Source organism: Chitinophaga caseinilytica, assembly GCF_038396765.1.
Taxonomy (GTDB): Bacteria; Bacteroidota; Bacteroidia; order Chitinophagales; family Chitinophagaceae; genus Chitinophaga; species Chitinophaga caseinilytica.
Genome location: NZ_CP150096.1, coordinates 3,913,406 through 4,028,748 on the forward strand (window position 1 = coordinate 3,913,406; position 115,343 = coordinate 4,028,748).

General features: G+C 54.8%; 107 protein-coding genes and 2 tRNA genes (2 of these 109 running past the window's edge). 62 read left to right on the top strand and 47 right to left on the bottom strand.

What is annotated here, in order from left to right; genetic code table 11:
• On the top strand, positions 1-23 hold the 3' portion of the coding sequence (locus WJU22_RS16040; protein WP_341839189.1) for a hypothetical protein. It extends 463 nt beyond the left edge of the window; 23 of the gene's 486 nt are visible here — the last part of the coding sequence; the start codon falls outside the window, past its left edge; the stop codon is at positions 21-23.
• Positions 24-79: 56 nt separating this feature from the next.
• Here the strand turns inward: WJU22_RS16040 and WJU22_RS16045 are convergent, their stop codons facing one another.
• The 6 genes from WJU22_RS16045 to WJU22_RS16070 are packed head-to-tail and all read right to left on the bottom strand — an operon-like array spanning position 80 to position 5,433.
• Positions 80-583: a hypothetical protein gene (locus WJU22_RS16045; RefSeq protein WP_341839190.1), complete on the bottom strand. Its 504-nt coding sequence runs from the start codon at positions 581-583 to the stop codon at positions 80-82.
• A 23-nt stretch (positions 584-606) separates the two neighbouring features.
• The gene (locus WJU22_RS16050; protein ID WP_341839191.1) at positions 607-1,590 is read right to left on the bottom strand and encodes a hypothetical protein; all 984 of its coding nucleotides are present in this window, start codon (positions 1,588-1,590) and stop codon (positions 607-609) included.
• Positions 1,591-1,623: 33 nt separating this feature from the next.
• Positions 1,624-2,739, bottom strand: coding sequence for a glycosyltransferase (locus WJU22_RS16055; RefSeq protein ID WP_341839192.1), 1,116 nt, complete (start codon positions 2,737-2,739; stop codon positions 1,624-1,626).
• Positions 2,739-3,695: a glycosyltransferase family 2 protein gene (locus WJU22_RS16060; protein ID WP_341839193.1), complete on the bottom strand. Its 957-nt coding sequence runs from the start codon at positions 3,693-3,695 to the stop codon at positions 2,739-2,741. Before WJU22_RS16060 ends, WJU22_RS16055 begins: the two co-directional genes overlap by 1 nt.
• Positions 3,692-4,171: a DUF4199 family protein gene (locus WJU22_RS16065; RefSeq protein ID WP_341839194.1), complete on the bottom strand. Its 480-nt coding sequence runs from the start codon at positions 4,169-4,171 to the stop codon at positions 3,692-3,694. Before WJU22_RS16065 ends, WJU22_RS16060 begins: the two co-directional genes overlap by 4 nt.
• On the bottom strand, positions 4,168-5,433 hold the full coding sequence (locus WJU22_RS16070; protein ID WP_341839195.1) for a dihydroorotase: 1,266 nt from the start codon (positions 5,431-5,433) through the stop codon (positions 4,168-4,170). The genes WJU22_RS16065 and WJU22_RS16070 overlap by 4 nt, the downstream gene beginning before the upstream one ends.
• Positions 5,434-5,597: 164 nt before the next feature.
• On the opposite strand from WJU22_RS16070, the gene WJU22_RS16075 reads away from it, so the two are divergent.
• Together WJU22_RS16075 and WJU22_RS16080 are read left to right on the top strand one after the other, a co-directional pair.
• Positions 5,598-5,671: transfer RNA gene (locus WJU22_RS16075), tRNA-Pro, on the top strand.
• 116 nt (positions 5,672-5,787) lie between these two features.
• A complete protein-coding gene (locus tag WJU22_RS16080) occupies positions 5,788-6,438 on the top strand; it encodes a DUF7151 family protein (RefSeq protein WP_341839196.1) in 651 nt (216 codons plus the stop codon).
• A gap of 264 nt (positions 6,439-6,702) precedes the next feature.
• Here the strand turns inward: WJU22_RS16080 and WJU22_RS16085 are convergent, their stop codons facing one another.
• Positions 6,703-9,129, bottom strand: a complete 2,427-nt coding sequence (locus WJU22_RS16085; protein ID WP_341839197.1) for a glycoside hydrolase family 95 protein — start codon at positions 9,127-9,129, stop codon at positions 6,703-6,705.
• Between the two features lie 117 nt (positions 9,130-9,246).
• Complete coding sequence (locus WJU22_RS16090) at positions 9,247-10,032, bottom strand: AraC family transcriptional regulator (protein WP_341839198.1); 786 nt, start codon at positions 10,030-10,032, stop codon at positions 9,247-9,249.
• Positions 10,033-10,145: 113 nt separating this feature from the next.
• On the opposite strand from WJU22_RS16090, the gene WJU22_RS16095 reads away from it, so the two are divergent.
• From WJU22_RS16095 to WJU22_RS16120, 6 genes are all read left to right on the top strand, one after another.
• Positions 10,146-11,474 (top strand): TolC family protein, encoded by a 1,329-nt coding sequence (locus WJU22_RS16095; RefSeq protein ID WP_341839199.1) that lies wholly within the window; start codon positions 10,146-10,148, stop codon positions 11,472-11,474.
• 7 nt (positions 11,475-11,481) lie between these two features.
• A complete protein-coding gene (locus WJU22_RS16100; RefSeq protein WP_341839200.1) occupies positions 11,482-12,546 on the top strand; it encodes an HlyD family secretion protein in 1,065 nt (354 codons plus the stop codon).
• Positions 12,539-14,128, top strand: coding sequence for a beta-carotene 15,15'-monooxygenase (locus tag WJU22_RS16105; RefSeq protein WP_341839201.1), 1,590 nt, complete (start codon positions 12,539-12,541; stop codon positions 14,126-14,128). The genes WJU22_RS16100 and WJU22_RS16105 overlap by 8 nt, the downstream gene beginning before the upstream one ends.
• A 23-nt stretch (positions 14,129-14,151) precedes the next feature.
• A complete protein-coding gene (locus WJU22_RS16110) occupies positions 14,152-14,559 on the top strand; it encodes a hypothetical protein (RefSeq protein ID WP_341839202.1) in 408 nt (135 codons plus the stop codon).
• 150 nt (positions 14,560-14,709) lie between these two features.
• Positions 14,710-15,711, top strand: coding sequence for an SPFH domain-containing protein (locus WJU22_RS16115; RefSeq protein WP_341839203.1), 1,002 nt, complete (start codon positions 14,710-14,712; stop codon positions 15,709-15,711).
• A gap of 92 nt (positions 15,712-15,803) precedes the next feature.
• Positions 15,804-16,895, top strand: a complete 1,092-nt coding sequence (locus tag WJU22_RS16120; protein ID WP_341839204.1) for a hypothetical protein — start codon at positions 15,804-15,806, stop codon at positions 16,893-16,895.
• 2 nt (positions 16,896-16,897) lie between these two features.
• Here WJU22_RS16120 and WJU22_RS16125 read toward each other — a convergent pair whose 3' ends face one another.
• Together WJU22_RS16125 and WJU22_RS16130 are read right to left on the bottom strand one after the other, a co-directional pair.
• Positions 16,898-17,653, bottom strand: a complete 756-nt coding sequence (locus WJU22_RS16125; RefSeq protein ID WP_341839205.1) for a LytTR family DNA-binding domain-containing protein — start codon at positions 17,651-17,653, stop codon at positions 16,898-16,900.
• Positions 17,616-19,478 (bottom strand): tetratricopeptide repeat-containing sensor histidine kinase, encoded by a 1,863-nt coding sequence (locus tag WJU22_RS16130; protein ID WP_341839206.1) that lies wholly within the window; start codon positions 19,476-19,478, stop codon positions 17,616-17,618. Before WJU22_RS16130 ends, WJU22_RS16125 begins: the two co-directional genes overlap by 38 nt.
• A gap of 141 nt (positions 19,479-19,619) precedes the next feature.
• On the opposite strand from WJU22_RS16130, the gene WJU22_RS16135 reads away from it, so the two are divergent.
• Positions 19,620-20,816: a hypothetical protein gene (locus WJU22_RS16135; protein ID WP_341839207.1), complete on the top strand. Its 1,197-nt coding sequence runs from the start codon at positions 19,620-19,622 to the stop codon at positions 20,814-20,816.
• A gap of 19 nt (positions 20,817-20,835) precedes the next feature.
• Here the strand turns inward: WJU22_RS16135 and WJU22_RS16140 are convergent, their stop codons facing one another.
• From WJU22_RS16140 to WJU22_RS16150, 3 genes are all read right to left on the bottom strand, one after another.
• On the bottom strand, positions 20,836-22,086 hold the full coding sequence (locus tag WJU22_RS16140; protein ID WP_341839208.1) for a geranylgeranyl reductase family protein: 1,251 nt from the start codon (positions 22,084-22,086) through the stop codon (positions 20,836-20,838).
• Positions 22,087-22,205: 119 nt separating this feature from the next.
• Positions 22,206-22,592 carry a hypothetical protein gene (locus WJU22_RS16145; protein ID WP_341839209.1) on the bottom strand — a complete coding sequence of 129 codons (387 nt, stop codon included), beginning with the start codon at positions 22,590-22,592 and terminating at the stop codon, positions 22,206-22,208.
• 193 nt (positions 22,593-22,785) lie between these two features.
• Positions 22,786-23,130, bottom strand: coding sequence for a cyclic-phosphate processing receiver domain-containing protein (locus tag WJU22_RS16150; RefSeq protein ID WP_341839210.1), 345 nt, complete (start codon positions 23,128-23,130; stop codon positions 22,786-22,788).
• 122 nt (positions 23,131-23,252) lie between these two features.
• On the opposite strand from WJU22_RS16150, the gene WJU22_RS16155 reads away from it, so the two are divergent.
• Positions 23,253-23,329, top strand: a tRNA-Pro gene (locus WJU22_RS16155).
• Positions 23,330-23,395: 66 nt separating this feature from the next.
• On the opposite strand, the gene WJU22_RS16160 is transcribed toward WJU22_RS16155, so the two are convergent.
• From WJU22_RS16160 to WJU22_RS16170, 3 genes are read right to left on the bottom strand one after another with little or no spacing between them, the layout of a single operon-like run.
• Positions 23,396-23,905, bottom strand: a complete 510-nt coding sequence (locus WJU22_RS16160) for a hypothetical protein (RefSeq protein ID WP_341839211.1) — start codon at positions 23,903-23,905, stop codon at positions 23,396-23,398.
• A complete protein-coding gene (locus WJU22_RS16165; RefSeq protein ID WP_341839212.1) occupies positions 23,890-24,090 on the bottom strand; it encodes a hypothetical protein in 201 nt (66 codons plus the stop codon). The genes WJU22_RS16160 and WJU22_RS16165 overlap by 16 nt, the downstream gene beginning before the upstream one ends.
• A gap of 41 nt (positions 24,091-24,131) precedes the next feature.
• Positions 24,132-25,061, bottom strand: coding sequence for a DUF4440 domain-containing protein (locus tag WJU22_RS16170; RefSeq protein WP_341839213.1), 930 nt, complete (start codon positions 25,059-25,061; stop codon positions 24,132-24,134).
• 396 nt (positions 25,062-25,457) lie between these two features.
• On the opposite strand from WJU22_RS16170, the gene WJU22_RS16175 reads away from it, so the two are divergent.
• From WJU22_RS16175 to WJU22_RS16195, 5 genes are read left to right on the top strand one after another with little or no spacing between them, the layout of a single operon-like run.
• Positions 25,458-26,252 (top strand): hypothetical protein, encoded by a 795-nt coding sequence (locus WJU22_RS16175; protein ID WP_341839214.1) that lies wholly within the window; start codon positions 25,458-25,460, stop codon positions 26,250-26,252.
• Between the two features lie 4 nt (positions 26,253-26,256).
• Positions 26,257-26,934 (top strand): hypothetical protein, encoded by a 678-nt coding sequence (locus WJU22_RS16180; RefSeq protein WP_341839215.1) that lies wholly within the window; start codon positions 26,257-26,259, stop codon positions 26,932-26,934.
• Between the two features lie 38 nt (positions 26,935-26,972).
• Complete coding sequence (locus WJU22_RS16185) at positions 26,973-28,301, top strand: hypothetical protein (RefSeq protein ID WP_341839216.1); 1,329 nt, start codon at positions 26,973-26,975, stop codon at positions 28,299-28,301.
• Between the two features lie 59 nt (positions 28,302-28,360).
• Positions 28,361-29,791 carry a hypothetical protein gene (locus WJU22_RS16190; protein WP_341839217.1) on the top strand — a complete coding sequence of 477 codons (1,431 nt, stop codon included), beginning with the start codon at positions 28,361-28,363 and terminating at the stop codon, positions 29,789-29,791.
• Complete coding sequence (locus tag WJU22_RS16195; protein ID WP_341839218.1) at positions 29,776-30,021, top strand: hypothetical protein; 246 nt, start codon at positions 29,776-29,778, stop codon at positions 30,019-30,021. The genes WJU22_RS16190 and WJU22_RS16195 overlap by 16 nt, the downstream gene beginning before the upstream one ends.
• A gap of 33 nt (positions 30,022-30,054) precedes the next feature.
• Here the strand turns inward: WJU22_RS16195 and WJU22_RS16200 are convergent, their stop codons facing one another.
• On the bottom strand, positions 30,055-33,291 hold the full coding sequence (locus tag WJU22_RS16200) for an AsmA-like C-terminal region-containing protein (protein ID WP_341839219.1): 3,237 nt from the start codon (positions 33,289-33,291) through the stop codon (positions 30,055-30,057).
• A 185-nt stretch (positions 33,292-33,476) separates the two neighbouring features.
• Between WJU22_RS16200 and WJU22_RS16205 the strand changes: the two genes are divergently transcribed.
• Together WJU22_RS16205 and WJU22_RS16210 are read left to right on the top strand one after the other, a co-directional pair.
• Positions 33,477-35,129 (top strand): FAD-binding dehydrogenase, encoded by a 1,653-nt coding sequence (locus WJU22_RS16205; RefSeq protein WP_341839220.1) that lies wholly within the window; start codon positions 33,477-33,479, stop codon positions 35,127-35,129.
• 118 nt (positions 35,130-35,247) lie between these two features.
• The gene (locus WJU22_RS16210) at positions 35,248-35,697 is read left to right on the top strand and encodes a hypothetical protein (protein ID WP_341839221.1); all 450 of its coding nucleotides are present in this window, start codon (positions 35,248-35,250) and stop codon (positions 35,695-35,697) included.
• A gap of 75 nt (positions 35,698-35,772) precedes the next feature.
• Here the strand turns inward: WJU22_RS16210 and WJU22_RS16215 are convergent, their stop codons facing one another.
• Positions 35,773-36,045 carry a DUF4242 domain-containing protein gene (locus WJU22_RS16215; protein WP_341839222.1) on the bottom strand — a complete coding sequence of 91 codons (273 nt, stop codon included), beginning with the start codon at positions 36,043-36,045 and terminating at the stop codon, positions 35,773-35,775.
• 222 nt (positions 36,046-36,267) lie between these two features.
• Here WJU22_RS16215 and WJU22_RS16220 point away from each other — a divergent pair, with 222 nt between their 5' ends.
• The 9 genes from WJU22_RS16220 (at position 36,268) to WJU22_RS16265 (ending at position 42,020) form a co-directional block, all read left to right on the top strand.
• A complete protein-coding gene (locus tag WJU22_RS16220) occupies positions 36,268-36,888 on the top strand; it encodes a hypothetical protein (RefSeq protein ID WP_341839223.1) in 621 nt (206 codons plus the stop codon).
• Between the two features lie 12 nt (positions 36,889-36,900).
• Positions 36,901-37,458, top strand: coding sequence for a thioredoxin family protein (locus WJU22_RS16225; protein ID WP_341839224.1), 558 nt, complete (start codon positions 36,901-36,903; stop codon positions 37,456-37,458).
• Positions 37,451-37,795 (top strand): hypothetical protein, encoded by a 345-nt coding sequence (locus tag WJU22_RS16230; protein ID WP_341839225.1) that lies wholly within the window; start codon positions 37,451-37,453, stop codon positions 37,793-37,795. Before WJU22_RS16225 ends, WJU22_RS16230 begins: the two co-directional genes overlap by 8 nt.
• A gap of 403 nt (positions 37,796-38,198) precedes the next feature.
• A complete protein-coding gene (locus WJU22_RS16240) occupies positions 38,199-38,972 on the top strand; it encodes a TerC family protein (RefSeq protein ID WP_341839227.1) in 774 nt (257 codons plus the stop codon).
• Between the two features lie 126 nt (positions 38,973-39,098).
• Positions 39,099-39,665, top strand: coding sequence for a TetR/AcrR family transcriptional regulator (locus tag WJU22_RS16245; RefSeq protein ID WP_341839228.1), 567 nt, complete (start codon positions 39,099-39,101; stop codon positions 39,663-39,665).
• Between the two features lie 47 nt (positions 39,666-39,712).
• A complete protein-coding gene (locus tag WJU22_RS16250) occupies positions 39,713-40,690 on the top strand; it encodes an MBL fold metallo-hydrolase (RefSeq protein WP_341839229.1) in 978 nt (325 codons plus the stop codon).
• Positions 40,691-40,736: 46 nt separating this feature from the next.
• The gene (locus WJU22_RS16255; protein WP_341839230.1) at positions 40,737-41,147 is read left to right on the top strand and encodes a nuclear transport factor 2 family protein; all 411 of its coding nucleotides are present in this window, start codon (positions 40,737-40,739) and stop codon (positions 41,145-41,147) included.
• Between the two features lie 69 nt (positions 41,148-41,216).
• Positions 41,217-41,468: a hypothetical protein gene (locus WJU22_RS16260; protein WP_341839231.1), complete on the top strand. Its 252-nt coding sequence runs from the start codon at positions 41,217-41,219 to the stop codon at positions 41,466-41,468.
• A 156-nt stretch (positions 41,469-41,624) separates the two neighbouring features.
• Entirely contained in the window at positions 41,625-42,020 is a 396-nt protein-coding gene (locus WJU22_RS16265) for a hypothetical protein (protein ID WP_341839232.1), read from the top strand.
• A 59-nt stretch (positions 42,021-42,079) separates the two neighbouring features.
• Here the strand turns inward: WJU22_RS16265 and WJU22_RS16270 are convergent, their stop codons facing one another.
• Together WJU22_RS16270 and WJU22_RS16275 are read right to left on the bottom strand one after the other, a co-directional pair.
• Entirely contained in the window at positions 42,080-42,970 is an 891-nt protein-coding gene (locus WJU22_RS16270; RefSeq protein WP_341839233.1) for a LysR family transcriptional regulator, read from the bottom strand.
• Between the two features lie 59 nt (positions 42,971-43,029).
• A complete protein-coding gene (locus WJU22_RS16275) occupies positions 43,030-43,200 on the bottom strand; it encodes a hypothetical protein (RefSeq protein WP_341839234.1) in 171 nt (56 codons plus the stop codon).
• 274 nt (positions 43,201-43,474) lie between these two features.
• Here WJU22_RS16275 and WJU22_RS16280 point away from each other — a divergent pair, with 274 nt between their 5' ends.
• Entirely contained in the window at positions 43,475-44,050 is a 576-nt protein-coding gene (locus WJU22_RS16280; protein ID WP_341839235.1) for a hypothetical protein, read from the top strand.
• An 80-nt stretch (positions 44,051-44,130) separates the two neighbouring features.
• Here the strand turns inward: WJU22_RS16280 and WJU22_RS16285 are convergent, their stop codons facing one another.
• Entirely contained in the window at positions 44,131-44,538 is a 408-nt protein-coding gene (locus tag WJU22_RS16285) for a Dabb family protein (RefSeq protein ID WP_126243341.1), read from the bottom strand.
• A 173-nt stretch (positions 44,539-44,711) separates the two neighbouring features.
• Here WJU22_RS16285 and WJU22_RS16290 point away from each other — a divergent pair, with 173 nt between their 5' ends.
• From WJU22_RS16290 to WJU22_RS16300, 3 genes are all read left to right on the top strand, one after another.
• Positions 44,712-45,308 (top strand): hypothetical protein, encoded by a 597-nt coding sequence (locus tag WJU22_RS16290; RefSeq protein ID WP_341839236.1) that lies wholly within the window; start codon positions 44,712-44,714, stop codon positions 45,306-45,308.
• A 291-nt stretch (positions 45,309-45,599) separates the two neighbouring features.
• Entirely contained in the window at positions 45,600-47,024 is a 1,425-nt protein-coding gene (locus WJU22_RS16295) for a hypothetical protein (RefSeq protein WP_341839237.1), read from the top strand.
• A 148-nt stretch (positions 47,025-47,172) separates the two neighbouring features.
• Positions 47,173-47,595, top strand: a complete 423-nt coding sequence (locus WJU22_RS16300; RefSeq protein ID WP_341839238.1) for an SRPBCC family protein — start codon at positions 47,173-47,175, stop codon at positions 47,593-47,595.
• Between the two features lie 15 nt (positions 47,596-47,610).
• On the opposite strand, the gene WJU22_RS16305 is transcribed toward WJU22_RS16300, so the two are convergent.
• Both WJU22_RS16305 and WJU22_RS16310 read right to left on the bottom strand, forming a co-directional pair.
• Complete coding sequence (locus WJU22_RS16305) at positions 47,611-48,648, bottom strand: adenylate/guanylate cyclase domain-containing protein (protein ID WP_341839239.1); 1,038 nt, start codon at positions 48,646-48,648, stop codon at positions 47,611-47,613.
• 99 nt (positions 48,649-48,747) lie between these two features.
• Positions 48,748-51,024 carry a serine hydrolase gene (locus tag WJU22_RS16310; RefSeq protein WP_341839240.1) on the bottom strand — a complete coding sequence of 759 codons (2,277 nt, stop codon included), beginning with the start codon at positions 51,022-51,024 and terminating at the stop codon, positions 48,748-48,750.
• Between the two features lie 115 nt (positions 51,025-51,139).
• Between WJU22_RS16310 and WJU22_RS16315 the strand changes: the two genes are divergently transcribed.
• Together WJU22_RS16315 and WJU22_RS16320 are read left to right on the top strand one after the other, a co-directional pair.
• On the top strand, positions 51,140-51,541 hold the full coding sequence (locus tag WJU22_RS16315; RefSeq protein WP_341839241.1) for a hypothetical protein: 402 nt from the start codon (positions 51,140-51,142) through the stop codon (positions 51,539-51,541).
• 1,330 nt (positions 51,542-52,871) lie between these two features.
• Positions 52,872-53,414 (top strand): hypothetical protein, encoded by a 543-nt coding sequence (locus tag WJU22_RS16320; RefSeq protein WP_341839242.1) that lies wholly within the window; start codon positions 52,872-52,874, stop codon positions 53,412-53,414.
• 101 nt (positions 53,415-53,515) lie between these two features.
• On the opposite strand, the gene WJU22_RS16325 is transcribed toward WJU22_RS16320, so the two are convergent.
• From WJU22_RS16325 to WJU22_RS16335, 3 genes are all read right to left on the bottom strand, one after another.
• Complete coding sequence (locus WJU22_RS16325; RefSeq protein ID WP_341839243.1) at positions 53,516-54,043, bottom strand: hypothetical protein; 528 nt, start codon at positions 54,041-54,043, stop codon at positions 53,516-53,518.
• Positions 54,028-54,501, bottom strand: coding sequence for an RNA polymerase sigma factor (locus WJU22_RS16330; RefSeq protein ID WP_341839244.1), 474 nt, complete (start codon positions 54,499-54,501; stop codon positions 54,028-54,030). Before WJU22_RS16330 ends, WJU22_RS16325 begins: the two co-directional genes overlap by 16 nt.
• 87 nt (positions 54,502-54,588) lie before the next feature.
• A complete protein-coding gene (locus WJU22_RS16335) occupies positions 54,589-55,287 on the bottom strand; it encodes a DUF1080 domain-containing protein (protein ID WP_341839245.1) in 699 nt (232 codons plus the stop codon).
• A gap of 177 nt (positions 55,288-55,464) precedes the next feature.
• Here WJU22_RS16335 and WJU22_RS16340 point away from each other — a divergent pair, with 177 nt between their 5' ends.
• The 3 genes from WJU22_RS16340 (at position 55,465) to WJU22_RS16350 (ending at position 61,122) form a co-directional block, all read left to right on the top strand.
• Positions 55,465-57,300: a glycoside hydrolase family 2 protein gene (locus WJU22_RS16340; protein ID WP_341839246.1), complete on the top strand. Its 1,836-nt coding sequence runs from the start codon at positions 55,465-55,467 to the stop codon at positions 57,298-57,300.
• 125 nt (positions 57,301-57,425) lie between these two features.
• Positions 57,426-60,281: an insulinase family protein gene (locus tag WJU22_RS16345; protein ID WP_341839247.1), complete on the top strand. Its 2,856-nt coding sequence runs from the start codon at positions 57,426-57,428 to the stop codon at positions 60,279-60,281.
• A 70-nt stretch (positions 60,282-60,351) separates the two neighbouring features.
• Positions 60,352-61,122, top strand: coding sequence for a sulfite exporter TauE/SafE family protein (locus tag WJU22_RS16350; protein ID WP_341839248.1), 771 nt, complete (start codon positions 60,352-60,354; stop codon positions 61,120-61,122).
• A 63-nt stretch (positions 61,123-61,185) separates the two neighbouring features.
• Here WJU22_RS16350 and WJU22_RS16355 read toward each other — a convergent pair whose 3' ends face one another.
• The 4 genes from WJU22_RS16355 to WJU22_RS16370 all read right to left on the bottom strand — a co-directional run bounded on the left by WJU22_RS16355 (position 61,186) and on the right by WJU22_RS16370 (position 67,224).
• Positions 61,186-62,211 carry an SO2930 family diheme c-type cytochrome gene (locus WJU22_RS16355; protein WP_341839249.1) on the bottom strand — a complete coding sequence of 342 codons (1,026 nt, stop codon included), beginning with the start codon at positions 62,209-62,211 and terminating at the stop codon, positions 61,186-61,188.
• Positions 62,212-62,222: 11 nt separating this feature from the next.
• Positions 62,223-63,467: a parallel beta-helix domain-containing protein gene (locus WJU22_RS16360; RefSeq protein ID WP_341839250.1), complete on the bottom strand. Its 1,245-nt coding sequence runs from the start codon at positions 63,465-63,467 to the stop codon at positions 62,223-62,225.
• Between the two features lie 11 nt (positions 63,468-63,478).
• A complete protein-coding gene (locus WJU22_RS16365; protein ID WP_341839251.1) occupies positions 63,479-66,226 on the bottom strand; it encodes a carboxypeptidase-like regulatory domain-containing protein in 2,748 nt (915 codons plus the stop codon).
• A gap of 110 nt (positions 66,227-66,336) precedes the next feature.
• Complete coding sequence (locus WJU22_RS16370; RefSeq protein WP_341839252.1) at positions 66,337-67,224, bottom strand: LytTR family DNA-binding domain-containing protein; 888 nt, start codon at positions 67,222-67,224, stop codon at positions 66,337-66,339.
• 104 nt (positions 67,225-67,328) lie between these two features.
• Between WJU22_RS16370 and WJU22_RS16375 the strand changes: the two genes are divergently transcribed.
• The 4 genes from WJU22_RS16375 to WJU22_RS16390 all read left to right on the top strand — a co-directional run bounded on the left by WJU22_RS16375 (position 67,329) and on the right by WJU22_RS16390 (position 70,874).
• The gene (locus WJU22_RS16375) at positions 67,329-68,165 is read left to right on the top strand and encodes a CvfB family protein (protein WP_341839253.1); all 837 of its coding nucleotides are present in this window, start codon (positions 67,329-67,331) and stop codon (positions 68,163-68,165) included.
• A 14-nt stretch (positions 68,166-68,179) separates the two neighbouring features.
• On the top strand, positions 68,180-68,560 hold the full coding sequence (locus tag WJU22_RS16380) for an SRPBCC domain-containing protein (RefSeq protein ID WP_341839254.1): 381 nt from the start codon (positions 68,180-68,182) through the stop codon (positions 68,558-68,560).
• A gap of 10 nt (positions 68,561-68,570) precedes the next feature.
• Entirely contained in the window at positions 68,571-69,080 is a 510-nt protein-coding gene (locus WJU22_RS16385; protein ID WP_341839255.1) for a hypothetical protein, read from the top strand.
• Between the two features lie 606 nt (positions 69,081-69,686).
• A complete protein-coding gene (locus WJU22_RS16390; RefSeq protein WP_341839256.1) occupies positions 69,687-70,874 on the top strand; it encodes a P1 family peptidase in 1,188 nt (395 codons plus the stop codon).
• A 41-nt stretch (positions 70,875-70,915) separates the two neighbouring features.
• Here the strand turns inward: WJU22_RS16390 and WJU22_RS16395 are convergent, their stop codons facing one another.
• Positions 70,916-71,278 carry a hypothetical protein gene (locus WJU22_RS16395; protein WP_341839257.1) on the bottom strand — a complete coding sequence of 121 codons (363 nt, stop codon included), beginning with the start codon at positions 71,276-71,278 and terminating at the stop codon, positions 70,916-70,918.
• Complete coding sequence (locus tag WJU22_RS16400) at positions 71,265-71,510, bottom strand: hypothetical protein (protein ID WP_341839258.1); 246 nt, start codon at positions 71,508-71,510, stop codon at positions 71,265-71,267. Before WJU22_RS16400 ends, WJU22_RS16395 begins: the two co-directional genes overlap by 14 nt.
• Positions 71,511-71,845: 335 nt before the next feature.
• Here WJU22_RS16400 and WJU22_RS16405 point away from each other — a divergent pair, with 335 nt between their 5' ends.
• From WJU22_RS16405 to WJU22_RS16415, 3 genes are all read left to right on the top strand, one after another.
• Positions 71,846-72,682, top strand: coding sequence for a metallophosphoesterase (locus tag WJU22_RS16405; protein ID WP_341839259.1), 837 nt, complete (start codon positions 71,846-71,848; stop codon positions 72,680-72,682).
• An 88-nt stretch (positions 72,683-72,770) separates the two neighbouring features.
• Positions 72,771-74,912: a TIM-barrel domain-containing protein gene (locus WJU22_RS16410; RefSeq protein ID WP_341839260.1), complete on the top strand. Its 2,142-nt coding sequence runs from the start codon at positions 72,771-72,773 to the stop codon at positions 74,910-74,912.
• Between the two features lie 77 nt (positions 74,913-74,989).
• Positions 74,990-76,519, top strand: a complete 1,530-nt coding sequence (locus WJU22_RS16415; protein WP_341839261.1) for a S10 family peptidase — start codon at positions 74,990-74,992, stop codon at positions 76,517-76,519.
• 69 nt (positions 76,520-76,588) lie between these two features.
• On the opposite strand, the gene dinB is transcribed toward WJU22_RS16415, so the two are convergent.
• Together dinB and WJU22_RS16425 are read right to left on the bottom strand one after the other, a co-directional pair.
• Positions 76,589-77,665 (bottom strand): DNA polymerase IV, encoded by a 1,077-nt coding sequence (gene dinB / locus WJU22_RS16420; RefSeq protein WP_341839262.1) that lies wholly within the window; start codon positions 77,663-77,665, stop codon positions 76,589-76,591.
• Between the two features lie 47 nt (positions 77,666-77,712).
• On the bottom strand, positions 77,713-78,027 hold the full coding sequence (locus WJU22_RS16425) for a hypothetical protein (protein ID WP_341839263.1): 315 nt from the start codon (positions 78,025-78,027) through the stop codon (positions 77,713-77,715).
• Between the two features lie 101 nt (positions 78,028-78,128).
• Between WJU22_RS16425 and WJU22_RS16430 the strand changes: the two genes are divergently transcribed.
• Positions 78,129-78,632, top strand: a complete 504-nt coding sequence (locus WJU22_RS16430; RefSeq protein ID WP_341839264.1) for a DUF4251 domain-containing protein — start codon at positions 78,129-78,131, stop codon at positions 78,630-78,632.
• Positions 78,633-78,669: 37 nt separating this feature from the next.
• On the opposite strand, the gene WJU22_RS16435 is transcribed toward WJU22_RS16430, so the two are convergent.
• The gene (locus WJU22_RS16435; protein WP_341839265.1) at positions 78,670-79,830 is read right to left on the bottom strand and encodes a DUF2341 domain-containing protein; all 1,161 of its coding nucleotides are present in this window, start codon (positions 79,828-79,830) and stop codon (positions 78,670-78,672) included.
• 201 nt (positions 79,831-80,031) lie between these two features.
• On the opposite strand from WJU22_RS16435, the gene WJU22_RS16440 reads away from it, so the two are divergent.
• The gene (locus WJU22_RS16440) at positions 80,032-80,523 is read left to right on the top strand and encodes an outer membrane beta-barrel protein (protein WP_341839266.1); all 492 of its coding nucleotides are present in this window, start codon (positions 80,032-80,034) and stop codon (positions 80,521-80,523) included.
• Positions 80,524-80,607: 84 nt separating this feature from the next.
• On the opposite strand, the gene WJU22_RS16445 is transcribed toward WJU22_RS16440, so the two are convergent.
• Positions 80,608-81,300, bottom strand: a complete 693-nt coding sequence (locus WJU22_RS16445; RefSeq protein ID WP_341839267.1) for a DsbA family oxidoreductase — start codon at positions 81,298-81,300, stop codon at positions 80,608-80,610.
• Between the two features lie 105 nt (positions 81,301-81,405).
• On the opposite strand from WJU22_RS16445, the gene WJU22_RS16450 reads away from it, so the two are divergent.
• From WJU22_RS16450 to WJU22_RS16480, 7 genes are all read left to right on the top strand, one after another.
• Complete coding sequence (locus tag WJU22_RS16450; RefSeq protein ID WP_341839268.1) at positions 81,406-81,987, top strand: hypothetical protein; 582 nt, start codon at positions 81,406-81,408, stop codon at positions 81,985-81,987.
• Positions 81,988-82,066: 79 nt separating this feature from the next.
• Positions 82,067-84,025 carry a M1 family metallopeptidase gene (locus WJU22_RS16455; protein ID WP_341839269.1) on the top strand — a complete coding sequence of 653 codons (1,959 nt, stop codon included), beginning with the start codon at positions 82,067-82,069 and terminating at the stop codon, positions 84,023-84,025.
• A 94-nt stretch (positions 84,026-84,119) separates the two neighbouring features.
• Positions 84,120-88,178 carry a hybrid sensor histidine kinase/response regulator transcription factor gene (locus WJU22_RS16460; protein ID WP_341839270.1) on the top strand — a complete coding sequence of 1,353 codons (4,059 nt, stop codon included), beginning with the start codon at positions 84,120-84,122 and terminating at the stop codon, positions 88,176-88,178.
• Between the two features lie 197 nt (positions 88,179-88,375).
• Entirely contained in the window at positions 88,376-91,573 is a 3,198-nt protein-coding gene (locus WJU22_RS16465) for a TonB-dependent receptor (protein ID WP_341839271.1), read from the top strand.
• A gap of 19 nt (positions 91,574-91,592) precedes the next feature.
• Complete coding sequence (locus tag WJU22_RS16470) at positions 91,593-93,239, top strand: RagB/SusD family nutrient uptake outer membrane protein (protein WP_341839272.1); 1,647 nt, start codon at positions 91,593-91,595, stop codon at positions 93,237-93,239.
• A gap of 19 nt (positions 93,240-93,258) precedes the next feature.
• Entirely contained in the window at positions 93,259-94,485 is a 1,227-nt protein-coding gene (locus WJU22_RS16475) for a glycan-binding surface protein (protein ID WP_341839273.1), read from the top strand.
• A gap of 2 nt (positions 94,486-94,487) precedes the next feature.
• A complete protein-coding gene (locus WJU22_RS16480; protein WP_341839274.1) occupies positions 94,488-96,239 on the top strand; it encodes an alpha-L-arabinofuranosidase in 1,752 nt (583 codons plus the stop codon).
• Between the two features lie 45 nt (positions 96,240-96,284).
• On the opposite strand, the gene WJU22_RS16485 is transcribed toward WJU22_RS16480, so the two are convergent.
• The 8 genes from WJU22_RS16485 to sufB form a co-directional block, all read right to left on the bottom strand.
• Complete coding sequence (locus WJU22_RS16485; protein ID WP_341839275.1) at positions 96,285-96,965, bottom strand: hypothetical protein; 681 nt, start codon at positions 96,963-96,965, stop codon at positions 96,285-96,287.
• A 263-nt stretch (positions 96,966-97,228) separates the two neighbouring features.
• Complete coding sequence (locus WJU22_RS16490) at positions 97,229-97,699, bottom strand: GAF domain-containing protein (protein WP_341839276.1); 471 nt, start codon at positions 97,697-97,699, stop codon at positions 97,229-97,231.
• A gap of 50 nt (positions 97,700-97,749) precedes the next feature.
• Positions 97,750-98,058: an SUF system Fe-S cluster assembly protein gene (locus WJU22_RS16495; protein WP_126243377.1), complete on the bottom strand. Its 309-nt coding sequence runs from the start codon at positions 98,056-98,058 to the stop codon at positions 97,750-97,752.
• 6 nt (positions 98,059-98,064) lie between these two features.
• The gene (locus WJU22_RS16500) at positions 98,065-98,493 is read right to left on the bottom strand and encodes a SufE family protein (protein ID WP_341839277.1); all 429 of its coding nucleotides are present in this window, start codon (positions 98,491-98,493) and stop codon (positions 98,065-98,067) included.
• Between the two features lie 12 nt (positions 98,494-98,505).
• The gene (locus WJU22_RS16505; RefSeq protein WP_341839278.1) at positions 98,506-99,750 is read right to left on the bottom strand and encodes a cysteine desulfurase; all 1,245 of its coding nucleotides are present in this window, start codon (positions 99,748-99,750) and stop codon (positions 98,506-98,508) included.
• A 27-nt stretch (positions 99,751-99,777) separates the two neighbouring features.
• The gene (sufD, locus tag WJU22_RS16510) at positions 99,778-101,085 is read right to left on the bottom strand and encodes a Fe-S cluster assembly protein SufD (RefSeq protein WP_341839279.1); all 1,308 of its coding nucleotides are present in this window, start codon (positions 101,083-101,085) and stop codon (positions 99,778-99,780) included.
• Between the two features lie 3 nt (positions 101,086-101,088).
• Entirely contained in the window at positions 101,089-101,856 is a 768-nt protein-coding gene (sufC, locus tag WJU22_RS16515) for a Fe-S cluster assembly ATPase SufC (protein WP_341839280.1), read from the bottom strand.
• Between the two features lie 17 nt (positions 101,857-101,873).
• A complete protein-coding gene (gene sufB / locus WJU22_RS16520; protein WP_341839281.1) occupies positions 101,874-103,319 on the bottom strand; it encodes a Fe-S cluster assembly protein SufB in 1,446 nt (481 codons plus the stop codon).
• A gap of 221 nt (positions 103,320-103,540) precedes the next feature.
• On the opposite strand from sufB, the gene WJU22_RS16525 reads away from it, so the two are divergent.
• Positions 103,541-104,200, top strand: a complete 660-nt coding sequence (locus WJU22_RS16525) for a metalloregulator ArsR/SmtB family transcription factor (RefSeq protein WP_341839282.1) — start codon at positions 103,541-103,543, stop codon at positions 104,198-104,200.
• 184 nt (positions 104,201-104,384) lie between these two features.
• On the opposite strand, the gene WJU22_RS16530 is transcribed toward WJU22_RS16525, so the two are convergent.
• Together WJU22_RS16530 and WJU22_RS16535 are read right to left on the bottom strand one after the other, a co-directional pair.
• Positions 104,385-104,930 carry a hypothetical protein gene (locus WJU22_RS16530; protein WP_341839283.1) on the bottom strand — a complete coding sequence of 182 codons (546 nt, stop codon included), beginning with the start codon at positions 104,928-104,930 and terminating at the stop codon, positions 104,385-104,387.
• A gap of 6 nt (positions 104,931-104,936) precedes the next feature.
• Positions 104,937-105,140, bottom strand: coding sequence for a hypothetical protein (locus tag WJU22_RS16535; RefSeq protein ID WP_341839284.1), 204 nt, complete (start codon positions 105,138-105,140; stop codon positions 104,937-104,939).
• Positions 105,141-105,379: 239 nt separating this feature from the next.
• Here WJU22_RS16535 and WJU22_RS16540 point away from each other — a divergent pair, with 239 nt between their 5' ends.
• From WJU22_RS16540 to WJU22_RS16555, 4 genes are all read left to right on the top strand, one after another.
• Positions 105,380-105,505, top strand: coding sequence for a hypothetical protein (locus tag WJU22_RS16540; RefSeq protein ID WP_341839285.1), 126 nt, complete (start codon positions 105,380-105,382; stop codon positions 105,503-105,505).
• 2 nt (positions 105,506-105,507) lie between these two features.
• Complete coding sequence (locus WJU22_RS16545) at positions 105,508-105,879, top strand: DUF7674 family protein (RefSeq protein ID WP_341839286.1); 372 nt, start codon at positions 105,508-105,510, stop codon at positions 105,877-105,879.
• The gene (locus tag WJU22_RS16550; RefSeq protein WP_341839287.1) at positions 105,866-106,459 is read left to right on the top strand and encodes a GNAT family N-acetyltransferase; all 594 of its coding nucleotides are present in this window, start codon (positions 105,866-105,868) and stop codon (positions 106,457-106,459) included. The genes WJU22_RS16545 and WJU22_RS16550 overlap by 14 nt, the downstream gene beginning before the upstream one ends.
• 67 nt (positions 106,460-106,526) lie before the next feature.
• Entirely contained in the window at positions 106,527-108,266 is a 1,740-nt protein-coding gene (locus WJU22_RS16555; RefSeq protein ID WP_341839288.1) for a glycoside hydrolase family 9 protein, read from the top strand.
• Between the two features lie 48 nt (positions 108,267-108,314).
• Here the strand turns inward: WJU22_RS16555 and WJU22_RS16560 are convergent, their stop codons facing one another.
• Entirely contained in the window at positions 108,315-108,809 is a 495-nt protein-coding gene (locus WJU22_RS16560) for a hypothetical protein (RefSeq protein WP_341839289.1), read from the bottom strand.
• A 121-nt stretch (positions 108,810-108,930) separates the two neighbouring features.
• Here WJU22_RS16560 and WJU22_RS16565 point away from each other — a divergent pair, with 121 nt between their 5' ends.
• The 5 genes from WJU22_RS16565 to WJU22_RS16585 all read left to right on the top strand — a co-directional run.
• On the top strand, positions 108,931-110,007 hold the full coding sequence (locus WJU22_RS16565) for a DUF4421 family protein (protein ID WP_341839290.1): 1,077 nt from the start codon (positions 108,931-108,933) through the stop codon (positions 110,005-110,007).
• A 341-nt stretch (positions 110,008-110,348) separates the two neighbouring features.
• The gene (locus tag WJU22_RS16570) at positions 110,349-110,780 is read left to right on the top strand and encodes a carboxypeptidase-like regulatory domain-containing protein (RefSeq protein ID WP_341839291.1); all 432 of its coding nucleotides are present in this window, start codon (positions 110,349-110,351) and stop codon (positions 110,778-110,780) included.
• A 14-nt stretch (positions 110,781-110,794) separates the two neighbouring features.
• Entirely contained in the window at positions 110,795-113,443 is a 2,649-nt protein-coding gene (locus WJU22_RS16575) for a TonB-dependent receptor (protein ID WP_341843784.1), read from the top strand.
• A 27-nt stretch (positions 113,444-113,470) separates the two neighbouring features.
• Complete coding sequence (locus WJU22_RS16580) at positions 113,471-115,126, top strand: RagB/SusD family nutrient uptake outer membrane protein (RefSeq protein ID WP_341839292.1); 1,656 nt, start codon at positions 113,471-113,473, stop codon at positions 115,124-115,126.
• Positions 115,127-115,288: 162 nt separating this feature from the next.
• Positions 115,289-115,343, top strand: the start of a protein-coding gene (locus WJU22_RS16585) for a hypothetical protein (protein ID WP_341839293.1). It continues 869 nt past the right edge of the window; only the first 55 of its 924 coding nucleotides appear in the window; its start codon is at positions 115,289-115,291; the stop codon falls past the right edge of the window.

Here is a 115,343-nt window from a genome sequence, read left to right on the forward strand (position 1 = left end):
ATGCGGAGCTGCCATCGCCCTGAAGCAAAGCTGAAACCCTCACTGCCGCCGCAGTGTGCGACGCAATGGGTGCTGAGCGTTAATCTGCAGTCTGTTTCCTCCTGATTTTATTCCAGATGTTGCCGAAAAATTCTTCGGGAGAGGGAATGTATACCGGATACATGGCATCGAAAAATTGAATGTCGGCGATCGTCCAGGTGCCGTTTTCATACTGCCTAGCTACAATCTTGCCTTTAAAATAGATACGGAGCGAGTGCTGCGGCGGCTTGAAAAAGCCCGCAATCCGGTGGCGCATTTTGAAGTCGGCAAATGGTCCTGATATGGTGCGATGCTCGTTTCGGTCGGTGTAATCGATGTAAACGAGTCCGTTTTCAATCTGGATGTAGTTAATGAAGTAACGATGCCTGCGGAACTTGAACGGTATTTGAATTAAAAGGATAAATGGTAACCCGACCATTAAAACGAACACTTCATCTGATATCAGAAACAGCGCAATGCAAAGGAATCCGGGAATTATTGTCGAAATCAACGACCAAATGAGTGACTTAAGGTAAGTGTGTTGTCGCCGGAAACTTCTTTCCATAGTAAGGGATTGGGAAGGTGACGTCAGTTCTTTTTCTTCTTCTTTTTGGCGTCTTTCTCCGCTTGTTTCGCGGCTTCTTCCTCCGCTATTTCATCGTAGGTTTTGGGTTCTTTCAGGTTCGATTTGCTCTTGTCGAAAGGCACGCCCACCGGCACTTTGCCTTTTTCAAGCGCGTCGTGGAATATCTTTTCTACGTGTACCCATTTGCCGGCCTGCCATTTGAAGCCTTCGTAGTCCATATCGGGGACGAGCGTAAATTTTTTGGTTTCTTCGCCGGTTTCGGAAATGAGGTGGTCGTAAATGATAAGATTGGCTTCGGGGTTCCAGTTGAGGCTGGCGGCCGCGTCGCGCTTGTATTCAAGGATAAACCGGTTGCGCGTGGGCTTGCGAACGGTATCTTCCACGAAACTGAAATAGGGGCCGCCGAAAACGGGCACGCTGTCTTTGAAAGTGAGCATTTCCGCGATCTTCTTCTGGCTGCGCATGTTATTGGCATCCCAGCCGAACAGGGTGTAGTATTCAGCGTTAAAATACCGCCGCTGGATGATGGCGTAGTAGAGGCATCCGTACCATCCGTGGTGATTGGTGATCGTATCCGTATTGGTGGTGAAGTCGGAATTGTCGAACAGCGGGAACAGCTTCAGGGAGCCGTCTTTCGTGTTCATCTGGATCACGCCGAAGTGGCGGAACGTACTGTTGTCGTTTTCCAGTGGCCAGGTGAAGATGCGGAAGGTACTGTCTGCCGGGTAGACCTTCGCCATCGTCGTCAGCGAATCGAACGGGAAGTAGAAAGAATACGGCGTTTTGAGGGCTTTGACGAGCGCGGGAATGAACGCGTCGTTCCTCGTGCTGCGCACTTCCTGGGTTTTACCGTTGATGATCTCGTAGCTCATGGCGCGCAGGGAATCCTGCCGCTTTTCGAGTTCGGCGAAGCTGGCTGCCGGGAGCTTTTGTCCAAAGGCGGCTGCGGTGGAGCATATGGCGATGATGAGGAAGATGGCTTTCATGATACTAGACTTATTAACCCCAAAAGCATCGATTTATTGCAGGGATTCGAGCGTTTTTACGAAATGGCCCCAGGAATATAGCCCCTTTTGCTCCCGGATAAAGGCGTTGAAGCGGCCGGCCGGTTGCTCCAGGAACCGGAGGATACCGTCTGCAATGGCCGTTGCATCAGGTGTTACGACATATCCCGCCTTTCCGTCCGGCACAATTTCCGGGAGGCCGCCCACATGGGTTACCAGCATGGGCTTTTCGAAATGGTAAGCCATCTGCGAGATGCCGCTTTGCGTGGCGGTACGGTAGGGCTGGACGATGAGGTCGGCCGCGGAGAAGTAATATTTCACGTCGGCGTCCGGGATGAAATCGCTGACGATTTTCACGTTGTCGCCGATGAGTGGTTCGTATTTCTTCCGGTCTTCGTAGAATTCCCCGGCTACCACGAGCTTCAGGTCGCCGATGGCGCGAATGCGCGGATCGGCCATGGCCTGCAACAAGAGGTCGAGCCCCTTGTAATGCCGGATGAACCCGAAAAACAGGAGGTATTTGCCTTGCTCGTCCAGACCGAGATGGCGGCGCGCTTCCGGGGCCGGGAGCGTATCGCCGAAATGGTCGTACACGGGATGGGGCGCGAATGCGGCGGGTTTATCGGTGAGCCGGCGGATATCGCTCAGCACTTCGCGGCTGAGGGTGATGAACGCGTGGCAGCTGTTCACGAAATATTTGGTGAGCGCGGCATCGCCCGGCCGTTTCTCGTGGGGGATGAGGTTATGTACCAGCCCCACGATGCGGGAATGCCCGTTCTTGCGGATAATGCGCGCCAGGCTGCCGAGGCTCATGGCCATGAGGGGCATCCAGAATGCAACGATCACCATGTCTGGCCGTTGCCTGCGGATGGCGAGCCCCGTTTTCCGCCAGTTCAGCGGGTTGAGGGAATGTACGCTGCGTTTGATGCGAAGCCCGGCAGGAGCGGGCGCCGAAGTATATTGTTCCTTCCCGGGGAACATGAACCCGGGATACTGAAAAGAGAACGTATGGATCTCCACCTCGTGCCCCTGCGCGATGAGCTCACGCGCCAGCCGCTCGTTGAAAGCAGCAAGCCCTCCCCGTATAGGGTGGGCGGGCCCGATGATGACGATTTTCTGCGGAGCAGCCATCAGTCTTCGTTTTCAAGGATTTCCTCCACGAGATAGGAGTTGCGCTCCGGCGCGTTGCGCGCTACCAGTTCGGCGATGAACCCCGTGAGGAACAGTTGCGAACCGATGATCAGGAGCAGCATGGCGAGGAAAAACAGCGGCCTTTCCGTCATTTTGTACTGCATCCAGAATATCTTGGCCGTGGCCAGGTACCCCGCGATGATGAACCCGATGAGGAAAAACAACGTGCCCAGCGCACCGAAAAAGTGCATGGGCCGCTTCCCGAAACGCCCTACGAAAGTGATGGACGCGAGGTCGAGGAAGCCGTTGATGAAGCGCTCCAGCCCGAATTTGGTGGTGCCGTATTTGCGCTTGCGGTGCTCCACCACTTTTTCGCCGATGTTGCGGAACCCGCTCCACTTGGCGATCACGGGAATGTACCGGTGCATCTCCCCGTATACTTCGATGGTTTTTACCACCTTTTTACGGTACGATTTCAAACCGCAGTTGAAATCATGCAGTTTGATGCCGCTCATTTTTACAGTGGCCCAGTTGAAGAGCTTCGAAGGGAGGTTTTTGGTCAGCGTGTTGTCGAAGCGCTTCTTCTTCCAGCCGCTCACCAGGTCGTACCCGTCGTCTACGATCATACTGTAGAGGCCGGGGATTTCGTCGGGCGAATCTTGCAGATCGGCGTCCATCGTGATGACCACGCGGCCCTGGGCCTTGCGGAAACCTTCGTTGAGCGCGGCCGATTTGCCGTAGTTGCGCTGGAATTTGATGCCTTTGACGTTCGGGTTTTCGTGGGAAAGCTGGCGGATCACGTCCCACGACTGGTCGGTGCTCCCGTCGTCTACCATCCATACTTCATAAGAGAAGCTGTTGGCTTGCATGACGCGGTCGATCCATGCCGCCAGTTCGGGCAGTGATTCTTCTTCGTTTTTTAAGGGAACGATTACGGATATGTCCAGGTGTTTCATTTCTTTTTGGCTAAGGCGGCTCCCAGCAAAGCGGCAACAGTACCGGGGAGCACGTACAACATGAGGATGCCAGACAGCACGGTTACGGGGAAGGCCTGTTTCAGCCGTTCGAACTCTTCCGCATGGGTTTCAGGCATATTGGCCTGCGGCCCCATGGCGATCATGTCCTGGATGAATTGTTCCTTGTAACCGGGCATCATCATCGCGAAGAGCATGAACAGCGCAGCGAAAACGACGGTGGCGGCGGCAGTGGTGCGGAAACCCGTGCCGAAAACCTCACCGAAGCTGGCTTTGTGGTCCATATCGCGGGAAAAGCGCAGGCAGGAAGCCACTACGGCCACCACCAGCACGCCCAGCGCGATGATGCGGAAAAAGATATTATTGGAGCTGGCGCCGGTAAAATGTTGCGTCAGCAGCAGTGCGAAGTTGATGCCTGCGGCCAGGAGGCCGAAGCGGAGATGCGTTTTGTTCTTCATGACCGGAACCAGGATTTTTGTTGACGAATGATGCCGGTTACACTGCCTTTCGCGGACTTGCCGAGGAAAGGCGTGTTGCGGCTTTTGGACTGGAAGCGGTCGTCGCTCAGCGTATATTCCGTTTCAGGCTCGAAAATGGTAAGGTTGGCAGGAGCGCCTTCGGCGATGGGGGACACCGGTTGACCGAATATGCGCCTCGGATTGTCTGACAGCAGTTTCACCAGCCGGTCCGTCGCCAGTTCTGGCAAAGCGGCGCGTAGCGCGGCGAATGCCGTTTCCAGGCCGATCATGCCCGGTTTGGCATATTCGAATTCCACCTGTTTGGCGTCCCAGTCCTGCGGCTGGTGGTGTGTAGCGATGCAATCCACCGTACCGTCTGCCACGGCGGCGCGCAGCGCGTCCACATCGTCTTGCGTGCGGAGCGGCGGATTCACTTTCAGGAAGCTGTCGTACGAAGCCATGTCCGCATCCGTGAACAGCAGGTGGTACGGTGTTACGGAGCAGGTAACCTGCAACCCGCGGGCTTTGGCCGCTGCGATGAGGCGGATGGATTCCCGGGTGGATACGGCGGTTACGTGGAGGCGGGAGCCGGTATATTCGAGGAGGTCGAGGTCGCGCTTGAGCATGATCTCTTCGGCGATGGCCGGTTTGCCGGGCATGCCGAGGCGGGTGGAATGGATGCCTTCGTGCATGAGGCCGTGACCGGAGATGGTGGTGTCGTCAGGGATCTGGATCACGGTGCCGTCGAAAGCTTTTACGTACTGGAGCGCTTTGAGCATGAGGCCCGACGACTGCACAGGTTTGAGCCCATCGGAGAAGGCTACGGCGCCGGCGTCGCGCATTTCGTACATTTCCGCGAGGGAAGCGCCTTCCAGTTTTTTGGTGATGGCGCCGACGGGCAGTACTTCCGCCACGCTGTTGCGGGTGGAACTGTGCACATAAGCGATCTGCGATTTGGTATCGATCGCCGGCTGTGTATTGGGAACGATCATGACGGCCGTAAACCCGCCCGCCGCGGCGGCGAGGGCGCCGGATTGCAGATCTTCCTTGTACTCCTGTCCGGGATCGCAGAAATGGGCGAAAACGTCCATCCATCCGCCGGAAACGTGCAGGCCGCTGCCGTTGATCACGGTTGCGTTCCCCGGTGCAATTTCGTCGGCGATGGAAGTGATCACGCCATTGTCGATCAGTATATCTTTTCGTTGCCCGTTAAAAGGCGATTGTTCAGAAACGATGGTCGCGCTTTTCAGTAAAATTTGCATCTTTTGATTTTATCCCGTGCAAATGTACGCATAAATGTGACCGGATGTATAGCGTACGGGTAGCGGTTGTCAACAGTTTTTTGACAAAAAAACACAGAAAAATTTGTGAAAATGAAAACATTCGTTACTTTTGCATCCCGTCACAAACAAACGGACCGGAAGTTCGGGACGTAGCGCAGCCCGGTAGCGCACTTGCATGGGGTGCAAGGGGTCGCTAGTTCGAATCTAGTCGTCCCGACGAACTTAAAAAAGCCATCTCTTTCAGAGGTGGTTTTTTATTTGGACGAAGTTGTGAGTTGTTAAACTGCATCCATTTGCAGATATGAATTGTTAAATCCTTCAAAAAATATATCTATGAAATTTAAGAAACTTCCGTTCTGCGTTAGCCTGGCAGGGATGGCATTGTTCTTTTCTTGCGGTAAAGATGGCGCAGCCGGCACTAATGGGCAAGATGGTGCAATCAGCCTTATCGATATTCAACCACTCGAACCCGGCGATCAATGCCAAAATGGTGGCCTGGTAATTAAATCCGGGATCGATAAAAACGGGAACAAACAACTGGAAGCAGGAGAAATAGACCAGGTGAAAAATATCTGCAATGGAAATAACGGGGGGTACGATAAACAAATTATCATTCCCATCGATAAATTTGCAAATTCCCAAAACAACTTCGGCTATGGTGCCGGTAAGTTCATCCAATATGTCAATTTCGACATATCCAACTACAAAGGTGTTGATTCCGTAGTGCTTTTCGCAAAGGTTGCCGTAGGAAATCCCGGGAAAGGTATCTTTTCGTTATATAATTTTACAGACAAAGAAATCATCGGCGGTAGTGAAATTGAAAGCAATATTACCTATAGCTCAACTATGCCTTATTATCATTCCGGGAACTGTTTTCAGCACTTTCCCAAGAAAAGCATTGTGTTAGGCATATGCGTACAGCATGCAGACGGAGCTACATATGCAGAAGCAGAAGGCAGCTTCTTAGTGTTGTACAGAAAATAGCCAGTATATTTTGTTTTACCAACTCAAAAAGTCACCAATCGTTATTGGCGACTTTTTGAGTTTATATCGTGAATACATTGCGATGAGATCATCTGCTCTTACGCATTGATTATCGCTGAATGGAAGTGCAGTGCCAGTTCAACCAGCTGGCAGCGCTGCATCAGCACTTCCAACGTTTTCCCATTACACCTGTTCCTGCCTGGTTTTTACAAACGAAAAAGGCCCCCATCCAGGAGCCCTTTCGCGTATCAATTTGTTTACCGGTTATTGAAAAAGTTGCGCAACCTGCACTTGCTGTCCGCGTTTTACGGATACGTCCACGATTTTGTTACCGTATTTTACTTTACACGGCGTGCCTGATCTCGACAATATTGCCGCTTTCGCCAGTTTTCCGTCTTTCCATTGCATCTCCACGACAAAATTCCCCCGGGCCACAAGCCCCTTCACATGCCCATCTTTCCACGCTGACGGTAAGGCCGGCAACAGCTCGATGAAATCTTCATGGCTCTGTATCAGCATCTCCGCTATGCCCGCGATCACCCCGAAATTGCCATCTATCTGGAACGGTGGACAGGCATCGAACAGGTTATGGTAGGTGCCGCCGCCGTCGTTGTACCTGGTATCGGTTGCCGAAGTGGGGCGCAATTGGTTGTTCAGGATGGAAAGTGCGCGGTCGCCGTCCTGGAGGCGGGCCCACAGCGCGATCTTCCAGGCGTAGGTCCAGCCAACGCCCGCGTCTCCCCGGGCTTCCAGCGATTTCCTGACCGCCTGCGCCAGTTCGGGCGTTTTATGCAAAGTGATCTCGTTGCCGGGATAAAATGCGAACAGATGGGAGAGGTGCCGGTGTAGCGGTTCCACTTCTGCAAAAGCCTCCGCCCATTCCATCAAACGGCCGTCCGGACCGATCTGCGGCCTTGCCAGGTTGGCTTTCGCGTCGGCTACTTTCGCCAGGAATTCATCGTCGGGCATCCCCAGTATTTTGGCGCTCTGCAGGGTGTGGTCGAAGAGATCGTAAATCACCTGCTGGTCGTGAGCCGGGCCCATACTGATCTGGGCATTGGAGCCGTCGGGCGCTTTGAAGGTATTCTCCGGCGAAGGAGACGGGCCGGAAACGAGTTTCCCTGTTTTCGGGTGCTTCACCAGCCAGCCGAGGTAAAAACTGCTCGCGTCTTTCAGCAATGGATACGCCTTTGCGAGGAAGGCGCGGTCGCGGGTAAAGGCATAATGTTCCCACACGTGCTGCATGATCCAGGCGCCGCCGCCGATATGCATCCCCCAACTGGCCGATTCGCCGGGAGATGTGTATCCCCAGATATTGGTGATGGGATGCAATGCCCAACCATCGATGCCATACTGTATTTTGCCGGTTTTCTTCCCTGGTCCGGACAGCATGGCGATCAGGTCCATTAACGGAACGTGGCTTTCCGATAAATTGGCGACTTCCGCCGGCCAGTAGTTCATCTGCACGTTGATGTCTGTATGATAATCTCCGTTCCATGGCGTCTGGATCTTGTTGGCCCAGATTCCCTGCAGGTTGGCAGGCAGCCCGCCCGCGCGCGAAGACGAAAGCAGGAGGTAGCGCCCGAACTGGAAGTACAGCGGGTATAACACCTGCTCATTTTTGGTGTCGAAGTTCTTCTTCAGGAGCTGATCGGTGGGGATATCGTTCGTTGACCCGTCCAACTGAAAATCCACCCGTTTCATCATCCCGCTGAAATCGGCGGTATGCGCCTGTTTCAGTTTAGCGTAAGGTGTTGCTACGGCAGCCCGGGTAATGGCTTCCAGCTCTGTCGCGAAACCGGGATTGTGGAAGTCGGGATAATGCTGCCTGTAGCTGGTTTTGGCGGTTACAACGAGCGTAACGGCGGTGGCGTTCCTGATCTGCAGCCGACCATCGGCCGCTTTTACCGTGCCGCCGGTAAGTACGGGCGATACGTAGGTTTTGTACCGCATGCCTTCGCCACCGCGCCCATCGTTCATCACGCCTTCCATCAAAAGGGCATTGCCCTTAGCGGTAGTGGTATATCGTTCCGGCCGGTCGATGGAAACATCGAAATGGATGGCGCCGGGCTTGCTGGCCGTAAGCCGCACTACGAGCGCTTTTGCAGGGTGACTGGCGAAAACCTCCCGGGTGAAGGTAACGCCGTCCTGCGTGAACCGGCTAAGGGCGATGCCGTTCATGAGGTCCAGTTCGCGGTAATAATTGGTATAGGGTTGGCGGGAAGGGAAATCGAGCCAGAGGTCGCCCAATGTCTGGAAGCAACCGAACGGCACATTGGCGCCGTTGCCATGGCCGGAACCCTTGCCTTTCGTGATTTGCGTCTTATTGGTCAGTTCCGTGGCTTCCCGGTATTTTCCCTGGAAAAGCAATTCCCTGATCTGCGGCAGGTACTTCGACGCTTCGGGGTTGTCGCCTTCGTCCATACTGCCGCTCCATAATGTCATTTCATTCAATTGAATGCGTTCCCGCTGTACATCGCCGAATACCATGGCGCCAATGTGCCCGTTCCCCACAGGCAGGGCTTTCAGCCATTCGGGATCGCTTACCCAGCCGTCGGGATTGTCTTTGACGGCCGCATTGGCCGGCGTTGTGTACCAGATCCTGCCTGCCTTGTTGTTTTGGGCGTAAGCCGCTGTGGCCAGCAGGAGGCAGACGAGTGGTGCGCACAGCCATCTTTTAAACAGATACATGTAATGCTGTTTTGATTTTGGATGATAAATGCATTGAGAATTCCGATAAAAGTAGTGGTATCCCGGAAAAAGGACTGCCATTCCATTGACCGGTTCCGGTGGGATATTAGCGGGCGATCAGTTTTTCCTGAAATCTGTCGGCCGCGAAAGCGTAAAATCCTGGAACGCATCGCTGAAAGAACTGATGGTATTGTACCCCACCGCATAGGCGATATCGCCGATGGGCTGCTGCGTTTTCAGGATCAGCTCGATGGCCTTCACCATGCGCACCGTTTTGAGGAATTGCAGGAAAGACATGTGCAACGTAGCCTGGAAGAGGCGCGACATCGACCGTTCGCTCATATTGAATTGCCCGCAGATTTGCTTCGCCGTCAGCGGTTCCGCCAGGTTCTTTTCCAGGTAGCGGATGATCTTTTGCATCTGTTCGTTGTCCGTTGTGGGAAGAATGATGGGCAGCGCCTTGTTGTTTAACTGCGGCAGGATGTTTTTCAGGGCAACGAGGAATTCGAAGTTGTCGTCTTTTGGCGTTACATGCCTGCCGTCCCACCGTTCCGAAAAATTGATCATTTGGATGAGCAGCTCGCTGGCAGGGTAGATGCCGAGGCGGTTGTAGAAGGGATGGGCGTGATCGTCGTGCGCATAGAAGTAAAGGGAGCGCAGCACCGTGGCTGAATACCCGATGCGGAGGATGTGCTCCATGCCCCGGGGGATCCAGAAGTAATGCCGGGCCGGTACCACATAGGTTTTGAAATCGATCGTGATGTAGGCGATGCCGCCTTCCACATAGCTCAGTTGTCCTTTGGTATGCGAATGCAAAGGGATGAGCTTTTCGGATTTCTCGTGCATCACGAACACGCTTTCCTTTTTCTTGTCGATTTCCGGCAAGGATGCGATAAGTCCCATATCAGCGCAAACTTATTTTCCAGCGAAACTAATCCATTTTGGCCGGAATGATGAAAAGATTGACTTTTTTGGAGAAACCCGGCATGTGCCGGGATGGTAATTTTGCACCCACGATGAACCAAGGAAAATTAGTGCTCTTTTCGGGTTTGTTATTGGCGGCTTACAGTGCCTGCGGGCAAGCGCAGGGCGCCGGGAACGACACCTTAAGGATTTCACTTCCCCAGGCCTGGCAAAAGGCGGACGAACACAGCCGGCTGGTGGAATTACGAAAAACGTCCGCCGAAATTGCCGAAGAAGAAATCAAAGATGCCCGGATGGAGCGATTCCCCGAACTGGGCGTAAAAGGCACCGCCGAAAAAGCCACCAACATCCCCATTTACGAGAACGGGCTTTTCTCCAAACCTTCCCAGCATGAAGTGATCCACACGCTGTACCGGGTAGGCGCCGATTTCTACCTCCATCTCTATAATGGCAACAAACTGAACCTGAAGATCGCGGAGGCGAAAACCCTCCACCAGATCAGCCTCATCCGGAAAGACCAGGCCGTGTCTGACACCCGGTATAAAACTGCGGCGCTGTACCTCGAACTGCAGAAATCGCTCATCTACCGCAAACTGATCATCGAAGACATCGCCGACCAGGAAAAACAATTGCAGGAAATCAAGGCATATTACAGGAACGGCACCGTCCTCAAAAGCGACGTGCTGCGCGTGGAGCTCGACCTGTCGAAGCGCAAGCTCACGCAGGTGACCATCGAGAACGATATCCGCATCGCCACCCAGCAACTGAACATCCTCATGGGAGAACCCGATGAGCGAACGGTGGTCCCGGCCGATATCGATCCCCGTCCCGACGGAGAAAAGGACTATGAACAATATCTCGCGGAAGCCCTCGCGCATTCGTTCCCTTATCACATCTCGGAACAACAAACCGAACTGAGCAAGCTGCAATTGCGGAAAACGAAAGCCAATCTCCGCCCGAAAGCCGGCATTTATAGCGAATTCTACTATGCCAATCCCCAAATCTTCCTTTTCCCCTACAACCCTTACTGGTACTCGCTCGGCGTAGCCGGACTGAAAGCTTCTTTCCCCATATCCGAGCTCTGGCACAACGTCCACAAAGTACGCGCCGCGAAGCTGGAACTGGAGAAAGAGGAAATCGCGCATAAAGACACTGAAGACCAGGTGCGCCAGCAGGTGAAAGCAGCCTTTCTCCGCTATAGGGAGGCGCTCGTTCGCATCAGCGTAGCGGAAGCGAACGTGGCACAGGCGGTGGAAAACGCCCGCATCATCAAAAATACCTACTTCAATCATACTTCGCTCGTGACAGACCTCCTCGATGCCGACGTGCAGGTGCTGCAAACGCGGTTCGAGCTCGCGGCGGCGCGCATCCTGGCGCAAGACAAATACTTCCTCCTTCAAAACATTACTGGCATTCTTTAAAAGTATCATGAAAAAGAAATACACCGTAACCGACAGGCTGATTACCCGCATCACAGGCTGGATCGCCGGGATGATCGTACTGGCCCTGGCCGTTTGGGGCGTTTTCACGCTGTGGGGCTATTATACTTACGAACAAACCAACGACGCGCAGGTACAGGAATATGTGAACCCCGTCATCGCCCGGGCGGGCGGCTTTATCGTGGCCGTGAAGTTCGAGGAAAACGAACAGGTGAAGAAAGGAGATACGCTGCTGATCATCGACAACCGGGAATATGCGCTTCAGCAGGAGCAGACGGAAGCTTCCATCCGGAAAGCCGAAGCGCAATTGCGGGTATTGCAAAGCAATGTGCATACGCTCGGGAAAACGGCGGCGTCCGCCAAATCGAAGATCGCCGCTACGAAAGCGGAAGTCTGGAAGCAGCAGCTCGACTACGACCGCTACCAGCAATTGTACAAAGAGGAATCTGCCACCAAACAGCAGCTGGAGCATGTGAAAGCCACGCTGGACGTTAATACCAGCGATTACCAGTCGGCCGAAGACAACTACGGCGCCGCCGTTTCCCGCATTGGCGACATCGAAGCGGAAAAGACGGTCGTACTCGCGGAGATCGCCCGGCTGAAAGCCTTGCTGGACCGGCATAAGCTCGATGTGAGCTATACGGTCGTTACCGCATCGTACAACGGCCGGATGGGCCGGCGAACGGTGGAAGTAGGGCAGATGATCGACGCGGGAGAAACGCTGGCCTTCATCGTGAACGACGAAACCGACAAATGGGTGGTGGCCAATTACAAGGAAACGCAGGTGGCGAACATGCACATCGGTGATTCGGTGAAAGTGGTGGCGGATGCCTACCCCGACCAGGCGTTCAGGGGAACGATCATTTCCCTGTCTCCCGCAACAGGCTCCAGTTTTTCCCTGCTGCCGCCGGATAATTCCACGGGCAACTACGTCAAGATCGTACAGCGCGTGCCGGTGCGCATCCGCATCGACGGTGAAAGGAAAACCATCGATGTCCTGAAAGTAGGCATGAACGTGAATGTGTACGTCCGTAAAAAGCAGCATCGTGGATAATGCCATTCCCATCTTCAAGCCCTGGGTGCCGGAATGGGGCGTGAAAGTGATCCTGTTCCTGCTGGTCCTGCCCAGCATCGTCCTGTTTTTTCTGCCCATGGCCAATGTGAACGCCGCGGCGGGCTATTACGGCAGCGAGCCGGCAGACATCCAGTTTGCCGTAGCGCTGTTCTATGCGGGATATGTGGGCTTTTACAGCCTGGAGCGCCGTTTTTTTACCTACCTCGCCACCCGGGAATACTTCATCCTCTTCACGTTCCTGCAAATATTGACGAGCCTGGTTTGCTATCATACCCGCGAGATTTACATCCTGTTTCCCGTGCGCTTCGTGCAGGGGATGCTGTTTTCGTGTACCGTGAACCTGTCGCTCACGCTCATGTTCACCCGCCTGCGCAGCGAACGGGCGCGGGAGATCAGTTTCTCCGTCTTTTTCGGGTTGCTCCTGTGCGCGATGCCGTTCAATAATTTCGTGACGGCCGACCTGATAGACGCGTTCAATTTCAATATCGTGTACAAAGGCGCGCTGTTTTCATACCTGCCCTGCCTCGTATTGTTGCTGCTGGCGATGAACAATGTGCGCCTCAACGTCCGGTTCCCGCTGTACAAGCTCGATTGGCAGAGTTTTGCCATGTACAGCGTGGCGTTGTGCCTCGTGGGGTATATCATGATTTACGGACAGGAATATTACTGGCTCGGCGATTCGCGGATACGGTACAGCGTACTGGCGATCGTGGGGCTGGGGGCCTTGTTCATGTTGCGGCAGCGGGCCATGAAGCGGCCTTACATCGATCTGCGGGTGTTCCGGTACCGGAATTTCAGGGTGGGATTGCTGGTGCTGTTCGTCATGTACATTTGCCGGTTCGCGTCGGGGATCACGAATAGTTATTTCGTGAGCGTGCTGCGCTTCGACCCCATGCATCTTTCCTACATCAATTTGTTCAACCTGGCGGGATTGACGGCCGGCGTCATCATCGCCTGCGCCATGACGCTGCAGCAAAAGCGGATCCGGTACATCTGGCTGCCGGGGTTTTTCCTGTTGCTGGTGTTCCATGTGCAGATGTATTTCGGGTTCGATGTGCAGGCCGACGAGTTCAATTATTTCCTGCCGCTGTTCATTCAGGGCCTGGGCGTGGGAATGATCATGGTGCCGACGATCATCTACGCGATTTCGGCGGTGCCGGTTTCCCTGGGCGTTTCCGCAGCAGCGGCCTGCCTGGCGGTCAGGTACCTGGGGTTCGTGGTCAGTATCGGGATCATCAATTACTTCGAGCTATTCGGGAAAAGCAGGCATTATAATGCTTTTCAAGACCATCTTACCAAAACCGAGCCCGTGGTCAGACAGGCTTTGCAGGAGCAGGCGGGGCACCTGGCGGCGAGGGGGCTGGCCCATGCGCAATCCGTGAAGGGCGCGCATAAAATGCTGGTCGCGGATATCAACCGGCAGGGGCAATTGCGGTTTGCCATGGATTATTATGAAATGATGGCCGTCCTGATCATGAGTACGCTGCTCCTGATCGCGCTGTTCCCATATCTGAACAGGACTACGGCATATTTGCGTTCTCGCTGGCTTTCCCCGGCATAATCATGTATCAAAAAATCAGTGGAATGCGCATAAAGAAATTGTTTTTAGTGATGGCGGTGGGGATGATGGCCGCCTGCGGAAAGGAAAACCGGACGTTCCGTCTCAAAACCATCCGCCTGAACGATTACCGGCACCAAAATCCTACCGATCAAAAACGCTACCTGAAAGTGTTCGGCGATAATGGCCAGGGCGCCATCGCGGAGACGGGTTTTTATCCTGCAGGCCAAACCCTTCCCGCCACGTTCGGCATCCATCCGTCTATCCCCATGACGTTGTATCACAAGTCTTACCGCGTGCCGCTGTGGGGCGATGTTTCCGGGCTGATAGGTACATGTAGCGTGGATATGGGTGAGTACAAGATCATCTTCCCGATCGATATGGAAGTGAAAAACGATAGCCTGAGTATCTCGATCACGGGTAGTTGGGAATAATGAAGGAATAGAAGCTGTACCTGTCGGTCAACCACGCCAGTCTGAACTGTCCGCTACCGGGCGGGAGAATGTTCATCGCCCATATCCATTGCATTTAAATTTTCTGTAACTTCCGGTGTTCATTTACGACTCCAAATAAAACATTTTTCCATGGGCATATTCGACTTTATCAAAAATGAGTTCATCGAAGTCATCGACTGGGTGGATGACACTACGGATACTGTGATCTATAAATTCCCCGATAAGGGAGACAAGATCATGAACGGGGCTCAAATGACCGTGCGGGAATCGCAGGTGGCGGTGCTCATGAACGAGGGCGAATTCGGGGATATGTACCTGCCCGGCCGGCACGAGCTCACTACCAGCAACATGCCCATCACCACCACGCTGAAATCGTGGAAATACCTGTTCGACTCGCCCTTCAAAGTAGATATTTACTACGTAAGCACCCGGCAGTTCACCAACCTGAAATGGGGGACTTCCAACCCGATCATCGTCCGCGACCCTGAATTCAAACAGGTACGGCTGCGTTCTTTCGGGACGTACACGATGCGGGTTACCGATCCGAAGAAGTTCATCAAGGAATTTGCCGGCACCCATCCCTGGGTGCGCGTGGAATCGGTAAGCGAGCAATTGCGCAACGTGATCGTCAGCAAACTGGCGGAAGGACTGGCAGAAGCAGGCGTGTCGGTGCTCGACCTGTCCGCTAATTTTACCGAGATCGGGGAGAAGCTGAAGCCGGTTTTCCAGAAGGAATTCGACATATGGGGCATTGAGCTCGGGCAGTTCTTCATCGAGAACGTCACGCTGCCGGAAGAAGTGGAGAAAATGCTCGATAAAACGACGCAGCTCAACATGATGGCCGATAAGCTGAACCAGTTCAACCAGATGCAGGGCGGCATTGCATTGGAGAACCTCTCCAACAACCCGGGAGCCGCCGGCATGGCGGGCATGGGCGCAGGCGTGATCCTCACCAATATGCTCCAGCAGCAACAGCAGCCGGCCGCGCCGCAAAGCGCACCCGCCGCCGATCCCAACGAAAAACAAAAGCTGCTGGACCTCCTCAAACAACTGGGCGAACTGAAAGCTCAGGGCATTTTGACGGAAGAGGAATTCAATCAGAAGAAAGCCGAAATTCTCGGTAAACTATAAAGTTATCCGCAGCGGCCGGAAAGGGCCCCAAACCCGTTCCGGTCGCTCAAATTCAATACAGTCGCCGTTCTCCGATCTCACGCAAACATTAAATGGATTCCAAGACCGCCAACGCTCCCTTACTGCTGTTTCCCTGTCCGGGATGCAATGCCCAATTGTATTTCAACCCAAAACTGCAAAAGCTCGAATGCGAACATTGCGGCACGCAGGTAGACATCGACAAATCCACCGATCACATCCAGGAGCATAACCTCCGCCAGCAGTTGCAAACGGGTAACGATGCGGCGGTGACCGTGGAGCAGCGGGTTTATAAATGCAACCGCTGCGGGTCGGAATCGGTTTTTATGTCGGAAACGCCCACGTTTACCTGCAGCTTCTGTAACTACGAGGCCGTAAACCCGGAAGCATATAAAACGAGGGTCATTCAGCCTTCGGGTATCGTTCCCTTCAAAGTCGACAAGCAACAATCGCTCGGCATCTTCAAAACCTGGATCGGAAAAGGATGGTGGGCGCCGGGAGATCTGCAGCAAATTGCCCGGCACGATGCTTTGCACGGCATCTACCTGCCGTTCTGGACGTACGACGCGCAAACCCACAGCAGCTGGACCGGCTACGGCGGCCGCTATTACTACGAAACGGAATCTTACACCGACGCACAGGGAAAACGTCAGACCCGCACGGTGCAACGCACGGAATGGATTTACCGCAGCGGCACTTTCGATCATTTTTTTGATGATATCCTCATCGGTGGTGCCACCGAACTTTCGCAAAAGGAATACGAAAGCGTGTTTCCTTACCAGCTGGATGAATTGGTGAACTTCGACGCGCAATACCTGTCTGGCTGGGCAGCCGATGTGTACGACGTGGCCGTGCACGACGGATACACCAAAGCCGAAGCCATCATGGACGATTTCATCGAAAACGCATGCGCCGGCATGTGCCGGATCGATACTTACAAAGATTTGCGGGTCAACACCACGTACGCCGATCAAACCTACAAGCACATCCTGCTGCCTATCTGGCTTTGCACCTACGTTTATAAAAAGAAAACGTACCATTTCCTGGTAAACGGTCAAACCGGGAAGGTGCACGGGAAGAAGCCCGTTTCGGGATGGAAGGTAACGCTGGTAGTGCTGGTGGTGCTTGCTATCATACTCATTTTTATCATGATGGGGCAGCAATAATCTTACTGGAAAGCCTTGAGTAGACTGTCTTTGTACGCCGGCGACACTTCCACTTCTGTGCCGTCGTTCAGGTTTACATATCCGCCCGCGCCTTTATGGTACGATTGCACATAGTGGATATTGATGATATGCGATTTATGGACCCTGACAAAAGGGTGGGGCAGCATTTCTGAAAAGTGTTTCAGGAAGCGGCAGACCATCTTCTTGCTGCCATCGGTCAGGAATACGTCCGTGAAGTTCCCGTTCCCTTTCAGCCTTACGATTTCATGCATTTTCACGACATCGAACCCGTCCAGCGTGGGCAGGATCACCTGTTGCATGCCGGGGTTGTTTTCCCGTGCGTTTTCCATGATGATCCGGTTGCGATCGATCCACTGGCGCTGTTGTAATTGCTGCTGCACTTTGTTCACGGCCAGGATCAGTTCTTCGATGCTTACGGGTTTCAGCAAATAGTACGCCGCGCTCTGGTTCAGCGCCCGCAGCGAATATTCGGAGAACGCGGTGACGAAGATCGTTTCAAACTGGAGGTCCTGGCAACCTTCCAGCACATCGAACGCATTGCCGAAAGGCATTTCCACGTCGAGGAACACGAGTTGCGGTTGAAGGTCGTGCAGCACTTCCACGGCTTCCCGGCTGTTCTGCGCGGTACCGATTACCTTTACCTGCGGACAAAATTTCCCCAGGTAATTCTGCAAAGCCACGATGGCGGCGGTTTCATCTTCAACGATGACCGCTGTGATCTTTCCGGTTAAATTCATGCTTGTCCATTAAGGGAAGTTGCAATACCACGCGGGTGCCGGTGGCGCCGCTGGCGGTGATTTCCTCCATTTCCAGCCGGATGCGGAGATGGTAAATATCGTTCAACAGGTTGATGCGTTCCCGGGTGTTGGTGATGCCCCGCGACTGGTACGCCTTCTGGTGTGCGGTTTTCAGTTCCTGGCTCTTCGCCAGCCCGATCCCGTCATCTTCGATTTTCACGATGATATGCTGGCCTTCTTTCCGGAAGCCTACGCGCAGCAAGCCTTTCGTGTCTTTATACCGCAGTCCGTGCCAGACGGCGTTTTCGAGATGAGGCTGGATGAGCATATTGGGGATCATGGCCGTATCGGGGTCCAGCGATTCGTCGATTTCGAGGATGTACACGAATTTATCGCTGAAGCGGAGCTGCTCCAGGTCGAGGTACCTTTTCAGCTGTTCGGCTTCCACGGCCAGGGTAACGAAATCCCGGTTCGAATGTTCCATCACGTTCCGCATGAGGCCCGAATAGGAGGTAAGGTACCGGTTGGCCTCCATTTCGTTGTTTTCCGCGATGTATTGATTGACGCTGTTCAGGCTGTTGAATATGAAATGCGGGTTCATCTCCCGCCGAAGCGATTGCAGCGCGATCTTCTTGTTCTTGACCTTGATAGCCCGCAGCGACCGTACGATGAACACCAGCAGCACCACCATCGCCGCTACGAAAACGATGAGGAAATAATTGAGTTTGTTCTTGTTGTCGATAAGCGCCAACTGCAGCGCCTTTTCCCGCTCCAGGTCCCTGATCTTCCCCTCCGTGATGTCGAAAAGACTGGCATCCACCAGCGAGCTGTCTGTCCGGATGAGGGAATCGAGGTTGAGGAGGAAATTATCGTACCGCTGGATGGCCAGCGCATCCTTGCGTTGATGTTTGAGATAGCTCGTCAGCGCAATTAGACAATCTTTCGCCTTCGAGGTATTTCCGCTTTTGAACGCCAGCAAGTAGGCTTCTTCGAGGAGGTCGCCGGTTTTATCGGGCTGCTGGTGGTCGGCGTACAGCCGTGCGAGTTCCTGGAGTTGATCGATCTGGAGCGCCGTGTTGTGGGCTTCCCGGGCTTTGGCGAGGATGCTTTCGCTTTGCTGGATGGCGCCGGCGATATTATTGTCTTCCACGTACGCGCGGGAAATTTCCTTGCTGATGGCGGAAATATCGCCGGTGTTGTCGCTTTTATCGAGGGCCCGCTTATAGCTTTCGATGGCTTCGGTCTTGTTGTTCTGGTTGAAAAGGCTGTTGCCGAGCTGGCGATAGGCGTCGGCGACTTCGGATTTTTTGCCTTCCTTCTCGAAAATCGCGACGTTGGACTGCGCGTAATCCGTTTGTCGTTGGGGATTGTCGGCGTTCAACAGGCGGTTGGCGTCGTTGAAATTGGCGCGTTCGAGCGTGGTGTCGGAAGACAGCTTGCCGGCCGATAGGTAACTGGAGATGGCGGGTTTTATCTTGTGCTGCAATTCCTGCACCTTGCCGAGGGCGCGGCTGGCGGGCGCGGCATTGCTGTGTTTAAGCCGGAGGTAGATGTCCAGCGCTTTTTTGAGATATTCTTCCGCTTTGGCGTAGTCATTCTTTTCCGTCAGTTCCGTGGCCAGGGCTTCATAGCTTTTGGCGGTTTTCAGTTCGTTATCGTCGGCATACAGCGATTTCTCCAGCTCCCGCGCGGCTTTGGACCGGCCGTCGTATTTGACCTTCTTGCTGGCGGGCGTGCTTTCACGTTCCTGTTTCTGGGCAAAAACGGAGAAGCCGCAGCAAAGCAGCCCGATCGATATTATAATGACGAAACACTGTCGTACCATGGCGATGAATTCCCGTGCAAAATAGGATTTTTCCCCGCCGGAGCGGAATATTTCACCCAGTGAACCGCCCCTTTCACCAAGTGCGCCGAAAGCGTAGGGCGAGACCGGCTAATTTCAGGTCATCAAACTAACGCCAAGCATATGAAAACTGTAATCATTACCGGGATCACCGGTCTGGCCCTGACCTCGGTCCTCCTTGCCTGGAAATACAACGTTTCGCCCGTGGCCCATCAAACCCCGGTTACAACAGCAACGCCCTTGCCCGCCCAGGCGCCGGCCTCACCGAAAGACAATACCGGGACGCGGATCCAGGTGGCCCTGCTGCTGGACACCTCCAATAGCATGGACGGCCTCATCGACCAGGCCAAATCCCGCCTGTGGAACATCATCAATACCCTCACCACACTAAAATATCAGGGAAAAACGCCCGTCATCGAGATCGCATTGTATGAATACGGGAACGATGGCCTGTCCGAAACCAACGGCCACATCCGCGAAGTGCTTCCCCTGACTACCGACCTCGACCTGCTGTCGGAAAAACTGTTTTCGCTTAAAACCAACGGTGGACAGGAATACTGCGGCGCTGTGATCAATACCGCCGTGAAATCGCTGGAATGGGGACGCGACGAAGCCGATATGAAGCTGATCTATATCGCCGGCAACGAACCCTTCGATCAGGGGCGGATTTCCTATGTCAATGCCGCCGGAGATGCCCTGCGGAAAAGCATTTTCATCAATACCATTTTCTGCGGCGACAGGCAGGAAGGTATAAATACCCGGTGGAAAGACGGTGCGGACAAAGGGAAAGGGAAATACTTTTTCATTGACTCCGACGAGAAAGTGACCTACATCGAAACGCCCTACGACGCCCAGATCGACGCGTGTAACGAAAAGCTGAACGACACCTACATCGCATACGGCACCGTCGGCCGTGCGAAGAAAAGCAACCAGGCGCAACAGGATTACAACGCCAAATCCATTTCTGCTGCGAATTCGGCGGAACGTACCGTGAGCAAAGCGAAGGAAGTGTACAAAAATGAAAGCTGGGACCTGGTGGAGCGAAGCAAAAAGGACCACGCCGTGCTCAGCAAAATTAGTAAAGGCGACCTTCCGCAGGAACTGCAAGGCAAATCGGAGGCGGAAATCCGGCAAGTGATAGCGGCGAAGGGACAGGCGAGAGACAGTATCCAGAAAACGATCGCAGTGCTGGGTAAAAAGCGGCAGGAGTTCATCGATGCGAAGCGCAAGACGGCCAATGTGAAAGACGATCTGGGCACGGCCATCAATCAGTCTATCCTTCAGCTGGCCGCATCGAAAGGGTATTCGGTCGACAAGTGATCATTTTTCATCCCTATAGTTAAGGGCGAAGCCCCCGTCCCAACAGAAGCCGCAGGTAAAACTGCGGCTTTGCCAGTTTTTTGCGGAGGTCTACTTCGTGGAACATGCACGTCATCAGTTCCTGCAATTCCTTGTTCCTGGCGCCGAGCCGCATGAGCATATTGAGCAGCCAGGGGAAGCGGATGAGTTTTTGGAGGCGGGTGCTCATCGTGAGTTCCGGCCCCAGTACCCGCGCGATGTTTGCGTCGTAAGCCAGCATGGTGGCGGCGCTGAAATCGTTTGCGGCGATGCAGGCCGCGGCTTGCTGGGCAGCCATGCGTGCGGAGTACATCGCATTGCCGATACCTTCGCCGGTGAAGGGGTCGATGAGGAAGGCGGCGTCGCCCACCAGCATGTACCTTTCGCCCGACAGGCGCCGTTTCTTGCTGCCGAGGGGCAGTCCATATCCGTCGATGTTGCCCCGGAGCGTGGCGTCCCTGAACCGTTCCCGGAGCACCGGATCGCTTTGGACGGCATCCAGCAGCAATTGCTTCAGGTTTATCTTTCTGCGCCGCGCCACTTTGCTGAGCATGCCCACGCCAACATTGGCTTCGCCATTCGGCAGCGGGAAGATCCAGAAGTAACCGGGCAGCACGTTTTTGAGGAAGTGCAGTTCGATCAGGTTGTCGGCATGCAGGCCTTTGATACCGCTGTAATAGGCCCTGATGCCGGCTACATAGTGTTTGGGCTCCATGCGGATGCCGGCCACATCTTTCGTGAAGCCGGAATGCGCGCCGTTGGCGGCGATCACCAGTTTCGTCCTGATCTGCAGGCTGCCGGAGGCGTCCGTCAGCAGGTAGCCATCGGGCCGGAGGTCGTATTTCGTGATGGACTTTCCTTCTATCAGCTGCACCTGCGGACAGCGCCGCAGTTCTTCCACGAGGAAATTATCGAAATGAATGCGTTTGCAAACAAAGCCCCGTGGCTCGCCGGGCAGTTTTTCATAGCCGGGTTTATAGGGTATGTTGATGCTCATGCGATTGGCGGCGATGAACGTAACGCCCCAGCTGTCTTCCTTGAACACATATTGCTGCAGTCTTTCCGCAATGCCGGGATCTATGCGGGAAAGGAGCGTGAGCACTTTGCCGCTGAGGCCGTCGCCGCAGACTTTATCGCGGGGGAACACGGCCTTATCGACCACCACGCAGGGGATGCCCATATAAGCCAGCTGAAGCGCGGCGGTAGCGCCTGCCGGGCCGGCGCCGATAATGCAGATGTCGGTTTGGACCATATCGGTGCAATGTAGGAAAATGGAGGAAATTGGCGAAGGCGATTTTCAGCTTCGGACAATTGGCACAAAAAAAGACCTGCAGCAACGCAGGTCTTACGAGTTTGTGGTTTCGGGATCGGTTAGAATATATAGCTCCAGGTTGCGGAATATCCGTATCCGCCCGCAGCCGTTCCGTTGATGGTGCCGTAGGTGTACACCGTGCGGCCATCGTCGGTGTTGTCGACGTACAGGGAATAGCTTTTACCGTCGGGGGAAATGGTGATGTCGTGCTCGTAATAGGTCCGCTGCTGGGTAGCGGTGTTCACGGAATAGATATCGATAATGGTATCGTTTTCCGAGTTCATGACGAAAACGAGCTGACAGCTCCAGTCGAAGGGCGCCATGTAGTAAAGAACGGGTTCCGGGTAAGCGGCTTGCTGCATGGAGGCCGGGGCAACGGCTGCGGAGGCTTGCTGAAGGTTGGTGAATGCCAGGGATACCAACAGGATAAAGAGTGCTTTTTTCATACAATGGTTTTTTGGGTGATGAAAATGTACCATAAGATAATAACGCGAAGTCGCAGGACGTGTTTGCCGATGCGAAAACAAACAAATAACACAAACAGGAACGGGATAGGCTATACGTAATTGTAAGTGGATTGTCACCGCTGCGGAATGGCAGCAGTGGCAATTTCGGCGGATGACGAAGGTGCCGTGCGGATCAACCTTTGTTTTCGCGGAGGTGGGCCTGGTAATTCTGGAGCAGGCTGCGGATTTGCTCAGCAGCAACGGGATTAGCGGAATGGACGTAATATTTCAAATCCGAAAGATCGAAGCCGGATTCGTACACCAGCCATTTGGCCGCGGCATAGCCATCGGGCGCCAACCGGCCGGATGCATCCAGCCCGAGATCATTGTCGAAGCTGATGAAAGCCGGCAGCCCGCGCTCGAGGATCGTGGATTTGAACGCTTCGAACGAGCGTACGATGACAAAATCACTGGCCGGCCTGTCTTTATAGACCATGCCTACCGTTCGGAGGTCGTCGAGGAAAAGCTGATAAGCCATGATGGTGAAGGTTCCGTCAAATATACGATCCCCTCGTGAAATGAAATTTTTCCGGACAATGATGCAGAATTGAAAACATTTATTACTTTCGCGTCCCCGTAACACACGAAATCACCGGAATTCGGGACGTAGCGCAGCCCGGTAGCGCGCTTGCATGGGGTGCAAGAGGCCGCTAGTTCGAATCTAGTCGTCCCGACCAACAAGAGGTCACCAGTTAAACCGGTGGCCTTTTTTGTTTTCCGTCCGTTCCCGGATCAAACCGCTGCTAAAACTTCATCGTTCCGGCGACCAATAGCATAACCCCCAGTCCAATAGCCTGGAAGGGCGAAGTCGCGATATCCGCCGGTACCGACAGCGCCGTGAGCAGGTACCGGGTGCGTTTTCTTTTGTAACTGGGTTCCACCGAAATCATAATATTCCTTACTGGCTGGTACTTTCCGGCATAGGGCGTAGGCGGTTGGTACAGCAGGATGATGCGCTGCTGCGTTATGGGCCCGGAAAGGCTCCGGCGAGGATAGGCCCGCGCGTCCAGCGATAGCCGGAATCTGGCGCCGATCGGCGTATCCGTAGGTGAAGGCAAATAAAAACCTTCCTTGACATTACGTTGCCTGAGCTCGATGTTGGGCGTGAAACCCAGGCTGTCCGCTGTTTTTTCCAATACCGGGGAAATACCGTTGATCCCGCCTGGCGATCCGGCAAACAGCGTGTCTAAGATCTGGTGCCGGAGATACAGTTTCACGAGACTGTCGACCGGAAGCCTTACATGCACCGGCACGTTCCTTTCGAATTGGAAAGTTTTGCCCTGAAATTGATGGTGATATTCCCGGAATCGTCCGCATAGGCCTCCCTGATCGATAATGCTTTCTGGTGCTGCCGGTCGGTTTTGGCTTTCTGGATGACGGAACTGGTGATGCATCCGGAAAAGAGGAGCGGCACGATCAGGAGGGTACGAATGTTCATAGGCAGGGGCTTGAATGATACCATAAAATAAGATAACGCCGTTACAGTCCGGCGTCGTACATCGCCACGCCCCGGCAGATCTTCAAAATGCCGTTCTTTTCCCGCCGCCAGATATAGATGTTTTTCCCCGTGGCTACGCCTGACCAGTCGCCATGCCGGACGATGGCGGTATGCGAAGCATATTCGATCACGAACCCGTCGAGGTCTTCGATCCGGTCTGTCCGGATATCCAGTTTTTCGAAAACGGGGAGATGTTTGACATGGTCGTCGAGGAATGCCGTGATGGCGGCGCGGCCTTTATAGGCGGGGTGATTGCTGTAGAAGAAAAGGAAATCGTCCGAGTAAAACTGGTTCCAGCGAACGGGATCGTGCTCAGTTACCACTTTTTCCTGTAGCCCGTTGTAGGCGGCCAGTTCGAAGCTCAGGGGATCGTTTACGTTCACATGCGCGCGGAAGGCCATGTTCACGGCAGGAACGTCGCGGAAAACGAGTTGTTCGGCGATTTGGACGGGATGGCTGTAATTCCATGCCTGGGCCGTCAGCCGGAGGGGTTGTTGCGGACTGCGCTGCCAGATGTTGGCGTACTTGCCCTGAAGGGTATCGGTTTTCCCGTTGCCGGCCTGTTGCAGTATTTCGGTGAAGGTGCCGAATTCCACTACCATCCTGCCCAGGTCCATCACTTCCATCACGTCACTGTTGAATTGTGTTACCCGGAACCGCTGCAGGAAATCGCGGTAGTAATGCTTGGCATTGGCTTTGGTCCAAACGGTCAGCTGGAATTCAGGCATCAGCCGGATGCTATCCGCAAAATGCTGCGCTATTTTCGCGGGCTCGCCGGTGGTGAGCGCGGAGGCGTAATCCTGCCGGAATCGTTGGAGGAAAGCAAGCGTTTGCGGATCGGCCTGGGTGCTGCGTTGCGCCTGCACGTTGAGGGCGAGGAAGAGCAGGACGGCGGGAAGGGTCGTTTTCATGCTGGGATGGATAATGGGGGAAGGAAAATGAGGGTAAAGACGCCGGTTCTTGCGCACAGACCGAATATAACGAATATCCGGGGATGATCAAATGTTCCCGGCCCGGCGGGATGCCGCTACCTTCAATTTCCCACAATTCCGGCAAAGGGTCAATTCTCCAATTTTCCAATACTCAAAAGTGGGTATTTTCGGCCGGGCCGTTTACGCAAACATGTGAATGTCATTGGTTTCAGGCAAAATTAATATGGTTGTTTGAAGGAATTTTTCTACCTTGGTTTTGAATTGATTTGTGCTGATCCCTGTTGTAAATTATTTGTCAACCAAAATTCGCTGATACCCTAATTACCTAGATACGTTCCCAATTATTCCGACACATCCACATAGCATTCTTTATCTATGAAGTTATTCCGAAGGATTTTCCTCCTGGGAGCCTGCATCGGCTGCACAGGCATTGCGTGCAACAAAAATTCGCTCGAGCTTCCGCCAGTCAGTTCCCCGCCCGTGGAACTACGCTTACGGGCGAAGTTGGACGGTATTGCCGCCGTTGAGTTCGTTTTCCAGAAAACGACGGTCCCCGGTTCCGATACGGTCCGGATGTTTATCCGCAACCTCGATAGAATGCCGCTTTCAGGCATCCGTTATGTTGCGGAGCTGTGCAACGCTGCAACACAGAATTTCGATAATTGTCCGCTCCAGGTGACCGACGTTATTCCCACGCTGGCGGCCGGTGGTGAGCTGGTACGACTGGCCGAGTGGGTCAATACGGGGATGGTGCTCGATAGCCAGCGCATCAACGTGGGCATCATTTCTGCCGGTGGCAGGGAACCGCATCCGCTCAGCGGTATTTACGGGAATGTTTCCGCCGGTTTCGAGGACAGGGATACCGTAACGAAGTATTTTGGCCAGATCCGGGGATACGTGCTGGCCGACGGAACGGCCACGTTTCGCCTGAAAACCGCGTTCAGCAAGAACCTTAACGCCAAAGGCCTCTTCACGGGGCTCAACGCTTTCGACGGCGAACTGCTGGTAGACGGTCTGCAGCCGATCACCTTCAACCTCGATTCCGTGACGGTTGGAGGAACACGCAAACTGATCGATATAACGAACGGTAAATGCATGTTCCGCATGAAACTCCACAGCGCGTTCGATAACCAGGTCAACTTCATCCTTTCCCAAACCAGTAAGCAGTAACAGCATGAGCTATAAAATATTACGCAACTTCCTCCTGACGGCGCTCATCGCTTTCGGATCGCAGATCGCCTATGCGCAAGTAAATCCCGTTGTGAAAACGGTAGTAGAAGGAGGGGAGAAAAGCGTCTCCGAATCGCCCTCCCGGGAAGAAATTACCATCGAGGCCAAATCGTTCGAGATCTTTTTTGATGAGGAGAAGCACTCGTTCCTTGCGCACATTAAAGCGACCTACAACCGTACCGCCAAAAAAATGACCGTTGCCTTTCTGCGCATGGGCGACGTGGGTGCAGATACCAGCTTTGTCATTGCCGATAACCTCAATCTTAACACATTCCGCTATAACATGTCGGAGAAGCTCGTGAAATACGAAGTGGCTCAGAACGCGAAGTTCTTCCATGATTATAGCCTGCAACAGGTATACCTCTGGCTTTATTCGCTGGTCAACGAAGATGAAAACGAGGAAATCGGATCGTTGCGGTTCCGCCCGGCGGTAAAAGTGGTGAATGCAAACGATGTTAATTCCAGCGAAAGAGAAGAGGCGGTAGAAAGAGCGATGCGGAAATTGCAGGACGAGATCAGTAAAAGGAATACCAGTATTGCGAAGCATGAACTGGTCATCGGGAGCATCCTGACCGATTATAAAGCGAAGCCCCCGGCACTGAAGGCACCGCAGAGGAAGTAGAAGCACGAAAGAAAGAAAAAGAGTCAACGGTAGCTGCATTGGAAGGATTACTGGAAAAAGTGAAAACCCGCGCCATCGATATTGCGCAGGTCAAAGAAAATCTGGAAGAAATAGCCGGCGAACAATCATTCGCCGCAAAAACAGATAAACTGACGACACCCCTGGATGACTATAAAAAAGCCACGATCGCCATACGGGAACAACAGGGAAAACTGGAGGAAGACAGCATCCTTTCCATCAAAGATATTTCGATCACCTTCGAGCGCGGCCATATAGAAAGGATCCAGGTGAGAGTGGCGCGGGAATTCGGGGATGTCCATATTTTCGAGAATATCTACGCCATCGGGTTTTCGTCGATCCAGAACTATAAGAATTTTGAAAAATTGCGCCTTTTCAACCGAAAAAGCACTCGTCAGGATGAGTGTATCTATCTCAGCGATGTGATCGCCAGCTACGACAACCTGCTGCAATTGTTCACAAGGGATTATAGCCCGGCGGATATGGCGATCAATAATATCGATCCCGTTACCACGCCGGTTTTGAAGCTGCAAAAGGAGAAAAACATCCGGCTTTTCGACTCACGCATCTATACCGACTTGGCCGGTTTCTCGGAAGAAGCACCGAATGGGCTCGTGCAGGTGGAAGTTGGCCGGAGATTCAACATCAACACCAACCGCCACCAGGGAAGTGGCCGGTATGACTATGGCTGGTTTACCTACAGCTATCTGTCTGCCACACTCAGTAAGATCGAGAATAAAGACCGCGTACTCCCGTTGCGGAACGCAGGTGTTATTCAGAATAATGTAATCGTATCCCCGTCGTATGCAACAAATCTGGATTTGCGCAGATATGAAAACACTTCGATCCAGTTCGATCTGAATGTTTTCATGTTCGACTGGCCCGATAATAAATTCAGCCTGTATGTAGACCTTGGCGCGCGATACGGCCACCTGCGCGTACAGGACAGCATCAGGCCTGTTGTCAACGGAAAAATAGGCGAAGTAGACCTTGATAAGGCATTTGGCGCCAATACGGTTACGTTTTTTCCGAAACTGGCGGTGGAACTGTTTTCCGAACGGAGGGTGGGCCTCATGGCGTATTATCAGCTAAACAACACCACGCTGATGAGTAACAATAAGTTTCTGCAGGTGCTGAGCGATACAAAATCTGACGTTACGGTCCTATCGTTGGACAAACGCGCCCGCCTGTCGCATATGGTAGAAATGCTCGTCCGGGTAGAAACGAACCGTAGCGGAAACGGGATGATATTTGCCCGGGGGCGCTTTTTCTGGCAACAGGGCGATGCGAATAATTTCTTCCCGCAAATCCAACTGGGATATGCATATAATATTTTGTTCCGGAAATAATCCCTCCAAACATGAAACGTATAATCATACTGCTATATATCCTGTCCCATTCCGGCGCAGTGGGTCTTTTCGCACAATCTGCCGGCGACAGCAGCGTATCGAAAAAGCCGGATGTCAGCTGGTCAGAAATGCCTCGTCCGGTGCCTGTGATCGATAAAAAATCGGTCGTCTACATTCCGGCCAAAGGTGCAGAAGCGGCCTATGTGAAATCGGTCATAACTACCTCGGAGCGCAGGCTGGGCAATTCTGCCGATCCGGAAATGCGGTTACGGCTCGATGTGGAAACGATGACGACGCAACGGATATACCGGGAGCATACGGAGCTGGATTACCGGGTGGTGACACGGGCTTCGGGGTTCGCATTGAGAAATGACTACGATACCGTGTTCGTTGTGTTGAAGATGAATGGTAAAGATGTAAAGACCAACCTGGGCCTGAAGAACATCCGGCCTGGTAAGGTAGAGGAAATAGTCGCTGGTCCCGCCTATGTGCGGGAAGGGAAAAATATTATCCTGCACACAAAACCAATTACCGGGCTCGATCAACTGGCGAAGATCAAGGATTACAAAACGCTGGAAAAGAAAATGAAGTCTTACTGGCCCAAGGGATCCAGTAATATGCCTGCGCCTGTTACTGCATCATTGGTTACAGTAAAGCGGGAAGTTACTCCTCCGCCTGCTCCTAAACCGCAAGCACCCATTCCCGATGTCGCCGGAAGTTCACTCCACGATGCAGGCAAACCATTGCCGGGAAATGAAACACTAACGCTCGCAGATAAACAAAGAAAAATCACGCCTAAACCGGTACGGATTTCTCTGATGGTAAACGCATTTGGCGGCGCAGGCAACAGGATCGTTCGGGTTAACCAGACACAGTACAGCCAGGATAAGCCCATCAAAGACAGGCGTGCCGTAGAAACTGCGATCGGCGCCTGGGGCGTTCATGGTGGGCTTGGTTTCAACTTCGGCTGGTCGAACACGATTGCGGCAGAAGGGTTCCTACTGAAGGAAGGGTTCCGGAGTACATCGGGCGTAGACTGGTCTACCGGCAAAATGACAACGGGCAGGCCCGGATACTATGATACCGAGTTCCGCGGCGCCGGTATCGCGTATTATTACACACCCAGGAAGTTCCTCTTACAATGCGGGCTCTATTACACCGTGTTGCGGGATGCGGACGAGTTCGGAGGGCAAGTCAGCTCCGAGGCATGGATCGGCAAGATTATGATCGGCTATGGTAACAGGATCGGGCAAATCGGGAATCTCTACATCGCCCCGACTTTAAATTACAATTTCACCGCTTTAAGCAAACGGGAATTGATGACAAAACTGGTTTCTTATGGCGTAACGGTCGGTGTCCGGCTCACACAGTTCAAAAAGGATTATACTCTTGCAGATAAAGCGGCCGAAGCCGCGAAAGCGGAATCAGATAAGAAAAAAAGGCTGAAAAGGATGCCCTCCGCAAGCAATTGGCCATGGAGGAAAGCGTGAAAAAAACAGAAGCCAGGGAAGCCAGAATGAGGGAGGAACGGGTGAAAGCTGCCGAACAGCATGCAACATTGGCCGAAAAAAGGGCCATTAAAGCAATTGCGCGGGAAAAAGAAAAAGAAGCGCGGGAAAAAGCAGCGGAAGAACGGGAAAAGGCGGCAGAAGAAAGGGTTAAGGCGGCCAATGAACGGAAAGCGGAGGAAAAGCGGCAAGATAAAAAAGACAAACCCTGATCATCCGGCTCCCTTTCTCAAACCAACCGCTGGTCACGACTTCGCCTTCTTCCCCAGCCCCACTTTAAAATCATCCGGCGTGCCAGTCACCCTGATGCTCATGAACCGCGTCTTTTTATCCCGGTCCCGGTATTCGATGGCATCCTGCTGGTCCATGTCCACCTCGTGCTGCTTCTTCCCGAACAACGCCTGGAAACCCACCTGGGTCACCATTTTCATGGGAATGCGCATGTAGTATTCCATCTTCATATCGAGCGACTGCTTACCCGAAATCTCCATGAAGCCCAGCGAGGAGTTGATGTTCATGGTAGGGATATTGAGCACGCCATTGGTGAAGGTAAGCTTGTTGCGCAGGGTGTCGAACCGCACCAGGCGAAGGTTTTTGTCTTTGAAATAGCCCGCCATGGCTTGCATGGGCGCAAAATCGACCAGGGTGCCGTTGCGTATTTCCACGTCCAGCTCGGCTTTGGTGTCGTGAAGGATCGGCACGAAATCGGGGTGGACCTGTACATGGCTGCGGACGGTGCCCGTCAGCCGGCCTTTGATGTTTTTATTGATCACGAGGTCTTGCCCGAAATGGTCGAGCTTGATGAGCATTTTCTCCATATCCACGTCCTGCACTTTGATGCGGCTGCGGAAATAGATTTTTCCGGGATCGCTGCCGTTGAGGTAACCTTTCATGCCCATCCAGCCGCCGGCTACTTTCATGCCGAGCGTGTCGAGATGGATGTAATGGTCTTCCTGCACGCGGAGTTTGGCCGTCACGCCCTGCAGCCAGAGCCGGTTATATTTGAACTTCCCGATGTCGGCCTTTACTTCGAACATGGGGAAAGGGACGGTAAATATGTTGAACGATTTTGCGTGCGCGGCGGAATCGGGTATGGGCTTGGTTTTGGAAGTGGCGGCAGGGGAGGATGAAGGCGCAACGTTGCCGGCGGTAAAGTCATAACCGGTAAGCTGGTCTACATCGAGGAATTTGCTGCGGAAATAAAGATAGTTCGTCCGGTTTTTGATGAGCGAATCCTTGCCGTTGAACAGCCGCAGGCTGATGTCGAAATCCGACCGGCCGATGGAACCTTTCAAGGTATCTACCCGCAAAATCTTGTTGGCGCCATAAAGGATATTGCCGCTGATGTTTTCCAGCTGTAGCTGATGCTGCTTCAGCGTGCCCGAAATATTGGCCAGGCGCACCTTCGCGAAGCGGAAAGTAGTGTCGAACCGGAGATCGGCTTTCGCGCGGAGCCAGATATTGGCGCCTTCTTCTTTGTGATAGCCCGGCGGAACGAATTGGCGGCTCCTCGGACCCAGGATATCCTCCATCGCCAGCCGCGCAGATTTGAAATCGAACGCCACCATCGTCTTCCCCTTTTTCACCGGCTGGAACCACATGGAGTAATGGTTCACGCGGGCCGACAGCCGGAAGTCGCTCCCATCGATGCGCCCGCTGAAATCCCTCAACGTCAGCGATGTATCCGCGATCTGCAGGGTTGCGGCAATATTCCGGAAAGCGTGCGGATACTCCTTGAACGATGCACTGAGCTCGTTCAGCGTCAACGTCCCCTTCGGCAAAGGAGCCGGATGGCGCAACTGGCGTACCGACGAAGTCAGCGACACATCCAGCCGGAAATCCCTCACTTCCTCCTTCGCCTTCTTCGCCAGCGCCGTATCCGCCGCAAAAATATCAGCCATCCGTATCGTGCGACAGCCGATTTGCAGGCGCATAGTCACCGGCTTGTCTGGCGCGTGGATCAGGGCGATGACGTCGCTGATGGCGCCACTCGCGCGCAGGTCAGAGCCGCCCACACGGAGCGCCGCGGAATCGAGCATCACCTGGCCGTTGCGCATGGTTGCATGAACGTTCATGTTCCGCACGGGATGCGGATAACCGGGGATGCGGAAGGACAGCTGCTGCACCGTCAGCTCGCTTTGCACACCGTCTTTCAGTTTACCGATGTATTGTTCGGGAAGGTCGGTGTCGGTCAGTTCCTTCACGTCCATATCGAGTTTCACTTTGCCTGTAATGTGCTGCAGATCGGGGATGCCGAGGAATTCGCCGATGAAGGCGAGCTCCAGGTCGGATTGCAGTTGCAGCAATACTTTGGGGTCGGTAAAGTCGCGGATAACGAAATTACCGGCGAAAATCCCTTTGCCCGGGCGCGCCTGCACCTGGGTGAGCCGCAGCTCGGAGGTTTGCAGCGAACGCCCCGACCCGTTGGTAAAAGTGCCCTTGAACCCCAGCCCGTCGATCTTCCGGTCGGCCTCAGGATTGAGGAACCAGGCGCTGTCGCAGCCAAAAGCCACTTCGATGAGCGGGAGGGTGTCTTTGGCCAGCGGACCTTTGATCCGGCCGTCGAAATAAATCCGGCCGTCGTACCGGAAAGGTTTCAGCATCGCCGCGGCGTCTCCCGGGATGAAAGCGGCCAGCAGGTTCATGTCGGGCTTATCTCCGCGGATGTGGAGGTCTACCTGCCCGGGGTCGTTCAGCACCATCGAGCCTTCCAGCCGGAAAGCCGCGTCCTGCAGGCGAACGCCGCCAGCGGGGAGCTGCAGCCGGCGCGTGATCTTATCGTAATCGGCCCGCAAATCCACCACCAGGTGTTTGTGCCGGAAGAAGGTCGTATCAGTTGGGCTCGTCACATCCAGCATGAAATCCGCATCCAGTCCCACCGTCATTTTTTTAGGGTCGGTACTGAAAGACGCGGTCAGCTTTTCGATATGCGATTGCACGCGCTGGCCGGAAATATGATCGAAGTAAGTCACTTCCATTTCCCGGATCACCAGTTTCTTCAGATCGAGTTGCAGCGCGGCGGTGTCGGATGCAGCGGCGGCGTTTCCATCGGATTTCATTTTCTTCGCTTCGGCGATATTCAGCGAACCGTTCTTGTTCCTCACCAGCGAAAGATAACCGCCCCGGAGAATGACGCGGCGGACGTTGTAATTACCCCTGAAAAGCCCTGGCAGACTGAATCCTGCATACACATGGTCTACCTGGTACAGCGGTTTTCCCTTCCGCGATTTGTCTCCATAAAAATGCACGCCATGCAACGCGATGGAAATATTTGGGAAGTTCCGCAGCAGGTCGATATTGCTTTTCTCCACCGTCAGTTCTCCCGGAAACTGCTTGTTCAGCTCCGAAATCGCCATGGCAGTGATGCGCCGTTGCTGCGTATACAAAATCACGACGGCAGACAGCACTAAAAACAGGAACACGGAAATGGTGACAAGCAGGAAACGGACGATCCGTTTTTTCGCCGGAAAGGAAATGCGCATGGTTCTTAAACTCGTTTTTCGCTCGCTAAACGGAGGCGTAGACAGCATGGTGGCGCCCGGGAAACTGGGCGTGTTTTTCAGCAATGCCGCAAAAATAGCACATCCCGCCCATAATACATGTTAATAAAAAGCAAAATGTGTTTCTCGGAAATGAACGGTGGATGAAAAATCGCTATATTAAACGTATGCAACATTCAGGCGTAATCATCATCGGCGCGGGGCTTTCGGGGCTCGTGGCCGCGGCAGAACTGGCGGAAGCCGGGATCCGGGTTTTGCTGCTCGACCAGGAAAGCGAACGGCATCTGGGCGGACAGGCGTTTTGGTCGCTCGGCGGATTGTTTATGGTGGATACGCCCATGCAGCGGCGGATGGGCATCCGCGACAGCCTCGGCCTGGCAATGCAGGACTGGATGGGCACCGCGGCGTTCGACCGGCCGGAAGACCATTGGCCGCGCAAATGGGCGGAGGCGTACGTGAATTTCGCCGCTACGGAAAAATACGAGTGGTTGAAGGCGCGTGGATTGAAATTTTTCCCGGTGGTGGGATGGGCGGAGCGGGGAGGGTACGGGGCGGTGGGGCACGGCAATTCCGTTCCTCGGTTCCATGTGACCTGGGGCACTGGGCCCGGTGTAGTGGAGCCTTTCGCCAATCGAGTGCTGGAAGCGGAAAAGAAAGGTTTGGTGGAAATCAGGTTCCGGCACCGGGTAGAAGAGTTGATCGTCGAGAATGGTGTGGCCAGGGGTGTGAGGGGCGTGGAACTGGGACCGTCTGTAGCGGCGCGGGGCGAGAAAAGCCCGGACGACGTTTTGGGGGATTTCCATTTTTCGGCAGACCATATCATCATCACATCTGGCGGCATCGGCGCCAATCACGAGCTGGTGCGCAAGAACTGGCCCGCCCGCCTGGGGCCTGCCCCGAAGCACATGGTTTCCGGTGTGCCGGAGCATGTAGACGGGCGAATGCTGGGCGTGGCGGAGAAAGCGGGCGCCAACCTCATCAATCCCGACCGGATGTGGCATTACACGGAAGGCATCGCCAACTGGTCGCCCATCTGGAAAAATCACGGCATCCGCATATTGCCCGGCCCCTCGTCCATCTGGCTCGACGCCGCCGGCAACCGGCTCCCCGTGCCGCTGTTCCCCGGGTTCGATACGCTGGGAACGCTGGAACATCTCGGGCATACGGGGCATGATCATTCCTGGTTCATCCTCAATCAGAAAATCATCAAAAAGGAATTCGCGTTATCCGGCTCCGAGCAAAATCCCGATCTTACGGGGAAAGACTGGAAACTGGTCGTGAAGCGCGCTTTCGGGAAAAAGGCCACCGCGCCCGTGGAAGCGTTCAAGGAACATGGCGCCGATTTCGTAGTGGCGGATACGTTACACGAACTGGTGGCCGGCATGAACCGCCTGTCGCCCGATCTGCCGCTGGATTTCGCTTCCATCGAAAAAATCCTCACCGCCCGTGATAACGAACTGCAAAACGGGTTCTGCAAAGACGCGCAGATCATGGCCATCCGCAACGCCCGCCGCTACCTCGGCGACCGCCTCATCCGCACGGCCCCTTTGCATAAAATCCTCGATCCCGCCGCCGGGCCCCTCATCGCCGTGAAACTCCATATCCTCACGCGCAAAACCCTCGGCGGCCTGGAAACCGATCTCAACGCCAACGTGCTTCGCGCAGGCGGTGAGCGCATCGGCGGCCTCTACGCGGCCGGTGAAGCCGCGGGCTTCGGTGGCGGCGGAATGCACGGGTACCGCGCGCTGGAAGGGACTTTCCTCGGCGGTTGCATCTTTTCCGGAAGAACGGCCGCCCGCGCTATTATCGCCGCAAAATAAAGACGAAGTTTTGGGAAGTCCGGAATGACGGTCGGGCCGGGAATTTCGCGGGTTTGTCCATGTATGGGAACATCCATGTTGCGCCGGGAATTAACTTCCCCCGCAAAACCCCTCAGCGATGGAAAAAATAACGGCCACATGGTGGCATCCAGAAGATAAGCTCATTCATACCCGCATCAGCGGACAAGTAGACGCAGCCGATGTTTCAACCTGGGCTAGTTCCTTACGGCAAGTCCTTGAAAACGTGGAAGACGGCGGTTCGTTCAAGATTTTCGTAGACCTGCACGGATTCAAGGCCGTGGATTTCGATACGCACAAAAAGTTCCGCGACATCGTGCCGCTCACACTGGCGGCGTATGGCTGGCGCGTGGGTTACCTGGATTTGTTCGAAGAGGCGAACGGCCTGCCGTTGTACAATACGCGCGGCATCCGCTGCTTCGCCGCTGCACATGCGCACCAGGACGAAACGAAGATCGCGTTGTACGAAGAGCGGTACAGCCGGCCGCAGGAACATTTCTTCACCGATCCGGGCGCCGCGGCAAAGTGGATCCGTTCCGTTCACGAATAAACAGATGAATATTGAATTGCAAAACATTGCCGGGCCGGACTGCTGCCCGGCAATGCCGTTTTGGGTGGATATGGATTATTCGGCCGTTGCCGGATCGATGATCGCACTGATCTCGTGGATAGCTGTGGCGGGGAAGCCGCCTTTTTGGGCATGCTCGCGGATCAGTGCTTCGTTGGGCGAAATGTAAATGCAGAAGATTTTGTCGCCCGTAACGTAACTATGCACCCACTGGATGGAGGGCCCAAGCTCGGACAATACGCCGCAGGAAGTCTGTGAAACAGCCTTCAATTGCTCCGGGGTCAGTTTGCCGGCGCCCGGTAAATCTCGTTCAATGACATATTTAGGCATAATACAATGGGGTTGGTCCGCGGGCAAAAAAGTGGGACCATGCTGATGTATGCGCGTTTCCCGCGGAGGTGAGGCGATCGGGAGTACCCGAATGTACGAAGATCCTGCTACATCCTGCATGTTACAGGGCGCTGTTAGCAAAACGTTAAAGAACAGCCGTTTGCCGTAAATGTCGTAAATTTGATATCGATTTTTTAGGATAATATTATCAGAAGCGACTATATGAACAACGGAAACGACGGACTGGACATCATCTCGGGGCTCATGCGGCAGGATCCGCTGCTGGTTTTTGCCTTGCAGTCGGAAGCCGCGGGGGAATTCGACCAGTACAAACCCCTGATCGTAGGGATCGGGAAAGTGAACGCCGCCTACCATCTCACCAGGTATTTACAGCAAAACCGTCCTGCCCTCATCCTGAACCTCGGTTCCGCCGGTAGTCATACTTTCGCGCGGGGCGAAGTGGTGTGCTGCACGCAGTTCATCCAGCGGGATATGGACGTCAGGGGATTGGGTTTCCGGCTGTACGAAACGCCGCTTTCCGGCGAGGAGCCCGTTTTGCAATACGGGCTTTCGGTGCCGGGGTTGCCGCAGGGCATTTGCGGTACGGGCGACAGCTTCGAGATGGACCATAAAACGGACGATTACAACGTCATCGACATGGAGGCTTATCCGCTGGCGCTCATCGCGCGGAAGGAAGGGATCCCTTTCCTGTGCCTTAAATATATTTCTGACGGGGCAGACGGCAATGCCGCTGAAGACTGGCAGGTGCTGGTGCATCATGCCGCCGTCGCATTTAAAAAAATCATCGGGAGCTGGCTGGAAAACGCCGGCGTTCCCGCTTAAAAAAGTGTAGATATGGATTTTGCGAATTACCTCCTCATTTCGGAGCACCTCATCAACAATCCCGAGCCGCCCGCGCCGTACGATAACCCGGATTACCTGAATTACGCGCGGCTCAACTGGCAAAGGCAGCAACGCTGGCTCAAAACGGGCGTGGTTGCCGACGAAATGCGCGATGCCATGGCCCGCATCACCCAGCCGCAGCAATGGATCATCATTACCGAGCCCTGGTGCGGAGATGCGGCGCATAACATCCCGTTCTTCGAAAAGATCGCCGCACTGAACCCCCTGGTGACCACCGAGTACCAGCTCCGCGATGCTGAGCCTTTCCTCATCAACCAATACCTGACACACGGCACCAAATCCATCCCCAAGCTCATTGCGCGGGATGCGGAAGGGAAAGACCTGTTCACCTGGGGCCCCCGGCCCGCGGGATGCCAGGCGGTGTACGACCAGCTGAAGGCCGAAAAGGCCGACTTCGAGCGGATGAAAACCGATATCCAGAAATGGTATAACGAAGACAAAGGGAAATCCCTCCAGCAGGAACTGCTTTCCGTCCTCGAATATGCATAACGCCGCCCGGCATATGACCCGTGCGGCAAGGCTGCGCATCATCGTACTGTTGTTGCTCAGCCTCGTGTCTGCCATGCCCGACGTTTTCCCCGACGGGGGAGGACACCTCTTGGCCAGGGCACCCGAATCCATCCATCACGAAAACGAAATACCGGAAGCCTGCAAAGTAAGCCTGCGGCTGGAAGCAGACGCCTTCTACAAACAACTGCGCAAACAGCAGCCTTCCGGTAATATCACCGCTTCGCCCACGCTCGCTGCGGCCGAAATTCGCCACCAGCGCTACGATTGGGCGCGGCCGGCTTATTACCGCCATCTCCACAGGTACAACCTGTTTTGACCCCCTCCCCATATTTCCCCGAGATGCATTCTCCCGATTTTTTCCGCCCATGCAAGGGCCGGGATGAATTATTTCTGTAAATTATAAACCGTAATACGATGAAATGCCCGAATTGCAACGAAACGTTGCTCATGACGCAGCGCAACAACGTGGAGATCGACTATTGCCCCAACTGCCGGGGCGTTTGGCTCGATAAAGGAGAACTGGACAAGCTGCTGGAATTCGCCGAGCGCCGCTCGATGGATGAAAACCGCCACAGTGGCGAGCACCGGCGCGATGAGCATCACCGGTACGACGAGCGCCGCGACAAAGACCACTACGACGACCGCCATAAATATCCCAGGAAGAAAAAGGCTTTCTGGGCGACTTTTTCGATTTCGACTGAACTACTAAAAACCGATAAATGGAATTCATTACACCCGACTTTGCCGACCTCGGCGTCTGGATCAGTTTGCTCACACTGTGTTTCCTGGAGATCGTCCTGGGGATCGATAACATTATTTTCATCTCCATCGTGGCGGGAAAACTGCCAGAGCACCAGCAACGGAAGGCCCGCAACATCGGCCTTACCCTCGCCATGGTGTTCAGGGTGGGATTGCTGCTTTGTATCAACTGGATCGTGGGGCTGGTAGACCCGGTCGTTGCATTCAAATGGATCAACGGCACGGAGATAGCGTTGAGTTGGAAAGACATTATCCTGCTGGCCGGTGGCCTGTTCCTCATCGTGAAAAGCACGCTGGAAATCCACCATAAACTGCAGTCGGAAGGGCACGACGGCGATAAAAAGACGCGCACGCCCCACAGCCTGGGCGCCGTGCTGTTCCAGATCGTACTGGTAGACGCGGTTTTCTCGTTCGATTCCATCCTCACGGCCGTGGGGCTCGTGGAAAACGTGATCATCATGATCATTGCCGTGATCGTTTCGATCCTGATCATGATGCTGTTCGCCGGGCCGGTAACGCGCATCATCAATAAACAACCTACGCTGCAAATGCTGGCGCTGACTTTCCTCATCGTGATCGGTGTGGTATTGATCGCCAGCGGTTTCCACCAGGAAATCAGCAAGAGCATCATCTACTCCTGCCTCGGCTTCTCCCTCATCGTGGAGTTGCTGAACATCCGGCTGAGAGGAAGGAACGCGAAAAACATCGAGCTGAATACCACCGAAGTGGATTAAGTTGGGTACGATATCGTTGGATGGGCCGTCTTTTTTGGGACGGCCCATCCTATTAAAAGAAAATTGAAATATAGACAAATTTGTCTATTTCGAAAAATCCATCTACATTTACTTTAAATTCAGGACATGCAAAAAGCGGGACCGAAGGAACGGATCATGGAAACGGCCACCCGGCTGTTTTACCGCCAGGGTTTCAACAGTACGGGGATCAACCAGATACTGGACGAGGCCAAGGTAGCGAAGGCGAGCCTGTACCAGCATTTTTCCTCGAAGGAGGATCTGGGGCTGCATTACCTGAAGGCCAGCCGGGAATCCTGGTTTGCGGGGCTGGAGCAGTGGACGGGGAAAAAGAAGGCGCCCGCGCAAAAAGTGGCGGCCTGTTTCGATTTCCTGGAATACGTCATGCAGCAGCAGGATTTCCTGGGCTGCAAGTTCATCAACATGCTGTCGGAAATCGGGGAAAGCTGCGCCGCGATGTATGCGGAAATTTTGGCCCATAAAACGAAGCTACGCGCGTATTTCACGCAACTTGTCCATGATGCGTTGCCGGCAAAGGATGGGGAAGGTGCGGGCTTGACGGCCGACGCCATCTACCTGCTCTTCGAAGGCGCCATCGTGGAAACGAAAATCTGCCGCAACACCTGGCCTATCCGGAAAGCCCGGCAAATGTCTTTACAGCTGCTTGAACGGTAGCTGTTTTATTTGGGCCATTTAATAGACAGACCATTCTGTATAACTATATGAAAAGACGCACACTCATTAAACAAATCGCGGCCCTGTCCATTTCGCTGACGGGCGCAACAGCCGCCCAGGCAATCGTGCCTGAGAGCGCGGAAGAACCGGAAACACCCACGACCGGAAAGGCCGAAGAGATCGCCCCGGGCGTATATTTCCTCAAAGGGAAAACCCGCTATTTTGAAGACGGCAATTACCAGGAAGTGGAATGCAACAACGGCTGGATCATCTTCGACGATTTCGTGCTACTGGTAGACGCCAATTTCCCCGGCTCAGGGCCCGCCATCCTCCAGGAAATCCGTAAAACGACCAACAAGCCCATCCGCTTCGTCTTCAACACTCATCACCACAGCGATCATCTCTACGGCAACAGCTTCTGGATGAAGGAAGGCGCCACGCCGCTGGCACACGTGGGCGTGATGGAAGAGATCCGCAAGTACGAAACCGGGTTCTTCGGCGGGGCGCCCGGCCGCTGGGAACAGGCGCAGAAACGGCGGACCGATCTTGCCGCCTGGCCGCTCCTCCCGCCCGTATTGACTTTCAGCGACACTATGGTGATAGAAGACAAGCACCGTCGCGTAGAACTGATACATCCCGGTGCGGGGCACACCCGCGGCGACGGCATCGTCTGGCTGCCGCAGGAGCGGGTGCTTTTCGCGGGAGACGCCTGTCTGAACGGGCCTTACAACCTTTTCCGCGATGCGGAGGTGGTGTCGTGGACAGGGTCGCTGGAACGCATGGCCGCATTGCAGCCGAAGATCGTGGTGACGGGGCACGGCAATCTCGGCGACGGTAATACGCCCCGCAACCAGCAACGTTATTTCCAACTTTTGCTGGATTGGGTGAAAACGGCAAAAAAATGGGGGCACTTTCGAGAGCGTACGGTCGCAGCTACCGGCATTGCGCCAGCGTATCGCAGCCGATCCCGCGGCGGCGGTGTATCTCATCCCAGAACCGGAAATCGCATCGGGCTTTTCGCTTGAAAGTCATGTAAAAAGGATTTTTGAAACCGTATAAAAACCGTTGAAAATGGAAAAGAGATTCCCCGTGCCGCCGTTCACCGCAGAAACGGCCCGGCAGAAAGTACAGGCGGCGGAAGACGCCTGGAACACCCGCAATCCCGAAAAGGTAAGCCTGGCCTATTCTCCCGGCACCGAATGGCGGAACCGCGACGTTTTCCTCAAAGGGCGCGAAGCCGCACGGCAGTTCCTTACCGCGAAATGGGAAAAGGAGTTGGATTACAAGCTGCGCAAGGAGCTGTGGTCTTTCACGGACAACCGTATCGCCGTCAGGTTCGAATATGAATGGCACGACGCCGCGGGCCAGTGGTACCGTTCCTACGGCAATGAAATGTGGGAATTCGATGCAGACGGCTATATGGAACGGCGCTACGCCAGTATCAACGACGCGCCGATCAGCGCATCGGAACGGCGGTTGTAGCCCCGGAATCTGACACGCATCCCACAATCCGGGCATTTCCATGATCCGCCAATAGTGTAACTTTACAGCATGAGCGATACACGTAAAACACTCCCGCCGAAAGGCTCTTTCGAAAGCCAGATCGTGGAACTGTTCGAGCAAAAACAGCCCGCATCGGTTTTGTATGACGATAATGGGGTAACCCGCGCCAACGGGCTCATCGCCGCGATATTCGAAAATGAAGGGGAGAAGTGGTTCCGGCTGATGGATGCCACGGAAATCTGTATCGGCTCCCTCATCGCCGTCAACGGTACTTTCGCGTCGGATTATTCGGAATGTTGACCTGCCGCTACGGAATCAACATACAAAATTAATTAAGGCCATCCATCGGGTGGCCTTATTCACTTTCTCTCCAGCGAACGGAGAAAATCATTTTATCCACACCGCTATAATTTTCCGGAAAATTGGATTAAGTTGAAGTACATCAAATTTAACCCGATGAAGAAAATCCTGACCCTTTCTCTGGCACTGATGTGCCTTTCCCTCAGCACGATTTCGTTTGCGCCCGCCAAAGCCTCGCCGATCGCCCGCAAGGCAACCATGCTCGACTTTCCGCGCGGTATCGAATGGCAGATCAATTATTCGTCGGGGCTCCCGATGGTGGCGCTTGTGTGGCCCGCATTCAGCCAGGGCGGCCTCGGGCCGGTGCCTTTCACGTTCATGGGCGTTACGCAGTACATCAATCCCACCACCACTACTTCCATTTACTGGGCGGGAACACAGTACACCCTGCAGCCCAACGTGATCTACACGATGAACATCGCGGGGGTGATTTACTCCTTTAAACTGGGAACTACCGGTTCAGGATGGTGCGTTATCACCGGTCATACCTGATCGCGCGCAACCCGAAAAAATTCAATGTCCCCTGGCCGGGCCGGGGGATTTTTTTGGGATCAGTCCGACTGCTTTTTCGCGAATTTCATGAACAGTTGCGCCAGTTTGTGTTGCTGGCCTTGCGGGTGGATGAAATGATATTTGCGGATCAGCTTGAACTGTTTGACGGGCAGCATGCGGAGCGTTCCGTTTTCCAGTTCGTTCTGCACGGCGCGGAGGGAGAGGAATGCGGCGCAGGGGGCTTCGCGGAGGTAGGATTTGATCCCTTCGGAACTGCCCATATGCATGAGGATGTTGAGATCGGTCAGCTTGAGCTCCAGTTTCTTGAGCTCGTTGACGATCACTTCCAGCGTTCCGGAACCGTGTTCGCGCACGAGCAGGGGGATTTTGGAGAGCTCTTCGGTGGTGAGGGGCCCTTTCCCCGGCGCTTTGAAGCGGGCGTTGCAAATGAGGGCGATCTCGTCTTTGGCCAGCTCGGTGTATTTAAGTTGCGGATTGCGGGAATGCCCTTCGATAATGCCCACTTCGATTTCCTTGTGCAACAGCGCCTGTTCGATCTGTTCGGTGTTGCCGTTGATCAGGGAAGTGCGGATGGCGGGATGCTCCTGATTGAAGCGTGCCAGCACACCGGGCAGGTAATACTGTGCGATGGTGGAACTGGCGCCGATGTTGAGCAGGCCGCCCTGGTCCTGCTTCAGCTGGTGGAGGTCGTACTCCATATTGCCGTACAGCAAAAAGATCTGGCTGGCGTACTGCAGCAGCAGCTTTCCGCCGGGCGTTAGCCGGATGCGGTTGCCGATCCTTTCGAACAGGGCGATGCCGAGTTGCTCCTCCAGTCCGTGGATATGCTTGGTCACGGCCGGTTGGGAAATAAACAGTTCTTCCGCCGCTTTGGTGAAACTGAGCCTTTTGGCGACGGTATGGAATACTTTTAGCCTGAAATCGAACATGCGGTAAAAATACGATTTGCGGGGCAGGAAAAACAGGGAATGCGGGAAGGATGGGAGAATTAGCGGGATTGATGCGCCGAAACGACGGTGGCCGGCTGGCCGGAAGGGGCAGTTTGACCGATGGTGCCGGTATGGAGCAGGAAGAGCAGCGCCAGCAGGAATGTACCTGCGAGGAGCACGTAGCTGGTATATTTGCAGCGTAGGAACGCGGGATCGGTGAGCGGTTGCATATATCTTGATTTGCCCTTCAAAAGTACCGATTGCCGCGGCCGCAGTCAAATCACCAATGTTGATGGTGCATAACTTTTGGTTATAATATTTTCATTTTCGATAACTGGATGGAATATTCTCAGCGTGAAATCCATTTCGGGAGCCGGAATTGCTACTTCAAAGGTCAAAATAGCCGGTTTGTTAACGTGGCGGCCGGGTTGAGCGGGAATATCGCTTTCTTTGTACCTTCGGGCAATTGATTATAATTGTTCAACTCCAAAAAAATCTTCAACAATGAAAGCATTACGTATGGTAATGTGCATGGCAGGCGCCCTTATGCTGGCGGCCACCGCTCATGCGCAGCGCATCCGCGTGACGGAAGGCAGCCTGGATGTCCTCAAAAACGAAAAAGACATTAACATCGAGTTTACGTACGACAACATGAAGGTCGGCAAGTTCGACAAGGAAGCCGATTACGTGGCCAGCCGGGTCAAAGACCTGAACAAGAAAGAGCCCGGCCGGGGAGACACCTGGGCCAAAGCCTGGGTCGACGATCGCAAGGCGCGCTTCGAGCCCAAGTTCGAGGAGCTTTTCACGCAGGTGACCGATCTCAAGTTCACCAACAAAGCCAAATACACCCTCATCTTCAATACCTCGTTCACCGAGCCCGGCTTCAACGTAGGCGTGATGCGCAAAAACGCTTACATCAGCGGAGAATTCACCCTCATGGAGTCCGGAAAGGTGGTCGCAAAAGGTACGCTCGAAAAATCGCCCGGCAGAACGTTCTGGGATAACGATTTCGACACCGGGGAACGCATTTCGGAAGCGTATGAGATGGCCGGAAAGGCCCTCGGCCGCTACATCCGATAGGTTTTCAAACGGGTAAACGCCCAAAATCGATCCCCCGCCGGTTCGCCGTGCGGGGGATCGTTCTTAATTGTCCTGGAAAGCTACACTTCCATCGCGTCGTATACGATCACTTTATCCCACAGGTGGCTGCATTTTTTGATGAATTCCTGGTGGATGGGGTGCACCTGGTAAGCGGCTTCGCCTTCCACGTTGTCGAAAAACATCAGTTCGGATACGCCCCAGGTAGTGTCTACCACGCCACGCGCTTCGGTATTGGCTACGATGCCCACGCGAAGGTCGCGCACAGTGGGGATTTTGGCGAGCGTTTTCAGCCCGGCGATCAACGCATCACGGTCTTCTTTCGATCCCGGGTTCTTCAGCCAGAAGAATACATGGTGACACATGGGATATTTTTTGGCAGCGGTTTGTCCCGGCATGGCGGCTGCCGCAGTTCCGGCACAAATTGCCGCCGCGGTGCCCAGGAATTTGCGCCTGTTCGTTTTGCTCATGGGTTTCTCTTTTGGTTTTAGTTGATGATCCGCTTAAAATACGCAACATTCCCCATTTCCGGAAGCCTCCGCGATGAAATAGGCGTTACCGCCCACGGAAAATGAGCATTGGCACCGATTCACCGTCGTCGTAGATGGCCATAGCTTTGCACCTGAATCAAGCCGGAAATCGTATGCTTACCCCCAACTACAAACCCCTGCTGCGGTGGGCCTTTGTCCCCGCCATGCTCATCATCGCCGTGGCCTGCGGCAAAAAAGACGATGGAAAGCCGGACGCCGGCCAAAACCTTCCCAAATCCAGCGTACCAGCTGAAATGATCGGGAAATACTGGCACGCGGGATCGTTTTCCATGACCCAATTTTCCCACTACGACGGCAGCTACGCCGGACAAGCCTTCGAAATCTCGACGGGCTACAAGTTCGCTGCCGACGGCACCGCGGAACAATATTTCTACTGGACCAAAACCACCACCTATTGCCGCGAACAGGTGCTCGGCTACCGGAAAGGCACGGCCGTGTTCGATGCGGAGAAAAAGACCTTCCGTTTCTATGCCGCATCGGGCTATTACCGCCGCTACAATTCCTGCGGTGGCAGCCAGTCGCCCGGCTACGGCCAGCGTGTAAACTACGGGCCGGAAGACCTGCATCCCAAATACGTAGACGAGATGAAAAACTGGCAACTGGTGACGGAAAACGGCAAACGCATCTGGAGGATCCCGTATAGTGATGGCTCCGTGAACGACTTCACGAGGGCGGAAGAGCCCCGTTAACGGGGTGTTGTTACATGGCGCCCGCGCTGCCCGGTGGGGAACCGGGGGCGCGGGTATTTTTATGTTCCAACGGGGAAAGCCGGAAAAAGCTTCGGACAGGTAGAAAAAAAGGCAAATTACCCCCGGAAAAAAGGGGTTAGCCGATATTGAGGATAGCCTTACTTCGCCCGGTAGCCAAAGCGCCGCTGGCATATATTGGTGTTGGCAGCTGCTGTCGCCTGTGCCAGGATTTACGTATATACCGCTGGCCGTCTATCCTTTCTTTCCTAAATAACCCTTTAATCCGATTTTATGCTTTTAGAAAATCTTTCCCCCGAAACCTTCGCCCTGAAACTATCCGACCCTGCGGCGAAGCTCAAGCTTTCCTACCTCAACGATCTGCTGGCAAACAGCGAATACCTGCTGATCCAGTTCATGAAACAGCAAAACGTCTGGCAGGGGCCGTTCCCGCCGCCGCCGTCCGGGTTCCCGAGCAGCAGCCAGACGATCGAGCTGGGAACGGTATTGTATCTTTTCAACAATCCTGCCCAGATCGCCGACCCCGACATCCGCAAGTACGCCCAATACGCCAAAGGCGCCCTCGGGCTGCCGGATTCGCTGCTCACCACCGTTAACTATAACTGGATCATTTCCCATGTGCTCGTGTACGACGATGGCAGCATTATCTCAGGCGGTAAATACGAAACCTATGACCAGGGCTGGTTTGTCGCATTCCTGAATATGGTCATTACCGACCTCAACGACGCCTGGTTCGGTTTCCAGTCCGGCTCGCCCAACCCCATTCCCCTCAAGCCCCGCGCCGGTAGTAATGAAGTATTGATGGCGCTGGTGGGCGACTGGGGGACGGGAGACAATACCGCTGCGGCCGTTATGAACCAATTGGTAGGACAGGTGCCCAGGTACATCGTACATGTGGGCGACGTGTATTACTCCGGAACGCCGGCAACGGGCTCTATGGCGGGCAGTTATTTCCACCCCGGCGAAGAGAAAAACAACCTGGTGGCGGTTTGGCCGAAGACGAACGACCCGTCGAACTATTCGTTCACCCTCAATTCCAACCACGAAATGTATACCGGCGCCAATGGCCTTTACGGGGACGCGCTTACGTCCACTACGCCTTTCCATGCGCAGCAGGGGCTTACTTATTTCGCGCTGTCGCTGGGTGGATGGACGATCCTGGGGCTGGATTCCGCCTATTTCGGGACGAGCTCCGACGCGTTCATGTCTGGCTATATCGGTGGCGATATTTTTAACCGCGACCAGATCAACTGGATTTCCGGCCTCAACCTGGACCCTTCGAAAACCATTGTGCTGACGCATCATACCGGGTTCGAGTGGGACGGGTCGGGGTTCATGGCGCTGTGGGACCAGGTGACCGGCGCGCTGGGCGGCGATCCGTACGCCTGGTACTGGGGGCATGTGCATAACGGGATCGTGTATAATTCGCCGCTCACGATGAACGGGACCAACGGTTTTCCGCAAACAACCAAAACCTTCGCCCGCTGCCTCGGTCATGGCGCGTTGCCATATGGGGAAGCGACGGTGCTGAACGGCAACTCTGCCGTGAAATGGATGGAGAAGGGGCCGGGATTGTTGCACAACGGCTTCGGGACGCTGCGTTTCCGGCTGAATGGCAATGGCATGGTGGATTCCATCCAGGAGCAGTTTTACCATATCGGTTCTTCGGCGCCGGTGTATTCGGGTTTGCTTTTCTAGTGGAGGGGTGAAAATGGCAGGTTGTCGGGATTTACCCTTCTTTTTGTCGTTTTCACACGCGGGCGGTGAAAGTTCTGCTTCGTAAGTTTGTATCGTCAATCACACACAAACGAAAACAAAAAAACATTCACCGTTTAACGACTATTTTATGGAAGCAACAAAACAAGCGATCACGATCAGCAGCACGATTCAACAGCCCGCAGCCAAAGTTTGGGAATTCTGGAATGCCCCGGAGCATATCACGCAATGGTGCGCCGCGTCTGACGACTGGCATGCACCCAAAGCCAGCAGCGATCTGCGCCCTGGTGGGGCGTTCAGCACCACGATGGCAGCGAAAGACGGTTCTTTCAGCTTTGATTTCGGAGGGATTTTTGATGTGGTGGAACCGCATTCCCGGATCGAATATACCCTGGGCGATGGCCGCAAAGTGAAGATCAATTTCACGGAAGCCAATGGCCAGACGGAAGTGGTGGAAACGTTCGATCCCGAAGATACCAATCCCGAAGACATGCAGCGTGCAGGCTGGCAGGCGATCCTGGACAATTTCAAGAAGTACGCCGAATCCAAATAACGTATCAATGGCCCTCTACGCCACCCGCAAGGGTTTCAACGCGATGAGGGCCATTTCTTTTTCCTTGCCCCTCAGTTTGATAGACCCTAACGTCATCGTCGAAAATGTACCTCCCAGGTGCAATTCCGATACGAGGTCCGCGGATGCGATCACCTCTTCGTTAAATTGTTTGCACATGCCCTGGATGCGCGATGTGGTATTGAGCACGTCGCCGGAATAGGTGATGTCCCGCTTGATGATGCCCACTTCCCCCGCCACTACTGGTCCGCAATGCATACCCGCTTTGAATTCGGGGAATACGCCGTAGCGTTCCAGGTATTTTTCCTGCAGCGAGCGGATGCGGTTTTTAATGTCGAAAAAGCATTGTACGCAATTGGCTTCGGCGAAGCCTTCGCGGTACCGCCAGGCGATGATGACCTCATCGCCCACATATTGGTAAATTTCCCCGCGGTTTTCGAGGATGGGATTGGTGATGTCGGTGAAGAAATCTTTCAGGAATGCGTGGTAGCGTTTGTCGCCCAGGGTTTCGGCGATGGTGGTGGATGCGTTGATGTCGAGGAACATGAAGATGCGTTTTTCTTCGCGGGGCGTGTTGTATTTGCCGCGGAGGATGTCGCGGAAAACGCCGGCGCCGAATTTGGCGTTGATCTGGAGGAACATTTGCGTGATAGCGACCACCAGCGCCCAGATGAGCCCGTTTTTCGCCATTCGGGCCATGTCAGGGTGTTCGAGCAGGCGGAGGGCTTGCCCGATGATGAGGATCACGGCCACGAAGGAAACGGTTACGGTAGCGATCGTGTAGCCGTAGGATTTGTCGCGGAAGCGTTCGTTGACGAAAAACACGAGTAAGCTCCCGCCGAGCAGGGCGCCCATCAACCCGGCCGCAATATTAACGATGATGGACCGTTGGAGGGAATATCCGGCGGAGAAGCCCGCCGATCCACTGGTTTGCAAAACGAGATGATCGTACAACGCGATCAGCAGGCCGATCACCGACCAAATGACCATGATCTGTAACAGCTGTCGCCATTTCACACGCGTCCTGGGATTCATAAAGAATGGTTTTACCGTAATTTATTGCATTTCATCTTTCCATGCAATTGTATGGATGGAGGAAAAGTTATTTCGCCGGGGAATAGCGCGCCGCCAGTTTTAATTCAGGATATCCAATAGCAGATCTGTTATATCGAACCGTGGAAAATCGCCGTTGTTGCACAACAGTGTAATGGTAATGCCGCGATCGGGCTGGCGGACTTCCATGCTATAAAACCCTGCGTCCGTGCCGGGGTGGTACTGTAGGGTATGCCTGCGCGAAGCGTTGAACAGCATCCGGTCCGTCATCCAGCCATATCCGTAACCGGCGTGCCAATCGGCGTAATCCGACCGTGGCAGCAACATCGAATCGATCCGGTCGCAGGGGAGGAGGCGGCAGGAAACCAGCGCGGCTTCCCATTTCCGGAGGTCGGGCGCGGAGCTCCAGATGCCGCCGCAGCCCGGCATATTGGCCGCGGGATAGGTCAGTTCCGGTTGTGGGCCTTCGTATCCTTTCGCGATCCGTCCGCTGTCTGGTGCCGTGCCGTATCGGGTATGCCGCATGTCGAGCCGGGAGAAGATTTTGCTATCCAGCGCCTGTTCAAAAGGCATTCCGGCGGCCTTTTCGGCAATGGCGGCCAGCACTGCATATCCACTATTGCTGTACCGGAACTGGCTACCGGGACTGAACCACAGGGAATCCTGACAGAAACGCCGGACGATGTCTGCAACCGGAATCGGGCCAGACAGGATTTCAGGAAGATATGCTGCCGACGAACTGTAATCCGGGATGCCAGACCGGTGCGTCAGTAATTGTTCAATCGTTACTGCCCCATGTGCAAACCCTGGCAGGAACTTGCCCGCGGTATCTTCCAGCGTCAATTTCCCTTCTTCCCGCAACAGCATGATCAGCATGGCCGTAAACTGTTTTGACACGGACCCGATCCGGAAAACGGTGGCCGTATCGTTCGGGATGTTTCGTTCGCGGTTTGCCATACCGAAGGCTTTGGCGTAATATGGTGCGCCATTCCGCTGAACGGCCGCCACACCGTGAAACATCCCTTTGGTATGATAAAAAGTCAACACGGAATCGATGCGCAGGAGCGGATCGCGGGGCATTTTGCGGAGGCGGGTTTCCAGTTCTTTCCTTAGCCAGACGGTGGATTGGCGGGAACGGATGGCCATGGCCACGGAATCCGTATTGAAATCAGGCAGCAGGTAGTTGTAATCTTTCCAGAAATCGGTGGTGTCGATGGCGGAATGCCGTTCGATGAAGGATTGCCGGGCCAGTACGCCGGCTTCGGAAAAGGGCAGGCTGGGCGTGGTATCAATACCGGTGATGACAAAATCTACCCGGCTTAGCGCCTGGAAATCGAATCGCAGGCGTGGACTGTACAGTCGCAGGCGCGAAGTGGACTTTGCGCTGGCGAGCGTGAATTTATCTCCGGCGGGCTGATAGGCGATGGTCAGGGTATCCTGCAGCATTTTTTCGTGGATATTGAGCAATTGCATGAGGGCACGCTGGCCCGCACTGGCCGCTTCCCAATAACGGATGCCTTTTGGACTGAGATAGGATTCGAGCAGCACGAAGGCGTTGGAGGTGGTGTCGATATAAACGGCGCCTTTGTAGCGCGATTTTCGGAGGTCGCTGCGCTGGTCGAAATTGATCTTCCAGGCCGGGCGGCCCTGTACCGTGGTGGTGCCGGCGAAGGAAAACTGGTGCTCAGTGAGGCCTTTGCGGCCGAGTACCGGGTGTTCGCTGATGTTTGCCGGGAAGTCGAATTCGAGGATGTTGCCGGGTTGCATGCCGATGATGATATTGTCGGAACCGTTGAACGGTGTGACGTCCTTTTCCATACGGGCTTTCAGGAGCCGGAGCTTGCGTTGGCGGCCGGAGCCGTCTGGATGCCAGCAGTCGAACGCCGCTTCGGAGAGATGGAAATAATCGCCGCCCTTGCGGGAGGTGAGGCGATAGAAGCCGTGGAGGACGTGCGGTTTGGACAGGTAATTTGCAGGTATGTGTTGCACCGCTTTTTCGATCAGACTGCGGGGGGAGATGCTGTTGACCTGGAAGGCGGCTAGCGACAGGGATTGTTCGGTAAGCGGATAGCGGCCGGTTGCATCGCGGTCTATGCGGAAGCGGCGGGTGCCGTAGCCGACATGAGATACGACGCAACTGTCTGCAGCTTGTTTGGACGGGAGTTTCAGGACGAAAAGGCCCTGATCGTTGGTGAGGGTATGGATGCCCAGTGTGGGTATGCGCACGGAGCTGCCGGGGAGTGGTTCGCCGGATCGGGCGTTGACGACCTGGCCGTGTATGGTGAGGGGTTGCTGCGCCATTGATGAGGCGGCGGGAAAAAGGAGGGAGAACAGGATAAACCGGATGAAGGGCTGCATGGTATTGCGTTTCGGGGATGAAGATAGCCGTGTAGGCGTTAGGAAGATGTTAAAGTAAATGGATAGGGGAGCGGGGGGATTTGGGTAGATAGGAAAAAAATGGTAATCTTGAAGGATGCAACTGGATTATCTGAAAGGGCTCCGTGGGAACGGGGCGTTGACTTATACCGGTCCGGAGCGGCTGGTGCGCATCAGCAGGTTCAGCGCAGACGAGGCGGAAGGGCTTCGGCGTGCGGTGCAGGAGTTGGCGGACGGGGCGCGGGAGCTGCTTTGGCTGGAAGACCTGTCATTTGTTGCCGGCAACGGCTATTCGCTGGTGATGCGAACGGGCGCGGAAGACAAGGGCGTTGTGACTACGGACGAGCGCGTGTTTTGCCTGGAGCTGACGGGCGGGGCTTACGGCCGGATCCTCCGGGCCATGGAACCGTTTTGCAGCGAGGGTTCGCAGGGCAGTGTGTGGTTGGCGGAAGCGCGTGGCGGGATTGGGTTGGTGCTGTCGACCGGTGGGTCGTTTTGATGGCGTTCTCGCTTGGTTTTTGGGCTTCGTGCACGTTATCACAAATATGTTTGTGTGTTGTGGATGGATGGGTTGTCCCGAAACGGTTTGCTTCAGATGTATTCGTGTTAATGGTTGAGTCCGGTGTTAACGGGAGTACAGCTGCTGGGGGAATTTACGGGAGCGAACGTCAACATCGCTCGTCTTGCATTTCTTTCCATGCTATTCATCATTCCGTCAATTAAAGTTTTCGGCTTTTTACTGAGGCATAGATATCTTCACCCAGAATTTTGCTTCTGAACTTTCTTTCTGGACTTTATTCCCTCCATTCTCCGCATTTCCATTAACCATTAATTTCTTTCCGCTGGCCAGTCATTGTTGGAATTGCATTGACGATAGATGGCATCGTTCGTGATTATCATTTCCTGCTTTGCTGTTTTTCTGCATTTTTCTTCCCTCCGTTTCCCTCTTATTCCATCATTCATAATTTTCAAATCCTTCACCAACCATTGCTTAACAAGTGTTTAACGGTCGTTGTGGCCCCTTTGGCCGACATTCGATCTATCAAAATGCGCTTTCCTCCGCCATGGTATGATCATAAAATATTGCAGCCGGAACATTCATCAAATGCTGATCTATGACTCCGGAAATATGCATACATTGACATTTGTACTAGATTAGATCTGGAGCATTTGCCTGCCTGTTTCTACAGGAGGCTTCCATTTCACGGAGCCGGTGCCTTCTTCGTCATTCATTTTTTCTCATAAGCATTCGATTTTCTATCCGTTTCAGATGTCGCGTATTCTGTACGTTGATTTGAATTTGTTTTTCGTTTACTTCCTGTTACCGGGTGGCTCCGGTGATGGGAAGTATTTATTTAGATTGATCTTCATTCAACTAACCGGTTTCATGTGCATAAACAGATAAATACCGTTGAAACTAATGGCATTATAATCCTGATTTCTAAATTCATTATCACCAAAACAATATGGCTCGTCGTCACTTTTTTAAAAAGATAGTAAATACATTCAAGGGGATACCCTTAATTATTATAATGCTGATTAATATCGCATCGATTTTGATAGTATTAAATATTATTTTCTTTCAAAATGAATACGTTCCTGCTGAGACAAAAACCATATTTAAATTCCTAGTGTTGGGGGTATTATGTATTGCCCTTGTTTCGAAATTAATTTCAAGTTACTTGTCGGAAAGAGGTACCAGTGATGATTCATATTGGAAGCGTCGATTTCATGATACCCAAGAAGTTATTGGAGAACTTAATAGTAAGCTGGATGAATTTAAAAGCCGGGAAACAATAGATATCGATATCAAGGATAAAGAAAAGGAAATGCAATTACTGGCCATACAGTATAAGCATATCTGGAACGAATTCCACCGGAACGAAGACCTCATCAATACCCAGATAAACCGCCTCGTAAAGAACTCCAACCTGAACCTGATCATCGCCGTAGTAACCACGATTATTGCAATGGGGATATTGGGTATAACCCTTTTTCAGGACAAAACGTACAGCAGCCTTTCCGATTTTTTCATCCACTTCGGGCCGCGGGTTTCCACGGTCGTGTTCATCGAATTGTTCGCGTTCTTCTTTTTGAAGCTCTATAAGAACAACCAAAGCGAAGTAAAATATTGTCAGAACGAGCTGACCAACCTCAAAGGGAAGATCGTAGCCCTGCAATTAGCGGTTGATTTCAAAGACCCGGAAGCGATCAGGGAATTGATCCGCATATATTCCTCCATTGAGCGAAATTCCATCATCAAAAGCGGCGAAACGACGGAGAAAATAGAGTTATCAAAAATAGAGAGCAAATCGAATACCGGCTACCTCAAAAGCATTTCCGAATTCTTCTCGAAGGAAAAATCGAATTGATAGGTTGTGGATTCGAGCGAAGTAGCCGGTATGCCGTTGGCTAATAGTCAGGAAATTCACCGACTTAGCAGGCCGCGTGGGATTGTTGGGCGTTTTCGTTGTTACGCTTCCAGCACCCGGCTGATATTCCGGATGCGCCGCTGCCAGATGGAACCCAGCCAGGTCAATTGCATCAGCACCACCAGGCACGTAGCCGCCAGTAACCACCCTTTCCAGGCGCTCCACGCCATTCCGTAACTGAAAAACACCAGCAAGCTCGCCAACATCCCCACACGGGAAATAACGCTCAAAATAGCGAACCGCCGCATCCCCGTTACATGCCGCCGCAACATTTCCTGCAAATGATCGCCCTGCAGCGCCTGGCGGCTGTACACCCATCCCGCCACATTGTGCACGATTACCCAGGCCACCGCTGCCACCAGTAAGGCATTTGCGCCCCAGGGCCTCCGGTCCCCGTCGAAAAAATCGTAGTACACAAAAAGAAAAACAGCCAGTAATACAATTTCCAGGATCATTTGTCTGCGCATAGCCCTGCGCGCGGGATGTCGATGGATCATGCCGCGCAATGCGGCAGGAGAGGTCTTTCCGGCCGGCAAATCCTGCCAGGCCTTTTTCAATGCTTCTTCCATGTGTCGGGATTAAAGTGTTGCCTGATTTTTTGACGCGCCCGCGACAGGCGGGCTCCGGCATTGCTTTCTGAAATTCCCATGATCCCTGCCATTTCCGCGTAACTCAACCCTTCGAGGTACAGCACCATCAAAGCCTTCTCCGCAGGCGTCAACACCGACAGCATTTCCGCCAGCCGGTCTTCATCCTGGTTTTCGGCCACCTCTGGCAATACCTCCCGGAACTCTACCTCTGGCCGGCGCTCCCGGAAATGCACCAGCGCTGTGCCCAACGCCACTTTGTACATCCAGGTGCCGAAGCCGCTACGCCCTTCGAACTTCGGGCTGGCCCGCCAGAGCTGGTACACCATCTCCTGGAACAGGTCTTCCCGGTCCTGCGGCGTATTACGGTACAGCCGGCAGATTTTATGCAGGATCGCTTCGTGTTTCGTCAGTTCTTCCAGGAATCTTGATTCGTCCATTTAGCAATGCTTTGAATAGTTAGTTGCGAAAAAGGGGCGAAATCTTACAGGAAGGCAAAAAAAAACCGCGGATGTCCGCGGTTGCCGTTATCTTTTCTTTTTAATAACCGTCAGTTTCCTGATGGGCGTCAGCTGCACTTTCCGGAACTCCACTTCCGCGCCCTCCGCCTGCAGGGCAATACTCCCGTTCGAAACGGTACAGTCGAACCCATCGTTCACCAAATCCCCGTTCACCCACACCCGAACTTTATTGCCCAGGCACTCGATCACCATGCGGTTCCACTCGCCCAGGGGCTTCTCCGACCCGTCTGTCCGGTTCCGTACCCGCCGTTCCTTTCCGTCCACAACGCCCCAGTTTTCCGGTTTGCCGCGGTACACTTCCATGCTGTCTACCTTGATATCTTCCCCGATACACCAGAAATCACCGGCATTTTTGCTCATCAGCTGTACTTCCATTGACTTCGGGAACATCCCGTACAACACCCGCGGCGTGGATGCATGCACCAGCACCCCGCAGTTCCCCGGTTTCCCCGCGAAGCGGTACTCCACTTCCAGCCGGTAATTTTCGTACTGCGCATCGGTGATCAGGTGCCCCTGCGGATTCCCGAGGCTCACCAGCAGCCCGTCGCGGATAATAAAAGGGATACGGAGGGAGGAATCCTTCTCCAGGTCGGGCACGTCCATATGCCAGCCGGAAAGGTCTTTGCCGTTGAAAAGACTGCGCTGCTGCGCATGGCATAACGTGGAGGCGCACAGTAGCATTGCGCCGAAAACTAATTGCTTCATAAAGGAAAGATATAAAAATTATTGTCTATTTTGTTTCGATATACTTGCCGCCACGTCATGATCCAGCACCTGTCTTTCTTCCGCCGCCGGAAGGGCCTGCTGCCGTTCGTACCCACCGCCAGTATCGGAAAACCGTTCAAACCCTTGAAACAGATTCTAGCGCAATAAATTCATTTTATGAAGAAGCAACTGATCGCATGGTTAATGGCCGCATCCATGGCCAACGCACAGGAATGGAAACCCGTACAGGGCCGCATCATGACGCCCTGGGCCGAAACATTGAAGGCCGACAGCGTACTACAGGAACACCCCCGCCCGCAGTTCGAGCGCGGCACTTCCTGGAAGAACCTGAACGGATTATGGAATTACGCCCTCACGCCCAGGAACGCCGGCCGCCCCGCCAGCTGGGCCGGTAAAATCCTCGTCCCATTCGCCATCGAATCCGCTCTCAGCGGGGTCGGTAAAACCGTCGGGAAAGATCAGCTCCTCTGGTACCAACAATCCTTCACCCTGCCCTCCGATTCCAAAGGCAAAAAAGTACTGCTGCACTTCGGGGCGGTAGACTGGCAGTCTGAAATTTATATCAACGGCCAGCTCGTCCTCAAACATGAAGGCGGGTTCGACCCCTTTTCCATGGATATCAGCCCTTACCTGAAGAAAACCAAACAGCAGGAGATCGTGGTGAAGGTCTGGGACCCGACCGACGAGGGCCCGCAGCCGCGCGGCAAGCAGGTCCGCAAACCGGAAGGCATCTGGTACACCCCGGTTACCGGCATCTGGCAAACCGTCTGGCTGGAAACCGTGCCCGGCACCTACCTGTCCAACATCCGCCAAACGCCCGATATCGACGCCCAAACCCTGACCCTGCAAACCACCGTAGTAAACCCCTTGGCCGGCGACCAGGTGAAGTTCTCCGCGATGAAAGACGGCGCCGTGGTGGCGGAAACCGAAGCCGAGCCCGGCGCTACGGCCGTGCTGAAGGTGCCCTCGCCGGAGTTATGGTCGCCCGACAAACCGTTCCTGTACGACCTGCGCGTGAGCATCGTCCGCAAAGGAAAGGCAGTAGACGAAGTGAAAAGCTACTTCGCGATGCGCAAGATCAGTGTGGCCAAAGACCAGGCCGGCACCCAGCGCATGATGCTCAACAACAAATTCCTGTTCCATTACGGCCCGCTCGACCAGGGTTGGTGGCCTGATGGTTTATATACCGCTCCCTCCGACGCCGCGCTCCGATTCGACGTAGAGAAAACGAAGGAAATGGGCTTCAACATGATCCGCAAACATATTAAGGTGGAACCGGCGCGCTGGTATTACCATTGCGATAAACTCGGGATCATGGTTTGGCAGGATATGCCCAGTGGCGACCTTGGCAATCATTGGGAGATCCGACCCGGGATTTTCGGTCGGCAGACAGACAAGCAGCGGAGCCCGGAATCGGAAGGGTACTACCGCAAGGAATGGAACGCCATCATGGACGCGCTGCACAATGTGCCCTCCATCGTGGTTTGGGTGCCGTTCAATGAAGCCTGGGGACAGTTCAAAACGAAGGAAATCACGGAGTGGACGATGGAGAAAGACCCCTCGCGCCTGGTGAACAGCGCCAGCGGCGGGAACTTCGAGCTGACGGGCCACATCATCGACCTGCACAACTATCCCGACCCCGTGATGCCCGAGCCCGTGTATTTCGGGGAGAAACAGGTGATCGTTCTGGGTGAGTTCGGTGGATTGGGCCTGCCGGTTGACGGGCACGTCTGGCAGCAGAAAGACAACTGGGGTTACCAAACTTTCAAAACGGCCGGCGAGTTGTTCAAGCGGTACGACAGCTACATGGAAAAAATGGAACAGCTGATTCGCCACGGGCTTTCGGCTGCGGTATATACCCAGACCACGGACGTGGAAATAGAAACGAACGGACTGATGACCTACGACCGGAAGGTGTTCAAGAACCCGGTGGAGGCCTTTTTCAAGGCGCATCAACGGCTGTACAGGCCCGGGCTTGTCAAGTTTCCTTGAGTTGCCCGTCCAGCGAAAATTACCGGTTATCCCAGGCCCGCGTTTTGGAATCGCGGAATGTCAGTATATTGCCTGACATTTTCCGACAACCGTAAAATCGCATATATCAAAACCAACTATCAGTTATGAAACGAAAGTTTTTAGTAGTGACGCTTGCGGCAGCAAGCGTCTTTTGTCTGATCGAGCGCCCCGTTTACGCGCAGAAAGTGGCAGCCGGCGCTTCCACAGCAGCCACAGGGGCGGGTCAAAAGATCCCGGCAGACCCGGAACTGAAGATCGGCAAGCTCAGCAACGGCCTCACCTATTATATCCGTAAGAACGCGGAGCCCCGCAACCGCGCGGTCCTCTATATGGCCCTGAAAGCCGGTTCGCTCATGGAATCGGACGCCCAGCAAGGCCTGGCGCACTTTACCGAGCACATGGCATTCAACGGGACGAAAGATTTTCCCAAAAACGACCTCATCAATTACCTCCAGAAAGCAGGGGTGAAGTTCGGAGCCGACCTGAACGCCTATACGTCGTTCGACCAAACCGTTTACCAGCTGCCTATCCCGACCGATAGCGCCGAACTGTTCAAAAACGGTTTCAAGATCCTCGCCAACTGGGCCGGCCACATCAGCATGCTGGCGCCCGACATCGACGGGGAGCGCGGCGTGATCATCGAAGAAGACCGCCAGCGCGGCAAAAACGCCCAGAGCCGTATCCAGAAGGAGCTGCTCCCGGTATTGCTGCACGGTTCCCGCTACGCGGAGCGTATCCCCATCGGGAAGCTCGATATCCTGCAGAACTTCAAGCACGAAGAAATCCGTAATTTCTACCGCGAATGGTACCGCCCGAACCTCCAGGCCGTGATCGCCGTGGGAGATTTCGATGTGGCGCAGGTTGAAAACCTCATCAAGGAAAACTTCGGTAAGCTGACCAATCCGGCGAAGCCGAAACCCCATACCACTTACGATCTGCCCGATGGCAAACAACCCGTGGTGAAGATCGTGACCGATCCCGAGTTCCCGTACAACGTGGCTATCGCCTTCATTCGTCAGCGTCATAAAGCGTCGAACAACACCGAGGATATCCGCCGCAATATGGTGATCAACATGGCCAACGCTATGCTGGGCGCGCGTATCAACGAGCTGAAACAGAAAGGGACGGCCGATTTCGTAGACGGACAGGCGAACTACGGTCCGTATCAGCAGGGGCTCGTGCCCGGCATCGAGGCTACCACCGTGCTGGCCGTGACCAAGAGCGGTGCGGAACTTACCAAAGGGCTGGCCGGCGTAATGGCCGAGTACCAGCGCATGGTACAGTTCGGTTTTACGCAATCGGAACTGGACGTGGTGAAGAAACAGACGGAAGCCGCCAATGAAAAAGCGAACCGCGAGAAAGACAAGATCGCTTCCAATACCTTCGTACAGGCTTACCTGCGGAACTATATGTACGGCGCTCCCGTTGTGAGCCCGGATTTCCGTTATGAAATCACCAAAAAGTTCCTGGGCGAGATCTCGCTGGCCGAAATTAACGCCGCCGCGAAGAAAATGATCGGCAGCGATAACAACCTGACCATCATCGTACAGGCGCCTGAAAAGGAAAAGGCGACGCTGCCCACGGCAGACCAGCTCCTGGCGGCTATCCGCGACGCGGGCAAAGGCCTCAAACCTTACGAAGACAATAAAGTCAACAAACCGCTGCTGGAAAACAAGCCCATCGCCGGTAAAGTGACCAAAACCGAAAAGATCGAAAGCATCGGCGTAACCAAGCTCACCTTGTCTAACGGTGTGGTGATCTACCTGAAACCCACGGATTTCAAAAACGACCAGATCATCTTCTCTTCCTTCGGCCAGGGCGGCGTTTCCCAGGCGGATGACAAAGATTACCTGGCGGTGAACTACGCCGGGAACATCCCTTCCGACGGTATCGGCGAATTCGATAATCCCTCGCTGCGGAGGCTCCTGGCGGGCACCACGGCCAGCGGATCGAGCTATATCGACGAGCTGTACCAGGGCTATGGCGGCAGTGCTTCCCCGAAAGACCTGGAAACCGCGCTGCAACTCGTGTACGCACATGCCACCAATCCCCGGAAAGACCCTGTCGTGTTCAAAAAGAACATGGAAGAATATTCCATTTACCTCCAAAACTCCGACGATAGCCCGGAAAACGTGTTCAACGACACGGTAACCGCCGTACTGTCGTCTAACAGCGTTCGCGAGAAAAAGCCTACTATGGCTGAACTCGGCACCATTAACCTCGACCGTTCCTTCGAATTCTATAAAAACCGCTTCGCGGACGCTAGCGGCCAGACCTTCGTTTTCGTAGGTAATTTCGACATCGCGGCCATTACGCCGTTGCTGGAAACGTACCTCGGCGGCCTGCCGGCGAATAACCGTGCGGAGAAATTCGTGGACCGCGGCGTTCGCCCGCGTACCGGGAAGATCGAGCGGATCGTGAAGAAAGGCATCGAAGACAAGGCGATGGTAAAACTGTTCTTCTACAACGATTTCGACTACGCGCCTGAGAACAACATCCAGCTGAGCGCCCTGAGCGATATCCTGGAGTTCAAGGTGCTGGAGCGCCTCCGCGAGAAAGAAGGCGGCGTGTACAGCCCGAACGTGGGTGTGGGGTATGAAAAATATCCTTACGGCAATTACAACCTGTCCGTTTCCTTCAGCTGCGCTCCGGCTAACGTAGACAAGCTGGTGAACGCTGTGCTCGACGAGATCGCCAAACTGAAGCAGAATGGCGCCACGGCCGACGATATCACCAAATTCAAAGCGGAATACCATCGCGCGTTGGAAGTGAACATGCGGGAAAATAATTTCTGGCTGGGTTACCTGACCGGCAAGTTCAAGAACGGGGAAGATCCGACATCGATCCTCACCACGAACGAACGCCTGGAGAAAGTGACCGAAGCCAGCGTGAAAGCTTCTGTCGACAAGTATCTCAACAACGCCAACTACTTCAAGGCGGCGCTTGTTCCGGAGAAATAGCATCACATCTTCATGTGGAAAAAGCGCCTGCGGCATGTGCTGCAGGCGCTTTTTTTATAATTTTGCGGCCATGTTGGTGGAAACAGTTGTACTATGCCTGGTGGCGTTTTTCGCGGGATTCATTGATGCGATCGTTGGGGGAGGAGGGCTCCTGCAAACACCCGCCATCATGATCGTTTTGCCGCAATACCCGGTGGCCACGCTGTTGGGGACCACCAAAATCCCTTCTATCTCCGGCACCGCCTTCGCCGCCTGGCGATATTCCCGGCAGGTGACGATCGACTGGAAACTCCTGCCGTACGTGGCGCTACTGGCGTTCGGGGGCGCTTTCCTCGGCGCGTTTTGCGTGTCGATGATCGACAACCGGATCATCAAGCCCGTCATCTTCTTCGTGCTGCTGATCGTGGCGGCTTATACCTACTTCAACAAAAGCTTCGGCCAGCCCCGTGAGATCAGCCATAGCCGGAAGACGCAGCTGGCATTGGGATTGCTGTTCGGGTTCGCCATCGGTTTTTACGATGGACTGATCGGCCCGGGCGCAGGCACGTTCCTCATCCTGGTCTTCATTGCGCTGATGGGCTACGATTTCATCCATGCTTCCGCGAGCGCAAAGCTCGTCAACCTGGCTACGAACCTCGCGTCCATCGCTTATTTCGCCAGCACGGGGCATATCCTGTACGAGTTCGCCCTTCCCATGGCGGCCTGCAATATGACCGGCGCTTTCTTCGGGACGCGGCTGGCGCTGCTCCGGGGCAACGCTTTCATCCGGATCTTCTTCCTCTGCGTCGTTTTCGCGACGCTGCTCCGGTTTGCCTGGGACATCTGGGCGGCCAGTCACTGACCCTCCCAAAACAGCAGAGGCACCCGCAATCGGGCGCCCCTGGTTGGCAAAGGGATGATAATTTTATTTCGATTTGGGCAATTGCCTGATCCATTCGGCGATAAGGTCCACGCCTTCGCGATGCACGATCGTGCGGGCGAGCTCGGGCATGGCCGTTCCCGGTTCGACGCTGTTCATCCGGAAATGCAGGATGGAATTGGCCGGATCGCCTGGCACCACATCGTGATCGAGCCCTCCGGCGCCATTGCCCGCCGACACTGGGCCTTTGAGGATGCCCAGGTGCGCCGGGGTTTCCTGTCCGTATTCGAGGAACAGGCCGGTATTGTCCGCATCGCCGCCTTTGGTATGGCAATGGGCGCAGTTGACGTCGAGGTAAGCGCGGGCGCGCTGATTCACCGTGTAATGCACGCTATCGTTCCAGACCGGGAATTTTTCCACTTTGGACATTTCCGGCAATCCCTGCAAAATACCCGCTGCCGCCCACTTCTCCAGCTGGCCGAGATGGTTGAGGTTGCGCGCTTTCGGGCCGATAGGGATCAGCTTGCCGGCAGACGCATGGCATCGCTTGCAGTCGTTGGTATTGGGTATCTGGTAATGGGTGGAAACGTGCCGGCCCGCATCGTCGGTGAGGGTGATGGGCAGCCGGTCGCCGGTGATCCATTTCTCTGCTTCGGTCTGCTGCGCATTCCATTTGTAATTCATGACCTTCCAGTTGCCGTCTGCCGGGTCTTTGTGCAGGAGGCGCGTTTCCAGCAGTACTTCTTTCCCCAGACTGTCGCGGTACGCGAAATTCTTCACGAGGTACGTGCCGTCGGGGAAATCCATCGGCCCGGCCTGGGCATACTGCATGGTGCTGCCTTCCGGCAACACGATGAAGCGTTTTTTAACGGTATAGTCGGTGAAAAGGGGCGTTGCCAGTTCGTAAGGATGCACCCGGCCGGCGGGCTGTAAATCCTTCAGCGTTCCGGTAAAGAAACCGTAGTCCGAAAGTTTGTCCAGGAACCCCGACGCCGGGCGCTTTGCGGGCTGGGCGCAGCCCATCGCGAAAATTCCCATGCATGCCAGTGCTGTCACTATTCTCATTCTCATTTCGTTGCGCGTCATTTACAGATGAAAGGTTGCATATCGGTGGATGGTTTCCAGTTCGGCTTGCCGATGTTCATGCCGTCTGCATTTACGAGGAGGTTGTCGCCGGTTTGACGGATGCAGATGGAATCCGGGTTGACTTTGTTTTCCTGTGTGATGACGTTGGTGGAAATGCCGTCGTACACGATCGGCGGGATCCTTTTGCCGAGGGCTTTTTCAATCCCCACCAGAATCTGACCCGTATGGTGATGATACACCGGTTCAGGGAAAGCTGCGGCCATTTCGATGGTATTGTCGTGGATGAACACGTTTTGCGACACGGGGAAGTAGTTCGCATTGATCTTTTCACCCGCTTTCGCATCTACGAAAAAGCCGGATACCATGGCGATGGCGGCGGAATTGTTGTTGATGATCTTGTTGTTGTAGATCTCCACATTGGACGTAGCCTGGATGATCACCCCACAGCCGGGCGCTGCGTTGCCTACGCCCCAGGTGGTGCCGAAGCTCCCGGATTTGGCGAAGTTGCGCTCGTTGTTGTCGTGGATATTGTTGTTGTAAGCCTTCACCTGGCCGCCCCGCTGCGAAAGATCGGGGAGGTCGAACACGAGGAACCCGGCCGTGTTGCCGTAAAACTCGTTGTCATACACTTCTGCGTTGGTCGTATTCTCGATCTCGCAGCCGGCCACATTTTTGTAAGCTTTGCTGTTCCTTACGATGGCCTTGTTGGATTGCCCTACGTAGATGCCTGCATCAGATGCGCCCTGTGCGTAACAGTTCTCTACCAACACGTTGTTGCAGAGCACGGGGTAGATGCCATAACCGCCGCTGGTGCTGTCTGCCTTCTCCCAAATGGCGTGCAGGTCGCGGAACACGACGTCTTCACTTTTGTTCACTTTGATGAGGTCGCCTTTCGATTCGCGGATGGTCATCCCGCTGATGGTAAAGCCTTTCACTTCCGCCACGCGAATGCCTTCGCCACCCTGCGTCTGCCCCGAAAAATCGAGGATCGTTTTATCAGGACCGGCGCCGCTGATCTTGATGTGCTTCAGTTGCACGAGGCTGAGGTTGTTGAATTTGTAAGTGCCGGCTTTCAGCTCCACAGCGCTGCTGTCTGTCAGCGTGAGGAAGGCTTCCGTGATTTTGGCTTCCTCGCCGGGGCCGAATACCAGGGTTTGCTTGTAGCCGTCGGCGGATTTTTTCTCCGGGGCGCTGCAACCGGCCGCCAAAGCCAGTGCCAGCAAGGGAATGGAATATTTCATGTCGATGGTTTTTAGAATACGTTATAAGCGTAGGTGATATAATACACGCCGCCGATGCCGGGGCTGCCGAAGCCGGTGTAATAATATTTGTTCGTGAGGTTGGTACCGCCCAGCTTGATCCTGCTCTTGATTTTCGGTAATTTATAACTTACCTGTGCGTCCAACACTACATTGGCGTCTATCGTCCCGCTCGCAAACCCGATGGAGTAGAAATACGCCGGCCGGTAGCGGAGGCTGGTATTGAAGGAGAACAACTGTTTCTTCCCGAGGCCCGAATTGCCGAATTCCGCGTTGATTTTCCAGTTGGGGGTGTTGAAGTTGTTGATCTGGCTGTTGTTCCTGTTTTTGAGGAAATCGGAAGAGAAATTGACCCTTGCCCCGAAGTTACGGGAAAGATCGACGCTCACGCTCGCCGCATACCCGTAAGTGTTCACTTTCTCGGCGCCGTTGAATGCGATGTTGTAGGCGATGTACTTGTCGCGGTCTTTGAAGTCCGCCACGTCGTTGGAGCCTGGTGTATTCGCCACGTTCACATATCCGATGAAGTTCTTCCAGGTGGAATAATATCCCAGCACGTCGATCAGCACCCGCTTGGCCACGAGGGCGGAATATCCCAGTTCGAACGCGTCTACCGACTGCGGTTTGATATCCTTCGGCTCAAATTTCACGAGTACCGACGGGTCGTTCGTCTGCCGGTATTTGTTCACGCTTTCCAGCAAATATGGCTGGTACTGGTCGAATTTATACTCGCCGTACAACAGCCGCGCCGATCCGCCGGAGGCATAGGTATTGTAATCCACCAGCGTGCTTTGCAGCGATTGTATGTTGGACGGGAAGCTGTACGCGTTCTGATAGGAGAACCGCAGGAAGTGCTCTTTCGTGGTCTCGAACACGGCCGACAGGCGGGAAGTGGTCCGCGGTCGGTCGAACAGGGTGTTTTTGTCGAACCGGAAAGCCGCGCCCAGTTTCAGTTTATTGTCGATCATTTTCTTCGAGAAATGCGCGAACGCGCTGTATTCCGCCACGTTGATGGGGCCGTTGTAGTCAGGGAACAACGTGCCTTTTGAATCGAGCTTGTACAGGCGGTAGTTCAGCCCGGCGATCACTTCCGCCCACTTCACGAACTTCGAGAAATTATACTGGAACTCTGCGTTGTAGAGTTTACTGCGGTCGAGGAAAAGCGTGCCACCTTTGGAAGTGGGAATGGCGGAAATGCTGTCGCGCAGCCGGTTGAAATGGTCGCTGCCCGCCAGCGGCCTGCCGATGTCTGCCGTAGCCCGCGCGGTATTGTGCGCGTCTGTGAGGGATTGGCCGGTGGCCAGCGCGGTGATGAGCGCCACGGTGTATTGCGGGTACCATCCGTCGCCGGTGGAGCCGTCGTAACTGGGTTTCCAGGCTTCGTTCACGAGTTGCGCGGTGGGGCTGGCGATGATGGTATTTCCCGAATTTTCCCGCGTGGTGTAGGCGCGCACGAACCAGTTTTCTGCCCGGAGCTCTGCGCGGTACTGAGCCAGTTTGAACCCGTCCAGCGCGTAACGGGTGTCGTTACTGTAAACCGCGGTGCCTTCCCCGTAGGTGCCGGAAACGATGGCCTGGAGACCGGGTTTGATATTGTATCGGATTTCGCCGTTGAATTTCAGCATTTTAGCGTCGTTGCTCAGGTAGCCGTATTCCGGGTACCCGGTGCGGGAAACGTAATTCGTAGGGTTGGCGAGCAGCGGGTCCACGATGGGCGCGGTGGAAGGGTCCATCGCTTTGATGGCTTCGAGGAAGGGATTGATGTCTACCGAAGTTTTGCTGCCGTAGGAGTTGACGCCGTTGTAATTAGGATCGGTGTATTTCGATCCCATGCTGTTGGTGTTGCTGGTATCTGCGGCGAGCCAGTCTTTCGCTTTGGTGTATTGCACGTTTACCTTGAACGCCAGGCGGTCGTTCACTTTTTTGGCCCAGCGGAGCGTCCAGTCGTAGTAGGGAGACGCGCCCATGGGGTCGTTTCCTTTTCCTTTTTTGATGTGGTTTACGCCCTGGGTGATCTGGAAGCTGAGGCCCTGGTATTTGAAGGGGTCTTTGCCGGTCATGACCAGCGTGCCGTTCAGGCCACGGGAGCCGTACAGCGCGGAGGAGGCGCCGGAAAGGAGCTCGAGGTTGTCGACATCCAGTTCCGTAAGGCCGATGGCGGCGCCGAGGGGGAAGTTGAGGCCGGGGGCCTGGTTGTCCATCCCATCTACCACCTGGGTGAAATTGGTGTTGCCGCTGGTATTAAAACCGCGCGTCGTGATGGTGGTGAAGGTGAGGGAGGAAGTGGTGATGTCTACGCCCTTGAGGCCCTGGAGCATGGAATAATAGCTGGGCTGGGGGGAATTCATGACATCTTTGTTGTCGATCCGTTCGATGGTTACCGGCGATTCGATTTTCCGCTGGATGTTCCGGCTGGCGGAAACAACGACTTCGGTGCCGAGGATGGAGGCGGGGTCGAGCTGAACGTCTATGGCGCCCGCACTACTGACGAGCACTTCCTTGGTGCCGTACCCTACGGAGGAGAAAACGAGGGTCACGGGGAGCGGGGCCTTCAGCGTGAAGCGGAAGTTCCCCTGGTCATTGGTATAGTCGCCGTAAGGCGTGTTGCGGGCTTTAACGGATACCGCTGGTACCGTTTCCCCCGTTTGGCTGTTCCGCACCTTGCCTGTCAACACGTGTTGGGCATGTGAAGACCATGCAGACAGCATGGCTATCGTGAACAGTAGCATCAGTTTGTACATGGGCGAGTAATTTTGGTTGGGATGGTAAAGGCGATATTATGCAATTACCATTCACCGGGTGCCTGTACAATACTGTTTCGGGGTGAAGGAACGGGGTTGCGGGGTGAAATTCAGGAATCAGGGGTGAATTTCTGCTGGAACTGGGGCAGGTAACTGGCGGAAACGGGCACGGGCTGGTCGTCCAAACCTTCCAGCAACAAATAATGTCCCTTCGCGTTTTTCTTGAATAACAACACGTTGGATATATTTACCATGTAAGACCGGTGTGCCCGGGTGATGTTGAACCCCGCAAGCTGGGGCTCCAGCTTTTTGAGGGACGAACGCACCAGTTCCTTTTTCACCCCCTGGCCATTCCGGTAAAAAACCTGTACATAGTTATCTTCCGCCTTCAACATCAGCAGGCTCGCCGGCGGAAGGCTCAGGGCCAATTTGTCGTATTCATCCCTGATGAGGAGGTGTTCCGCCACTTTTTCTTCCACTGCCGGGATGGGGACCGGGGCCGGCTGGATCTGAGGGGCTCCCCGCTGAAACCACAGCAAAGCGATGGAGTAGGGAAGCGCCAGCACGCCGAACCCATATTTATAGGTATCCCAATATTCCGACCAGGAGAAAGACAGGTAATCGTGCAGCGAAACATTGACGATGTTAACGATGGCGGCCACCAGCATCGATTCGCCCATGAACCAGGCCAGGAACTGCCAGTGCCGGAGGGGCTTCTTCCCTTTCAGACGCATCAACCCGAACTGTGAAATGCTCAGCGCGGCGATCCCGCAGCCGGAAAATACCGCAAACACGCCCGTGACCGTCACCGGCCCGCCGTTATACCACTGGTTCATGTTGAATGGCGTGAACAGGCACATGAAAACAAAACTGAACGCGCCGCAAAATGCGATGAGCAACAGCCGGTTACCGACAGGCTCCAGCAGCCGGAACGGGGCCGCGAGCCAGGCAGGGATAGCGGGCAGGCGGCTGGAGGGAAGCATGAGCGTTTCTTTCATAGTCCGTGGATTGTTCCGGTAATTTATCGATCTTTTTCCAATTTCCACCACCCACGCCGCCCCGTTATTTTTATCGTACCTTTACCGCCGAATTTAAAACAGATATGTACAAAGTCGGCGAATATAACCAGCTGGAAGTCAAAAAAGAGACGGATTTCGGCGTATATCTTGATGGTGGCGGGGATACGGAAATCCTCCTGCCCAAACGCTACGTTCCCAGCGGCACCCGCCCGGGCGACGAGCTTACCGTTTTCCTCTACCACGATTCCGAAAACCGGCTGATCGCCACTACTGACAAGCCGAAAGGCGTGGTGGGCGATATCGTTTCCCTCAGGGCGGTAGACACTACCCACCAGGGCGCGTTCCTGGACTGGGGCCTTGCCAAAGATCTCTTTGTTCCCCTTTCGCAGCAAGTTTCCAAGATGCATAAAGGACAGGATTATCTTGTCATGATATACCTCGACGAGCTTACCGGCCGCGTGGCCGCCACCGAAAAGATCGATCCTTTCCTCAGCAACGATCCGCTGACCGTCCAGGAAAAGGATGGGGTGGATTTGCTGGTGTACCGCCGGTCAGATATTGGATTCGTCACCATCGTCAACAACCGCCACACCGGGATATTGCATTATTCCGATGTATTCCGTCCGCTCGATATCGGCGACCGCCTCAAAGGTTTCGTCAAAGCCGTGAAGGAAGATAATAAGCTCGACGTGGCGCCGGGCCAATCGGGGTACAACCGGGTGGAAGACGAGGGCTCCCGCATGCTGCGGCTGCTCCGCGAGCACGATGGTTACCTGCCCTACCACGATAAATCGGACCCCGACGAAATCCGCGAGTTCTTCGGCATGAGCAAGAAGACTTTCAAGATGACCGTGGGCGCGCTCTACAAGCAACAAAAAATCGAACTGACGAAAACCGGCATCAAGCTGATAGAAGAATAAACATCCTGCACAACATGAAAGACTTCAAGCAACATTTCGTGATCCCCGCACCGCCCGAAGAAGTGTACCAGGCACTTACCCGCGAAGCCACCATCCGGCTGTGGACGGGCGACGTGGCGGAAATGAGCACCGAGCCCGGTTCCGAGTTCTCTTTGTGGGACGGCAGCATTGCCGGCCGCAACCTTGAGTTCGAAGAAGGGAGGAAGCTGGTGCAGGAGTGGTACTTCGGCGACCAGGAGCCCGCGTCTATCGTAACGATCATCCTGCATCCGCATAAAAAGGGCACATCGGCGGAGTTGCGCCATTCCAATATCCCCGACGAAGCGTTCGACGATATCGTGGAAGGCTGGCGGGATGCGTATTTCGGTTCGCTGATCGATTTTTATACGGAATAGCCGGACGCGTATGGCCAAAAAGAAAAAGAACGAAGCGGAAATCAAGGCGGTGACGGTCAACGAATTGAAAAAGGAGATGCTGTCGCTGCCACACGCGGAACTGGTGGAAATATGCCTCCGGCTGGCGAAATTCAAGAAGGAAAACAAGGAGCTGCTCAGTTACCTGTTGTTCGACGCATCTTACCCCGAAACCTACCTCGACCAGGTAAAGGCTTACATCGATGCGGAATTCGAAAATCTCGGTACCACGCATGCTTATCTGGCGAAGAAAACGATCCGAAAGATCCTCCGCATTACCAATAAGCACATCCGTTTTACGCAATCCAAAACCGCGGAGATCGAGTTGCTGCTGCATTTCAGCAAGCGGCTCCGCCGCGCGGGGGATTTGCTGAAAAGCAGTGTGCAGCTGGGGAATCTGTATTTCCAGCAGTTGCGCAAGATCGAAAAAGCGATCGACGCCCAGCATGAGGATTTGCAATACGATTACCGCCGTGAGCTGGAGTTGTTGGCGAAGGTGTAAGTGCGAAAGACGCCCAGCCTGAGGATTAGTAATATGAATACAGCCGTCAGCTGGATTGTTGACGGAAGTGTAAGCGCGATCGACGTTCTGCATGTGGATTTGCAATATAACTACCGACGTCAGCTGGATTGTTGACGAATGTTTAAGCGCGACCGATGCCAGCATGAGGAATTGCAATATTACTACCGCTGTGAGCTGGAGTTGTTGACAAAGGTGTAAGTGCGACCGACGCCCTGCATGTGGATTTGCAATACGATTGCCGCCGTGAGCTGGAGTTGTTGGCGAAGTTGTAAAAGCGATCGACGCCCAGCTTGAGGATTACCAATATGACTACAGCCGTCAGTTGGAGTGTTGACGAATGTGTAAGCGCGACCGACGCCCAGCATGTGGAATTGCAATACGATTACCGCCGTGAGCTGGAGTTGTTGGCGAATGTTAAAGCGCGACCGATGCCAGCATGAGGATTTGCAATACGAGAACCGACGTGAGCTGAAGTAGTTGACAAAGGTGTAAGTGCGATCGACGTCCAGCAAGTGGATTTGCAATACAACTATGCGCGATTTGTTACAACTAACATAAAACCCAACTATCATAAAACCCCCGATCATGAAACTCCTGACCCTACTAACGGGCGCCTGCATACTGGGTTGCCTTATTCCCGATTCAACTTTTGCCCAGCAAGCGGTCCGCGCGCGCGACCTGGGGATTCCCCTCACCGGCAAAACCGGCAAATTCAATGCGATCACAGACGTTCCGGGTGTAAAGGTGGGGCTGACCACCCTCATTTCCGGCGAAGGCAACCTGCAAACCGGGAAAGGCCCCGTGCGCACAGGCGTAACGGCCATCCTGCCGCGCGGCAATACCTATGACCCGGTATTCGCAGGATGGTACGCGCTGAACGGCAACGGCGAAATGACCGGCACCACCTGGATTACGGAATCCGGGTTCCTGGAAGGGCCCGTCACCATCACCAATACCCACTCCGTCGGCATCGTACGCGATGCAGTGGTGGAATGGCAATACAAGCACAAACACTTCCTTCCCCTGGAAGAAACCGACGGACTGTTCTGGGCCCTGCCCATCGTCGCGGAAACCTACGACGGGATGCTCAACGATATCAACGGCATGCACGTTACTAAAGAACATGTTTTTCATGCGTTGGACAGCGCCACATCCGGCCCGGTAGCGGAAGGCAGTACGGGTGGCGGCACAGGCATGGTGAGCCATGGGTTCAAGGCAGGAACGGGCACCTCGTCCCGCGTGGTGCGCGTGGGAGATTCGGCCTATACGGTGGGCGTGCTCGTTCAGGCGAACCACGGTGCATTCCGGCATCTCACGATCGCGGGCGTGCCGATGTGGCCGGAGCTGAAAACGAAGGAATGGCGCATGAAATTCGGCGAAGCCAAACCCGGCACCGGCTCCATCATCGTGATCGTAGCCACCGATGCACCATTGTTACCGCATCAGCTCAATCGCATTGCACGGCGGGTAGCACTGGGCGTTGCCCGGGTGGGCGGAATGGGAGAGAACTCTTCCGGCGATATCTTCCTCGCCTTCAGCACAGCCAATCCCAAAGCCTCCCACCGCGACGTAGCTCCCAAACTCAATATGCTCCCCAACGATCAGATCGACCCGCTATTTGCCGCTACCGTTTTCGCAACGGAAGAAGCGATCCTCAATGCCATCGTGGCCGGGAGAGATATGACCGGGATCAACGGGAACTTTGTGCCGGGGATCCCTCACGCAGAAATCATCCGCCTGCTCAAAAAGTACAGCCGCTACGCCGGAAAATAAATAATTGATTAACTGTCCGTATTATCGGAAGCGGGCCCGCATCAACCGCGGGACCTGGTGCCGAAGATGTATCCCAGCACGGTCGTGAAGACGGGTAACAAAACATTCAATACGTACTGGAAATTGCGGAAAGCGAAATCCAGTGGTTGGCTTTGGTCAGTTTGGGGCGTGCATGCATGAAGCGCCATTCGAAGCCCGGGCCCCTGCAGTATCCTGGCCCCGGGTAATGCAGGCGCCCGACTTTGGTTGCATCCATGTTCCAGGCAAATGAGGGCATACAAAACGATGGCGCCTGCAATCATCCAAAGTAAACTTTTAGCGAGCTGCATGCCGGCCTTTTGTTCCGCGGTCAATTGATTGGATGCTACCCGCTTGGTACCCAACTTCTGTTTATTTTTGTCCATAGGCGAAATTTTGTCTTCTTCGTTCAATGTTCTCGATTGCCGTAGTTGTGATGCGCGTCTGTTTCTGCCGGACGGAATCCTCGGAAAGGATCTCTTTCCCTTCCCATGTTTCCTGCAACACCCATTGGTAAATAGCGACCATTTCCTGGCAAAGCTCCGTACGGTCATAAATACCGGATTGCAGTTGCATTTCTTGCATCATGTCGTCGGGGATCGTTAATTCGAATGTCATAATCGAAGTGTTTTATTTTATCAATTATATCATTAATTGCAACACGAAATATTTTTTTTGCCACATTATTTAATCGTCATTGCGAAGAGAATGTTTCACGCAAAGGTTTTGCTGTAACGGAATTATTTTCAATCCTCATTATGGAACGTTCGTATCTGCGCATTTGCTGTTGGTTTCAGCCGGCACGTCGTCTTCAACACTATTTGGAAACCTCATAAGTAATCAGTTTTAGCAACCAACGATACAGGAAATTCCCGTGCGAAAAATTTTCCGGCCGGCATTTATTTTTTCGACACTTTTTTTCGATTATCTTGGAACAGTTAAACGTCTACGCTATGATCAACCGCAGAGATTTTATCGGGCTTTCGCTCAAAAGCATCGTCCTCATCGGCGCCGGTTCCGCGCTGCAATCCTTTGCGCCGGGCAGCTTCGTACTGCCTCCCCGCAGGAAAGTGAAACTTCGCTTCGCACTGGCCTCCGACGGCCATTACGGCCAGCCGCAAACCACATTCGTCGAGAACCACAGCGCCATGGTCCAACTCCTCAACAAGGAAGCCGCCGGCAGAGGGCTCGATTTCACCGTCATCAACGGCGATGTTTTCCATAACGAACCCGCTCTCATCCATCCCGCAAAAGCCGCGTGGGACCAACTCTCCACCAAATATTACGTCTCCCACGGCAACCACGACATGATCGAGGAATCCGAATGGGAAAAAGTCTTCGGCACCCCATGGCACCACGATTTCACCGTCGGCAACAACGCCTTCGTCGTCCTCAATACAGCCGATATCAAAGGCAAATATGTTTGTCCTGATCTCGACTGGACGCGCGATCATCTCGCCAAGCACACCAATGCCAAAAACCTCTTCGTTATCCAGCACATCACCCCCGTGAAATGGACCGAGCACGGCATCGATTGCCCCGAATTGGTGGATATGTTCTCCAAACAGCAGAACCTCCGCGCCATTTTCCACGGTCACGACCACGCGGAAGACGGCATGAAGGAAAAGAACGGCAAACATTACTTCTTCGACGGCCACCTCGGCGGCAGCTGGGGCGTGTCCTATTTCGGGTACCGCATCGTGGAAGTGCTCCAGAACGGGGACGTCCTCTGTTACCAGGTAAACCCCAAAGCCACGGACCCCGTCAATTCCACCACCGTCAAACGATAACTGCATTTTCACCGTCTTTGGCTGAATCTTCGCATGGCCGCGGCAAACCCGGAATATCTGATTATCTTCTCGTCCAATTACCACGATTATGAACATCCGATTTTCATTGCCGCTGCTATGCGGATTGCTTTGCCTGTCCACCTCCCTCAGCGCCCAATTGCAATGGCGCGAAGTAATGCCCGGCGTCTGGAAAGGCACCGCCGGCACTCCCGGCAAAGTGACCCTCCTCGGCATCGCCGGCGCCACGCCAGACAGCAGCGCCCTCGCCAAACTCCCGTCGCCCGCCTTCCCGCTCGATCCCAACGAAATCGCCGTGAAGCTCGCTGACGGGAAAGTCTATCTCCGCTTCCCCCTCGAACGCAACGAACAACTCTTCGGCCTGGGCCTCAATTTCAAAACCGTGAACCAGCGCGGCCGTGTCAGCCAACTGCATGTAGACCACTACGGCGGAAAAGACGATGGCCGCACCCACGCGCCCGTGCCGCTGTATATTTCGTCCCGCGGATACGGCGTGCTCGTCGACGCAGCGCGCTATATCACCGTTTACGCCGGCACCGCCGTGCGCGTGGATACCAAAAATCCGCCCGTCCTGCACGACCGCAACGGCAACAAAGACTGGGATTCCCAACCCTATTCCGACGCCGTGGAAATGCTCGTGCCGGCAGAAGGGGCGGAGGTCTACATTTTCGGCGGCCCCACCGCCATGAACGCTGTTCAGCGATACAACCTCTTCAACGGAGGCGGATACCTGCCGCCCAAATGGGGCCTGGGTTTCACGCAACGCGTGCCGACGCTGTACGGCCAGGACGATATCATCCGCGAAGCGAAGGAATTCGAAACGCACAACTTCCCGCTGGATTTCATCGGCGTGGAACCGGGATGGCAATCCATGTCGTACCCCTGTACGTTCGAGTGGGACAAAAAGCGATTCCCCGATCCCGCGGGTTTCATCAATACACTGGGGAACATGGGCGTGAAGGCCAATCTCTGGATCAACCCCTACGTTTCCCCCAAAAGCAGCCTGTATGCGCCTATCAAGCCGCTTTCCGGGTCGCATACGGTGTGGAATGGACTGGTGGCGGATTTCACGCTGCCGAAGGCGAAAGCCCTCTTCCGCGAGCACTTCATCAAAAACCATATTTCCCTCGGCGTCAGCGGCTATAAAATGGATGAGAACGATGGATACGACAAATGGCTCTGGCCCGATGTGGCCACCTTCCCGTCGGGCACATCGGCTGAAGAAATGCGCCAGATCTACGGTCTTGCCATGCAACAAATGACCGACGAATGGTTCCGCGAACAAAACCGGCGGACGTACGGCCTGGTACGCGCGTCCAACGCAGGCGCCAGCCGTTTTCCCTACGTGATCTATAACGATTATTATTCCCATCCCGACTTCATCACCGCCCTGGTCAACAGCGGCTTCATTGGCGTGCTCTGGACGCCGGAAGTGCGTGCCTCCAAATCGGCCGAAGAATGGGTGCGCCGGATGCAATCGGTATGTTTTTCGCCGATGGCCATGCTCAACGCCTGGGCAGACGGCACCAAGCCCTGGTCGTTCCCCGAAGTGGAAACCGCCGTGCAAGAGGTGGCCATGCTTCGCATGCAGCTGCTCCCATACATTTATTCCACTTTCGCGCAGTATAAATTCGAAGGAAAACCGCCTTTCCGGTCCATGAACCTCATCGACGGCTTCGCGTATACGGCCCAGGTAAGCGGCGGAAAGCTCGACGCCACGCTGAACCCCTACGAAGCCAAAACCCGCTCCGAGCTGAAAGACCAGTATATGATGGGCGACAATATCATCGTGGCGCCCTTCTTCGCCGGTGATACCGCCCGGAAAGTGTATCTCCCGAAAGGCAAATGGTATGATTTCTACACGGGTGAACTGGCTGGGGAAGACGGGGTGATCAGCATAAAAGCGCGGCTCGACCGCATCCCGCTCTTCGTGCGCGACGGCGGCCTCGTTCCCATGGTGCCCCCGCGCCGGCAAGCCCCGAAAACAGGGGAGGTGCTCCCGCTCGAAGTGCGGGTGTACGGAAAAGCACCCGGCTCGTTCGTGCTGTACGACGATGATGGCAATACCTTTGATTTTGAAAAGGGCCAATTCACGAAAGTCTTGCTCAAAGCCGAAAACGGGAAAGGAAGCATGGAAAAGCCCGCTTCCGGGAAGCCCTTCGGCTACGCCCCCAAAGTCAAATGGACGTTCATGACCGCACAGGCGAAATAATCCGCCTTTTATCCCTTTGATGCCGTAAAGAGCGATTTATTTCCCATATTGGGATATAAATCGCTCTTTATTTGCATATGAAATCAACCTTAGCCGCAGCATGCCTGCTTTGCTGCACAACCGTTTTTGCTCAAAAAGCTCAAAAACCGGCTCCGGAAGCGGAGAAAGCCGAAGCCGGCACCGGTGCCGTTGAGCGGAAGCTCGAGATCGACCGCTCGGTAGTCACCACCCACGAAGCCACCATCAAAGGCCAGCGTGTGCCGTATAAAGTTACCGCCGGCACATTGCCTGTCTGGGACGACGACGGTAAAACCATCGCCGGGGTATTTTACACTTATTTCGAGCGCACCGGCGTAGCCGACCAGGGCGCCCGGCCGCTGGTATTCTCCTTCAACGGCGGGCCGGGAACGGCTTCCGTGTGGATGCAGATCGGGTACACCGGGCCGCGGGTGCTGAAAATCGACGACGAAGGCTATCCCGTGCAGCCGTACGGACTGAAAGACAATCCCCATTCCATCCTCGACGTGGCCGATATCGTGTATGTAGACCCCGTGAACACGGGATTCTCGCGCATGGCCAATAAAGACGTGCAGGGATCGAAATTTTTCGGGGTGAACCAGGACGTGAAATATCTCGCCGAATGGATCAGCACGTTCATCACGCGGAATAAACGCTGGGCCAGCCCCAAATACCTCGTGGGCGAAAGCTACGGTACCACCCGCGTGTCCGGACTGGCGCTGGAACTGCAGAATTCCCAATGGATATACGTGAACGGCGTTGTCCTCGTATCGCCCACGGAGCTGGGGATCGAGCGGAACGGCCCGGCGGAAGCGGCGCTCCGGCTGCCGTACTTCGCGGCTACGGCATGGTACCATAAAGCCCTCACGCCCGAATTGCAGCAGAAAGACCTCAACGCCATGCTCCCGGAAGTGGAAGATTTCACCATCCGCGAATACCTGCCCGCACTGGCGCTCGGGGGAAACCTGCCCGATGCGAAGAGAAAGGAGATTGCCGCGAAAGTGGCGCGTTATGCCGGTATTTCCGAAAAAGTAGTGTTGCAGAACAATCTCGATATTTCGCCGAATTTCTTCTGGAAGGAACTCCTCCGCGACCGCGGCTTCACCGTTGGCCGGCTGGATTCCCGCTACCTGGGGATCGATAAAAAAGACGCCGGACAGGGTGTGGATTACAATGCGGAACTGACTTCCTGGCTGCATTCCTTCACCCCGGCCATCAATATTTACATCCGCGAGGAACTGAAATACAAGACAGACCTGAAATACAATATGTTCGGGCCCGTTTGGCCGTGGGACCAGTCCAATAACCGCACCGGCGAGAATCTCCGTCAGGCCATGGCCCAGAACCCTTACCTGCACGTGTTCGTACAAAGCGGGTATTACGACGGCGCCTGCGATTATTTCAACGCCAAATACAATCTCTGGCAAATGGACCCCGGCGGCAAGCTGAAAGACCGGATGTCGTTCGAAGGATATCGCAGCGGACACATGATGTACCTGCGCAAAGACGATCTGGCTACCAGTAACGAGCACCTCCGCCAGTTCATCCTCAAATCCATCCCGAAAGAAGGACAGGCCGCGAAATACTGATCTGTTCACACGATAATGCAAACCGTCACTCATTGGGTGGCGGTTTTTTTATGTAACGGAAATGGGAAATCAAAACAGGGAAAGCTGGGGCGTTTCCGGGCGTTCGTCGTTGAAGTTGGACACCGTGATGCCGAGCAACCGGATTTTGGCGCCTTCTTCTTCCGGATCGGTTTTGGCGAGGAGCTGTTTGGCGGCGCCGGCAATGGTTTCCGTGTCGGAAATGGGGTGGATGGTGGAATGGTTCCGCGTGATCTGCCGGAAATCGCTGTATTTCACTTTCAGGGTAACGGTGCGGCCTTTGAGTTGATGCTTTTCCAGGCGGGATGCGACTTTGACGGCCAGTTTGTCCAGCTCCGGGTTCATTTCGGCGAGGGTGGTGAGATCGTGGGGGAAGGTGTCTTCCGCGCCTACGGACTTCGTTTCCCGGTGGGGCTGCACGGCCCGGTCGTCTTGCCCGCGAACGATGCGGAAGTAGAACCGGCCTGCTTTGCCGAAGTGCTGGACGAGATCGTTTTCCGACAGTTTTTTCAGGTCGGCGCCTTTGAAAAGCCCCATCCGTTGCATCTTGTCGGCCGTTACTTTTCCCACTCCGAAAAACTTTTCCACGGGCAGGTTTTCCATGAAGGTTTCGACCTGGGCGGGGGCGATGAACGTGAGCCCGTCGGGTTTCTGCATATCCGACGCGATTTTCGCCACGAATTTATTGACGGAAACGCCGGCGGAAGCGGTGAGGCTCAGCTCGTCGCGTATCGCCTGTTTGATCTGCTGTGCGATGGCGATGGCGGAACCGATATTGAGTTTGTCGAGGGTAACGTCGAGATAGGCTTCATCCAGCGAAAGCGGTTCGATGAGGTCGGTATAGCGTTGGAAGATGGATCGGACGTGGCGGGATACGTCGCGGTAGACATCGAACCGGGGATATACGAAAATGATCTGTGGACAAAGTTGCAGGGCTCTTTTGGAGGGCATGGCGGAGCGAACGCCGAATTTTCTTGCTTCGTAGCTGGCCGTAGCCACCACTCCGCCACGCCCTTCCGGTGAGCCGCCCACGGCAATGGGTTTGCCGCGGTACTCCGGATGGTCGCGCTGCTCCACCGATGCGTAGAAGGCATCCATGTCGATATGAATGATTTTGCGGAGCGTCATGTCCGCAATTTACGCAAGAAACGGGAAGGTGCAGCGCAACCCTGGGGTCAGCGGGCCGAGTATTTCGGCATCACGAGCAGTTTCACGACCGTGTGGGCGATCGCGGAGAGGCCCAGTGCCACCACCAGGATCAGCCAGCGCTTCACGGGCGTATCGAACACGTCCATCACTTCGGAAGTTCCCTTACCGGCAAACAGCGTGGTCATGGCAAAAAGGATAGCCCCGCAGATCCAGAGGGTCAGGTGCGACCAGAGATACTTTTTGCGGTTGTAGCTGTCTTTCCCGAAGGAAGTGAAAAGGAGAAGAACGTGCGCGACGAAAAACAGGGCCGCTGCTGCGGCGAGCAAAACGAATGGAGTCATAGCATCAGGTGTTTAAGGATATAGTACCCCAATATAAGGAATCCCGACAACATTTGTGGCCCACCTTTTGTTCTTCCTTTTATATTGCTAAACCATTTTCTATGCGTATTCTGAACACGATCCCTGTCTGGCTCCTGGCGTTCACAGCGTTAGCTTGTTCTTCCACGCAACAGGTGCCTACCGCCGGCGCAGAAAATATTAAATCCATCGTTCCCGCCCGTTCCTTCGTTTTCAGGGCGCAAACCGTGTTGCCGATGAGCGGCAGAACGCGGCAGGTAGCGGGGGATGGGTATGAAGTGATCATTTCAAAAGACACGGTGAATTCCTACCTGCCGTTTTTCGGACGGGCTTATACCGCGCCGATAGACCCTTCCCGTAATGGGCTCGACTTCATTTCCACCGATTTCGAATATACGGAAACGGCCGGCAAGAAAGGCGGCTGGGAGATCACGATCAAACCCCGCGACAACCGCGATGTGCAGCAAATGTTTTTCACGATTTCGGAGAACGGGTTTGCATCGCTGCAGGTCACGAACAATAACCGGTCGCCCATTTCGTATAACGGCATCATTACGGCCGAAAGCAGCCGTAAGCGGAAGAAATAGTGGTCAGCCATGGGTAAGGGGGACTGGGAGCGAAGGTTTACCTGCTGGCGGAAGCCGCAGGAAATTCCAGCAGCCTGCTGCCGGGGCGTTGGCTTTCATAATCCAGTTTGATCCAGTTGGCGTCTTTAACTTTCCCGATCACCCGCGCTTCGTCCAGCACGCCGTCCCAGAAACGGCCGCCTTTATCCGGGAACTGGCTCTGGTTGCCGATCCCCACGGGATGGTCATCCGATTTCCAGGGGGTATCGAATTTTTCCGTTTTTTCCAGCTTACCATTCACGTACAGGTGAACATACGGGAAATCATGCACCCCGGTGATGTGGTACCATTGTTTCACCCGCATGTCCGTTTTACCGACTACGCAAAGATCGCCGCGCGGCGCGGCCCTTTCCACGCAAATCTCGACCAGGTCCGCTTCCGGCTGATGCCAGTTGCGGATGCCGAACTTCTGCAACCGCCAGGAATTATCGCCTTTGGCAAACATGGTTTCGTATCCCGGAAGCACTCTTTTGGCTTCGTCGCCCGCATTGGAATAAGTATCGGCATACGCCCAGATGGAAAACGTCATTTGTTCCACGAGGTCGAACAGCTTGCGCTTGTCGCTATCTACCTTGATCCATTGTTTTTCCGGGTACCGGAAGCGTTGTGCCTTGCCCAGCACGCCTTTCACCGTGCTGTAGGGCATCATGTTGACACCGGTGGCATTGGCTTCGTTGGCCGTGGCGTCTGCATAGCCGCCTGGGAGGGTGTTGCCGGGCTCCTGGAGGTGCCATACACCGGTGAAGCCGTCGGATACGGGGAAAACCTCGGCGGGGCGGTCGGCCGAAGTGGCGGAAGCATTGCCCCAGTGCATGTACAGCAGCTGTGTGCGGCTGCTGCCTTTTACGAGGGGAATTCTGACCCATACGAGGGCTTCTTTGGCCGCGGGGTCCCACCACTCGATACTCTGCGGCAGGAAAGGCCCGTCGGGCGTTTCTGAGAACCGGATGTCTGCTCCGTTTGCGATGGCGGCGGAAAAGTTGAAGTTGGACGCATTGAGGGAAACCGCCAGCGGATAGCCCGCCACATCCCCCGGAACATTGGCCCCGGAAGCGGTCGTGTTCAGACGGACAGCGGCGCTGTGGTTCCAGCCGCCGCGCTGTGCAAATGCCGTTTGGGCCAGCATGAGCAATATCAAAGGGAAAACAAGTCGTTTCATAAAATGGAAAGCGGAAGATACTGATTTATCTTTTCTTCCCCGCAACAGAACCCCCGCGCCCCTGGCCGCGTTATAACGGAAGCGATTAAACGCATGCGAAAGGAGACCGGTCAGGCACGAGGAATCCACAATAAGAACTTTAGGCTGAATCGGAAAGAAATAATACTTTCGTGTTATGTATCACCACCAAATATCCGTTGCATGAAAAACAAGATGACCCTTTTGCTGGTACTGCTGCTCTGCGGCAGCTTTGCCGCCAGCGCGCAATTAAAAAGATTCAGTATCGGCCCATATGTAGAAGCCGGCTTCCCGGTCGGGGATTTCAGCAAAACCAACAATACCGGCTATGGCATCGGTCTTAATGCAGATATCAAGCTGGTAGCAGGTTTCGGCGTGACGGGGTCTGTCGGTTACATGCGTTTCGGCGGCAAGTCCGAAAACAATATCGATTATCCCAATGTAGCGGCCGTTCCCGTTCGCATCGGCCTCAAATACAAACTGATTTCTATCCTGTACGTTAAGGCGGAAGCTGGTGCGGCCAATTATACCGGCGATCTCGACGGTTCGGCATTCCTCTTCGCTCCGGGCGTAGGCATCCGCGTGCTCGGGCTCGATGTGCAGGCCAAATGGGAGGGATGGTTTAAGAACGGCACCAACAGCTTCTTCGGGCTGAAGGCCGGGTATAACTTCTAGGAAATTGCCCCCAATAAGGAAAGCCTTCCGGCGCAGGTATTAACACCAGCGCAGGAAGGCTTTTTCTATGGGAAACGATCGTGTTTAGATGCTGCACGACCCGTCGGAACAGGTATTGTCCGCATCGCCCTGTACGTTCACCAACGAAGGGTGCGATTCGCTCCAAACCTTTTCCAGGGTTTGATGAAAGGCTTCTACAGGCTGCGCGCCGCTGATGGCATATTTCATGTCGAACACGAAAAACGGCACCCCGCGGATGCCCAGTTGCTGGGCCTGCGCTTCGTCTTGCCGCACTTCGCCGGTGAAATCCGTGCCTTTCAGTACCTCCGATGCATCCAGGCCCGCTTCTCTGGCGATGGCTTCCAGTACCGGGGTTTCACCGATATGTTTGCCTTCCGTGAAGTAAGCATGGAAAAGGCGCTCTTCGATTTCATCCTGCTTACCATGCTGCGCCGCCAGCTGGATCAGCCGGTGGGCATTGAAGGTATTGGTATGGATGAGCTTGTCGAACTTGAAATCGATGCCCACGGCCTTTCCCGACTCGGAAACCCGTTGGGAGTTCGCCACGGCCGCCTCACGCGTCATACCGTATTTCGAAGCCAGCAATGTATAGTGATCTTCCTTGTAATCCTTTTGCGCATCGGGGTTCAGCTCAAAACTGTGCCAGGTCACCTCCACGTCTTTCGCATGGGGGAACTGGGCCAGCGCGGCCTCCAGGTGGCGTTTGCCGATGTAACAGAACGGGCAGGCCACGTCCGACCAGATGTCTATTTTCATACGCTCAAAATTTAAGCTACAAATATACAAAAATCAGACCATCAGGGGGTATTTGCGACAAGTTGGCGATCGCTTATATGCTTAAAAAAAGCCTTATATTCGGGTATGCTGTTCAGGGAGAAGATATTGGAGCCCATCCGCCAGGGGAAGGTCAAACTGGCATATCGCCGCTGGAAACGGCCGACCGTCAAAGCCGGCGGCACCTTGCTGACGGTTATCGGCCTGCTGCATATCGACGCGGTAGACGAGGTGCCGCTTAAGGATATTACCGACGCAACGGCACGGGAATCCGGCTACGCCACCCGCCAGGCCTTACTAACGGAACTGGATAAACGGGAAGGAACGCTGTTCCGTATCCGCTTTCATTATGGGGGAGACGATCCGCGCATCGCGCTGCGGGAATCCGGAGACATGGCGGCCGGCGAAATGGAAAAACTCCTGAAAAAGCTGGAAGGCCTCGACGAGCGGAGCCCTTACGGCCCCTGGACCAAACGCGCCCTCGGCATCATCCGCCAGCGCCCGGCAGAACGGGCCGGCAATCTGGCCGAAGCGTTGCAGATCGATAAAGACTGGCTGAAGGTCAGCATCCGCAAGCTCAAGAACATGGGCCTCACCGAAAGCCTGGAAATCGGCTACCGGCTGAGCCCGAGGGGCGAAACCGTCCTGGACGCCTGGAAGCGCCGCTGACCCGGCGCGCCGTTCATACCACATCGCTTTGTTTAACAAATAAATATCCCTAGTTTTCCCCCTTCTTAACAACAGAATTATGCCTGCATTACAGCAAACTAAAAATTGGCTCGCCGCCATGGCGGGATGCATTTGCATCTGCTCCACGGCCGCAGCGCAACAACCAGAATCCCGCTACAATGCCTACGAAGCCTTCAACCCGGTGTTCTATCCCGAAAACGGCACAGACGAGCGCACCGCCAGCGGCCGCCCCGGCGCCCGCTACTGGCAGAACGGTGCAGATTACAAGATCGACGTTACGTTCGACGACGTGAAGGAAACCGTTTCCGGCACCGTGATCATCACTTACAAAAACAACAGCCCCGAAAACCTGCCGTTCCTCTGGCTGCAGCTCGACCAGAACATTTACAAGCTCTCGTCGCGCTCCGTAGCCGCTACATCGCCTACGGGCGGCCGCTGGGCCAACCGCAATTTCGATGGCGGGTACAACATCACCAACGTGGCCCTGCTGCAGGCGGGCAAATCGCAGAAAGCGGAATTCAATGTCAACGATACCCGCATGCGCGTAGAACTGCCGCAGGCGCTGAAAGCCAATGGCGGCACGCTCCAGCTGCAGGTGGACTTTTCGTTTTCCATTCCGGAATACGGGACAGACCGCATGGGCATCCTCAATACGAAAAATGGCCGCATTTACGAGATCGCGCAATGGTATCCGCGGATGTGCGTGTTCGATAACGTGCTCGGCTGGAACACGCTGCCCTACATGGGCCAGGGCGAATTCTACCTGGAATACGGCAATATCGATTATAACGTGACGGCGCCGGCCGCGCATATCGTAGTAGGTTCGGGCGAATTGCTCAATCCTGCCGAAGTGCTCACGGCCACGCAGCTCGCCCGCTGGAAACAAGCTTCCGCGAGCGATAAAACCGTGATGCTGCGCGACCTTTCCGAAGTGAATGACCCCGCATCCCGCCCGGCCAAAGAAAAACTGACCTGGAAGTTCCGTTGCGTCAACACCCGCGACGTAGCCTGGGCCGCCAGTAAATCGTTCATCTGGGACGCAGCGCGCATCAATCTGCCCGCAGGTAAAAAAGCCCTCGCCATGAGCGTGTATCCCGAAGAAAGCGCAGGAGATTCCGCCTGGCGCCGTTCCACCGAATTCGTGAAAGGCTGCATCGAACATTATTCCGAAAAATGGTACCCCTACACTTATCCCGTTGCCGTAAACGTAGCCGGGATCGTTGGTGGGATGGAATATCCCGGCATCGTGTTCTGCTCTTCCCGCTCGCAGAAAGGCGGACTGTGGGGCGTAACCAACCACGAATTCGGACATAACTGGTTCCCCATGATCGTGGGCAGCAACGAAAGAAGGTTCGGCTGGATGGACGAAGGTTTTAATACCTTCATCAACGGGATCGCAGACCGGGCTTTCAATAATGGGGAGTTCTATCACCCGCGCGACCGCCATTCCGTGGCCCGCATGATGTTCTACGATTCCGCCGCCGCCATCCTGCACCGGCCTGACGTGATCAAGCCCATGAGCTACGGGACCCTCGGCTATTACAAACCCGCTGTAGGCCTGGAGCTCCTCCGCGATGTGGTGCTCGGCGAAGAACGATTCGACAAAGCCTTCAGATATTATATCGACAATTGGGCGTTTAAACACCCTACGCAGTGGGACTTCTTCCGTGCCATCGAGAACAGCGCCGGTGAAAGCCTGGACTGGTTCTGGCGCGGCTGGATCATCAATAACTGGAAAGTGGATATGGCCGCCGGAACCGTGCTCCAGCGCAACGATTCCACCACCGCCATCCAGGTGATCTGCGTGGAAAAAGCGCCCATGCCGGTGACCGTGGAGATCAAGGAAGCCGACGGCAAAACTTCCCGTGTCGATCTGCCCGTGGAAGTTTGGCAAGGCGGCGGGTCATGGACGTTCCATCACCTCTCCAAAAGCAAAGTGGTGGCCGTTACGGTAGACCCCGACAAGGTACTGCCCGACGTCAACCCCGCGAACAATACCTGGAAACCAGCCCCCTGATAACCGGGACCCGAAATAATTCCGAAGCGCCCCCGGCCGGGGGCGCTTTTTTTCGCCCTTTATTTCATAAATTACGGTAGTTCCACGATGTTCCATGTTCAAGAAACTACTGATCCCGCTATGTCTCGCCGCGTGCTGTTATGCCAATGCACAACAGCCGTCGTACCCCTTTTCCAGCCTTAACATCCATCATGGCCTGAGCAACAACCAGGTTAATTGTATTTATAAGGACGACCGCGGTTTCCTCTGGTTCGGCACGCTCGGCGGCCTCAACCGCTACGACGGTACCAATTTCCGCGTCTTCCGCCACATCTTTTCCGATTCCCTTTCCCTCAGCGACGATTATATCATTGCCCTGTTTTCCGCGCCAGACGGCCGCATGTACGTGCGCACCCGCAATGGCGACAACGTGTACGATCCCCGCCGGGAACAGTTTTCGCAGGCGGCGCCATGGCTGCGGCAGCGCGGGTTGCCTGAAACAGGGCTCACGTCCATGCTCATGGCCGGAGATACCTGCTGGGCGGCGTATGCGGATTCGGGACTATATCGCAAACTGCCCAATGGGCGTGCCGCAAGGATCACACTCCCGATGCGGACAGGCGCGCAGATCGTGGACATCCGCCGGGAAGACGACAAGAATTTGCTGCTACTCTGGCACGATGGCGCCCTCACCCGCATCGATCTCCGCAGCGGCCGCACCATCTGGCATTCCGAAGCGCTTTGTGCAGACGTTACGCGCGGGAACTTACCGTTGGCTTTGTTCGTAGACGCGCAGAAAGATTGCTGGGTGTACCGGCCGGGCATCGACTTTGGCGCGTTGTACTTCCGGCCGTCGACCGGCGAGAAACGCATCGTATCGCGGAAATCGGGCATCCTCAACAACGATATCGTCAACAGCGTCATCCAGGACGACCGGGGGCTCATCTGGATCGGCACCGATCATGGTGGCGTCAACATCCTCGATAAAAACACGTTCAAGGCCCGGTTTTTCGTAAACCGGCCCGAAGATGCCAAAAGCATCGCGGAAAACGCGATCTATGCGTTGTATAAAGACCGCCAGGGCATCGTTTGGTGTGGAACGTACAAGCGCGGCCTGAGCTATTTCGCGGAAAACAAAATGAAATTCGCGCTGCACGACAGCAAGCACGGCGATCCGCTTTCCTTGCCATACAACGATGTGAACTGTTTCGCGGAAGACAAAAAAGGCAATATCTGGATCGGGACGAACGGCGGCGGATTGATCTATTTCGACCGGAAAACACAGCAATACCGCCAATACCGGCACAAACCTGGCGATGATAACAGTCTTAGCAACGACGTCATCGTCAGCCTCCACGTCGATAAATGGGACCAGCTCTGGATCGGGTATTATTTCGGTGGGATGGGCTACTTCAGCAACGGGCGCTTCACGCATTACAGCCATTCCCCGAAAGACGCGAACAGCCTCGCCAACAAAACCGTCTGGAAACTCTATGAAGACCGGCGGAACAATTTCTGGGCAGGCACCCTGGGCGGCGGGCTCGACCGGTTCGACCGCGGCAACGGCATCTTCTATCACAACAGTGTGGACATGGCCAATTCCGTCCATTCCAACTACATCACCGCTTTCGCCGAAACGCCCGCCGGCGACCTCTGGATCGGAACGGCCTACGGCATCGATGTGCTCGATAAATCGAAAGGGATTTTCGTGCACCTGTTGCGCAGCACGCATCAGCTCAGCAACGACAACGTTACGTCCCTGCATTGCGACAAACAGGGCCGCATGTGGGCTGGGACCCGCGAGGGGCTTAGTTATTACGATCCATCTACCCAACTCTTCCGCACGTTCAGGATGGAAGAGGGGTTGCCGGACAATACCATCGTCAGCATTCTGGAAGACGATAACGGTTACCTCTGGGTGAGCACGACGCGGGGCTTATCGCGCATCCGGGCCGCGGGCGAGGGCAGCGCGCTGGCGATTTCCTGCAGGAATTACGACGAACAGGATGGTTTGCAGGGCAAGGTGTTCAACGTCAATGCCGCGCTCCGGCTGAAAAGCGGGGAAATGTTGTTTGGCGGGGCAGACGGGTTCAACCTCTTCAACCCCGCGGAGATTCGTGAAACGAGGACCCCGCCGGCATTGGTTTTCACGGGCCTGCAGTTATTCAACAAAACGATCGCGCCGGGCGAGAATTTCCGCGGCCACACCGTACTGGGCGCATCGCTGCCGGAAACGCAGGCGATCGAATTGCGGTACAATGAAAATGATTTTTCGGTCGATTTCGCTTCGCTGAATTTCCGGCATGCAGACAAGAACCGGTATGAATACAAGCTGGAAGGGTTCAACAAGGAATGGATGCTGACTGATGGCAAGACGCGCCGGATATCCTACACCAATATTAACCCTGGCGCCTACACGCTGCATGTGCGGTCGTCGCCGGAAGACGGGAACCCCACGGGCGGAGGCATCTCGCTGCAGATCAGGATTTTATCCCCATGGTGGGCTACCGGTTGGGCTTACACGATATATGTGTTATTGCTGATCGCGGCGCTGTACCTGGGGCGGATGGCCATCATCCGCAGGGCGCACCGCCGTTTCGCGCTGCAGAACGAGCGCCGCGAGGCACAACGGCTCCACGAGCTGGATATGATGAAGATCAAGCTGCTGACCAACGTCAGCCACGAATTGCGGACACCCGTTTCCCTCATCCTTTCCCCCATCGAGGATTTCATCCGGAAGTCGGCCGATGAGGGCGACCGCCGCCAGTTCCAGCTGATCCGGCGGAACGCGCGGCGCCTCCTCAACCTCGTGAACCAGCTCATGGATTTCCGGAAAATGGAAATGCAGGAACTACGGACAGACCCGCTGCCGGGCGAGCTCATGAGCTTCCTGCGCGAAGCGGTGCAGTCGTTTTCCGACCTCGCCGAGCGAAAGGGCGTTTCCCTGCATTATGCTGCCGGTCAGGAACCGGTGTACGCCCGGTTCGACCACGACAAGCTGGAGCGCATCGTTTTCAACCTGCTTTCCAACGCATTCAAATTCACGCCGGCGGGCGGAAAGGTAGAAGTGTCGGTGGATATATCGCCTGAACCGGAGCGCGCCTGGCTGGAGCTGCGCGTGCGCGATACGGGGATCGGCATTTCGCCCGACCGGATCGGTAAAATCTTCGACCGTTATTTCCAGGCGGATCAGCGCAGCGCGTTCGTAAGCCCCGGCAGCGGTATCGGGCTGGCCATTACCCGCGAGTTCGTGACCATGCAACAGGGGACCGTGGAGGTGGAGAGCGTTCCCGATCAGGGGAGTTGCTTTACCGTGCGGATCCCGTATCAGTTGGTTTCAGCCGATGTAAAAGCGGAGACCGTGGTGCCGGAGGTGCCGGCCAATCCCGCCGGCGACCGTGCCGCCGCGCCACGGAAAGGCAAGCGCAAACCGACGGTTTTGCTGGTGGAAGACACGGAAGATTTCCGTTTTTACCTGAAAGAGAACCTGCAACAATATTACCAGGTGATGGAAGCCGCCGATGGCGAATCCGGCTGGCAAAAAGCTTTGTCGGCCCAACCGGATTTAGTGGTCAGCGATATCACGATGCCGGGGATGGACGGGCTGAGCCTTTGCCGGAAAATCCGCGGCAACGCGCGCACGCGCCACATCCCGGTGATCCTGTTAACGGCCATGGGGGAGGAAACGGTGCAGTTGGAGGGGCTGGATGCGGGGGCAGACGACTATCTCGTGAAACCCTTCAGCTTCGAGATCATGCTGTCGCGCGTGCGCAACCTGCTCGAAAGGAAGGCCCCCGTGCAATGGGTGATCCCCAAAGACGCGGAGCCCGAACAGCTGTCGGCCGACGAAAAGTTCATGCAACGGGCATTGGAAATCGTAGAGAAGCATCTTTCCGACGCTGACTTTTCAGTGGAAGCGCTCAGCCGGGAGTTGCACATGAACAGGGTTTCTGTTTACAAAAGGATTTACGCCCTTTCCGGGCAGCCGCCCATCGAATTCATCCGTTCCGTACGCCTGCGCCGTGCGGCCGATCTGCTTTCAAAGACGGAAATGAACATCGCCGAGGTGGCGTATGAAGTAGGATTCAATAACCCCAAATATTTCGCGCGTTACTTTAAGATGGCCTACCACATGCTGCCTTCGGCCTATGCAACGGCCATGCGCAAACCCTGAAGGCAACAAATCATACCGCTGGAATTAACATTTTAACCCTCCGGTGGCAACATTCGCGCCCCGGATTATAAACATTGCGGTACCCTGCCTCCCGAAGATTCGGGATACTTTTATCCTGCCCTCCGGATGAGGGCCCACGTTTACAATAGTCAACCAAATCAAACGCGCATTTCATTCCACTAATTAACATTCTACGTATGAAAAAAATCAGTTTAGCGGGCAAGCCGAGCCCGGCCTGGTGGATGTTTCTCTGCCTATGGCTGGCCCAGGTGACGGTACTTGCCCAAAATCCCCCTGACCAGAAACGTACCATCACCGGCGTGGTCACCGACCGCGCTTCGCGGCAACCCGTGCCCGGTGCAACGGTAGCCATCAAAGGCACAACGCAGGGCGTGGCCGCCAATAGCGAAGGCCACTTTTCCATCTCCGCGAAAACGGGGGACATTCTCCTGGTCTCGTTCATCGGGATGACGTCGCAGGAAATCCGCATCGGCAGCGCTTCGTCTTACAACGTTTCCCTCGAAACCGACAGCAAAACGCTGGATGATGTGGTGGTGGTAGGATATGGGAAGATGAAGAAGACCGACCAGAGCAGCGCCCAGGTATCCGTTTCCGCCACAGACATCGGCCGGACGGTGAACACCACCATCGACCAGGCGCTCCAGGGCCGTGCTGCGGGCGTTTACGTGACGCAGAACTCCGGTCAGCCGGGCGGCGGCGTATCGGTCGTGATCCGCGGGGTGAATACGCTCAGTGGCACCAATGAGCCGCTGTACGTGATCGACGGGGTGCAGATCCAGCCGGCTACCGTGTCTTACGGCAATACCAGCTCGATGAACCCTTTGGCAGGGATTAACTCCAATGATATCGAGTCCATGGAAATTTTGCAGGGCCCGTCCGCCACGGCGATCTACGGTTCCCGCGCCACCAACGGCGTGGTGCTGGTGACCACCCGCCGGGGCAGGCAGGGGCAGATGAAAGTGGGCTATAATTATTTGTATACGCTGCAAGACAAACCGGAAGAAGTAGCCACGCTCAACCTCCGGCAGTATGCGATCATGAACAACGAGATCGCCGCGCTGCTGGGCCGCACGCCCACGCCGGAATTCGCCAATCCTTCCGTATTGGGAGATGGCACCCGCTGGCAGAAAGAGCTGTTCAAAACCGCGCCCCTGCAGCGCCATCAGCTCACGGTGAGCGGCGGCACGGAGCGCACCGGTTACTACCTTTCGGGGGAATATTTCGACCAGGAAGGCGTAGCCGTGGGGTCCGACTTCAAACGGTACAGTTTCCGGTTGAATATGGACAACAAACTCTTCAAATGGCTGACGCTGAACACCAATGTCAATTTTTACCAAACGAAGGAAAAGTTATCGTCGACCAGTGAAGACGTGATCCGCAACGCCATCAACCTCGCGCCGAACGTTCCCGTGAAAAACCCGGACGGCAGCTGGGGCGGCGCCACGGAAAATGAATTCGGGACGAACGCGCGGTACGCGCCCCTCAACCCCGTGGCCATCGCCAACCTCATCAGCAACAACCTGAAACGGACCGGCGGGATGGGCGGCCTTTCGGCGGATGTAAATATCATCAAAGGACTGACGTTCCGCACGAGCTTCAACGGCAACTTCGAATACTTCGACGGCGTGAAGTTCACGCCCACTTACCGGCTGGGTTTCAACGTCAACGAAAAAGCGAGCATGTCTGTCCAGAATAACCGCAATTTTTACTGGAACCTCAACGAACTGCTGCAATACAATACGAATATCGGCAAGCACGCCATCAACGCCATGGCGAGCCACGAAGCCCAGGCCTGGAACTATGAAGGCTACAGCATCACCCGCGTGGGTTTTGCCAGCAACGAGATCCCGTCCATCAACCTCGGCGACGCGCAAGGGCAGACCACGGGCGGGTTTAAAGGTTCCGGCGCGCTGGAATCCTGGCTCGGCCGCGTGATTTATACCTACGACGAAAAATACATCCTGCAGGTGGCGGGCCGGGCCGACGGTTCTTCGAACTTCGGCGCCAACAACCGCTGGGGCTATTTCCCCTCTGCTTCCGCGGCCTGGCGGATTTCGCGCGAGCCCTTCATGCAGGCGGTGCCGGTGATCAGCGACCTGAAGCTCCGCGCGGAGTGGGGGACTACCGGCAACAGCGGTAGCGGCGGCGCGCAATTCAGCTCGCTGTCGTCCGTAACAACCCCCTGGGGCGCGGGTTTCCGCACCGGGCAATACGGAAATGCCGATCTGAAGTGGGAATCCACCGAAACAAAGAACATCGGCCTGAATATCGGGCTGCTGAAAGACAGGGTACAGATCGAAGCGGATTATTACGTCCGCAAAACCGACAACCTGCTCATGCCCAACCCGCTGCCCGCTTACATGGGCACCCAGGGCGAAGGGGCCATCAGCGCACCGATTGTCAACATCGGGTCGATGGAGAACAAAGGTTTCGGGATCACCGTGAACACGACCAACATCAACCGGAACAACTTCACCTGGAAAACCAATTTCAATATCTCGTCTTTCAAAACGAAAATCACGAAGTTCTATTCCGACGCGGCTTTCCTCAGCAGGAGCGCCTGGTATATGAACAATTTCACGGCGCGGTCGTCGCTCGGCCAGGCACCGTGGATGTTCTGGGGGTATGTGGCGGAAGGGGTTTTCCGGTCGGAGGATGAAATCCGCAAAAGCCCCATCCCCACGCAAGCAGACGGTTCGCCGCTGCCCATCCAGAAAGACGGTGGCGTGTGGGTAGGCGATATCAAATACAAAGACCTCAACGGCGACAAGGTAATCGACTCCCGCGATCAGACTTTCATCGGCAACCCGTGGCCCAAGCTCACGTTCGGGCTCACCAACTCGTTTTCGTGGAAGGGTTTTGACCTGAGCATATTGTTGACCGGCGCTTCGGGGAACGATATCTATAATTACGTCCGCTACAGCAATTCCAATCCCAACAATATCAACCTGGGCCGCAACCTCATGTCGGAGGCGTTCGATTATGCGCGCATCGTGCAGGACGGCAGCGGGAAAGATGTGCTGTCGAACCCCGGCACTTCCGTTCCGCGCATCGTGGGAACGGATGTGAACGGGAACGGCAATCGTTTCACCAATTTCTTTGTGGAAGATGGTTCCTATATCCGTATCAAGAACGTGACGCTGGGTTACGTGCTACCGTCGGAATGGCTGAGCCGCCAGCGGGTGGTGCGTTCTGTCCGCCTTTCGATCGGGGCCCAGAACCTGCACACTTTCACGAAATATTCCGGCTTCGATCCTGAAGTGGGGGCCTACCTGGGCAAGGAAGTGCAGCTCAACAGCCAGCTGATCGCCGTAGACGCGGGCCGGTATCCGCTCACCCGTATGTACAACGCAGCCGTGGCGGTTGATTTTTAAGCACCCAAAAATCCGAATCATGAAAAAACACATCTTCAAATATATGTTCCTCCTCGGCTGCGGCGCGCTCCTGGCGTCGTGCAGCAAGGATTTTTTGAACCGTCCGCCGGAAGACGCCATCGTGGACGTGAATTTTTATCAGACGACAGACCAGGTGCTGGCAGGAACGGCGCCGCTGTACAACGTGGTGTGGTTCGCCTATAACGACAAGGCATCGCACGGGATTGGCGACGGGCGCGCGGGCATCCTCATGTCCGGCTCTTACCAGGTGGAGAACATCCGCATGCAGACGACTGACGTTACGCCGGAAGTATACAGTTCCTGGACGGCCTTTTTCAACGTGGTGGCGCAATCTAACATGGTGATCTATAACGTCACGAAATACACGGCGCCCAGTGTTCCGGAAAACGTGAAGCAGATGGGGATCGCGGAAGGGAAGTTCATGCGGGCGATGGCTTATTATTACCTCGTGCAGAACTGGGGCCCGGTGCCGGTGATCACGGATAACAATACCCTGTTGACGGATACCTCCGTGGCAAGGAATACCGTGGAAAGCATCTGGGAATTCATTATACGGGAGTTCCAGTTCGCAGCGGATAATCTGCCCGCAACGCCCGCCCAGAAAGGCCGCGTGACGAAATGGGCGGCGAAGGGAATGCTGGCGAAAAGTTATCTCACCCGCGCAGGGCTTGCCGGGAACGGGCAGCGCAACGCCGATGATCTCAACAAGGCGAAAGCCCTCGCCCAGGACGTTATCGCCAACAGCGGGGCGCAATTGATGGCCAATTACGAAGACCTCTTCCTGACAAAAAACAACAACAATTCCGAAAGCCTCTTTGCATTGCAATGGAAATACGACGGCGACTGGGGAACGCAGAACAGCGTGCAGGCGTTCCTGGCCTTCGGTTCGGAGATCACCGGGTTCGGTGACGGATGGGGCAGCGATCTGGGCGCTTCTTTCGATCAGCTGCGGCTCTATTCCCCGAACGACAAACGGCTGAAAGCCACGTTCATGCTGCCTGGCGCGCATTATTCCTATATACACCAGGCGGTAGACGACCCTGCCAATCCCGGTAAAAAGCTCATCCAGGAATTGCAGGTGCCCTGGAGATGGGTAGGCACCGAAAGGTACAATACTCGGGCCTGGGTGAAGAAATACGTGGTTGGCCGGCCGGAAGACAACGACGGAAAAGTGACGCAGCAGCATACGGAAATCAACACCTATATGTTAAGGCTGGCGGATGTATACCTCGTATACGCCGAAGCAGCGTTGGGCAACAGCGCTTCCACGAGCGAGGCGCTGGCGCTCCAGTATTTCAACGCCCTCCGGAAAAGAGCGAACGTAGGGGAGAAAACGGTAATCACCGCAGATGATATTTACCGCGAGCGCAGGCTGGAACTGGCTATGGAAGGACAAGCATGGTACGATCTGGTACGGATGTACTACTATGCGCCCGCAAAGGTGCTGGATATGATCAAAGACCAGGACCGCGGTACCTATCGTGTTGTTCCCAATTCGGAGATTAACGCCACTTCCTGGCAGATCACGTCAGACGTGGTGGCCAAATATCCCGTGACGGCGGGCAACTTTTTCCTGCCCATTCCGGCGGTAGAATTGTCGGCCGCCCCGAATCTCCGGAAACCTCCCGTTCCTTTCAAGTTCTGATCCATCAAAAACGAAACTCATGAAGCAAAATATCCGATTGCTGCTGGCTGGCCTGATGATCGTACTGCTGGCGGCCTGTACGAAAGACGACGGTCCTTCCGGCCCGCCGGTCATCCACCGCGTGTCGCTGCTGGATTCCTCCAAAATGGACAGCGCTTTTGTGCGCGCCCTGCCCGGAGCGCTCATTCTCATCACCGGTGAAAACCTCCAGGGCGCCACGCATGTCCTGTTCAATAATTTCGATTCGTATTTCAACCAGGCATACAATACGAATACCCATATCATCATCAATATTCCGGAAAACGCTACCACGGAGGCTACCGACCGGAATGTGCCGAACGAGCTGCGGATCAAGACAGACCGTGGCGATGCGGTGTTCAAGTTCACGCTGGATATCCCTCCGCCGGCGATCACCCAGATCAGTAATGAAAACGCATTGCCGGGGGATTCTGTGCTCATCTTCGGTTCCAGCCTGTGGCTGATCAATAAGATCACCTTGCCGGGGAACCGCGAAATCACGCAATTCAGCGCCAATCCGGAAGGTACGCGCGTCGGGTTCAAACTGCCGGACCTGGGAACGGATACAGGGCGTTTGTCGGTAGTTGCCAAATACGGGACGGCCGTGTCTAACGGGCCACTGAACGATCACCAGAGCGGCGACGTGATCAGCAACTTCACGAACGACGGAGAGGCGGGAGAATTGCCCCGTTTAAATTGGGCCTGGTGGGGTGCAGACCGGATCAACGATGCCACGAAATTCCCCGGTACGCGGGGCTTCTATCTCAATTGCGTTTTCGGCGGCGTTGGCGTAAACAACGGCGCCTGGTGGGAAGGCGGAAGGTCCGGCAATTTCAACGAAACCGTTTTGTTCACCGATGCCATCCGTACCAGACAAGCGTCCGATTATGCGCTGAAATTCGAAGTCAACACCAAAGAACCCTGGACCACGGCGGTATGTGTGTTGCGCTTTGGCGAGAATTTCGCGGTGCGCTGGAAGCCCTGGAGCTCCCTGCCCGGCAATTCTTTCCATACCGAAAATACCTGGACCACCGTAACCGTGCAGCTTTCGGCATTCAAGACAGTGGCAGACGGGGTGGAAGGCACCGGTGCCAGTGCGGCGTCTATGGCCGACCTGGTGGCCGCCGGCGGGAAAGTGGCATTTACTTTCAGGATGGTGTCGGAAGACAAACCCATCGAAGTTTTTAACGCAGCATTCGACAATTTCAGGATCGTCAAGATAAAATAGGAATGAAAAATACGGTAAGAGGGATCTGTTTATGGAGCATGATAGTTTGCGCGTCGATGGGCTGCAACAAGAAGTCGGGCGACCGTGTCAATAATGGCGGTGGTGGCGACGGTGGCGATACAACCGGTCCGGTGGTGTCGCCCAAAGACCCGCCCACGACGGCAACTATCGGGTTTTTTATGGATGGGTGGAAGGAGAAAGCGTTTACGGCGCCGGATTTCATCGAGAAAGGGCCGCCGGCTGCCGGTTCGGTCGTTGTTTCGGCCGACGTGTCCAAAATTCTCACCAAAATCCCGCCCACGATGCTGGGCAACAACGCGAATATTTACATGACGCAAATGGTGACGGAACCGAAGCTGCTGCAACAATTGCGGCTGCTTCGGCCCGGCCTGGTGCGGTTTCCCGGCGGGAATATCAGCAGCATCTTTTTCTGGAACGTCGCCCCCGGCCATGCTCCGGCCGATGCGCCGCCTCAGCTCGCGGATGCCGACGGTACCACGAAGCCCGCGGGCTACTGGTTTGGCGGTAATACCGACGGCTGGACGATGAGCACGGCCAATTACTACGCCATGCTGCAGCAAACCGGCAACGAAGGTGTGATCACCATTAACTACGGTTACGCGCGGTATGGAACAAGCGCCGATCCTGTGGCGGCGGCGGCCCACCTGGCGGCGGAATGGGTGCGGTATGATAAAGGGCGGACGCGGTACTGGGAGATCGGGAACGAAAGCAACGGCACCTGGCAGGCCGGGTACCGGATCGATCCCGCCACGAACCACGACGGACAGCCCGCCATCATCACCGGCGAACTGTATGGCCGCCACTGGCGTGTGTTTGCTGATTCCATGCGGAAAGCGGCGGCATCCATCGGGCATACGATTTATATCGGCGCGCAGTTGCTGGAGCACGATCCGCCCACCTGGGCCACGGCTACGGACAAAAACTGGAACGAAGGCGTGTTGAAGGAAGCGGGCGCCACGGCCGATTATTACATCGTGCATAGCTATTACACGCCGTACAACACGAATTCCAATCCGCCCGAAGTGCTGGCTTCCGCGGAAGCCGTTTCCAAAGCGATGATGGAGCACCTGAAATCGACGGTCCAGCGGAATGGAGTGGCCCAGAAGCCCGTGGCGCTGACGGAATGGAACATTTTCGCGGTGGGCTCGCAGCAAATGGTGTCGCAGGTGGCGGGGATGCATGCGGTGTTGGTGGTGGGAGAGTTGTTGCGGAACGGATTTGGGATGGCTTGCCGGTGGGATCTCGCCAACGCCTGGGAAAACGGTAACGACCACGGGCTTTTCAGCCAGGGGGAACCGGCTTCCGGCGAAGCCAGATGGAATGCGCGACCCGCGTTCTTCTACCTGTATTACTTCCAGCAATGCTTAGGCAACCGGCTGGTGGAAACGCAGTTGCCGGCAAATAATCACAACATCAATGCCTATACGACCACTTTCAGTAGCGGCCACGCCGGCCTGGTTATCGTAAACCGGGCGGCGGCCACGCAGACGGTTTCGGTAGACCTGAAAAACTTCCGGGCCGGTGAGCGTTACTATTGGTACGAGCTGACGGGCGGCGAAGGTGTAAGCTATTTTTCAAGAAAAGTATTTGTGAACGGAAACGGGCCTGCAGGCGTTGCCGGTGGGCCGGAGGATGTGGGTAGCGTGAAGGCATGGTCCGCCAAAACGAAGGATGGACTTCGGTTTACGTTGCCCCCGATGTCAGTAGTATTCATCGTGGTTGAGCGTCAGTAGTACAACTCGATGCTACGTGTTATGTAATGATATACGCCGCTGTTTTCAGCGGCGTTTTTTATGGTGGTAGATGAGTTTGCGGATGATGGGAAAGAATATCAACAACGATATCAATTGCATCATGAAGTTGAGAACGTTGTTTAATCCCGGGTTGTTCGGGAATGTTGGGATGAAGCTGCTGAAGTATAGCAGCAGTGCACCTGCTGTAATCTGTATGGTGCAGATAGTTGGTAAAATGAGTAACGATTGTGTTGTGAAAATAAATTTGTGTCTGAAAAAAAGCATCGAAAAAGTTATGAATGCCGAAATGAAGTAGATTCCGCCCGAAGATGCTATAAACAACATCTGGTTTTTTATGGAAATATTTTCTGCATATTTTGTCGCATTCGGAACACTTGGTTTTTTCTGGTGGTTATCCTGGGACGAAGGCGAATTTCCTTTTAAAAGGTCTAAAAGGAAGAAAGAGTAAGGCTCCCTTTCGAGGATTTCCTTTCTTAAATCTACTGCCAGCGATTTGCTGATACTATCAGTTCCGGGAGCGTTGATCAAAGCGGTGAGCTTCGTGAAGTGCTCTGATTTGCGTTGCATGACGTAGTAGTAACTGAGGCCTAAAACGTCATTTGTAAAGAGGATGGCAGCAATCCCCAACAGAATGATTATTACTTTTTGTTGCATCGTATTTTCCGGGCTGAACAGCCATTCGGCGAAATGATCATAATAATTCATAATTGAATTGTTTTGGGTCAACAGATTGAAACGCCTTATGGCGGTATGTTTTGGGTTATTTGCTTGTTGGATATAAAACAATATTGCGGTTGTTGAAACGAAAAGACATCGTTTTAACAACCGCAATTAAAGTACGGAAAAGATATACGCGAAAAATTTTCTCAGGATGAGAAAATCTATCCAATAATTTTCGGTTTTCAGTTAGGTGATTCAGTCAAAGCGGACTTCATAGCCGCATCATTACGAATACACCCGATCGGGCATTAAAATATCCAGCCCACAATTTCCTCCAGGTATCGTTTGTCCGTCTCGTCGAAAGTATCCAGATCGACGCTGTCCACATCCAAAACGCCCATCACTTCTCCATTTACCAACAGCGGCACTACGATCTCCGAGCGGGAAAGACTGCTGCAGGCAATATGGCCGGGAAACGCCTCCACATCCGGGACCACCAGCGTTTCCGCACGTTCCCACGCCGCACCGCACACCCCGCGCCCCTTACGGATACGCGTACACGCCACCGGCCCCTGGAAAGGCCCCAGCACCAGTTCCCCGTCTTTCACCAGGTAAAATCCCACCCAGAGCCATCCAAACTGCTCTTTCAGCGCCGCGGAAATGTTGGCCAGGTTAGCCGTAATATCCCGCTCACCGGTAATCAACGCCTTGATTTGGGGGAGGAGGGCTTCATACTGCTCGGCTTTCGTGCCCTGTATGATCTGTAAGTCTTCTGCCATGTGTGTAGTATTAAAAAAGACGCCGCTTTGCAGGGCGTCTTTCGAATGTTTTATAAAAATCCTAATTCGAGCTTGGCTTCTTCGCTCATCATGTCTTTCGTCCAGGGCGGGTCGAACGTGAGGCGAACATCCGCATCCGTAACGCCGGGGATCGCAGACACCTTTTGGTTCACCTCTTCCATGATAGACCCTGCAACGGGGCATCCGGGAGCGGTGAGGGTCATAATGACGAGCACTTTGCCTTCGTCTTTCACTTCAATCTGGTAAACCAGGCCCAGGTCGAAAATGTTCACGGGGATCTCGGGATCGTACACCGTGCGCAATGCTTCTTCCACCTGATCTCTCATCGTTATTTCCATTGTGCGTCAGTTTTGCATTGATTTTGCCTGAAATGCGACGGCGTACAGCTTCATCTGTTTGAGCATGGAAAGAAGCCCGTTGGAACGTGTGGGGGAGAGGTGACTGGTCAAACCGATGGCATCGATGAAGTAGATTTCCGCTTCTGCGATGTCTTTCGGCGGATGCCCGCTCAGCACCTGGATCACGAGGCTCACGAGCCCTTTGGTGATCACGGCGTCGCTGTCGGCCGTAAAGACCAGCTTTCCGTCCTGCAGTTCCGCGTGCAGCCAAACCTTGCTCTGGCATCCGCGGATGAGGTTGTCGTCCGTCTTGTATTTCGGGTCAATGAGCGGCAGGTCTTTGCCCAGCTGAATGATGTATTCGTATTTCTCCATCCAGTCGCCAAACACTTCGAAATCCTCGATGATCCTGTCCTGTTGCTCTTTGATTGTCATGTCGTTCTAAATTTATCCCAGCAAAGTTACGGCTTTCCGCACACCTTCCACCAGCCGGTCGATATCGTCTGTCGTGTTATAAACAGCGAGCGACGCGCGTACCGTTCCGGGAATGCCGAAGCGGTCGCACAGCGGTTGGGTGCAATGGTGGCCCGTCCGCACCGCGATGCCCTGCTGATCGAGCAGTACGCCTACATCTGAGGGGTGCGTATCGCCCACGAGGAACGAAATGGCGCCGCTGCGATGTTTGGCTTCCCCGATGAAACGGAGGCCTTCGATCTGTTTGAGCGCGGCTACGGCGTATTCCGTCAGCTGATGTTCGTATGCCTGTATCTTATGGATCCCGACCTTGTTCACCCAGGCCACGGCTGCGCCGAGCCCGATGGCTTCACAGATGGCGGGAGTGCCGGCTTCGAATTTCAGGGGAACGTCGGCATAAGTCGTTTTTTCGAAAGTAACGTGCTTGATCATGTCGCCACCGCCCTGATAGGGAGGCAGTTGTTCCAGCCAGCTTTCCTTTCCGAAAAGAATGCCGATGCCGGTGGGCCCGAACAGTTTGTGGCCCGACAGCGCCAGGAAATCGACATCCAGCTCATGCACCTTGATTGGCGTATGTGCAGCGGCCTGCGCGGCGTCGAGCATCACGGGGATGCCTTGTTCGTGCGCGAGGTCGATGATGTCTTTGACGGGGTTTACGGTGCCGAGGGTATTGGAAATCCAGGTGATGGAAACCAGTTTCACGCGCGGGTTGAGCATGGAGCGGAAAGCGTCCATGTCGAGCTCGCCTTTGTCCGAAATGGGGACCACCTTCAGTTTCGCGCCTTTTTCCTCGCAGGCGAGCTGCCAGGGAACGATGTTGGAGTGGTGCTCCATGGCGGAAATGATGATCTCGTCGCCTTCCCTGAGGAAAGATTTACGGAAACCGGCGGCCACCAGGTTGATGGCGTCTGTCGTACCCTTGGTGAACACCACTTCGTGATGATGTGCGCCGATGAAGGCGGCCACGGCGTGGCGGGCGGCTTCGTAGGCGGCTGTCGCCTGCTGGCTCAGCGTATGCACCCCGCGGTGCACGTTGCTGTTATATTGGGTGTAATATTCCTGCATGGAACGGATCACCGAAACGGGCTTCTGCGTAGTGGCTCCATTGTCCAGATACACGAGGGGCCGCCCGTTGACGGTTTGCTGGAGGATGGGGAATTCATTCCTGATCAGCTCCACTTCCGGCCATAAAATATCTTGTGCAGTCGCTGTTTCCATGGTCCTTCCGGGTTTTAAGGGTGAAGGCTAGGCGTGCAGGTATTGCGATGCGATTTGCTCTACCTGTTTGCGCACAGCCGGGATGGTCACCTTGGCGGTGATATCGAACGCGAACGCTTTCACGAGCAGGTTGCGGGCTTCCGCTTCGCCGATGCCGCGGGCGCGCAGGTAAAACAGCGCGTCGTCGCTCACCTGGCCGATCGTACAACCGTGGCTGCATTTCACGTCGTCCGCGAAAATTTCCAGCTGCGGTTTGGTGTAGATCGCTGCGTCAGGACTGATCACCAGGTTGTTGTTTTGCTGGAAAGCGTTGGTTTTCTGCGCATCTTCATGCACATAGATCTTTCCGTTGAACACGCCGGTGGCTTTGTCCATCAGTACGCCGCGGTACAGTTCGTTGCTTTCGCAGTGGGGCATGCGGTGGTCGACAGACGTGTGGTTGTCGATCAGCTGGCTGCCGGCTGCGATATAGAAGCCGTACATGTGCGTTTCGGTCCTTTCCTCGTCCAGCGAAATGTTGAGATTATTGCGGACGAAGTCGGAATCGGTGAGGGTGAAAGTATAGTTGTTATAGAGGCTTTTGCCTTTCTGTTCCACCAGGTTCTGGTTGATGAAACGGAGTTGGCTGCCGCCGGTCTGTAACTGGTATTGGCTCAGTTGGGCGCGTTCCGAAACGATGGATTCGGTAACGCTGTTGATCACCACGTTATCGGTAAGACCGATACCCGCGGCCGATTCCACGATCTGCACGGAAGCGCCTTCGTTCACGACCACGAGGTGGCGGGGATTGAAGAGGCGGGGCTGATCGGCGAGGTAGAGGTGTACCACCTGGATGGGTTGTTCTACCTGTGCTTTGGCTTTCACTTCGATGAACAGGCCGTCATTGAAAAGGGCGGCGTTCAGCTGCGCGAAATGAAACTCGGCGATCTTGGGGCTTTGGTGGAAATAACGTTCCACGGCGGGCTGCGAACCGGCTTCGCTCATTTTGCTCACGGTCACCTGTGTGGCGGGCGGCAATTGGGAAAGATGGGCTTGCAATACGCCGTTTACGAGCACGAGGCGGTAAGTGTCGGGGAGGAGCAGGCCGGTGGCTTCGAGCTGCGCGGCCGTCACTTCCGGTACTTCCGGCAGGGTAACCTGGATGTCGTTCTTGAAAAACGGCACTACATTGGTGTATTTCCAGTCTTCCACTTTTACCGTCGGGATGCCGCCGAGGGCGAGGAACTGTTTCAGTGCCGCTTCCCGGCCGGTGAACCAGCCATTGGCGGAAAACTGCGCGCCAAAAAGCGCGGGCAATGCCTCGTTGAATGATATATTTTTAGTTGCGGTCGTCATGTGTTATTGTACAGGTTCTTCTAAACGGATGTCTTCTTTCAGCCAGTCGTAGCCTTTTTCTTCCAGTTCCAGCGCCAGTTCCTTGGTGCCGGATTTCACGATGCGGCCGTTGTAGAGCACGTGTACAAAGTCGGGAACGATGTATTCCAGCAGGCGCTGGTAGTGGGTGATGATGATAAAGGCGTTGTCTTTGCTGCGCAGTTTGTTGACACCGGCAGATACGATGCGGAGGGCGTCGATATCCAGTCCGGAGTCGGTTTCGTCCATGATCGCGAGTTTGGGCTCGAGCATGGCCATCTGGAAGATGTCGTTGCGTTTCTTTTCACCGCCGGAGAAACCTTCGTTCAGGGAGCGGTTCATGAGGTTGGCATCGAATTCCATGAGCTTCTGTTTGCTTTTCAGCATGTCCAGGAAAGCTTTGGCCTGCATGGGAGGTTCGCCGTGATAGGCGCGGATCTCGTTAACGGCCGTTTTGAGGAAGTTGATGTTGGAAACCCCGGGAATTTCTACCGGGTACTGGAAGGCGAGGAACAGCCCTTCGCGTGCGCGCACTTCGGGGCTCATGTCCAGCAGGTCTTTACCCAGGAAGTCTACCGAGCCGTCGGTCACCTCATAAGATTCACGACCGGCGAGCACGGAGGCGAGGGAAGATTTGCCGGAGCCGTTGGGGCCCATGATGGCGTGTACTTCGCCCGGTTTCACGGTCAGATTAATGCCTTTCAGAATAGCATTTCCTTCTACTGCAGCATGCAGGTTCTTGATATCTAGCATCTCTTTGTGTTTATAGGTTATCCTACACTGCCTTCCAGCGTGATGGATAATAATTTTTGCGCTTCCACGGCAAATTCCATGGGCAGCTGGTTCAATACTTCTTTTGCGTAACCGTTCACGATCATGTTCACGGCCTGTTCATTGTCAATGCCACGCTGATTGAGGTAAAACACCTGGTCTTCCCCGATCTTGGACGTGGTGGCTTCGTGTTCCACCATCGCCGAGTTGTTTTTGGACTCGATGTAGGGGAAGGTATGCGCGCCGCAACGGTCGCCGATCAGCAGGGAATCGCACTGGGTAAAGTTACGGGCGTTGGTGGCGTTGGGGCCTACCTTCACCAGGCCGCGGTAGGTATTGTGGCCGTGGCCGGCGGAGATACCTTTCGAAATGATGCGGCTTTTGGTGTTTTTCCCGATGTGGACCATCTTGGTACCGGTATCTGCCACCTGTTTGTTGGCGGTAACGGCCACGGAGTAGAACTCACCGATGGAATTATCGCCCTGGAGGATAACGCCGGGGTATTTCCAGGTGATGGCGGAGCCGGTTTCCACCTGCGTCCAGGAGATCTTGGAGCTTTTGCCCTTGCAGATCCCACGTTTGGTCACGAAGTTGTAGATACCGCCTTTCCCGTCTTTATCGCCGGGATACCAGTTCTGAACGGTAGAATATTTGATTTCCGCATGGTCCAGGGCGATGAGCTCCACCACGGCTGCGTGCAGCTGGTTTTCGTCGCGCATGGGAGCGGTGCAGCCTTCGAGGTAGCTCACGTAGGAGTTGTCGTCTGCGATGATGAGCGTACGCTCGAACTGCCCGGTATTTTTCGCGTTGATGCGGAAATAGGTAGACAGTTCCATGGGGCAGCGAACGCCTTTGGGAATATATACGAACGATCCGTCGGAGAAAACGGCGGAGTTCAGTGCGGCGTAAATATTGTCGGATTGGGGTACCACGGTGCCGAGGTACTTCTTCACCAGCTCGGGATGTTCCTGAACGGCTTCGCCGAAGGAGCAGAAAATGATCCCCAGCTCATGAAGCTGCGCCTTGAAGGTGGTAGCCACCGAAATGGAGTCGAACACCGCGTCTACCGCTACGCCCGACAGCATCTTCTGTTCTTCCAGCGGGATGCCGAGCTTTTCGAAGGTGCGGAGCAGTTCGGGGTCCACCTCGTCGAGGCTGTTGTACTTCACCTTGTTCTTCGGTGCGGCATAATAGGAAACCGCCTGGAAGTCAACTTCCGGCAATTTGAAATTCTGCCAGTTGGGCATAGTCAGTTTCTGGAAAAGCTGGAACCCCTTCAGCCGCCATTCCAGCAGCCATTCCGGCTCCTCCTTCTTGGCGGAAATGAAGCGGATGATGTCCTCGTTGAGGCCCGGGGGCGCAATATCCATTTCGATCTGCGTCTCAAACCCGAACTCGTACTCACGGCCTGCCAGTTCCTGTAATATGTCTTGTTCTGCGCTCATAATAATTATATACTCTACTAATCAGTTATTTCGAATTAACTTTGCGGGCCGGTCGGGATGACAGGATTCGAACCTGCGACCTCCCGGCCTTTACCAAGTGCAAAGATAGCGTGCTGAAAGCGGTAATCCTCATCACTGGCCTATTTTCAAACTTTTCCGCTAATTTATTTGCTTGAAATCCCGACAAAGTTACGATATTTGCGAATAAAGCAAGTAAAAACTTGGATAATTATAAGGCACATCATACCTCTTCTGCAGACCGGCTGTTACTGCTGCTCAAAACGAAAGGCCCCCTTACCACCGGGGCAGTTTCCGTTGAGCTGGGCATAACGGCTGAGGGCGCCCGGCAACAGCTCCAGAAGCTGGCCGAAGAAGGCTGGGTGCTGTTTGAGTCCATTTCCCGCGGAGTGGGCCGCCCATCGCTAGTCTGGAGCATCTCCGACAAAGGGAACCGCCGGTTCCCGGATACCCATGCCGAACTTACCGTCCAACTTATAGATACTATTCGTGATGTATTAGGTGCTGAAGCCCTGAATAATGTGATTTCCGCCCGGGAGTACAAGGTACTTTTGCGGTATTACGATGTATTAAAGGAGGAAGAAGGGTTGGAGGCGAAAGTCCGCAAGTTCGCGGAGCTCCGCTCGCGCGACGGCTACCTGGCCGAATATCGCCGGGAGGGCGACGGCTGTTTTGTCATGATCGAGAACCATTGTCCCATTTGTGCAGCAGCTACCGCCTGCCACGACATCTGCAAGGTGGAATTGCAGACCTTCCAGCAGATTTTCCGGGAATGGGGGACGATCGAGCGGCTCGACCATGTCCTCGAAGGCGCGCGCCATTGCGCATACCGCATTACACCGGCCACACACATCGCCGGATAATCCCTTAATTATTCAGTAAGAAAGAAAGATCGAAACGATGGTTGCCCGGTTGGGCAGGATCGTACAGTTTGTTCGCCTGTTATATATTCTACTATTTCTCAGCAAAGAATGAAAGATCGAAACGATGGTTGCCCGGTTGGGCAGGATCGTACCGTACGCCCGTCTGCGTAACTTCCGCTATTTCTCAGCAAAGAAAGATCGAATCGATGGTTGTCCGGCTGTGCTGAATTGTAGCGTATGCGTATGTCTGCCTATTGTAATTTCTGCTTTGTTTCAGCAAAAAAGAAAGACTGAAACAATGGTTGGCAGACTGGGGTAGGATCGTGCCGTATGCGTGCCTGTTGTATCTTCCACTGTTTCTCAGCAAAAAAGTAAGATCGAAACGATGGCTGCCCGGTTGGGCAGGATCGTACCAGATGCGTATGCGTGCCTGTTGCAACAGGTACAAATGCAGGGCTTGCGGGTCGATATGCAATGCCTCGCTCATAAAATGATGCGTTTTTCCTTGCACCTCCGCGTTGCACCGGATATAGGCCTGTTGCCGCGTTTCCATGTACGGGGTCGTTGTGTCAAAGGACGCTCGCGTGTTGGAAGTGTCGAGGATGGCGGTGCCGGCACCGACCGTGCATGCGCCCGGAAGAACGTACAATTCTTTCCAGCGGTCAGGCAAAGGTTCCACGTCCGGCATCCCGGTGCGCTTTTTCAGCAGCTGCAATAATTTTTTGAACATCAGCGCTTACCGGCGTTGTTTTGCGGCAGCGAGTTTTTCCTTCACCAGGGAGAAAATGAAAAAGGAGAATCCGATCAGCATAACGGGCATCGCAAATGCACCGATCTGCGACATCACGTCCGCATTATTCCAGTGATTGATTCTGAAAGCTGCGCTGATCACGACTACTAAAGTGGCAACGATGGTCAGGGAAAGTGATAATTTTTTCATGTGCATGATTTCGGGTTAACGGCGAATGTTGCCGTGGATCAAATATAGGGAATAATTCATTCCACCCCTAACTTTTACGCCAGCACGAAAACTTCAGTTTCGGAAGGGCGTTTTCCGTTTTTGCATGGTTTAGGTTTCAATATACTTTACGGGTTGGTCGCAAGTTGTTCATTTTCAAGTTGATTATGTATTGGCACGCATCCGGCATCCGCTTTGGCATACTGTCCGAAAATTGGATCATGCCTACACATCGTGTATACCGCAAGCCGGTGCCTCCGCCGAAAAACAAGTGGATGTATTATGTGATCGCCGGTTCCTTCGCTCTGTCGGTCCTCATCCAGATCATCATTCAACTTACCCATTGATCATGCTCAATACTTACGAAGTTCCGGCGCTGATAGAAGACGCGTTGCCGGAACTGCACAAACCCTTGCGTCAATTCCCCGCCATTTTTCATTTGTATGAAACAATGGAATGCCTCCGCGACCACACGCTCCGCCAATGGCGCGATCAGAACTTCCCGGCGCTGGAGAAATGCCTCCGTGTCGCCGGAAGGCTGTACGAACGCGGCAACCAGCGCGTCCGCGATGCGGTGGAGCGGATCATCGTTCCGGGGATTTCCCATGCGGAAGTCAGCGGACAGGCCGGCCGCATCCGGCTGTTTTCGCTCGTGCCCGCACCGCTGTACAATCTTTTCATACGTGAACATCTCAACCCGGAAGATCATGCACGCTCATAACACACCGTCCACCCCGGAAGCGGAGCCTCCCGTCATCTTCGAAGTGCGCACCGCCACGCTGGCAGACGCGCGCTTCGCCAGCCTTATCGCCGAAACCATCAGTACTTCCGCAAAAGCCCGCGGAACGGGCATTGCAGGCCGCACACCGGAGATGGTCCGCGGCAAGATCGCGCAGGGGAAGGCGGTCATAGCACTGACGGCCGACGGTGAATGGGCCGGTTTCGCCTACATCGAAACCTGGGAAGGAGGGAAGTTCGTTTCCAACAGCGGCCTCATCGTGCGGCCGGAGTTCCGGGGCATGGGCGTGGCCGCGGCCGTGAAACAGGCGGTTTTCCAACTGGGCCGGCAATTGTACCCCAACGCCGGGATCATCTCCATCACCACCTCCGCTGCGGTGATGAAATTGAACAGCAGACTGGGTTTCAGACCGGTTTCCTTTGCGGAGATCACGCAGGACGATGCCTTCTGGGAAGGCTGTCGCAGCTGCGCCAACCACGGCATCCTCTGCGCGAAGGAGCGCCGCGTTTGCCTCTGTACGGCATTGCTGTACGATCCCGCAGAAAATGAAAACCCCGCCTAGTGATCGTTGCAGAAACGAAAAAACGGAAACGGATTTATGTATCTTCATGCAGTAAATCCCACACTACATGAAGTTCCCTGCCTGTTTTACCGGGGCCTTGCTGATCGGCGCTTTTGCCATGGCGCAGGAAAATCCCGTCCGCCTCAACCAGTCCGGTTTTTATACCGCCGGGCCCAAACATGCGGTGGTCATGGGCCCGGTCCCTTCCGACTCATTTTTCATCACCACGCCAGACGGGAACGATACGGTATTCCGTGGTACGCTGCAACCCGAAATGATTTCGCGGTATTCGTCGTCGCGCACGCGCATGGCTGATTTCAGCGATCTGGAAATGAAAGGGCGCTTCGTGCTGCGGGTGCCGGGAATGGCGGTTTCGTATCCGTTCAATATCGGGGATGCACCCTATCACGACCTGGCGGCGGCGGTGTTGAAAGGGTTTTATTTCCAGCGGGCTTCCATGCCGCTGGACGCGCAATACGCCGGCAAATGGGCGCGCCCGGCCGGGCATCCGGATACGCGGGTGCTCGTCCATCCTTCCGCCGCAGACGGTAAAAGGCCGGCAGGCACAGTAATCGCTTCGCCCGGTGGATGGTACGATGCCGGCGACTATAACAAATACATCGTCAACTCCGGCATTACCATGTATATGCTGCTGTCTGCCTACGAAGTTTTCCCTGCATACTTCGATCGGCTCAACGTCAATATTCCCGAAAGCGACAACGGCGTTCCTGATATCCTCGACGAATCGCTGTACAACCTACGCTGGATGCTGACCATGCAAGACCCCAACGACGGCGGCGTTTACCACAAATGCACCAACGCCGGATTCGATAAAATGGTAATGCCGCACAACGCCACGCAGCCGAGGTACGTGGTGCAGAAAAGCAGCACCGCTACCTACGATTTTGCCGCCGTTATGGCAATGGCTTCGCGGATTTACCTGCCGTTCGGAGATCAATTCCCGGGATTGGCGGATAGTTGTCGCCGGGCTGCGGTCCGCGCGTGGGACTGGGCCGAACAACACACCGGCGCCGCGTATCTGTACCGCCAGCAAGCGATCAACCGGACAATGAAACCCGCCATCCATACCGGCGAATATGGGGATGGGAATGCCGCCGATGAAAGGTTCTGGGCGTATATGGAGCTGGTGACGGCCGTCGGCGGGCAAAAGTTCGACAGCATGGAAGAACTGTTTGCCGGACATGCGTTGCCGAACTGGTATACCGTGGAAACCCTCGGCCATTGGAGCGCTTATCGCCATCCTGCGAAGCCGCTCCACAAAAAGGGGATGGGTGAATTATTCATGCGGCAGGCCGATCAGCTCATCCGTGCGGCGGAAAAAAATGCGTTCGGTACCGTCATGGGACAAACGCCCGCGGATTTCACCTGGGGCGGCAATTCCAACGCGGCCACGCAGGGCATCCTGCTCGTGTACGCTTATCTCGCCAGCCAAAACCGCATTTATCTCGATCACGCCCTTTCCAACCTCGATTACCTGTTGGGCCGAAACGCAGCAGGGTATTGCTTTGTGACGGACTTCGGGGAAAAGCGGCCCATGCATCCGCACCACCGCCCATCGGTTGCAGACGGGATAGCAGACCCCGTGCCGGGGCTCCTCGTGGGCGGCCCGAACATCCGGATGGAAGACGGTGGCAAGTATCCGTTCCGGGAAGCGGAAACGGCTTACGTAGACCGCGATAGCGCCTATGCATGCAACGAAATCGCCATCAACTGGAACGCGCCGCTGGTATTCCTCGTGAACGCATTGGAAGCGTTGAAGGTGGAAGCGGGATATGTGAAGGAATGACGGCCGTCTTCAGATAAAAAAAACGAAAGCCGGGACCGCCGGCTTTTTTTATTGCAGTTTCACGAGCGATGCGCGCTGATCGCCCGTGATATCTTTCAGCTCGATCACTTCCAAAGCGATGCCGTCGCGGGTTTTGAGGGTACGGAGAATGTTTTTCGCCGGTTCGTTGATGGTCCACATGCCGCCGGTGAGCGGGTCAACGATGAGCAGGCCGATAGCGCCGCCCAGGAAGATGTTGCCGAAATACCAGCCGTTGATTTTGAACTGTACCGGGATGGTTTGCGATTCGAAGCCGGGCTTGGTGAAAGTGATTTCGTATTTCGCGGCCGAGAAATAGCCGGCGCCGGATTTGAGGCGTACCTGCGCAGGGGTTTGTCCACTGAACACGGCGTTGCCTTTTTTGTCGACCACGGTAACGGTGGCGTCTTCCGGTTTGGTGTTGAGCATAAAGGTTTGTTTGCTGCCGGAAATGATGGTGGCGCAGGATGACAGGGAAATTGCCGCGATCGCTGCTAAGGACCGGACTTTTGCGGTGGATTTCATGGTAAGGGATTTGCACTGAATATACTCAATTTTGAAAAGGAAAGGAAGGATAACGGCAGCTTGAAAAGTAGATACGATAATCTTCCTTATTTTGCGGTCAGCGATCAAAATCCTCAGCCTCATGCCTTTAGCCAGTACTTGCCTGGGATGGATGGCCTCCTGGGCCAGTGTTTTCCTTTTTCCGGCCGACAGTCTTCCGCACCGGGATTCCCTGCCGGCGGGGCGACCGTACATCGAGAAGATCGGGGATTTTGCCACCGTGAAAGCGACATACAGCGAAGACCTCGAAGAACTGGCGCTTCTCGCGCCGGGCCGCGACCTGGAACTGGCGCCCAATGCCAGTGCGGCGGTGCATCTCGGTTTTTCGTATCGCTTTCTTTCGGTGGGCTTCAAGGTGGCGCCGCGGTTTTTGCGGGGGAACGGGGATGATGACCAGATGGGGAAGACGGCTGCCCGGGGATTGGTGCTGGGCTTTACTTTCCGGCATTGGCAGCAAGAGCTCAGCTACAGCAGGACCAAAGGCTATTACCTCGAAAATACGGCGGATTACGTGCCTGGCTGGAAGGAGGGGATGCCGTACCTGCAGTTCCCCGACCTGGTGTTCAGGAGCTTCCAGGGTATTACGGCCTATAATTTCAATCCGCGGTTTTCGGTGAACGCGGTGCTGACGCAAACCGAGCGCCAGCGCAGGAGCAGCGGCAGTTTCATTCCGCTGCTGATGTACCGCTATTACATCATAGACGACCGTTCCGTGCCTGTTTCGCCGGGCGGGGCCACGCAGAAGACGAACAATTTCGAAGTCTTGCTGGGCGCGGGTTACCAGCATACGTTCGTGTGGCGGTACTGGTATGCTTCGCTGGGGGTAACGCCCGGGGCGGGATATATTTTCACGAAACTGACGACGCGGTATCCCGGCGGGCCGGCCGTAGACCATCATCATACGCCGGCGTTCCGGGTAGACGGCCGCGCGGGGATCGGGTATAACGGTGAGCGGGTATACGGAGGAACGTACATGAACGTCATCTCCAACGCTTCCCGGCAGGAAAACAATGCCGTCATTAACAGCGACAGCCGGCTCATTTTCCGGGTGTTCGTGGGATACCGTTTCCGGGCGCCGAAGCTCCTTTCCCGGCCTATGGACCGGTTAACGGAGATGTATGGGCGAAAGCTGGAGCGCCTCCGGAGGAGGGGGCAATAATTCCATTTTCATGCTATTTTTCGATTGACCGCGTCCGGTATCTGGATGCAGAACCCTTTTCCATGGCCCGTTGTGAAGGTGGTAACGTTTGCGTTCCCCGATTTCGCCATCTTTCCCTGCAGAAGAAAAAAGTTGCGCATTTGAAACCGTTCCCTATATTTGTACTAGAATAGACTAGAATAATACAGTCTTTACGTATTTCCTGCGGCGCTATTCCCGCAAGGTCAACCAAAACTATTGCCATGAAACAGTTTCTTCCACGTAGTTGCGATAGCAGCTGAGGTTGTGTGCGTATTCCCAGGTATGAATAAATTCCACAGCTACAACCAAAAGTAAAATCTATGCAAGCTTATTTTTCCAGGAGCTGCCATGCGCGGGCAGGCTCCCGAACTTCCACGTGCCTATGGAAAACGGCGTTCGTGCTGGCCATGATGCTCGCCGTCGTTTCCCCCATTTGGGCGCAGCAAAAAATCCAGGTGAGCGGTAAAGTGGCGAATGAAAAGGGAGAACCGGTGCCCGGGGCTTCCATCGCGGAAAAAGGTACGTCTAACGGGGCTGTCAGCCTCGAAGACGGCCGCTTTCAACTCAGCGTCGCCTCCGGCGCAGTGCTCGTCATTTCCTTCACAGGTTACGAAACACAGGAAATCCCCGCCGGCAACGGCGCCCCGCTCCGCATCACGCTCGTCCCGGCTTCCAAAGACATCGGCGAAGTAGTGGTAATCGGCTACGGTTCGCAGAAAAAACTTCTGTTGCAGGCGCCGTATCTTCCGTAAGAGGCGCCGAACTGATACAAAGCGGCTCGTCTAACGTATCCAACGCCATCGCCGGCCGCGTGCCGGGCGTCATCGCCAACAACCGCTCCGGGCGCCCCGGAGAAGACGATGCTTCCCTCGTGATCCGCGGCTTCAACTCATTCGGCGGCGGCACCAGCCCGCTCATCATCGTAGACGGCATCCCCGACCGCAGTTTCAACCGCATCAACCCCAACGACATTGAAAGCGTGACCGTCCTCAAAGACGCATCTGCAGCCATTTACGGCGTACGGGCGGCCAACGGCGTCATCCTCGTCACCACCAAAAGAGGCAAATCCGGCAAGCCGACCATCCAGTACGACGGCAATTTCGGCTTCCAGCAACTCACCCGCCAGCCTGAAATCGTGAACGCCTGGCAGTACATGACTTACTTCAACGAAGTAAACCCCAATACCTACGCCAAGGGAGAGATCGAGAAATACAAAGCGGGTAACGTTCCCGGATATACGTCTACCAACTGGCTGGACGAAGTCTTCCGCAAAAACGCGCCGCAAACTTCGCATTCCCTCAGCGTGAGCGGCGGCAACGAGCATGTGAAATATTATTTCTCAGGCCAGTATGTAGACCAGTCCAGCAACTTCCGCAACAGCATCGAGCGGTACCGGCAGTTCAACATCCGTTCCAACATCGATGCGCGGATTTCCTCCAACCTGAAAGTGAACCTCGATATCGCCGCACGCAACGAAGACCGGCGCTATCCGACCTACGGCGTGGGCAGCATCCTGCACGAAACGCGCTCGCTCTACCCGTTCATTCCCGCCCGTTGGGAAAACGGCCTGCCCAGCGCAGGCGTGGCGGCGGGCCGCAATCCCACCATCCTCGTAACGGACGCGCCGGGGTACGACCGCGTGAAGAATTACGTGGTGACGCCGCAAGCGGGTTTCGACCTGAAAATGCCGTTCGTCACGGAAGGATTGTCGCTGAGCGGATACGTGTCTTACGACGTGAACCTCCGTCACCAGAAAGTTTTCAACCGGCCATGGGATGCATATGCGTTCGACCGGTCTACCAACACCTACACCAACCAGCGCTCCAGCACGGTGTCTTCCGCCAGCGTTGCGCAGAACGAAGACATGCTTTCCGGCAGCACGCAGTTCATCAAACTGGCGTATGACCGCACCTTCGGCCGCCACAAGATCGGTGCGTTCGCGGGGTATGAATCTACGACTTCATCTTCCTGGGGCACTTACGCCTATCGCCGCAACCTGCTGAGCGATCAGATCGACCAGATCTTTACCGGTACGGCCGACGGACAGAATGCCACGGGCTCTTCGGCACAAGACGGCCGCGCGAGTTACCTGGGCAGGGTAGAGTATGGGTACGATAATAAATACCTGCTGGAAGTGACGATGCGGTACAACGGTTCCTTCAACTTCCCGACGCAGAACCGCTGGGGCCTTTTCCCGGCCGTGATCGCGGGATGGAGGATTTCCGAAGAGCGGTTTTTCAAGGAGAACGTGCCCTTTGTCAATGAGCTGAAGCTGCGCGCCTCGTGGGGCCTGCTCGGCAGCGATGCCGTAGCGCAATATCTCTTCCTGACCCGTTATCAGCTGGTGACGAACAAAAACTATTATACTTATTTCGGCGACGATTATGCATTGAACAATGCCATTTCGCTCACGAGCACGCCCAATCCCAACATCACCTGGGAAAAGCAGGATACGAAAAACTTCGGGGTGGACGCGACGTTGCTGGATAACCGCCTGACGTTTACCGCCAATTATTTCCGTTATGTGCGGAAAGATATCCTCGCCAAGCGCAACGCATCGATCCCCTTGTTTACCGGTATGGCGCTGCCTTCCGAGAATATCGGGAAATCGCTGAACCGGGGCGTCGACTTCGCCCTGACCTACACCGGCGATGCGGGCGAACTGCGGTATTCGGCCGGCGTGAACGGGACTTTCGCGAAAAGTAAAGTGCTGTTCCGCGACGAAGCGGCTTCCGTTCCCCAATGGCAGAAATCCGAAGGATATCCCATCGATTCCTGGCTGCTGTATGCGTCTGACGGCATTTACCGTTCGCAGGACGAGATCGACCGTTCCGTTCACCTGCCCGGCGCCCGCCCCGGTGATATCCGCATCAAGGATACCGACGGCAACGGCGTCATCACGGCCAACGACCAGGTCCGCATTTATGAAACCGCCACCCCGAAAGTGGTGTACGGTGTAAACCTCGGCCTCAACTACAAAGGCATCGGCCTGAACATGCTCCTTTCCGGCCAAACGAAAGCGAAGCAACTGATCAACTCCCAGGTACAGGGCTCCCTCATCGCGCCGCCGCAATGGCTGTACGACGGCCGATGGACGCCGGAAAACACCGGAAGCGAATATCCGCGCGCGCATACGAGCAACAGCGTCAACGCTTCCTATTACAACTATTCCGACTTCTGGCTGCGCGATGCTTCTTTCCTGCGGCTGAAGAGCCTCGAGCTGTCGTGGTCCGTTCCTGCAAGGTTCTTCTCGGGCAGCGGCCTCAACGCCCTGCGCTTGTATGCCAGCGGGTACAACCTGCTGTCGTTCGACAAGATGAAGAAATTCGGCATCGACCCGGAAACGAACAACACCACCGGCATCAACTATCCGCAAACGAGGATTTTCCGCTTCGGGCTCAATGTCGGGCTTTAAGGATTTCACCATTCAAACTTTCCTATCATGAAACTGAGAATATTGCTACTGGCGGGTTTATGTGCGGGCAACTTCCTGCTGCCGTCGTGCTCCAAAGTGCTGGATAAAGCACCGCTGGATTCGTATACCGACGAATCCGTCTGGAAAGACATCAAGCTGGCGGAAGCCTTCGCCAACAACATTTACAACATCCTGCCCACCTGTACTTACGACTGGGGCAGCTCCATCAACCGCAGCTTTTTGCTGTCGCCCGCGTCCGACGAAGGTTTCAATAAATTCGACTACGCCGGTGTCCGCAACGTGATCAACAAAGGGCTGCTTTCACCCGACAATGCGGGCGGTTTCGATATCTGGGCGAAGAATTACTCGCATATCCAGAACGCCAACATCCTGCTGTCGCGCATCGACCAGGTGCCGGGCGACGATGCCACACGGAAGCGGATCAAAGGGGAGGTAACGTTCCTCCGCGCTTACGCTTATTTCCAGCTGATCTGCGACTATGGCGGCGTTCCGCTGGTGAAAACGCCTTTCAACCTGTCGTCTGATTTTAAAGTCCCCCGCAGTACGTTCGACGAATGCGCCAAATTCGTGAGCGATGAGCTGGAAGCGGCGGCTACCATGCTGACGGGCATCAATCAACCCAAAGGCCGCGCGAACGCCGCGCTGGCATTGGCGGTGAAATCGAGGCTGCTGCTGTATATGGCAAGCCCGCTCTGGAACCCTTCCAACGACGCGGCGAAATGGGCAGCGGCCTCGGCTGCGGCCAAAAGGGTGATGGATTTGCCCGGATTTACCCTCTATACCGGCAATTACGCAGACCTGTTCACGGTTTACAACAGCGAGATCATCGGTGCTCGGCTGTCTAATAAGGAATATCAGTGGGATGCGTTCACCGGCATCGAAATGATGTGCTTCCCCAACGGATATCACGGCTGGGCGGCATTTGCGCCTACGCAGGATTTGGTGGATGCGTTCGGCATGGCCAACGGGAAGAACATTTCCGACGCGCAATCCGGCTACGATCCGCAGAACCCTTACGCAGGGCGCGATCCGCGGTTCTATGCAGATATCGTGCACGACGGGCGGCCTACCGGGAACGCGGCCTACTTCAGCGACCGTACCACCAACGAAGCACAGTTCTACGAAGGCGGCTACGATTCCGACCAGGGTTACGACGCCTGGAACAACAGCCTGACGCGCTACTCCTTCCGCAAATACATGGACACGACGTTCAATTTCAATACCGACCTGCAGGCCAACCGTTTCTGGATTTTGTCGCGCCTCGGGGAGATTTACCTTAACTACGCCGAAGCGGAATTCCAGCTGGGGCACGAAGCTGTGGCCCGGGAATACCTGAACAAAATCCGGTTGCGCGCCGGTATTACGGCGCCTTTGACGGAAAGCGGCCCGGCGCTGCTGGCGCGGATCCGCAACGAACGGCAGGTGGAGCTTTGTTTCGAAGGGCACCGTTATTACGACGTCCGCCGCTGGAAGATCGCGGAAACGACGGATAACAAGCCCTGCCGCCAGGTGATCATCACCCGCAACGCAACTACCGGCGTCAGGACGTACGTGTACCAAACGCTGGAGCAACGCGCCTTCAAGCCGGAACATTACCTGCTGCCGATTCCGCGGACGGAGATCAACCGCACCGGGATGCCGCAAAATCCTTTATACAAGTGATGTATGCTGACTGGTTATACATACAGTTTTTTAATCGCACCCTGCCGTTTCTACGGTCAGGGTTGCTTTCTTTAATTGCGCACACGACCGGATTCGATTTTTAACTATATTTCATATCAACGTTCCACGTTATGAAACTGCAATATTCAATTGAAAAGGCTTATGATGTTTGAAATGGCACGCCGCAGGCGGACGAAATGGGTGCATATTCTGGCTG

Bases quoted from the DNA above. Each gene is read 5' to 3' on its own strand.
- WJU22_RS16205 (WP_341839220.1), top strand. From the start codon at position 33,477: ATGCAACATTCAGGCGTAATCATCATCGGCGCGGGGCTTTCGGGGCTC.
- WJU22_RS16490 (WP_341839276.1), bottom strand. From the start codon at position 97,699: ATGGCAGAAGACTTACAGATCATACAGGGCACGAAAGCCGAGCAGTAT.
- sufD (WP_341839279.1), bottom strand. From the start codon at position 101,085: ATGACGACCGCAACTAAAAATATATCATTCAACGAGGCATTGCCCGCG.
- WJU22_RS16435 (WP_341839265.1), bottom strand. From the start codon at position 79,830: ATGAAACGACTTGTTTTCCCTTTGATATTGCTCATGCTGGCCCAAACG.
- WJU22_RS16330 (WP_341839244.1), bottom strand. From the start codon at position 54,501: ATGGACGAATCAAGATTCCTGGAAGAACTGACGAAACACGAAGCGATC.
- WJU22_RS16355 (WP_341839249.1), bottom strand. From the start codon at position 62,211: ATGAGAATGAGAATAGTGACAGCACTGGCATGCATGGGAATTTTCGCG.
- WJU22_RS16370 (WP_341839252.1), bottom strand. From the start codon at position 67,224: ATGAAAGAAACGCTCATGCTTCCCTCCAGCCGCCTGCCCGCTATCCCT.
- WJU22_RS16045 (WP_341839190.1), bottom strand. From the start codon at position 583: ATGGAAAGAAGTTTCCGGCGACAACACACTTACCTTAAGTCACTCATT.
- WJU22_RS16340 (WP_341839246.1), top strand. From the start codon at position 55,465: ATGAAGAAGCAACTGATCGCATGGTTAATGGCCGCATCCATGGCCAAC.
- WJU22_RS16455 (WP_341839269.1), top strand. From the start codon at position 82,067: ATGCCTGCATTACAGCAAACTAAAAATTGGCTCGCCGCCATGGCGGGA.
- WJU22_RS16325 (WP_341839243.1), bottom strand. From the start codon at position 54,043: ATGGAAGAAGCATTGAAAAAGGCCTGGCAGGATTTGCCGGCCGGAAAG.
- WJU22_RS16085 (WP_341839197.1), bottom strand. From the start codon at position 9,129: ATGTATCTGTTTAAAAGATGGCTGTGCGCACCACTCGTCTGCCTCCTG.
- WJU22_RS16360 (WP_341839250.1), bottom strand. From the start codon at position 63,467: ATGAAATATTCCATTCCCTTGCTGGCACTGGCTTTGGCGGCCGGTTGC.
- WJU22_RS16275 (WP_341839234.1), bottom strand. From the start codon at position 43,200: ATGCAACCGCTCACCGATCCCGCGTTCCTACGCTGCAAATATACCAGC.
- WJU22_RS16225 (WP_341839224.1), top strand. From the start codon at position 36,901: ATGGATTTTGCGAATTACCTCCTCATTTCGGAGCACCTCATCAACAAT.
- WJU22_RS16430 (WP_341839264.1), top strand. From the start codon at position 78,129: ATGCGTATTCTGAACACGATCCCTGTCTGGCTCCTGGCGTTCACAGCG.
- WJU22_RS16505 (WP_341839278.1), bottom strand. From the start codon at position 99,750: ATGGAAACAGCGACTGCACAAGATATTTTATGGCCGGAAGTGGAGCTG.
- WJU22_RS16315 (WP_341839241.1), top strand. From the start codon at position 51,140: ATGCAACTGGATTATCTGAAAGGGCTCCGTGGGAACGGGGCGTTGACT.
- WJU22_RS16535 (WP_341839284.1), bottom strand. From the start codon at position 105,140: ATGAAAAAATTATCACTTTCCCTGACCATCGTTGCCACTTTAGTAGTC.
- WJU22_RS16350 (WP_341839248.1), top strand. From the start codon at position 60,352: ATGTTGGTGGAAACAGTTGTACTATGCCTGGTGGCGTTTTTCGCGGGA.
- WJU22_RS16415 (WP_341839261.1), top strand. From the start codon at position 74,990: ATGAAATCAACCTTAGCCGCAGCATGCCTGCTTTGCTGCACAACCGTT.
- WJU22_RS16175 (WP_341839214.1), top strand. From the start codon at position 25,458: ATGAAGTTATTCCGAAGGATTTTCCTCCTGGGAGCCTGCATCGGCTGC.
- WJU22_RS16550 (WP_341839287.1), top strand. From the start codon at position 105,866: ATGCACGCTCATAACACACCGTCCACCCCGGAAGCGGAGCCTCCCGTC.
- sufC (WP_341839280.1), bottom strand. From the start codon at position 101,856: ATGCTAGATATCAAGAACCTGCATGCTGCAGTAGAAGGAAATGCTATT.
- WJU22_RS16465 (WP_341839271.1), top strand. From the start codon at position 88,376: ATGAAAAAAATCAGTTTAGCGGGCAAGCCGAGCCCGGCCTGGTGGATG.
- WJU22_RS16580 (WP_341839292.1), top strand. From the start codon at position 113,471: ATGAAACTGAGAATATTGCTACTGGCGGGTTTATGTGCGGGCAACTTC.
- WJU22_RS16100 (WP_341839200.1), top strand. From the start codon at position 11,482: ATGAAAAAGAAATACACCGTAACCGACAGGCTGATTACCCGCATCACA.
- WJU22_RS16530 (WP_341839283.1), bottom strand. From the start codon at position 104,930: ATGTTCAAAAAATTATTGCAGCTGCTGAAAAAGCGCACCGGGATGCCG.
- WJU22_RS16475 (WP_341839273.1), top strand. From the start codon at position 93,259: ATGAAGCAAAATATCCGATTGCTGCTGGCTGGCCTGATGATCGTACTG.
- WJU22_RS16115 (WP_341839203.1), top strand. From the start codon at position 14,710: ATGGGCATATTCGACTTTATCAAAAATGAGTTCATCGAAGTCATCGAC.
- WJU22_RS16245 (WP_341839228.1), top strand. From the start codon at position 39,099: ATGCAAAAAGCGGGACCGAAGGAACGGATCATGGAAACGGCCACCCGG.
- WJU22_RS16060 (WP_341839193.1), bottom strand. From the start codon at position 3,695: ATGAAACACCTGGACATATCCGTAATCGTTCCCTTAAAAAACGAAGAA.
- WJU22_RS16460 (WP_341839270.1), top strand. From the start codon at position 84,120: ATGTTCAAGAAACTACTGATCCCGCTATGTCTCGCCGCGTGCTGTTAT.
- WJU22_RS16050 (WP_341839191.1), bottom strand. From the start codon at position 1,590: ATGAAAGCCATCTTCCTCATCATCGCCATATGCTCCACCGCAGCCGCC.
- WJU22_RS16365 (WP_341839251.1), bottom strand. From the start codon at position 66,226: ATGTACAAACTGATGCTACTGTTCACGATAGCCATGCTGTCTGCATGG.
- WJU22_RS16295 (WP_341839237.1), top strand. From the start codon at position 45,600: ATGCTTTTAGAAAATCTTTCCCCCGAAACCTTCGCCCTGAAACTATCC.
- WJU22_RS16470 (WP_341839272.1), top strand. From the start codon at position 91,593: ATGAAAAAACACATCTTCAAATATATGTTCCTCCTCGGCTGCGGCGCG.
- WJU22_RS16395 (WP_341839257.1), bottom strand. From the start codon at position 71,278: ATGGACAAAAATAAACAGAAGTTGGGTACCAAGCGGGTAGCATCCAAT.
- WJU22_RS16320 (WP_341839242.1), top strand. From the start codon at position 52,872: ATGCAATTACTGGCCATACAGTATAAGCATATCTGGAACGAATTCCAC.
- WJU22_RS16070 (WP_341839195.1), bottom strand. From the start codon at position 5,433: ATGCAAATTTTACTGAAAAGCGCGACCATCGTTTCTGAACAATCGCCT.
- WJU22_RS16500 (WP_341839277.1), bottom strand. From the start codon at position 98,493: ATGACAATCAAAGAGCAACAGGACAGGATCATCGAGGATTTCGAAGTG.
- WJU22_RS16200 (WP_341839219.1), bottom strand. From the start codon at position 33,291: ATGCGCATTTCCTTTCCGGCGAAAAAACGGATCGTCCGTTTCCTGCTT.
- WJU22_RS16345 (WP_341839247.1), top strand. From the start codon at position 57,426: ATGAAACGAAAGTTTTTAGTAGTGACGCTTGCGGCAGCAAGCGTCTTT.
- WJU22_RS16410 (WP_341839260.1), top strand. From the start codon at position 72,771: ATGAACATCCGATTTTCATTGCCGCTGCTATGCGGATTGCTTTGCCTG.
- WJU22_RS16255 (WP_341839230.1), top strand. From the start codon at position 40,737: ATGGAAAAGAGATTCCCCGTGCCGCCGTTCACCGCAGAAACGGCCCGG.
- WJU22_RS16150 (WP_341839210.1), bottom strand. From the start codon at position 23,130: ATGGCTTATCAGCTTTTCCTCGACGACCTCCGAACGGTAGGCATGGTC.
- WJU22_RS16140 (WP_341839208.1), bottom strand. From the start codon at position 22,086: ATGGTCCAAACCGACATCTGCATTATCGGCGCCGGCCCGGCAGGCGCT.
- WJU22_RS16135 (WP_341839207.1), top strand. From the start codon at position 19,620: ATGAAAACTGTAATCATTACCGGGATCACCGGTCTGGCCCTGACCTCG.
- WJU22_RS16375 (WP_341839253.1), top strand. From the start codon at position 67,329: ATGTACAAAGTCGGCGAATATAACCAGCTGGAAGTCAAAAAAGAGACG.
- WJU22_RS16145 (WP_341839209.1), bottom strand. From the start codon at position 22,592: ATGAAAAAAGCACTCTTTATCCTGTTGGTATCCCTGGCATTCACCAAC.
- WJU22_RS16120 (WP_341839204.1), top strand. From the start codon at position 15,804: ATGGATTCCAAGACCGCCAACGCTCCCTTACTGCTGTTTCCCTGTCCG.
- WJU22_RS16180 (WP_341839215.1), top strand. From the start codon at position 26,257: ATGAGCTATAAAATATTACGCAACTTCCTCCTGACGGCGCTCATCGCT.
- WJU22_RS16080 (WP_341839196.1), top strand. From the start codon at position 5,788: ATGAAATTTAAGAAACTTCCGTTCTGCGTTAGCCTGGCAGGGATGGCA.
- WJU22_RS16305 (WP_341839239.1), bottom strand. From the start codon at position 48,648: ATGAATCCCAGGACGCGTGTGAAATGGCGACAGCTGTTACAGATCATG.
- WJU22_RS16065 (WP_341839194.1), bottom strand. From the start codon at position 4,171: ATGAAGAACAAAACGCATCTCCGCTTCGGCCTCCTGGCCGCAGGCATC.
- WJU22_RS16545 (WP_341839286.1), top strand. From the start codon at position 105,508: ATGCTCAATACTTACGAAGTTCCGGCGCTGATAGAAGACGCGTTGCCG.
- WJU22_RS16230 (WP_341839225.1), top strand. From the start codon at position 37,451: ATGCATAACGCCGCCCGGCATATGACCCGTGCGGCAAGGCTGCGCATC.
- WJU22_RS16540 (WP_341839285.1), top strand. From the start codon at position 105,380: ATGCCTACACATCGTGTATACCGCAAGCCGGTGCCTCCGCCGAAAAAC.
- WJU22_RS16485 (WP_341839275.1), bottom strand. From the start codon at position 96,965: ATGAATTATTATGATCATTTCGCCGAATGGCTGTTCAGCCCGGAAAAT.
- WJU22_RS16260 (WP_341839231.1), top strand. From the start codon at position 41,217: ATGAGCGATACACGTAAAACACTCCCGCCGAAAGGCTCTTTCGAAAGC.
- WJU22_RS16170 (WP_341839213.1), bottom strand. From the start codon at position 25,061: ATGAAAACGACCCTTCCCGCCGTCCTGCTCTTCCTCGCCCTCAACGTG.
- WJU22_RS16280 (WP_341839235.1), top strand. From the start codon at position 43,475: ATGAAAGCATTACGTATGGTAATGTGCATGGCAGGCGCCCTTATGCTG.
- WJU22_RS16165 (WP_341839212.1), bottom strand. From the start codon at position 24,090: ATGAACATTCGTACCCTCCTGATCGTGCCGCTCCTCTTTTCCGGATGC.
- sufB (WP_341839281.1), bottom strand. From the start codon at position 103,319: ATGAGCGCAGAACAAGACATATTACAGGAACTGGCAGGCCGTGAGTAC.
- WJU22_RS16220 (WP_341839223.1), top strand. From the start codon at position 36,268: ATGAACAACGGAAACGACGGACTGGACATCATCTCGGGGCTCATGCGG.
- WJU22_RS16450 (WP_341839268.1), top strand. From the start codon at position 81,406: ATGCTGTTCAGGGAGAAGATATTGGAGCCCATCCGCCAGGGGAAGGTC.
- WJU22_RS16130 (WP_341839206.1), bottom strand. From the start codon at position 19,478: ATGGTACGACAGTGTTTCGTCATTATAATATCGATCGGGCTGCTTTGC.
- WJU22_RS16195 (WP_341839218.1), top strand. From the start codon at position 29,776: ATGGAGGAAAGCGTGAAAAAAACAGAAGCCAGGGAAGCCAGAATGAGG.
- WJU22_RS16095 (WP_341839199.1), top strand. From the start codon at position 10,146: ATGAACCAAGGAAAATTAGTGCTCTTTTCGGGTTTGTTATTGGCGGCT.
- WJU22_RS16405 (WP_341839259.1), top strand. From the start codon at position 71,846: ATGATCAACCGCAGAGATTTTATCGGGCTTTCGCTCAAAAGCATCGTC.
- WJU22_RS16390 (WP_341839256.1), top strand. From the start codon at position 69,687: ATGAAACTCCTGACCCTACTAACGGGCGCCTGCATACTGGGTTGCCTT.
- WJU22_RS16495 (WP_126243377.1), bottom strand. From the start codon at position 98,058: ATGGAAATAACGATGAGAGATCAGGTGGAAGAAGCATTGCGCACGGTG.
- WJU22_RS16090 (WP_341839198.1), bottom strand. From the start codon at position 10,032: ATGGGACTTATCGCATCCTTGCCGGAAATCGACAAGAAAAAGGAAAGC.
- WJU22_RS16210 (WP_341839221.1), top strand. From the start codon at position 35,248: ATGGAAAAAATAACGGCCACATGGTGGCATCCAGAAGATAAGCTCATT.
- dinB (WP_341839262.1), bottom strand. From the start codon at position 77,665: ATGACGCTCCGCAAAATCATTCATATCGACATGGATGCCTTCTACGCA.
- WJU22_RS16425 (WP_341839263.1), bottom strand. From the start codon at position 78,027: ATGACTCCATTCGTTTTGCTCGCCGCAGCAGCGGCCCTGTTTTTCGTC.
- WJU22_RS16335 (WP_341839245.1), bottom strand. From the start codon at position 55,287: ATGAAGCAATTAGTTTTCGGCGCAATGCTACTGTGCGCCTCCACGTTA.
- WJU22_RS16290 (WP_341839236.1), top strand. From the start codon at position 44,712: ATGCTTACCCCCAACTACAAACCCCTGCTGCGGTGGGCCTTTGTCCCC.
- WJU22_RS16250 (WP_341839229.1), top strand. From the start codon at position 39,713: ATGAAAAGACGCACACTCATTAAACAAATCGCGGCCCTGTCCATTTCG.
- WJU22_RS16440 (WP_341839266.1), top strand. From the start codon at position 80,032: ATGAAAAACAAGATGACCCTTTTGCTGGTACTGCTGCTCTGCGGCAGC.
- WJU22_RS16565 (WP_341839290.1), top strand. From the start codon at position 108,931: ATGCCTTTAGCCAGTACTTGCCTGGGATGGATGGCCTCCTGGGCCAGT.
- WJU22_RS16110 (WP_341839202.1), top strand. From the start codon at position 14,152: ATGCGCATAAAGAAATTGTTTTTAGTGATGGCGGTGGGGATGATGGCC.
- WJU22_RS16555 (WP_341839288.1), top strand. From the start codon at position 106,527: ATGAAGTTCCCTGCCTGTTTTACCGGGGCCTTGCTGATCGGCGCTTTT.
- WJU22_RS16125 (WP_341839205.1), bottom strand. From the start codon at position 17,653: ATGAATTTAACCGGAAAGATCACAGCGGTCATCGTTGAAGATGAAACC.
- WJU22_RS16265 (WP_341839232.1), top strand. From the start codon at position 41,625: ATGAAGAAAATCCTGACCCTTTCTCTGGCACTGATGTGCCTTTCCCTC.
- WJU22_RS16240 (WP_341839227.1), top strand. From the start codon at position 38,199: ATGGAATTCATTACACCCGACTTTGCCGACCTCGGCGTCTGGATCAGT.
- WJU22_RS16300 (WP_341839238.1), top strand. From the start codon at position 47,173: ATGGAAGCAACAAAACAAGCGATCACGATCAGCAGCACGATTCAACAG.
- WJU22_RS16215 (WP_341839222.1), bottom strand. From the start codon at position 36,045: ATGCCTAAATATGTCATTGAACGAGATTTACCGGGCGCCGGCAAACTG.
- WJU22_RS16310 (WP_341839240.1), bottom strand. From the start codon at position 51,024: ATGCAGCCCTTCATCCGGTTTATCCTGTTCTCCCTCCTTTTTCCCGCC.
- WJU22_RS16560 (WP_341839289.1), bottom strand. From the start codon at position 108,809: ATGAAATCCACCGCAAAAGTCCGGTCCTTAGCAGCGATCGCGGCAATT.
- WJU22_RS16400 (WP_341839258.1), bottom strand. From the start codon at position 71,510: ATGACATTCGAATTAACGATCCCCGACGACATGATGCAAGAAATGCAA.
- WJU22_RS16285 (WP_126243341.1), bottom strand. From the start codon at position 44,538: ATGAGCAAAACGAACAGGCGCAAATTCCTGGGCACCGCGGCGGCAATT.
- WJU22_RS16055 (WP_341839192.1), bottom strand. From the start codon at position 2,739: ATGGCTGCTCCGCAGAAAATCGTCATCATCGGGCCCGCCCACCCTATA.
- WJU22_RS16480 (WP_341839274.1), top strand. From the start codon at position 94,488: ATGAAAAATACGGTAAGAGGGATCTGTTTATGGAGCATGATAGTTTGC.
- WJU22_RS16385 (WP_341839255.1), top strand. From the start codon at position 68,571: ATGGCCAAAAAGAAAAAGAACGAAGCGGAAATCAAGGCGGTGACGGTC.
- WJU22_RS16445 (WP_341839267.1), bottom strand. From the start codon at position 81,300: ATGAAAATAGACATCTGGTCGGACGTGGCCTGCCCGTTCTGTTACATC.
- WJU22_RS16270 (WP_341839233.1), bottom strand. From the start codon at position 42,970: ATGTTCGATTTCAGGCTAAAAGTATTCCATACCGTCGCCAAAAGGCTC.
- WJU22_RS16570 (WP_341839291.1), top strand. From the start codon at position 110,349: ATGCAAGCTTATTTTTCCAGGAGCTGCCATGCGCGGGCAGGCTCCCGA.
- WJU22_RS16380 (WP_341839254.1), top strand. From the start codon at position 68,180: ATGAAAGACTTCAAGCAACATTTCGTGATCCCCGCACCGCCCGAAGAA.